At 47.1% G+C, this 91,437-nt stretch carries 90 protein-coding genes and 5 pseudogenes; 21 read left to right on the top strand and 74 right to left on the bottom strand.

Annotation, left to right across the window (positions count from 1 at the left end):
* Positions 1-10: 10 nt before the first annotated feature.
* Both DSM465_RS0104655 and DSM465_RS0104660 read right to left on the bottom strand, forming a co-directional pair.
* A complete protein-coding gene (locus DSM465_RS0104655; RefSeq protein ID WP_155121000.1) occupies positions 11-469 on the bottom strand; it encodes a hypothetical protein in 459 nt (152 codons plus the stop codon).
* A 265-nt stretch (positions 470-734) separates the two neighbouring features.
* A complete protein-coding gene (locus tag DSM465_RS0104660) occupies positions 735-1,190 on the bottom strand; it encodes a GNAT family N-acetyltransferase (RefSeq protein ID WP_029760745.1) in 456 nt (151 codons plus the stop codon).
* Positions 1,191-1,516: 326 nt separating this feature from the next.
* On the opposite strand from DSM465_RS0104660, the gene DSM465_RS0104665 reads away from it, so the two are divergent.
* Positions 1,517-1,978, top strand: a complete 462-nt coding sequence (locus DSM465_RS0104665; protein ID WP_029760746.1) for a hypothetical protein — start codon at positions 1,517-1,519, stop codon at positions 1,976-1,978.
* A gap of 305 nt (positions 1,979-2,283) precedes the next feature.
* Here the strand turns inward: DSM465_RS0104665 and DSM465_RS0104670 are convergent, their stop codons facing one another.
* The 3 genes from DSM465_RS0104670 to DSM465_RS0104680 all read right to left on the bottom strand — a co-directional run bounded on the left by DSM465_RS0104670 (position 2,284) and on the right by DSM465_RS0104680 (position 3,789).
* Entirely contained in the window at positions 2,284-2,565 is a 282-nt protein-coding gene (locus DSM465_RS0104670) for a hypothetical protein (RefSeq protein ID WP_008879114.1), read from the bottom strand.
* A gap of 367 nt (positions 2,566-2,932) precedes the next feature.
* Positions 2,933-3,163, bottom strand: coding sequence for a hypothetical protein (locus tag DSM465_RS19785; protein ID WP_051358513.1), 231 nt, complete (start codon positions 3,161-3,163; stop codon positions 2,933-2,935).
* Between the two features lie 113 nt (positions 3,164-3,276).
* Complete coding sequence (locus DSM465_RS0104680) at positions 3,277-3,789, bottom strand: GNAT family N-acetyltransferase (RefSeq protein ID WP_029760749.1); 513 nt, start codon at positions 3,787-3,789, stop codon at positions 3,277-3,279.
* Between the two features lie 144 nt (positions 3,790-3,933).
* Here DSM465_RS0104680 and DSM465_RS19790 point away from each other — a divergent pair, with 144 nt between their 5' ends.
* Together DSM465_RS19790 and DSM465_RS19795 are read left to right on the top strand one after the other, a co-directional pair.
* The gene (locus DSM465_RS19790) at positions 3,934-4,095 is read left to right on the top strand and encodes a helix-turn-helix domain-containing protein (protein ID WP_161627862.1); all 162 of its coding nucleotides are present in this window, start codon (positions 3,934-3,936) and stop codon (positions 4,093-4,095) included.
* Between the two features lie 63 nt (positions 4,096-4,158).
* Complete coding sequence (locus DSM465_RS19795) at positions 4,159-4,311, top strand: winged helix-turn-helix domain-containing protein (RefSeq protein ID WP_157806979.1); 153 nt, start codon at positions 4,159-4,161, stop codon at positions 4,309-4,311.
* 32 nt (positions 4,312-4,343) lie between these two features.
* Here DSM465_RS19795 and DSM465_RS0104685 read toward each other — a convergent pair whose 3' ends face one another.
* The 6 genes and pseudogenes from DSM465_RS0104685 to DSM465_RS0104705 all read right to left on the bottom strand — a co-directional run bounded on the left by DSM465_RS0104685 (position 4,344) and on the right by DSM465_RS0104705 (position 8,293).
* On the bottom strand, positions 4,344-4,931 hold the full coding sequence (locus DSM465_RS0104685) for an adenylyl-sulfate kinase (protein WP_029760750.1): 588 nt from the start codon (positions 4,929-4,931) through the stop codon (positions 4,344-4,346).
* A gap of 302 nt (positions 4,932-5,233) precedes the next feature.
* The gene (locus tag DSM465_RS0104690; protein ID WP_029760751.1) at positions 5,234-5,725 is read right to left on the bottom strand and encodes a GNAT family N-acetyltransferase; all 492 of its coding nucleotides are present in this window, start codon (positions 5,723-5,725) and stop codon (positions 5,234-5,236) included.
* A 278-nt stretch (positions 5,726-6,003) separates the two neighbouring features.
* Positions 6,004-6,137, bottom strand: a pseudogene (locus tag DSM465_RS19800) (arsenate reductase); the annotation flags it as partial.
* A 37-nt stretch (positions 6,138-6,174) separates the two neighbouring features.
* Positions 6,175-6,344: pseudogene (locus DSM465_RS19805) on the bottom strand (arsenical-resistance protein); the annotation flags it as partial.
* Positions 6,345-7,253: 909 nt separating this feature from the next.
* Positions 7,254-7,517 carry an anti sigma factor C-terminal domain-containing protein gene (locus DSM465_RS0104700; RefSeq protein ID WP_029760753.1) on the bottom strand — a complete coding sequence of 88 codons (264 nt, stop codon included), beginning with the start codon at positions 7,515-7,517 and terminating at the stop codon, positions 7,254-7,256.
* 143 nt (positions 7,518-7,660) lie between these two features.
* A complete protein-coding gene (locus tag DSM465_RS0104705) occupies positions 7,661-8,293 on the bottom strand; it encodes a YdeI/OmpD-associated family protein (protein ID WP_029760754.1) in 633 nt (210 codons plus the stop codon).
* Between the two features lie 451 nt (positions 8,294-8,744).
* On the opposite strand from DSM465_RS0104705, the gene DSM465_RS0104710 reads away from it, so the two are divergent.
* A complete protein-coding gene (locus tag DSM465_RS0104710) occupies positions 8,745-10,784 on the top strand; it encodes a molybdopterin-containing oxidoreductase family protein (protein WP_029760756.1) in 2,040 nt (679 codons plus the stop codon).
* 84 nt (positions 10,785-10,868) lie between these two features.
* On the opposite strand, the pseudogene DSM465_RS19810 reads toward DSM465_RS0104710, so the two are convergent.
* From DSM465_RS19810 to DSM465_RS0104725, 3 genes and pseudogenes are all read right to left on the bottom strand, one after another.
* A pseudogene (locus DSM465_RS19810) lies at positions 10,869-11,007 on the bottom strand (arsenate reductase); the annotation flags it as partial.
* A gap of 720 nt (positions 11,008-11,727) precedes the next feature.
* Positions 11,728-12,261 carry a GNAT family N-acetyltransferase gene (locus DSM465_RS0104720; protein ID WP_029760757.1) on the bottom strand — a complete coding sequence of 178 codons (534 nt, stop codon included), beginning with the start codon at positions 12,259-12,261 and terminating at the stop codon, positions 11,728-11,730.
* 233 nt (positions 12,262-12,494) lie between these two features.
* On the bottom strand, positions 12,495-12,941 hold the full coding sequence (locus DSM465_RS0104725; RefSeq protein ID WP_008879126.1) for a GNAT family N-acetyltransferase: 447 nt from the start codon (positions 12,939-12,941) through the stop codon (positions 12,495-12,497).
* Between the two features lie 703 nt (positions 12,942-13,644).
* Between DSM465_RS0104725 and DSM465_RS0104730 the strand changes: the two genes are divergently transcribed.
* Together DSM465_RS0104730 and DSM465_RS0104735 are read left to right on the top strand one after the other, a co-directional pair.
* Positions 13,645-13,839 (top strand): helix-turn-helix transcriptional regulator, encoded by a 195-nt coding sequence (locus DSM465_RS0104730; RefSeq protein ID WP_029760759.1) that lies wholly within the window; start codon positions 13,645-13,647, stop codon positions 13,837-13,839.
* An 11-nt stretch (positions 13,840-13,850) separates the two neighbouring features.
* Positions 13,851-14,276 (top strand): hypothetical protein, encoded by a 426-nt coding sequence (locus DSM465_RS0104735; RefSeq protein WP_029760760.1) that lies wholly within the window; start codon positions 13,851-13,853, stop codon positions 14,274-14,276.
* A 218-nt stretch (positions 14,277-14,494) separates the two neighbouring features.
* Here the strand turns inward: DSM465_RS0104735 and DSM465_RS0104740 are convergent, their stop codons facing one another.
* The 7 genes from DSM465_RS0104740 to DSM465_RS0104775 form a co-directional block, all read right to left on the bottom strand.
* A complete protein-coding gene (locus DSM465_RS0104740) occupies positions 14,495-15,370 on the bottom strand; it encodes a putative RNA methyltransferase (RefSeq protein WP_029760761.1) in 876 nt (291 codons plus the stop codon).
* A 109-nt stretch (positions 15,371-15,479) separates the two neighbouring features.
* Complete coding sequence (locus DSM465_RS0104745; RefSeq protein WP_029760762.1) at positions 15,480-16,370, bottom strand: carbon-nitrogen hydrolase family protein; 891 nt, start codon at positions 16,368-16,370, stop codon at positions 15,480-15,482.
* 272 nt (positions 16,371-16,642) lie between these two features.
* Positions 16,643-18,103: a multicopper oxidase family protein gene (locus DSM465_RS0104750; RefSeq protein ID WP_230459226.1), complete on the bottom strand. Its 1,461-nt coding sequence runs from the start codon at positions 18,101-18,103 to the stop codon at positions 16,643-16,645.
* 31 nt (positions 18,104-18,134) lie between these two features.
* Positions 18,135-18,524: a hypothetical protein gene (locus tag DSM465_RS0104755; RefSeq protein ID WP_011887391.1), complete on the bottom strand. Its 390-nt coding sequence runs from the start codon at positions 18,522-18,524 to the stop codon at positions 18,135-18,137.
* 410 nt (positions 18,525-18,934) lie between these two features.
* Positions 18,935-19,999 (bottom strand): alpha/beta fold hydrolase, encoded by a 1,065-nt coding sequence (locus DSM465_RS0104765; protein ID WP_029760764.1) that lies wholly within the window; start codon positions 19,997-19,999, stop codon positions 18,935-18,937.
* Between the two features lie 618 nt (positions 20,000-20,617).
* Positions 20,618-21,211, bottom strand: coding sequence for a class I SAM-dependent methyltransferase (locus DSM465_RS0104770; protein WP_236620387.1), 594 nt, complete (start codon positions 21,209-21,211; stop codon positions 20,618-20,620).
* Positions 21,212-21,481: 270 nt separating this feature from the next.
* Positions 21,482-23,056, bottom strand: coding sequence for a Vga family ABC-F type ribosomal protection protein (locus DSM465_RS0104775; RefSeq protein WP_029760766.1), 1,575 nt, complete (start codon positions 23,054-23,056; stop codon positions 21,482-21,484).
* A gap of 1,053 nt (positions 23,057-24,109) precedes the next feature.
* On the opposite strand from DSM465_RS0104775, the gene DSM465_RS0104780 reads away from it, so the two are divergent.
* Together DSM465_RS0104780 and DSM465_RS0104785 are read left to right on the top strand one after the other, a co-directional pair.
* Complete coding sequence (locus DSM465_RS0104780; RefSeq protein ID WP_014195805.1) at positions 24,110-24,559, top strand: MarR family winged helix-turn-helix transcriptional regulator; 450 nt, start codon at positions 24,110-24,112, stop codon at positions 24,557-24,559.
* A gap of 86 nt (positions 24,560-24,645) precedes the next feature.
* A complete protein-coding gene (locus tag DSM465_RS0104785; RefSeq protein WP_029760767.1) occupies positions 24,646-25,743 on the top strand; it encodes a hypothetical protein in 1,098 nt (365 codons plus the stop codon).
* A gap of 203 nt (positions 25,744-25,946) precedes the next feature.
* Here DSM465_RS0104785 and DSM465_RS0104790 read toward each other — a convergent pair whose 3' ends face one another.
* The 8 genes from DSM465_RS0104790 to uvsE all read right to left on the bottom strand — a co-directional run bounded on the left by DSM465_RS0104790 (position 25,947) and on the right by uvsE (position 37,441).
* On the bottom strand, positions 25,947-26,150 hold the full coding sequence (locus DSM465_RS0104790; RefSeq protein ID WP_230459227.1) for a hypothetical protein: 204 nt from the start codon (positions 26,148-26,150) through the stop codon (positions 25,947-25,949).
* Between the two features lie 28 nt (positions 26,151-26,178).
* Positions 26,179-26,604 carry an NUDIX hydrolase gene (locus DSM465_RS0104795; RefSeq protein WP_008879139.1) on the bottom strand — a complete coding sequence of 142 codons (426 nt, stop codon included), beginning with the start codon at positions 26,602-26,604 and terminating at the stop codon, positions 26,179-26,181.
* Between the two features lie 396 nt (positions 26,605-27,000).
* Entirely contained in the window at positions 27,001-29,208 is a 2,208-nt protein-coding gene (gene katG, locus DSM465_RS0104800) for a catalase/peroxidase HPI (RefSeq protein WP_008879140.1), read from the bottom strand.
* Positions 29,209-30,430: 1,222 nt separating this feature from the next.
* A complete protein-coding gene (locus DSM465_RS0104810) occupies positions 30,431-31,726 on the bottom strand; it encodes a diguanylate cyclase domain-containing protein (RefSeq protein ID WP_232724440.1) in 1,296 nt (431 codons plus the stop codon).
* An 82-nt stretch (positions 31,727-31,808) separates the two neighbouring features.
* A complete protein-coding gene (locus tag DSM465_RS0104815) occupies positions 31,809-32,546 on the bottom strand; it encodes a LytR/AlgR family response regulator transcription factor (protein ID WP_029760771.1) in 738 nt (245 codons plus the stop codon).
* A gap of 85 nt (positions 32,547-32,631) precedes the next feature.
* A complete protein-coding gene (locus tag DSM465_RS18155; protein WP_230459229.1) occupies positions 32,632-34,392 on the bottom strand; it encodes a DUF342 domain-containing protein in 1,761 nt (586 codons plus the stop codon).
* 142 nt (positions 34,393-34,534) lie between these two features.
* Positions 34,535-35,251: an EAL domain-containing protein gene (locus DSM465_RS0104825; RefSeq protein WP_029760774.1), complete on the bottom strand. Its 717-nt coding sequence runs from the start codon at positions 35,249-35,251 to the stop codon at positions 34,535-34,537.
* 1,224 nt (positions 35,252-36,475) lie between these two features.
* Positions 36,476-37,441, bottom strand: a complete 966-nt coding sequence (gene uvsE / locus DSM465_RS0104835) for a UV DNA damage repair endonuclease UvsE (protein WP_029760776.1) — start codon at positions 37,439-37,441, stop codon at positions 36,476-36,478.
* A gap of 344 nt (positions 37,442-37,785) precedes the next feature.
* Between uvsE and DSM465_RS0104840 the strand changes: the two genes are divergently transcribed.
* Entirely contained in the window at positions 37,786-38,271 is a 486-nt protein-coding gene (locus DSM465_RS0104840) for a hypothetical protein (RefSeq protein WP_029760777.1), read from the top strand.
* Positions 38,272-38,393: 122 nt separating this feature from the next.
* On the opposite strand, the gene DSM465_RS0104845 is transcribed toward DSM465_RS0104840, so the two are convergent.
* Both DSM465_RS0104845 and DSM465_RS0104850 read right to left on the bottom strand, forming a co-directional pair.
* Entirely contained in the window at positions 38,394-38,972 is a 579-nt protein-coding gene (locus DSM465_RS0104845; RefSeq protein ID WP_008879151.1) for a hypothetical protein, read from the bottom strand.
* Positions 38,973-39,076: 104 nt separating this feature from the next.
* On the bottom strand, positions 39,077-39,712 hold the full coding sequence (locus DSM465_RS0104850; protein ID WP_008879152.1) for a BMQ_0737 family morphogenetic spore coat protein: 636 nt from the start codon (positions 39,710-39,712) through the stop codon (positions 39,077-39,079).
* A 198-nt stretch (positions 39,713-39,910) separates the two neighbouring features.
* Here DSM465_RS0104850 and DSM465_RS0104855 point away from each other — a divergent pair, with 198 nt between their 5' ends.
* Positions 39,911-41,761 carry a coiled-coil domain-containing protein gene (locus DSM465_RS0104855; protein WP_029760778.1) on the top strand — a complete coding sequence of 617 codons (1,851 nt, stop codon included), beginning with the start codon at positions 39,911-39,913 and terminating at the stop codon, positions 41,759-41,761.
* Between the two features lie 335 nt (positions 41,762-42,096).
* On the opposite strand, the gene DSM465_RS0104865 is transcribed toward DSM465_RS0104855, so the two are convergent.
* On the bottom strand, positions 42,097-42,597 hold the full coding sequence (locus tag DSM465_RS0104865; protein ID WP_029760779.1) for a hypothetical protein: 501 nt from the start codon (positions 42,595-42,597) through the stop codon (positions 42,097-42,099).
* A gap of 464 nt (positions 42,598-43,061) precedes the next feature.
* Here DSM465_RS0104865 and DSM465_RS20220 point away from each other — a divergent pair, with 464 nt between their 5' ends.
* Both DSM465_RS20220 and DSM465_RS0104870 read left to right on the top strand, forming a co-directional pair.
* Entirely contained in the window at positions 43,062-43,202 is a 141-nt protein-coding gene (locus DSM465_RS20220) for a hypothetical protein (protein ID WP_394359145.1), read from the top strand.
* A gap of 303 nt (positions 43,203-43,505) precedes the next feature.
* Positions 43,506-44,864 carry an arsenic transporter gene (locus tag DSM465_RS0104870; protein ID WP_029760780.1) on the top strand — a complete coding sequence of 453 codons (1,359 nt, stop codon included), beginning with the start codon at positions 43,506-43,508 and terminating at the stop codon, positions 44,862-44,864.
* 107 nt (positions 44,865-44,971) lie between these two features.
* Here the strand turns inward: DSM465_RS0104870 and DSM465_RS0104875 are convergent, their stop codons facing one another.
* The 7 genes from DSM465_RS0104875 to DSM465_RS0104905 all read right to left on the bottom strand — a co-directional run bounded on the left by DSM465_RS0104875 (position 44,972) and on the right by DSM465_RS0104905 (position 51,415).
* Entirely contained in the window at positions 44,972-45,640 is a 669-nt protein-coding gene (locus DSM465_RS0104875; RefSeq protein ID WP_008879157.1) for a hypothetical protein, read from the bottom strand.
* A gap of 121 nt (positions 45,641-45,761) precedes the next feature.
* The gene (locus tag DSM465_RS0104880; RefSeq protein ID WP_230459230.1) at positions 45,762-46,997 is read right to left on the bottom strand and encodes a spore coat protein CotH; all 1,236 of its coding nucleotides are present in this window, start codon (positions 46,995-46,997) and stop codon (positions 45,762-45,764) included.
* A 334-nt stretch (positions 46,998-47,331) separates the two neighbouring features.
* Positions 47,332-47,520, bottom strand: a complete 189-nt coding sequence (locus DSM465_RS0104885) for a hypothetical protein (RefSeq protein WP_008879159.1) — start codon at positions 47,518-47,520, stop codon at positions 47,332-47,334.
* The gene (locus DSM465_RS0104890) at positions 47,517-48,746 is read right to left on the bottom strand and encodes a DNA polymerase IV (RefSeq protein WP_008879160.1); all 1,230 of its coding nucleotides are present in this window, start codon (positions 48,744-48,746) and stop codon (positions 47,517-47,519) included. The genes DSM465_RS0104885 and DSM465_RS0104890 overlap by 4 nt, the downstream gene beginning before the upstream one ends.
* A 128-nt stretch (positions 48,747-48,874) precedes the next feature.
* The gene (locus DSM465_RS0104895) at positions 48,875-49,501 is read right to left on the bottom strand and encodes a LysE/ArgO family amino acid transporter (protein ID WP_029760782.1); all 627 of its coding nucleotides are present in this window, start codon (positions 49,499-49,501) and stop codon (positions 48,875-48,877) included.
* Entirely contained in the window at positions 49,498-50,943 is a 1,446-nt protein-coding gene (locus tag DSM465_RS0104900) for a PH domain-containing protein (RefSeq protein WP_029760783.1), read from the bottom strand. The genes DSM465_RS0104895 and DSM465_RS0104900 overlap by 4 nt, the downstream gene beginning before the upstream one ends.
* Positions 50,933-51,415 (bottom strand): PH domain-containing protein, encoded by a 483-nt coding sequence (locus DSM465_RS0104905; RefSeq protein WP_008879163.1) that lies wholly within the window; start codon positions 51,413-51,415, stop codon positions 50,933-50,935. The genes DSM465_RS0104900 and DSM465_RS0104905 overlap by 11 nt, the downstream gene beginning before the upstream one ends.
* Positions 51,416-51,620: 205 nt before the next feature.
* Between DSM465_RS0104905 and DSM465_RS0104910 the strand changes: the two genes are divergently transcribed.
* Positions 51,621-52,994, top strand: a complete 1,374-nt coding sequence (locus DSM465_RS0104910; RefSeq protein WP_029760784.1) for an amino acid permease — start codon at positions 51,621-51,623, stop codon at positions 52,992-52,994.
* A gap of 33 nt (positions 52,995-53,027) precedes the next feature.
* Here DSM465_RS0104910 and DSM465_RS0104915 read toward each other — a convergent pair whose 3' ends face one another.
* The 5 genes and pseudogenes from DSM465_RS0104915 to DSM465_RS0104935 all read right to left on the bottom strand — a co-directional run bounded on the left by DSM465_RS0104915 (position 53,028) and on the right by DSM465_RS0104935 (position 57,074).
* The gene (locus DSM465_RS0104915) at positions 53,028-53,237 is read right to left on the bottom strand and encodes a hypothetical protein (RefSeq protein ID WP_008879165.1); all 210 of its coding nucleotides are present in this window, start codon (positions 53,235-53,237) and stop codon (positions 53,028-53,030) included.
* A 296-nt stretch (positions 53,238-53,533) separates the two neighbouring features.
* Positions 53,534-54,066: pseudogene (locus DSM465_RS18165) on the bottom strand (YdhK family protein).
* A 60-nt stretch (positions 54,067-54,126) separates the two neighbouring features.
* Complete coding sequence (gene copZ / locus DSM465_RS0104925; RefSeq protein WP_008879168.1) at positions 54,127-54,330, bottom strand: copper chaperone CopZ; 204 nt, start codon at positions 54,328-54,330, stop codon at positions 54,127-54,129.
* Between the two features lie 15 nt (positions 54,331-54,345).
* Entirely contained in the window at positions 54,346-56,742 is a 2,397-nt protein-coding gene (locus tag DSM465_RS0104930; RefSeq protein ID WP_029760786.1) for a heavy metal translocating P-type ATPase, read from the bottom strand.
* A 14-nt stretch (positions 56,743-56,756) separates the two neighbouring features.
* Positions 56,757-57,074 carry a metal-sensing transcriptional repressor gene (locus DSM465_RS0104935; protein ID WP_008879170.1) on the bottom strand — a complete coding sequence of 106 codons (318 nt, stop codon included), beginning with the start codon at positions 57,072-57,074 and terminating at the stop codon, positions 56,757-56,759.
* A gap of 495 nt (positions 57,075-57,569) precedes the next feature.
* Here DSM465_RS0104935 and DSM465_RS0104945 point away from each other — a divergent pair, with 495 nt between their 5' ends.
* From DSM465_RS0104945 to DSM465_RS0104960, 4 genes are all read left to right on the top strand, one after another.
* Positions 57,570-57,791 (top strand): hypothetical protein, encoded by a 222-nt coding sequence (locus DSM465_RS0104945; RefSeq protein WP_230459231.1) that lies wholly within the window; start codon positions 57,570-57,572, stop codon positions 57,789-57,791.
* A 306-nt stretch (positions 57,792-58,097) separates the two neighbouring features.
* Positions 58,098-60,188, top strand: a complete 2,091-nt coding sequence (locus tag DSM465_RS0104950) for a DNA topoisomerase III (protein WP_008879173.1) — start codon at positions 58,098-58,100, stop codon at positions 60,186-60,188.
* Between the two features lie 117 nt (positions 60,189-60,305).
* Positions 60,306-60,497 (top strand): hypothetical protein, encoded by a 192-nt coding sequence (locus DSM465_RS19815; protein ID WP_029760787.1) that lies wholly within the window; start codon positions 60,306-60,308, stop codon positions 60,495-60,497.
* The gene (locus DSM465_RS0104960) at positions 60,497-61,324 is read left to right on the top strand and encodes a serine/threonine protein kinase (protein ID WP_029760789.1); all 828 of its coding nucleotides are present in this window, start codon (positions 60,497-60,499) and stop codon (positions 61,322-61,324) included. Before DSM465_RS19815 ends, DSM465_RS0104960 begins: the two co-directional genes overlap by 1 nt.
* 139 nt (positions 61,325-61,463) lie before the next feature.
* On the opposite strand, the gene DSM465_RS0104965 is transcribed toward DSM465_RS0104960, so the two are convergent.
* From DSM465_RS0104965 to DSM465_RS0104980, 4 genes are all read right to left on the bottom strand, one after another.
* Entirely contained in the window at positions 61,464-62,243 is a 780-nt protein-coding gene (locus DSM465_RS0104965) for an enoyl-CoA hydratase/isomerase family protein (RefSeq protein WP_029760790.1), read from the bottom strand.
* Positions 62,244-62,286: 43 nt separating this feature from the next.
* Positions 62,287-63,057 carry an SDR family NAD(P)-dependent oxidoreductase gene (locus DSM465_RS0104970; protein ID WP_029760791.1) on the bottom strand — a complete coding sequence of 257 codons (771 nt, stop codon included), beginning with the start codon at positions 63,055-63,057 and terminating at the stop codon, positions 62,287-62,289.
* An 87-nt stretch (positions 63,058-63,144) separates the two neighbouring features.
* On the bottom strand, positions 63,145-63,897 hold the full coding sequence (locus tag DSM465_RS0104975; RefSeq protein ID WP_029760792.1) for an SDR family NAD(P)-dependent oxidoreductase: 753 nt from the start codon (positions 63,895-63,897) through the stop codon (positions 63,145-63,147).
* Positions 63,898-64,165: 268 nt separating this feature from the next.
* Positions 64,166-64,474, bottom strand: a complete 309-nt coding sequence (locus tag DSM465_RS0104980) for a hypothetical protein (RefSeq protein ID WP_029760793.1) — start codon at positions 64,472-64,474, stop codon at positions 64,166-64,168.
* A gap of 460 nt (positions 64,475-64,934) precedes the next feature.
* On the opposite strand from DSM465_RS0104980, the gene DSM465_RS0104985 reads away from it, so the two are divergent.
* Positions 64,935-65,147: a hypothetical protein gene (locus DSM465_RS0104985; protein ID WP_008879180.1), complete on the top strand. Its 213-nt coding sequence runs from the start codon at positions 64,935-64,937 to the stop codon at positions 65,145-65,147.
* Between the two features lie 235 nt (positions 65,148-65,382).
* On the opposite strand, the gene DSM465_RS0104990 is transcribed toward DSM465_RS0104985, so the two are convergent.
* The 8 genes from DSM465_RS0104990 to DSM465_RS0105030 form a co-directional block, all read right to left on the bottom strand.
* The gene (locus DSM465_RS0104990; RefSeq protein WP_029760794.1) at positions 65,383-66,165 is read right to left on the bottom strand and encodes an ABC transporter ATP-binding protein; all 783 of its coding nucleotides are present in this window, start codon (positions 66,163-66,165) and stop codon (positions 65,383-65,385) included.
* Between the two features lie 294 nt (positions 66,166-66,459).
* On the bottom strand, positions 66,460-66,714 hold the full coding sequence (locus tag DSM465_RS0104995) for a hypothetical protein (RefSeq protein WP_008879182.1): 255 nt from the start codon (positions 66,712-66,714) through the stop codon (positions 66,460-66,462).
* A 409-nt stretch (positions 66,715-67,123) separates the two neighbouring features.
* Positions 67,124-69,247 carry a YhgE/Pip domain-containing protein gene (locus tag DSM465_RS0105000; protein ID WP_008879183.1) on the bottom strand — a complete coding sequence of 708 codons (2,124 nt, stop codon included), beginning with the start codon at positions 69,245-69,247 and terminating at the stop codon, positions 67,124-67,126.
* Between the two features lie 90 nt (positions 69,248-69,337).
* Positions 69,338-69,772 (bottom strand): DMT family transporter, encoded by a 435-nt coding sequence (locus tag DSM465_RS0105005; RefSeq protein WP_008879184.1) that lies wholly within the window; start codon positions 69,770-69,772, stop codon positions 69,338-69,340.
* A gap of 320 nt (positions 69,773-70,092) precedes the next feature.
* Positions 70,093-70,671, bottom strand: a complete 579-nt coding sequence (locus DSM465_RS0105015) for a hypothetical protein (RefSeq protein ID WP_008879185.1) — start codon at positions 70,669-70,671, stop codon at positions 70,093-70,095.
* On the bottom strand, positions 70,668-71,303 hold the full coding sequence (locus DSM465_RS0105020) for an SCO family protein (RefSeq protein ID WP_008879186.1): 636 nt from the start codon (positions 71,301-71,303) through the stop codon (positions 70,668-70,670). The genes DSM465_RS0105015 and DSM465_RS0105020 overlap by 4 nt, the downstream gene beginning before the upstream one ends.
* Entirely contained in the window at positions 71,296-72,744 is a 1,449-nt protein-coding gene (locus DSM465_RS0105025; protein ID WP_029760795.1) for a cbb3-type cytochrome c oxidase subunit I, read from the bottom strand. Before DSM465_RS0105025 ends, DSM465_RS0105020 begins: the two co-directional genes overlap by 8 nt.
* A complete protein-coding gene (locus tag DSM465_RS0105030; protein ID WP_029760796.1) occupies positions 72,744-73,283 on the bottom strand; it encodes a cupredoxin domain-containing protein in 540 nt (179 codons plus the stop codon). Before DSM465_RS0105030 ends, DSM465_RS0105025 begins: the two co-directional genes overlap by 1 nt.
* 196 nt (positions 73,284-73,479) lie before the next feature.
* Between DSM465_RS0105030 and DSM465_RS0105035 the strand changes: the two genes are divergently transcribed.
* Positions 73,480-74,409 carry a COX15/CtaA family protein gene (locus DSM465_RS0105035; protein WP_051358514.1) on the top strand — a complete coding sequence of 310 codons (930 nt, stop codon included), beginning with the start codon at positions 73,480-73,482 and terminating at the stop codon, positions 74,407-74,409.
* Between the two features lie 3 nt (positions 74,410-74,412).
* Here DSM465_RS0105035 and DSM465_RS19400 read toward each other — a convergent pair whose 3' ends face one another.
* The gene (locus DSM465_RS19400) at positions 74,413-74,562 is read right to left on the bottom strand and encodes a hypothetical protein (RefSeq protein WP_155121001.1); all 150 of its coding nucleotides are present in this window, start codon (positions 74,560-74,562) and stop codon (positions 74,413-74,415) included.
* Positions 74,563-74,682: 120 nt separating this feature from the next.
* On the opposite strand from DSM465_RS19400, the gene DSM465_RS0105040 reads away from it, so the two are divergent.
* A complete protein-coding gene (locus tag DSM465_RS0105040; RefSeq protein ID WP_008879190.1) occupies positions 74,683-75,186 on the top strand; it encodes a QueT transporter family protein in 504 nt (167 codons plus the stop codon).
* Positions 75,187-75,301: 115 nt separating this feature from the next.
* On the opposite strand, the gene DSM465_RS0105045 is transcribed toward DSM465_RS0105040, so the two are convergent.
* The 14 genes and pseudogenes from DSM465_RS0105045 to DSM465_RS0105120 all read right to left on the bottom strand — a co-directional run bounded on the left by DSM465_RS0105045 (position 75,302) and on the right by DSM465_RS0105120 (position 87,322).
* Positions 75,302-75,559, bottom strand: coding sequence for a hypothetical protein (locus DSM465_RS0105045; RefSeq protein ID WP_029760798.1), 258 nt, complete (start codon positions 75,557-75,559; stop codon positions 75,302-75,304).
* Between the two features lie 522 nt (positions 75,560-76,081).
* The gene (locus DSM465_RS0105055) at positions 76,082-77,281 is read right to left on the bottom strand and encodes an ABC transporter substrate-binding protein (RefSeq protein ID WP_029760799.1); all 1,200 of its coding nucleotides are present in this window, start codon (positions 77,279-77,281) and stop codon (positions 76,082-76,084) included.
* A 156-nt stretch (positions 77,282-77,437) separates the two neighbouring features.
* Entirely contained in the window at positions 77,438-78,145 is a 708-nt protein-coding gene (locus DSM465_RS0105060) for an ABC transporter ATP-binding protein (RefSeq protein ID WP_008879194.1), read from the bottom strand.
* Positions 78,138-78,902 carry an ABC transporter ATP-binding protein gene (locus DSM465_RS0105065; protein ID WP_008879195.1) on the bottom strand — a complete coding sequence of 255 codons (765 nt, stop codon included), beginning with the start codon at positions 78,900-78,902 and terminating at the stop codon, positions 78,138-78,140. Before DSM465_RS0105065 ends, DSM465_RS0105060 begins: the two co-directional genes overlap by 8 nt.
* Before the next feature lie 2 nt (positions 78,903-78,904).
* Complete coding sequence (locus DSM465_RS0105070; protein WP_008879196.1) at positions 78,905-79,942, bottom strand: branched-chain amino acid ABC transporter permease; 1,038 nt, start codon at positions 79,940-79,942, stop codon at positions 78,905-78,907.
* Positions 79,942-80,806 (bottom strand): annotated as a pseudogene (locus tag DSM465_RS18170) (branched-chain amino acid ABC transporter permease). Before DSM465_RS18170 ends, DSM465_RS0105070 begins: the two are co-directional and overlap by 1 nt.
* Before the next feature lie 62 nt (positions 80,807-80,868).
* A complete protein-coding gene (locus tag DSM465_RS0105080) occupies positions 80,869-81,450 on the bottom strand; it encodes a TetR/AcrR family transcriptional regulator (protein WP_011887364.1) in 582 nt (193 codons plus the stop codon).
* A 19-nt stretch (positions 81,451-81,469) separates the two neighbouring features.
* Positions 81,470-82,639 carry a thiolase family protein gene (locus DSM465_RS0105085; RefSeq protein ID WP_008879200.1) on the bottom strand — a complete coding sequence of 390 codons (1,170 nt, stop codon included), beginning with the start codon at positions 82,637-82,639 and terminating at the stop codon, positions 81,470-81,472.
* A 114-nt stretch (positions 82,640-82,753) separates the two neighbouring features.
* On the bottom strand, positions 82,754-83,158 hold the full coding sequence (locus DSM465_RS0105090; RefSeq protein ID WP_008879201.1) for a MaoC family dehydratase: 405 nt from the start codon (positions 83,156-83,158) through the stop codon (positions 82,754-82,756).
* Positions 83,155-83,604: a MaoC family dehydratase N-terminal domain-containing protein gene (locus tag DSM465_RS0105095; RefSeq protein ID WP_029760800.1), complete on the bottom strand. Its 450-nt coding sequence runs from the start codon at positions 83,602-83,604 to the stop codon at positions 83,155-83,157. Before DSM465_RS0105095 ends, DSM465_RS0105090 begins: the two co-directional genes overlap by 4 nt.
* Positions 83,605-83,623: 19 nt before the next feature.
* Positions 83,624-84,388, bottom strand: a complete 765-nt coding sequence (gene fabG / locus DSM465_RS0105100) for a 3-oxoacyl-ACP reductase FabG (protein WP_008879203.1) — start codon at positions 84,386-84,388, stop codon at positions 83,624-83,626.
* A gap of 37 nt (positions 84,389-84,425) precedes the next feature.
* On the bottom strand, positions 84,426-85,604 hold the full coding sequence (locus DSM465_RS0105105; protein WP_008879204.1) for an acyl-CoA dehydrogenase family protein: 1,179 nt from the start codon (positions 85,602-85,604) through the stop codon (positions 84,426-84,428).
* A 393-nt stretch (positions 85,605-85,997) separates the two neighbouring features.
* The gene (locus DSM465_RS0105115; protein ID WP_029760802.1) at positions 85,998-86,741 is read right to left on the bottom strand and encodes an NAD-dependent protein deacylase; all 744 of its coding nucleotides are present in this window, start codon (positions 86,739-86,741) and stop codon (positions 85,998-86,000) included.
* A gap of 20 nt (positions 86,742-86,761) precedes the next feature.
* Entirely contained in the window at positions 86,762-87,322 is a 561-nt protein-coding gene (locus DSM465_RS0105120) for a hypothetical protein (protein WP_008879206.1), read from the bottom strand.
* 84 nt (positions 87,323-87,406) lie between these two features.
* Between DSM465_RS0105120 and DSM465_RS0105125 the strand changes: the two genes are divergently transcribed.
* Entirely contained in the window at positions 87,407-87,997 is a 591-nt protein-coding gene (locus tag DSM465_RS0105125; protein WP_011887360.1) for a TetR/AcrR family transcriptional regulator, read from the top strand.
* A gap of 166 nt (positions 87,998-88,163) precedes the next feature.
* Here the strand turns inward: DSM465_RS0105125 and DSM465_RS0105130 are convergent, their stop codons facing one another.
* The 3 genes from DSM465_RS0105130 to DSM465_RS0105140 all read right to left on the bottom strand — a co-directional run bounded on the left by DSM465_RS0105130 (position 88,164) and on the right by DSM465_RS0105140 (position 91,194).
* Positions 88,164-89,378: an MFS transporter gene (locus tag DSM465_RS0105130; protein ID WP_011887359.1), complete on the bottom strand. Its 1,215-nt coding sequence runs from the start codon at positions 89,376-89,378 to the stop codon at positions 88,164-88,166.
* A 35-nt stretch (positions 89,379-89,413) separates the two neighbouring features.
* On the bottom strand, positions 89,414-90,163 hold the full coding sequence (gene nfsA, locus DSM465_RS0105135) for an oxygen-insensitive NADPH nitroreductase (protein ID WP_008879209.1): 750 nt from the start codon (positions 90,161-90,163) through the stop codon (positions 89,414-89,416).
* A 200-nt stretch (positions 90,164-90,363) separates the two neighbouring features.
* Entirely contained in the window at positions 90,364-91,194 is an 831-nt protein-coding gene (locus DSM465_RS0105140; RefSeq protein WP_011887358.1) for a pirin family protein, read from the bottom strand.
* Positions 91,195-91,437 lie beyond the last annotated feature (243 nt).

Raw genomic sequence — 91,437 nt, forward strand, 5'->3', positions numbered from 1 at the left:
TTGTTTGATTTTATCTAGCACCACGGGTATATTTATATTCTTTGCTACTGTCAATCGGATTCAGATCGACGAAGGACAACTGATTGACCGTAAACGGTTCTCCGTCTTCGACATATTGCCCCGTTTCCGGATCTTTGACATACCGTTGAACCTCATATTCCATGCGTCCATCATGTAATACATGGTCGGCCACGAAGACCTGTCTCTCCCCTTCTGTTAGTGCAGAAAGGGTGACTTTCGTTGCTTGGTCAAAGAGATACGTCATGGTTACGCGTGAAATCACTTCGTAACGATACTCTTTGTTCGCCGCAATCGTATCGACAAAGATAGTGCCGTTGATGGTTCGGACTGCACTGTCTTGGACAAATGGTCCTTGCTCATCTTTGACATATCGAACCACCCGATAGTAGGCAGCGGCTTGTTCTCCAAGCAGATTCTCATTGAAGGGTGACTTTCGTTCCTTGTACAATCGCATGAATGTTTGGCACACACGTTACGGCCGGTGAAGTCTTGCTTCCTCCCCCCGCCGGTAGAGGTGTTGTTGACCGTTCCATCCCCTTCCACGGCTTTGTCCATGTCATACACATAGACTACTCGCGGGGGAATCACGAATTTGTACTCTCCATTTGGAACGTGGGACGATTGTTTCACTTACGCCCTTGGTGACTCCATCCTGCACATATTGGTCCGTATGTTTTACTAGTACACCTTATGCTCTTTAAAATTTGATTTCGTTATTTACAAGGTTTCTCTAATTCCCAATATAGCATTCCATCTTTAGCAGAAGTTCTTTTCATTCCTACCTTTTCAAGAACCCTGATCGATGCAACGTTGTCTTCTAAACATTCGGCAATCACTTTCTCTACTTGTCCAGAAGAAAATGCCCAATCAATTAGTGCTTGAACTGCTTCTGTTGCAAAACCTTTATTTTGTGCAGCTGGAATGATACCATACCCTATCTCCACTGTCTTTCGGTCATTAGGCTTTCCTTTGAATCCAATATCGCCAATAACTTGATTATTCTCCCTACGTATGACAAACCAAACACCCCAACCTTTAACGGAAGAATCCCTCTTTAACTGCTCCAAATACATTTCAATATGAGGTCCCATATCATATTGATGGGAAAATTGATAGTAATTCTCTAAAGTACATGGAACAATGAATAAACGTTCAGTATTGACTTCCAAAACTCTCTCCCTCTCAAAAAGGTTTCTTATTTGATTTTATCACATCCATTTACTCAAACATTCTTCAGCATTGAATTTGTTTAGAAAAGTTGCATAAAAGCAACGAACGATGATATCGAAAAGGCGTGCCGGCTGGCCGGACATAGCCATATTGTCACCACACCGTGGTACTTAAAGAACAGCTACAATGGATCTGATAGTTTCATGGTAATAGTACCTATGAATTAAAATAAATGGTTTGTAAACCATTTATTGACTTGCAGGCGATTTTAAATAAAATAAATGTTGTGGCAATAAACTTTATAGATTAAGAGGAGGAGATTTCTTTGTTTAAGCGATTGAAACAGGGGATCGTTGCTGCGATTGCAGCAGGATCATTAGTGTTAGGATTGGGAACTCCAAATGCGTATGCTGCTTCCTATACTGACTTTGGACCAGCTTCGTTTGCGACTGAAGATGGGAAATACGAATTGACGATTCGAACCACTTCGGTTGAAAAGAATGTCACTGTCTCTGTCCATTATGATCTGTATTCCGTAAATCGTAACTCAGGTGCGGTTAAACACATGTATGGGGATACTAGTGCTTTATCTGTTCGACTTTGCAATGCTTCTACCGGAAACTGTACAGCCTTTAAACCATTTTCACAAGTGAACGGCAGTGCCATCTTTACGAATATGAAAGCTGGAACATTTTACGTGGATATACGTGATAGCTGGGCAAGTTACTATTTTAAAGGTACGGTCTCTGCAAAAACATATAGTTGGGATCCGTATGAATGGGAATGAATAGGGATGAATAAGAATGACCGGAGCAATCCGGTCTTTTTATTTTTCTTATTCCCTTCTTTTCCTGGTTTCTAGTTGAAGATTCATTGAGCATTGCTTATTCATTTCTGATATTTAGATTTACATATTCGCAAGCGATAAATTCCATCTTCAGCAAACGAGAGCTTTATTAATTCAACAAGGAATCAAGCAAAGGACTAATTTGTTTAATAGAGCTAATGAAATAAAAAAGCCGATTTCCCAATCGAGGAATCGACTTTGAAGACGGTCATTTAAACTATCCCCTAATTGATGAAGAATATTTTTTATGGTTCACTAATTCCCATTGCCAATAGCAAAAGAAAAGCAACGACCAAAACCGCTCCATTTCCTATCAAGCTGATAATGAGCAGAAAGAAGCGTTTAGTCATTAAACATGAGAACACTGCGAATAAAATACCAATCATGGATAAGATCAAATAAATTGTGACCACGAAATAAATATTAGCATTTGGACCTCTTTCAATATAGAAAATAATGATACTTATGATTATAGGCAACAAAGACGCGACACCCAATATATTTCCTGCTTTTTTCTTATTTAACACGATAATCCCCCTTTGTTGATCATAACTTTTTAATAATAGCTATCCGTTCATTCAACCAAAAATCACCTCCGTTTTCCAACATTATACATCATGTAAGGACCGAAACCATCCACTTTTTTATTTTTTTGTCTCTCCCTCTTCCTTCTTTTCCTAGTTATCGCTTGATTTTTTTTCATAAAAGGATCGATACTTCACCAACTGCGAATGCATCGATCATAGACTCACTTCACACCGTTGATGGTTATGCATATGGTGCTACTTTGTTAGTAGAAGCGGCATTTTGTTTTGCTTGCTCAAATTGAGTTTTGAGAACAAGCCATGTGTTGATCAATATCAGCACATCGTTTGTTCTTTTTTTGAGCAGAACTTACTGGTTTATCTTTTTTTCTTTGAGGAAATGATTTATTTTTGAAATAATCCCTATAATCATCAACCCGATAAATGCCGCTGCATATCCTGCACCTTCGCTGGTGCCGCCTTGACTGTGATTATACTTTACCAATGTTGTACCTATGATCAATGCAAGGACGGGTCCAAAAATGCAGATAATCAAACCGGATAACCATAAAGGCATTTTGTTATTCAGCAAGATAGCCATACTGTTCCAAAATAAAAGGATGCCCCCAAGACGAAGTAAACGAGAGCATCACTGTCCATATAAACCTCCTAATCATTATGAAATTAATATATAAATAATAGTGGAGCCTCAGTTCAATCCTCCTTCTCTTTAACCCCTGAATATATATAATGGTTCTTATCGAAAATAAATACTTCTTTTTCCTTAGTGAAACCTATCTTCTCCGCCACACGAATGGATGGAACATTTCCTGGATCAATAATACTGATCAGCTTACTTAAACCCAATTTGTAAAACGCATATTCCTTGCACGCTTTGGCCGCTTCTGTTGCGAATCCCTTTGACCAATACGTTTTATTGATGTGATACCCAATCTCCACTTCAATACTGTCATTTATTTTTTGTTTCACAAGACCACAATCACCGATCAATTCATTCGTTTCCTTCAAACAAACCGCCCATAATCCATAGCCATCATTCCGATATCGATCTTGATTTCGTTTAATCCAGTCTTGAGTTTGCTCAATACTAAAAGGAGCTGGATAAAACCTCATGGTCTCTGGGTCAGAAAAAATATGATGTAGAGGAGTAATATCTTCATCCTCATACTGCCTTAATATCAACCTTTGTGTTTCAAGCACAATCATTTCCCCATCCCCTTTTGTTTAACCGTTTTAGCTAAAAATGAATTACTTGCTCCTTCAACCTTTCTGCTCGTTTATCCACCCATGTCGCATTTCAAGTCATCACAGATTGAGGCAAACATTCTGTTCTTCTACCGTCAACGAGTGATGGTCGTTCGCCTGGTCATGGAAGGTGATTTAGGAAAAGAGGCGGCCTCCATGGTCAACGTGTGTCGACAAACTGTTTCCCATTCTGTCTCGTTGTTCAACGAAGGTGGGCTGGACCTCTCATCGGGATTTCGTCCCCGGACGCGAGCTGTTTCTCACTAAAGAACAGCCGGAGAGAGCCAGCGGCTCGTGCCCACCACAACTCCCGCCGAACGGGAGTGGGGTGTGGCTTCGGCGTGGAACACCAAACTCCTGCAGTCCTATGGCGAAAAGCACTTCGGCGTTTCCATTTCCCTTGAAGCGCTGCGAAAACTCCGGCACCGTCGAGGTCTGTCATGGACTCGCCCGACGTACACGCTGGGGACATTTTCGAATTAAATAGCATATTTATTCTTCAAAATAAGTGCGAACTACCGTATGTGTTTCATAAGAATAATGGATCTATCAATTAATTTTTTAAAGCGGCCTCTTTTGTCATTTAGTAGAGTTAGACCGCTTTTTTCAGCTATTTCCTCCACTATGTTATCAACAGTTTTGTAGTCAGTTATTATTTTTTCCTCGGTAATCTCGTGATTAAATGCATAAATGCATCGATCAATTTGTGATTTTGCCCATGAATTGCCCCATTCCAATCGTTTGTTAAGGCGTTTTTCTATAGTTTCCTTCTCCGCATAAAGAATGTAATGTTTTATCCCAATACCATCTTCGAGAAGTCGTCCAATGATTTCATCATAATATTGACGATTAATTAATGTCATGGGTGATATAATAATACCATCATATGTATCAGATAGATATTTTAACATTTGATAATTGAATAACCTCCACTGTTCATGATTTTGAAAATCTGACTCATGCAGTTCTTTCGGTATATTTTTTCTTATAAAATAACCAATATTTTCTGGGTCGTACACAAAAGATTTGGGCAACCTTTTATTTAATTCATAAGCACATGTTGTCTTTCCCGAACCAAAAGCCCCATTTATCCAAATAATCATTTATTACACCTCTTTTTTCCAAATCAAAGAATATCTCCAGAACAAATGTCTTCGGATAATGGCATTTGGCAAAATAGAATTCACTATTTTGCGAATATCTTTTAAAGGCATATAAACGTCGTGTTTTATATGATCTTTCATTGCTCGATTTTCCTTTTGTCTCAGAGCTTTGTTTTTAATAAAATTCATAATTCGCTTTTTCTACGCGATCACGACATGTAGAGAATACATAATTAACTAACGTCTATTATCATCTAACACCATGAGCCCGTATAATTTAATTGAATATTTAAAAGTCATTATTAATCTATACCCACAATTTGACTACGACGTTCAAGCATAACAACATCACGCCATACTCCATGTAACTTTCCTATACGTTGTCTTATACCAACTACACGAAATCCAACACTTTGATGTAAACGTAAACTCGGTATGTTTTCAGGGAAGATCCCTGCTGTTAATGTCCAAAATCCTTTTTCCTCTGATTCTTTGATTATGACTTCTAGAAGTTGTCTTCCCACTCCTTTTCCCCGACTCCCCTCTCGAACATACACACTCACCTCTCCTACACCTTGATACACGCAGCGATCCGATACTTTACTGATCTTACACCATCCTTGAATGCCTTCTTCGTCTTCAGCGACGAAACATAAATTTGCCGCAATGGTCGATACCCATTTTTCGAACGATGGTGCTGCCGTCTCAAATGTTGCTTGTCCTGTCGCAATTCCTTGCTCGTAAATTTCCTTTACTTGCAGCCAATCTTCTTCGCGAAAGCGGCGAATGTTCATATGGACCCTCCTTTATTTTCATAATAGAAGACGCTAGGAATCGCCCTAATGCCCTTTACATTAGCAACCCTACTTACGTTGAAATGTAGATGGGCGGCATTCACATTCTATCGTGGCTTTGTCTGCAACATCTTCGCTTTCATTTGAATATCACAACAACCTTGCTTTCTTTAGGAATGGGCCAATATCATTTTCAAGATGTTTATTTGAAGTTCCTTCTTAAAATGATTTAGAATAAAAGTTTGGTAACGGACAAACACAAAGGATGTAATTTTTGCCGCGTTTGGATTTAGCTTGTGGCACTGTACCACTTTCAAATCATCACCAAGATATTTTTTGCCCCTCCTTCTGCCATTTGGCTGCGGCAAGAGTTGTCTGTGCATAAGAAGTAACTGATCTTTTTGGCTTTCATATTTCATTCCATCTCCGTCGGTAGTATGATACTGGCTTTTTCGTTGAAACCATAGTACCACGTTGACCAATGAAATCATGACAGGCACTTTCATCAGCGGTCCAATGACAGCGGCAAACGCTGTACTAGAGAATGGGTCTCAAAACCATCAATAGCTACGACAAACGCTAATTCAAAATTATTACTGTCAGTTATGTAAAGACAAGTGTCATGGTTGCAGGGGCGTTTGTCCCAAATTGGGCATCTGGTTCTGTATGAGCGATAACACTAATCCTTTTAGTTGTTTAGAGTTCTTTCGTTTAATTTTGTTGATTATTTAGCACATAGTTCTATTATTCCATAATTTTGACTTTTCGCCAAAATCAGCTTGTCTGTTTCCTTCATCTCTCCCTCGATTTAAAATTCAACATTTGGATATGTTTAAATTTGTACTATTGACGTTTTCTATCACGTTTTCACCACTGGAATATTCACTGTCAATCCTGTTTTCATATATTGTTGACAAAAGCCATTACGGGACGAGAGTAGACGAAAATGCTGACAAAAAAAGAAGGAGCTTTTTAATCAGCTCCTCTAGACCCACGTTCCCCTCTATATCTATCTGCTTTGTACCTCCTCCAAAATACCATCCATTTACTTTAATCAACTTATCTCAAAATTCATCGTGTTCCACTTCTTATTATCATTGGAAATATATACAGTCCTCTATATACTTCTTGCTGTTTTTTCTGCTTCATACTATTTCCTTCTCCTGCGTTTGTTCAATATAATGGATGGCAACTTCGACATCCGCTGTAATACTAATTTCCATGAGTTTTCTTATGGCTGATAGTTAATTCCTAAGCCAAACCAAATCATTCCCATACAAGAAACGATTAGAATGAAGTGAAGAATGCCGCCTAAATAGGAGTAGAATCGATTTTCTTTTAGGAGACCAAGCAAGCATATAAGCAATCTGAACAATGAAATCCAAATATAACGGATATCAAAAACAGGAATCTCCGCTATAATTTGTACATTTAACAAAATAAGCAAAAAATATAGCCACCAGCGTATTCAGTATATTGATTCTTGCTATTTTCATTTTCGACAATCCTCCTTTTGTGCTATGGCAAATTAATTAATCTGACCTAATCGAATCACATTCACTTCCTTCATCTTTTCTAGAGCCAAAACATCTTTGGCAGTTCCCGTTATAGCGATTCCATAAATCTTCAATTCTTTATGCTCTTTCACCCATTTTAGCCGCTCAGCCATCTTTAAGTCTTTGTATTCCGTTAGTTGTATTGCCCATTTTTCATTTTTGCTCAATAGCTCAAGTCCTTTGACTACTTCTTTGTAATCAGTAAACGAGCGATGGAATACAGAATCTGCATGCACTTTTTTGTATGTTAACTTATCAAAACAAAATGCCTCTCGCTCCTTGATACAAAAGGGAACGGAGGCATTTGGGCATACTTCAGGCGTGTATCTAGGCGTGAAGATGAATGCCTAGAATGTAAGGAGATGTATCCGCTTTGGTGCTAATCATGCAATCCTTTGCCATCAAGAATGCGCTGGATATACTTTTCAATTCTTGCTTCTCGCGTTTTCGATTGTTTCGCTCCAGAAAAATAAAGGATATACGCTCTTTGCCGTCCAGGTGTCAATGATTCAAACGCTGTTTTTAAGTCCGGCATTTCGTCAAATTTTTTTTGAAGCTCCTCAGGAATTGGCTCTGGACTCTTTTTGAACTCCACTTTTAAGCCCGCTTTTTCAATTTCCATGGCTTCGTTAATATATGCTTTCAACACAGGTTCAAGCTCGATGATTTGTTGAACATTTGTAAACCGAATCCGTCGCGCAGCCTGCGTATTCTCCCCGGGCTTTTCTAGAATGTGATGGTCATCTTTTAACAAGGCGCCTTTGAAAAAACCAAGTGCACAGTATTCATTCAAAGCACTGATTGTTACGACATTGCTCTTTTGGAATGTATAACATGGAATTCCCCATTTCACTTCTTCTGTCAATCCACATTCAAGAACAATTGTTCGCAATGCTCTTAATTCTGTCGGCCATTTGTTTACTTTACAATCGGGAGTACCCACTAGCGGACAGCGTCCACAGCCCTCAGTTAAATATTGATCAACTTTAGGATTCATTCGACTGTTTTTCATCAGCATTCTCCTCATAAAATATTAAGTCAAAATAGAATACACCATCGGTCCCGGCTCCGCAGTATAGCCGTTTTCATTGTTCCTGCTTATTCTGTTTTTGCGTGTGTTCGGGTGGGATACAATCGAAAGCAATAGAGGTTGTGCATGACCTTCCTCTCTCTGCACAGAACATTTGTTCCTTTTTCCATTTTACACCTTCTGGTCGTTGAAGGCAAGGGAGAGATTGAGCGCGAATAGCGATTCATCCGCACTTCTACATGTGAGCGTAAGTGGGTGATAATCAAACGGAACTCGAGTTGATGCAGCGGCAAAAGCCATCCTTCTCTCGTTTTAGATGTCATAGAATCCAAAAGTTTTATATATCATTGTTGCCATACTCTTCAAATTATTTTATCATATTAACCATCTAACTCAGTCGCCATCATTGATTTGATCAAGAAAGGAGAAAACGATGGGTTCATTTGTACAACAGCCAACCGGCGTCTTTCCGTCTGTCTGTTCTCTCGATTGTCCTGATCAATGCGGGTTGCTCGTGCATAAGAAGGATGGGAAAATCGTAAAAATCCAAGGCGACCCGTCTCATCCTGTGACAAAAGGCCATATATGTAATAAAGTGCGGAATATGATGGAACGAATTTATGATCCGAAACGTTTGAAATACCCGCTGAAACGTATAGGTGCCAAAGGGGAAGGGAAATTTGCGCGAATCAGCTGGGACGAAGCGCTCGAGACCATTGCGGCCAAATGGAAAGAATTGATTGAAACATACGGACCTGAAAGCATCCTCCCTTATAGCTTTTATGGCAACATGGGAAGACTCAGCGCCGAAGGCATGGACCGGCGGTTTTTCCATCGGCTAGGCGCATCCTTGCTTGATCGGACCATTTGTTCATCCGCTGGATCTCAAGGGCTTCAATATACGATGGGAGGCGGCTTTGGAATCGATCCGGAAGAAACCATTCATGCCAAACTCATCATCTTCTGGGGAATTAATGCGGTCAGCACCAACATGCATCAAGTCATCTTAGCCCAAAAAGCCCGAAAAAACGGGGCGAAGATTGTTGTAATTGATGTTCATAAAAACCAAACCGGACAGCTCGCTGACTGGTTCATTCCGATTCTGCCAGGCACTGATGCCGCTCTCGCTTTAGGCATGATGCATATTTTGTTTGCGGAAAATCTCATAGATGATGAGTTTTTGAGAAAGTATACGGTCGGCTATGAGGAACTGCGCGAGCACGTTGTCCAATATGATCCCGTCACTGTTTCCAACATAACAGGCGTTCCTGTTGAAGATCTTTATACGCTCGCCAGATGGTATGGGCAAACAACTCCTTCCTTCATTCGAATCGGCAACGGTTTGCAGCATCACGATAACGGAGGAATGTGCATCCGAACGATCGCTTGTCTCCCGGCCCTGACCGGACAATGGCTGGTCAAAGGTGGCGGCGCCATCAAATCCAACAGCGGCTACCTAGCTCTTAATCAAATAAGCTTGCAGCGCCCGGATCTATTGAAAAACAAACATACACGAATCATCAACATGAATCGGCTCGGTGAGGCATTGTTGGAATTGGATCCGCCGATTCGTTCGTTATTCGTGTACGGCACAAACCCGGCAGTCGTTGCCCCAAACAGCAACAAAGTACGACAAGGATTGGCGAGAGAGGATCTCTTTGTCATCGTGCATGATTTGTTTGTCACAGAAACCGCCAAATACGCCGATATTGTGCTTCCAGCCACTTCTTCGTTTGAAAATACAGATTTGTATACATCCTATTGGCATCACTATGTTCAAATTCAACAACCAGTGATTGAACGATACGGAGAGTCTAAATCGAATGTCGAAGTGTTCCAATTGCTGGCGAAACGAATGGGGTTTGAGGATCCGTGTTTATACGAGACAGAAGAAGAAATGATTTCGCAAGCCTTGGATAACCCAACCAACCCTTTCTTGGAAGGAATCCGTTATGAAACATTGGTAGAAAAACAGTATATCAAAGCAAAGGTCAAACGGTTGCTGCCGGGAACATTACCAACGCCGAGCGGAAAAATTGAGCTGTATTCGAAGAAAATGGAACAAGATGGCTATCCTCCGCTGCCAACGTATACGCCGATTGTTGACGATGGAGATTTTCCGTTTTTCTTTGTGCCCGGTCCTAACCACAACTTTTTAAACACCACGTTCTCCAATAATGAAAAGCACATTTCGTTGGAAAAAGAACCGCGTTTGTATATGAATGTGAAAGATGCCCTAGCGAAAGGAATTCAAGATGGGGATCGAGTCCGGGTATGGAACGATCGCGGAGAATGCGTGTTGAAAGCATCGGTTGGAGAACATGTTCTCCCCGGTGTCGTCGTCACGCAAGGGTTATGGGCTGATTCTCCGGACACGAAACATTTGGTCAACTCCCTTACTCCCGATCGGATCGCCGACATGGGCGGCGGCGCGACCTTTTTCTCTGGCCGCGTCGATGTGGAAAAATGCTAGGATGAATGGCTCGAGGGGCTGGCTAGAAATCAATATGTAGGCCAGGCGCCCCTCCTTTTTTACCATTTGTAACTAACGCCATCTTTATTCTCCCGTCTCCGCAAACTGGCTTTATCCTCTCTCCAAGCTCATCGCGAACATGCTGAAACATAGTCCTTTCTTCTGCCTTCTCAGGATTGCCAAATCCACAGTACACTCGTTTTACATGCGGCGGGGTGATCGGCCATAATCAACTGCATGGCGCGTAATGTGACGACTCAATCATCATCAGCTGTGGATTCATTGTGTGTGATTCTTTCATTAATCTCTCTAACAGCTCGGTGATTTTGTTTTTTCTCCAATCTGTTCCATGCTTTTATGCAAATCGCCTTTGGTTGCTAAAGATTTCACGAAAAAACAGCCAAAATTCGTTTTTCTTCCTTTTTCGTTGTTGAGGTATTTTGATTGATTATTTAGCACATAGTTTTATTTATTTATAATTTTGACTTTTCACCAAAACTAGCTTGGCCTCCCCTGATTTGACATCAACCTCTTGCATATTCGTTTCCTATCCTTTTTCGATGGTGTTGGTGATTTTCGTGTATGGTGACAGGAGTTTTTACGGGACGAGAATGGCCAGGGAATACTAACAAAAAAGAAGGAGCTTTTTCCTTCGCTCCTCTATACATTACTGTTTTGCTTTGTTCCTCCTCCGAAATACCATCCATTCGCCTCATGAATAGGATGGAATTGAAGAAAAATTAGACAAAACTTTAGAACAAACTTCTCAAAAGTTATGAGCTAGCTGGAGATACGCCTCGGTCGTTCTATCTTTGGGTTTGTGTGTCACTCATCGTATGTACCATGCCTATATTACAACCGTTATTTAGTTACTTCATCTGACATATTTTCACCTAGATGCTTCAAAGCAGAAGACATAAGCAAAGGTGACGAAACCCTTTCGTCACCGCGGATGGCCTTGTTTACCTATCACATCTGTTGAAAATGAATTCGAAGAAATGTTATATACCATTGTCCAAGACGCTCCTGATGAACCGCATCGTTTAAATCCAAGCTTTTTATAAAGTTGTACAGCCATAATGTTGTTTGGATCAACACTCAAAGATATAGAGGTATAGCCGTCTTTCAAAGCTTGTTCAAATAACTTTTTCATAAGTAGCGTACCTATCCCTTTACCTCGTTCAATATCAATAACAGCTATTCCTAGTTCTGGAGTATGGTCATCAACATATCCATATCCTTTTTGGTTTCCTTTGAATAAGCGATACCAAGCGGCACCAACAGGTTGATTGTCCTTGTTCAAAGCGATGAAAGCTCTATCCCCTTTTCTTCCCCAGCCTTCATGATATTTTTTAATATGCGGTGAATTGAGCAATTCTTCTTTCGGTGGCTTATTATGCGGAATATAAATGGATTCATACATCATATCTAATAAGAATTCAAAATCATTTTCTTCTAAACTTCTTATATGGAACAAAATTACTCACCTCCCTATTTTACGGCAGCCGCTGCAGAACATCTCTGCCTCTGGGGCATAATCCCCACCAGCTAACCAGTTCGTCCCCCTACTTGTCGAAATGAACCCGTATAATCTACAAACATAACTTAAAATGAAACTTGCTCCCCCGTATGATTCATCGATGAGTGCCTGCCTTGCTCATAGCGGTGTTCCTTCACATTTAACGGTTGGCAACAACCAACTATGCTGATTTAAGAACGGGGGATGTTCATACTCATTGTAATCGTTCGATGTTTGAATCCTAATTTTTCGTATAGTTTCATCGCTTGATTTCCTGCATATACACTTAAGCGAACCTCTGAATACCCCTCTCGTTTAAGATGTTCGATACCAGCCTCTAACAACCGTTTGGAAATGCCATTCCCCCTGAATTCCTCTAACACAAACAATTCATAAATAAACCCATATATCGTTTCCGTCAGTTGGTCTTTCTTTGTTCCGATCAGAATCCAACCCATGAGATGATCGCCTTCCGTTGCGATTAAATAATCACTCCCTTTCTGCAATAATGCTTCAATCAGTTGTTTGGCTTTTTCATCCGACAGTTTTACTTCGCCTAATGTACCTTCAAATAATGCTTGCGGTGAAAGTGATAAAATCTTTTTATATTCCGCATCGTTCGGCTTTCTAATTTCCATACATTGAGCCCTCCTCGAAAGCAACACCTAAAACCATAGGTATCCCCTTTCAAGTCACATCATCAATTTTATTTGCTAGTAGATGAATGGTTTTCATGAAAAGAGAATGTCCTCCCCAACCTTCTCTTATTCTCCCATAACCCAAATGAAATAATAATAAAAACTCCAAAGACCTAACAAACTCAGGCTGCTTAACAAGACAGCAAGCGATAAAAATAGATGAGTATTCGAGCCCCTTCGATAACGAAACAGAACGGACAGGACGATACCAGCAACAAACAAAAGAACCAAAGGGAAATCCAGTATCTACAAGATCTACAAGATAACCTATGATAAAGAAAAAATGATTTTCTTCATCTCTTGATAATTTTAACAAAAGAGAAAAATTTTTAAAGTGTTTTTTTGAGCATAAAGATATGATGAAAAAGAATGTTACAACTCGTTTTGTAGACGGGGAATTCCCATCATCATAACCATTAAAAAAGAAACAAACTGGCTACTCCACTTGAAGAAGCAATCGCCCCCATCATATGGCGGCCTCTTTCCCTTGCTTTGTCCTACCTACCATTTCCTTTTTGGCAAATCAAACATATAGACAATGTAAAATTTTTGATCCTTAATGTAATATATATATTGAATTATGTAATATATATTGTTTAAAATGTAATATATAAATTACATTCAGGGAGGGATCGTTGGAATTGTGAGAAACAATCTTAAAGTTGCCCGTATCCAAGCAAACCTGACCCAACAACAACTGGCAGAAAAAGTCGGGGTAACTCGACAAACGATCAGTTTAATCGAAAAAGGAAAATACAATCCTACTTTAAAATTGTGCCTCGAAATTTGTTATGCGCTTAATAAAACGTTAGATGAAATTTTTTGGGTAGAAAAGTGAGAGTGGTGAAATTGCAAAAAATAAAAGACGAACGATTACTATTAAAAAATCTGCAAAATTTACGAATCGCCTACATGTTACAGACGATTGGCATCATCGGAATCTTGGGCTATGTCTTCATCACAAAAGGACTAGATGGAATGAGGAAAAATCCGTTATGGTTTGTGTTTATCCTGACAACCGTTGTATCGGCTTTTTTATCAATGAACATTAGTGTAGAATATGAAAGTCGGAAAAGGTCATCTAAACAAAGCTTCCTAATATCACTTGTTGTATTAACATTGATTTCAACTATAATAGGAATCCTTACATCATTCACTGAAGGATTTACTGCAATGAATGGTGTTTTCATTGCCGGAATCGTTTTTCTATGCGGAGTCGTTCCGATTTCTTATGTATATTATTTGAGAAAGAAAATAGATAATCAGGCAGACTGACGGAGCAACCAATTAGGAAAGCTTTTAAAAAACTTCAGTGACATATAGAGGATTCGTTATTTTCGGGAATACAGTGATGAACTGGATTATTGGGAGCGCAAACCGTTTTCTCAACCCAAAAATAGTAACCAGTAAGTTCTGTCGAAAAAAGAACAAGCAATGTGCTGATATTGATCAACACATTGCTTGTTCGCGCACCCCATCTTAGACATGCTGCTTCATCCCCTGTTCACTCCAACTAAAATATCCAAATCCACGGTGATCTTCGTAAAATCCCGATGAAGAAACGCATCAATGTGTGCTTGATCCGCAGACCAAGCAAGCGGCGTCATTTGGACTAAATGTTCAAGTTCGGCATTATTAAGTTCTTTTGTATAACATAAATGGAATACATCCAGTAAATGGAGCTGTTTTTGAAAAAGCGACACGATTTCATCATTCTTATAGACCTTTTTCTCCTTGTCCTCAAAGAGTGCTTCTCGTAGCTCTCTTAGATAATTCGGACGGGGAACCACTTTAATCACGAGTCCATCTTTAACTAAAATCCTCTTGAATTCCTTATAATTGGAAGGAGATAAAATATTAAGAATCACATGAAACGATTGATCCGCCAGCGGCGATTTTGCCAAGTCACCGACTAGCCAAATTTGGTCTTCGTATCTTTTAGCAGCCATAGCGATGCCTTCTTTTGAAATATCAAGGCCAACGCCAGTCATTGACGGAATCATACATTCGTCCAAAATCCTTTGTAAGTGAGAACCTTCTCCACATCCTAAATCTATAACCATAAAAGGGTTAAGCGAAACATCCATATACTCCTTTATCACTTTCGCAATCGTTTCATGCATGGAAGTGTATACGTTGCTTTCCATAATGATTTTGTGTCTTGCTTCAAACAATTCCTTCTTGTAATGGCTATGAGCGGGACGAGTCATCAAGTTGACATATCCTTGTTTTGAGAAATCAAACGTATGGTTTTTAGCGCATACGAGGCTTTTCAGCTCCTCAACCCTCATCGCGCTTTTACAGAGTGGACATTGAAATGCCGCTACAAATTGACTAACCCGTTCTGCACTTTTGGTTTTTTTGGTCATGTGCTTTCTTCCTTTCGATAAAAAAATCACAGCGGAGGAGGAAACGTTCGTGACAGTCTTTTGGCTGAACCGGTTGCGCCATTTGCTGTTATGATTTCTGAAAAACATATCAACCCCTTTCTCCATAACGAGAATTCTCTCTGATAAAAGGCTCCTCGACATGTTCAGAAATTAGGAGCTTGTATTTCTGCGGACGACGGTATGCGTTGCCATGTATTTCCCGACTTCGATATTCTCTCATTTCTTGAATCGGAAAATCAGCTATATAAATTCCTTCTCGCTCTCCCGCTTCAATAATCAGTGTATCTCTTGAACCTTTTTCTGAAGGTCTGTATGCCATCCCATCAAATGCAGTAGAATGTCCATTGCAGTTGGGATGACCAATCGGATAATTGACCGTGGCAATACCGACCATATTTTCATAAGCCCGCGCTCGCAGCTGTGAAATTCGGTTGATCTCCATCGGGCATGCGTTTGGCACCAAAATAATCTCAGCGCCTTTCAACATCAAAATCCTGGCACTTTCCGGAAACTCTCTATCATAACAGATCATCGCCCCGACTTTTACATTGCCTTGCAAGGTGTTTAAATCTGCCACGAAAAAGTCATCCCCAGGCGTCAAATTACATTCAACATCAAAATCACAAGTATGTACTTTTGCGTATGTAAGGATCTTGTTGCCAAAGCGGTCAAAGAGGCAGAGCGTGTTCCTTGGCAATGGATCGTATTTTTCAAGAAAAGTGATTCCGATAGCCATATTCAGCTCCTTAGCCAACTTCCCAAATGAACTGACGAATTCGCTATCTGCAGATAGAGCACGGGCCTTTAATTCATCGACATTCTCGGGAATGTCATAGCCAATGCTCCACATTTCAGGAAATAATGCAATATCAGCCCCCATATCCTTTGCTTTTCTACAATATTCCAATCCTTTATTCAGGTTGTCACATAAGTTAGTTTCAGGCAAAAGCTGCAATAAAGCTACTTTCAGATTATTCATGACCAATCCCCCCTTTATATCGATGTCACAACGCCGTACCTACAAACGAGTTAATTACTGATTTCTTATTCTTCATCCAACGTTAATACAAATCCTCCCCTTGCCATAACAAAGGCACATCTATCCTTCCATGCACGTTCGTATATTCTTTTAGACTTTCCCCCCCTTAGCAACAAATGCGGAAGGGGGCAAACCGTTCAGGTTCGCCCCGAGAAAGAAGCTGACCTAGATCGAAAGATGACGCTACGATACTCACGATCCCATGAGATCCCCTAATGATGATGAGGGCGTTGATGAAGTTGTTGTGACACTTGGGATTCTGTTCCTGGCTCGACGATCACGAATTGCCCCATCATCCCGCTGTCTTCATGATATAACAGATGGCAATGATACATGTAAGGCGTTGTCGGGTCTGGATAGCTTCCAAAATCAACAGCCAATCTGACTTTCGTCCCGCTCGGTATGAAAACGGTATCCTTCCTTCCCCGTTCGTATTTCGGCGGCAATTCACCATTCTTATCAAGGATAGTGAATGTCGCATCGTGAATATGAAAGTTATGATCCCAGCCTTTATTTGTTATTTCCCAAATTTCGCGCGATCTGGCAGGAACAACCTCATCAATCCGGTTCATATCCATTTTCTTTCCGTTGATCGCCGATTCGGTAGTCAGTACAAACGTTCGGACCTTCGCATCCGCTGGAACTTCGATCGGCGGTTCGCTGGTGAGTGTTTGAGGCAATGGTGTTGCTGCGGTCAGACGCTGATCGGCGATCAATTTGACGAGATCAAACTCTCCATTTTCAATCCCGTCTTTGCCGGCAAAACTGTGCAAGATCGTTTCTTCTCCTTCCTTAAATTCGATCACAATCTCTGCACGTTCACCCGGACTTAACAAAATGCGCTTCATCTTGATCGGTTCCGGCAGCAATCCCGCATCATTTCCGACTAGATAAAATGAACGGTTATCGGAAAAACCGATATGATAAGCTCTCGCATTCGAGCCGTTGAGCAACCGGAATCGGACTTGGCTTGAAGTGATGCGTAAATACGGATCATAAGTTCCATTGACCAAAATCTGATTCCCTAACATTCCAAACGGGGTAAGATCCATGCTTTCATTGAAGGAACCGTCCCCGTTGAACATTTTATCCTGAATAATGATCGGAATGTCGTCAACGCCATAATTTGAAGGTAATTTTTTTGAATCTTGATCCTCGATTAAAAACAAGCCTGCAAGTCCTCGATACACATGAAGTGCCGTTTTGCCGTGCAAATGCGGATGATACCACGTAGTTGCTGCGGGTTGCTCAATCGTCCAGCTAGGATTCCAAGTCGATCCGGCTTCAATCATTTGGTGCGGTCCACCATCCATCGCAGCCGGCAAACGCATCCCGTGCCAATGCAAGGTTGAAGTTTCTGGAAGGTGATTGACAACATCAAACGCCACTTTGTCACCGCGTGACACACGTATCGTCGGCCCTAAGTAAGAGCCGTTGATCCCCCAAGTCGGTGTTTTCTTACCTTCAAAAAATTCGGTGGTTCCAGTTTGCATCGTTAACGTGAAGTGTTTCGTGCCATCAGGACCCACTGTCGGTTCAAGAAGTGGCGGGATGTTCAATTCATTCTGAAACGTCAGCTTCCCGACATTCGTCGTTGTATCCCCATCACATCCTGCCAAACATAAAGCGATCAATCCAAATAAAAGAGTAGCAAATATGCGTCTTCGTTTCATCATTCAGCTCCCTCTTTTTCTCGAAAAATAGCTAGTTCCTTCTCATTGTTCGTTGAACGGCAGCAGCAATCCATCCAGTTATGACTCCCCAAACAGCATTGGTCACGATGACACTGACGATGGCAAAAGGATTGGTAATCGGACCTTGCAGCTCGCCTTCCAGAATCGGGGATGCGATCGCACTGATTATGATCGCCAATCCCCCATAGACGATTCCTGCATACAGAAGTGTTTTCAACGGATTTTCAACGCGAAACAGAACAGCAGCACCAATCCAGATGACAGAGATGAGTATGGTGACTGAAATACTCGCCATCGGTTGGCCGATTCTCTCAAGCAATCCCAACATATTCATCAGCGGTCGGATCAACGCTAATGCACCAAGACCAATTGCTAGCGACAAATGGCCGTTACCTTTCATCTCTTCCCAACTCCTTGTTCATTTTTTATCGGTCTCATTGTAACAATGGAATGTTGTGAACTTATGACGATGCTGTACGGGTTGTATGAAAGTTTCCCCATGCCTTGAACGGAGTGGGACGGTGTAATCACGGTAAAAGAAAAGAAGAGCGTGAAACGTTGGGGGACATGGTCTCTTGGATTCATCGGCAAAACCCGGAGCTCGAAAAGAAGAACCAAGAGCATCGCAACAACTTCGAAGATGGGGCTGAAATCAAGTCGGGTGGATAGCAGCCTACTGGCGTTTCATGATCAAACGTATTGCTCAGAAGAACCATACAACGTCAGATGTTGCCCATGCCAGATATATTTCTAAATGAAAAAAAGGGCTCTTTTACAGGCCCTTTTTCACCAAAACTCTGCACAGTGACATCACAAAACTTCATCCAAAAAATCGATCATGATATTCGTAAATTCAACCGGCTTGTCATAATGAATATCATGTCCAGGGGTATCCACTTTTACCAACTTTCCATTCTGCAGCAACTCGACGACACGTTGGGCGTCCTCATCTGTAAGAGCCGCAAGCAACAGGTCGCCGTCATAATTGGTCTGTGCCTTCACAAATACAGTGGGACATTCAATCTTCGCAAGCACTTCGGCTTGATCATAATCCTCAAACCAGCTGTTATCATAGAAGGTCTCTCCAAACCTTCTGTCGTATGGATAGGTTGCGGACTCGAAGATTCGATTGATGTTGGGCGGCAGATAAAACAAGTGTACAGGTTCATTCGGATGCTTCTTATGGTAAGCGACCGCATCCTTCGCAAACCGATTCCATAAAAAGTCTCCGAATACCTTCTTCCAGTAGCTGTGTTTCAAGGAATACTCAAAATAGTCGCCTATTTCATCCTGTTTTTTGAAATCTTCGTACTGCTGAAAGCCGTACACCCAGGCGAACGTTTTCTCTCTTCTGCCCGGCTCCGTTGCGAAAAACGGTGAGTCTTCGATAACGAGTCCGAGCACAAGTTCAGGGTAATGCGCAGCGATCCAGGCCGCTACCATGCCGCCCGACGAATGGCCGGAAAGGATCACCTTGTCACCGATCACCGTCTTGATAAATTCGGCAAAATCAGCCGCCATGGCCTTAGCCGAATACTTTTCAGGATTCCAGTCGGACTCCCCATGTCCATGGCAATCGACAGCGAACACATGATACCGCTCAGACAACGCCGGCAGTGATTTTGCGTAATCCTCCCATGTCATGCCTTGTCCGTGGATCAGCAGCAGCGGCGGATTGCCGTTGTCCGGACCTTCCCCATAATTAAGCACTGTACCGTCGTTCAGCGTCACTTGTTTTTCCGTAAAGCCCGCTTTACGCATCGCCTTCAGCGGCTTGTCCATATACGTCACATTCGTGTAAAAATATGAACCGATCACGAACAGCAAAATAGCGAATACCGCACCGATGAAAAAACGCCTCTTCTTCTTTTTCATCAACCTTCTCCTTTCATTGGGCTGCCGGCATGATCACTCGTGGCCACGCGCGCTCTTTCACAATACGACCGATCAGACCTTTGGTCTAGTAGTGTTCCCGGTTCGAACGATATGCGACAATCGCACGTAGAGCTTTATTCACGACCAATCAACAAAGGCTCAACCGACAATGAATAAGTGAATCGTGTAAACTTGAGTTTCATGCACGAGTACTAACGACGCCTACTTATAATAAATGCGTTGATGGACTGTCGTCAACTACACCGCAATCAGGCCAGCGCGTGATTTAGTTGACGAAACGGCAGGCTTCATTTTAACATCGTTTCAAAAGAAGTCTCCCACTTCGAAACAAAGTGAAAGTGGGAGATGAATATCGGTTAGCACCAGCCAAAACATATAAGCAAATAAACAACAATCACGTTCCTTGTAAACGGGATAGATGGGGTTACATGGAAAACAGCGAATGCAAAAACTAAGCAAACCCTTCCATGCATACATCAAGGTGCGAAAGAACTCTTCGAGTTAGGGCGACTCGAAGTGACGCCTAAGGAGACGACAGGTCGCTTTCGCCGTGGAACTGAGAAATTTCCGCTTCAAGCACAACGAAGTGGGAGTCGTTCAGCTCGATGGGTTAGCACCGATAGCACATACAGCTGAAACCGGCTTCGTTTGTTTCTCTTCAAGTCGAATGGATGAGAACCCTGCCTCTTTAAGATACTGAACTAACTTTTCCCCTTCCTGGCGTGCTGTTTCGTTCGTTGCCCCCTTGGAACGAGGCTGGAGTGTAATGGCAATCAGCCCGTTTGGCTTCAGCAAATGCCGCAATTCTTTTAATCGTTCAATCGGTTGTTCCCAAAATAGAATCGAATTGATCGAAAAGATTTTATCAAACGCTTCGTTAAACACGGGAAGATGCTCAATAGTCGCAAGTTGTAGCTTGACTTTTCCTTCCCGTATAGCGGCTTCATTCCTTTTTTGCGCCTGTGAAAACATGACTTCGGACGGATCAATTCCTACGAATATCCCTTCCTTAATAATGTTGCTTATCTTCTCAGCGGCAATTCCGGGACCAAATCCGATCTCTAGTACCTTATCATTACTTCGTATATCCAATAATGCCACCGTCCATTCGTTGATTTCTTTATTAGCAGCTGCCATAATCCTTCCACCGATGTTTCCCAAAAAACCATATGGGCGACCAAATAAATTCATCAACAATCGACTCATGAAAAACCTCCTTGAAAATGGATTTCAAATTGTTTTTGATAAAAAGTAGGCATAAGTTGACGAGCATCATTTCCTCACCGTTTGAGTATTCCTTTCCTCAAGCCCTCATAAAACCATCCAAGGATCCCGGGAATGATTGGTTTTGAATTTGTCAATATGATATACGGTTTTTCCGATGTTATCGGTTTCGAATGTGAATGAAATGTAAACAGGCATTAGGAATCGTCCTAATGCCTGTGGTTGCCCATATGTGCTTCATGACATGCCCAGTTTTCGTTTTTCCGCCAAAAGCCGCTGAAATTCCTGTTCAAGCTCTTCGTTTGGCTCAATGCTCAAGCGGCTCAGCACCTCCGCTATTTTCGTCTCGAGTAAAAGCCGCTCGTCTTCTGTCGTATTGCGCGTATCGCGATGTTTTTGCTGCTCATATTGTTTATATGTTCCGTCAAACAGTTGAATTTCTTTATGGCGAATCACCAATATACGTGTAGCGACATTCTCAATGAACCGACGGTCGTGGGATACGAAAATGACGGTTCCTTCGTATTCTTGCAATAGCGATTCCAATGCGCTCATCGCTTCAATATCGAGGAAGTTTGTCGGTTCATCTAAAATGAGCGTATTGATATCACTGACGAATAATTTAGCAAGCGCGACTTTTACCCGCTCACCGCCGCTTAAAACTCCTACGGGTTTATAAACATCATCTCGGAAGAAATGCAGCCTCGCCAAGACAGTGCGAATAAGCGTTTCATCTTGTTTCGATGTGGAGCGTACATTCTCCAAAATCGACTGATGAACATCTAAAATATTTAAGTTTTGGCTAAAATACCCCATTTTCACCGCTGGGGAAACTATAATTCCTTCTTCTTGGTCAACGATCTTTTTCACTAAAGTAGTTTTGCCGCTCCCATTCGGGCCGATAATCGCGAGCTTCTCGCCCCCACGTACATGAAAGCTCGCTTTATTCCATAGAACACGTTGGCCGATCACGCCTGCGACCTCTTGCGCTCGAATAATGATTCGATCTTTAAACGTATCCTCGTTAGGCAAGTTCATTTTGATGGGAGCCAGTTCCTTTATTTTTTCCACTTTTTCTAGCTTCTCTAATCTTGTTTCGATGGCTTTGGCTGCTTTTTGCAACTTTTTTTGCTTTTTCGCAAAATACGGCTTCGCCCCGGTGATTTTCGCTTCCGATGGGCTCACCTTCTTTCTGGAAACTTTTGTGGCTCTTTCCGCTTTTCGCTTTTTTAGTTCCAATGCTCTCTCTAGCGCTTGTTTCTTTTTTTCATAATTTTCATAAGCTAACTGTTGCTGTCGGCGTTCCTGTTCTTTTTGTTCCACATAGTCGCTGTAACGCCCTTTATACTCTTTGACCTTCCCTTCATGAACTTCCCAGATGGTGGTGCAAAGCGCATCGAGAAACGCCCGGTCGTGGGATACGAGGATAAACGCTCCCTTCCATTGCTGTAACTGCTTTTCTAGCCATTCGATATGCTCTTGATCTAAATGGGTCGTTGGTTCGTCCGCCAACAAAAGCTCCGGGTCTTTAGTCATCAAATCGCGAATATAGGCTTGTGTCACTTCTCCGCCGCTTTTCGCAGTGTCCATCTGCTTTAACTGTGGCAACAATTCGCATCGAGCATGGCGAACCACGCTTCCCTTTTCTGGGGCAATCATTCCGGCCAATATGTTTAACAATGTCGTCTTGCCGCTGCCATTACGCCCCACTAAGCCGATGCGGTCATTTTTATAAATGGTCAATCGATCGACATCAAGTAATAACCGGTCTTTCACATAATGTTTGATATTGAACGCTTCTAGAAGAATCATATGATCATCCCCATTTTTGATTTTACGGGGACAAAAAAGCCCCCTATCCATTTTCAGAATAGGAGGCACAACTATAGCAGGACGCCAAAAAAAGAGACTAACTCCATTTGGGTATACCTCACTATAAACGTGCAATCCTATTCTGAAAACGTTAATTGAAGGCAGCACAAAGAAAGCAGCACATTCATCTGTCTGCAAAAAAACCACCTTCAATTAATGTCTTTTCAAAATAGGATTAGCACTTCATGTTCGAGGATTCACCCTTCCGTTCGCATTATTTAAATTTATTCTATATAATATATCAAAAATTGTCAATTCATAAATAAAAAGGGCCCAACGGTTCTTCCTTACGAACAGCTGCCATCTCCTCCGCCAAACCCGTCGGAATGACTTCCCGAATCGAATGATCCGCACTTAGAGGAGGGAGAATTTGAATGGGTCCAAGAAGAGTCACAATAATACGTGTGGTGATTCTTCTGACTGTTGTGTAAATCATTTACGTTAGGTGGACATCGACTTGCATTGATCGTAAAGAAAGGGAAAAACAACACAAAACCAATTAATTGCTAAACATCCGATCAAGCCTCTATGAGCCCTCTTTTCCATCCTATTCTCATCCGTTCGCTAAGTTGCATTCCATTCGCGGAAAAAGGAAATGAAAGCAGCACATAACATTGTGCAACGTATGTCACACAAAGAGTTTGCTTCGCCGACTCAAGAAAGCGGTGAATTTGCGGCATGTTGCCACCTTATTTTCATTTTTATGACGTTCTTTGGATGTTTTCACTCCGTTCATTCAAGCTTACAAAATTCGGATCGTTAGCGCAAAGCATTGCTTAGTTGGACATTGTTTTGATCCTCTTTTGTTTGCTTGTAGAGTAAATGGGCATAATTGCTTAACCAACCGGTGATGATTTGTCGTTCGCAACCGATTGACTGAGAAGCGGGCCGTCGCTTCTTTTCTCATACAATCTAAACATTTAACTTCACTTAAATATTTAGATTGTTTTATAATATAAATACAAAACCTTACCATAACGAAGGTGATGTCAGATGGACGATATCAAGGCTTTGTATTTGGCCATTAAAGAAAAAAACGATGCAGTGACCGCGTTTTTGCTGCAAGAGATTCGTGCGATGCTCGGCGCTGAGTATCAAGACTTAACCCAAAAGCAAGTGATGTTGCTGGAGTTATTGAGGCATCAAACCATGACGATCAATGAAATCGCTGAGTCCTTTTCGATGACTCCGAGCGCCGCCAGCCAGCTCGTCCGAAAGATGGAGGAAAAAGCCTATGTTCGCCGGGACATCAATCCTGCTGACCGTCGTGAAATTATCGTGCGCCTAGGCCAAGCCGGTCAAGCGTATCATAAGAAAATGGATGAAGTGGAATTGCATTTAATGGAGAAATATTACGGGAAACTTCGCCGAGAGGACTTAGAGAAGTTGAAGGAAATCAATGATAAACTGTATGATCTCATCATGAAAGAACATCGGTCGTAATCCCTTCTTCTTTCAGGAAGGGATCTGCAAAATATTTAAGTAAATTTAATAATTAAGATTGGTTAATTATTAAGGAGGAACACCTTATGAACAAAACTCAGAACGTCCATTATATGCGATTTATCACTGCTTCTGTATTGGCTGTGGTCATTCTTTATGTAACGGTACGAAAACATGTTCATGTTTTCGAAAATTCGTCTGTGCTATTGTTGCTTGTCACCGTTTTTCCACTCTATTTAGCCGTTGTTTACCGAATGACCATTGGGCGGGTGAAGTATTCATGGAAAGTGTGCGTGAGCGTGGTTGCATCTGGGCTCGGTATCTCGTATTGGATCATTCCCGCTCCGCTTCGTGAGCAATACAAGGTGATCAAATATGTTTTTTTCGTAATGGAAGGCGGGATCATTCTAATCGAATTATGGATCGCTTGGTATATCGTTCGAAACCTCGGGGCACTCATTCGCACCTTTCGCGCTGAAAAAACGAACCATTTTTATTTTTTAAGCACCTATGTGCATACCATTGAAGCCGTGTTCAAGCGTCCGGTCTTTTTGCTGCGCCTCCTCACAACAGAGGCCGCTGCTTTGTATTACTTAACATATCGCAAAAAAACACGCCAATTGTCATTGCCATATCCCACCTATTCCTATCATGAGAAAACGGAATATTTTGGTTTCTTTTTAATGCTCGTGCATGCGATGCTGATTGAAATTATTGCTGTTCATATTTTAGTGATGAGATGGAGTGAAATCGCTGCTTGGGTGGTCACGTTTTTTGATGTGTACTTCCTGCTCCTTCTTATTGCCGATTATCGAGCGATTACCCTATCCCCGGTCGTGTTGGCGCCTGATAAACTCCATATCCAATTGGGCATCCGCAGTTTTGTCGAAGTGGAATACACCAACATTGAACAGATCACAAGGGAAGTGACCGCGAAACAAAAACGAAAAAAAGAAACTGATGCTTATTCAGTGACGTTGCCTAGTTTTTTTGAAGAAGAACCAAAACTAGAAATCCGCTTGAAGCAGCCGGTGGAAGTGACAGAACTGTTCGGCCGAAAAAAAACGGTGCGAAAGCTATATGTTACGGTCGATGACATCCATGGCTTTTATGACAACTTGTTGGAAAACACCAAGCGGTGGCTTCACATGAATAAAGAAATCGGCTCCGCGAATCCGCGATGAGCCGATTTTTTTGATTCGACTAACCTTTTTTCATCATATAGTGCTCCATGGCCTGCTACAGCCATTGTCCCTCTTTCTTTGTGAAAGGAGACGGCATCCAGTTGAGTGTTGCGGCATCTCGCCCCATCTCCTCCACACGTTCAAGTTGTCCAAGCGTTTGCGTCATATCGGAACCAACAAACGTCAATCATATACTGTTCGATTCATGTTTTCACCTCTGGATGACCCACAGGAGTGCCTGGCGACTGCTTTGTTTTTTGGATCAGGTGAACCCATTCTTGATCTATAGCCATCATCTCTGCCTCGGACTGATGACATAACGACTGGATCAGTTCTTTCGGCACATATTGTTCGAGCCACTGCCGCTGTTCTTTCTCCGTTTGCAAGTTATGGATGAGGTCCATCATCATCCCAACGAGAAGGACCCCATCGTTTTTATATGTAGTTCAATAGTTCACGCGGCGCAAAATCATTGATGTTCTGCAATTCTTCCTTACTCCACCATTTTACCTGTTGCCATGCCTCCTTTTCCTCTTTCGTCATATTTTCGAACGATAATCTAGTGTCCGATGGAATCACAATTTTGTAATAAATCTCACGACTAATAAAAGGACCTTGTTTCCCTTCGATCCATACATCCAGTTGGAATAGGGGCTCGCCGAGAAGGTCGACAACAATGCCTAGTTCTTCGTATAACTCCCTTTTTAACGCTTCCGCCGGCGTCTCGTTTTCTTCAATCCCTCCCCCTGGAGTCACCCATAACACTTTGTTTCCTACCACATCCCGAAATTCAAATCTCTGAAGAAGAATTTCATTCCGTTCATTGATGATTACGGCTCTAGAACATTTGCGTATGTTCATGAAACGCTGCCCCCTATATCAATGATCATTTTCAGCTAGACAAAGTCATCAGTCTCATGGTGAGAGAATCGTAGCATGGCACTCGCGATGCATAGGATCCCATCGTATTCTCCATTGTCTTTCATTATTGTTCTCGCAACAAGACACGAATGGCCCAAACCGCGACATCCTGATTCACTCGTGAGTGTTGATTCCGTTTTGATTTCCTCATCCCCCAGCTTTATGTTATCTCCTTTTGATCTAGTACTATTTTATCCTATTTAGTAATATTTCCCCTAGATCTTCGCAAAATCGGTTTTTACGGTGAAGATTTTCTTTGCCTATGCAGCCGTTTGGTATTCTACAAAAACGAGGCAGAGGGAATTTTCTCCCTCTGCCTTGTTTTTCTTCCCTTTATTAAGCGGTGACCGATTCCCTTGCTTTTTTCACCAGATCAAAGCGGTCGGCGTTCATGACTTTCACCCAAGCGTTGATGAAATCACGGACAAATTTTTCTTGGTTGTCGTCTTGGGCGTAAAATTCCGCGTAGGAACGAAGAATGGAGTTGGATCCGAAAATGAGATCTACCCGGGTCGCCGTCCACCGCACTTCGCCGGTTTTCCGGTTGCGGATTTCATAAATGCCGCTGTCTGTCGGCACCCATTCATAGTCCATATCCAACAAGTTGACAAAGAAGTCGTTGGTCAGCACCCCGATGCGGTCAGTGAAGACGCCATGAGGCAGATCGCGATAGTTCGCGCCTAACACGCGCAAACCGCCAACTAAGACCGTCATTTCTGGGGCGGTCAGCCCAAGGAGCTGCGCTTTGTCAACGAGCAGTTCTTCCGGCGGAACGCTGTACTCTTGCTTTTGATAGTTGCGGAAGCCGTCCGCAAACGGTTCTAATACCGCAAAGCTCTCGACATCGGTTTGTTCTTGTGTCGCATCGCCGCGGCCGGGGGAAAATGGCACTTTGACATCAAAGCCAGCGTCGCGGGCTGCCTTTTCCACCGCAGCGCTGCCGCCAAGGACAATCAAATCGGCGATGCTTACTTTTTTCGGCAGTTCGCGTTGAATGTCCTCATAGATGGACAGCACTTTCGCGAGCCGCTCCGGTTCGTTCACTTCCCACTCGTTTTGCGGCGCGAGACGGATGCGGGCACCGTTGGCTCCGCCGCGCTTATCGGAGTGGCGGAACGTGCTGGCCGAGGCCCAAGCTGTTTTCACAAGTTCACTGACCGTCAGCCCGGAGTTCAAAATTTTGGCTTTGATTTCTTCAATTTCCGCTTCTGTCAATTCGTAATTGACTTCTGGAATCGGATCTTGCCAGATGAAATCTTCTTTCGGAACTTCCGGACCGAGATATCTCGTTTTCGGTCCCATATCTCTATGGGTAAGCTTGAACCATGCCCGGGCAAACGCCTCCGCAAATTCTTCTGGATTTTGATGGAAACGGCGGGCGATTTTTTCGTATTCTGGGTCAAACCGCAGCGCCAAGTCGGTCGTCATCATCATCGTCGGCACTTTCTTCGACGGATCCTCGGCATCAGGCGCCAAATCCTTTTCATTCGGATCGACCGCCATCCATTGCCATGCCCCAGCTGGGCTCTTCGTCAGCCACCAGTCATAGCCAAACAGCATGTCGAAATACGACATATCCCATTGAGTTGGCGTCGGCGTCCAGGCACCTTCAATGCCGCTTGTGATCGTGTCGCTTCCTTTCCCTTTTCCGTAAGAACTCATCCACCCTAACCCTTGGGCTTCAATCGGTGCGGCTTCCGGCTCAGGACCGACGTGTGTGGCAGGACCGGCGCCATGCGCCTTGCCGAATGTATGACCGCCGGCGATCAAGGCGACCGTTTCTTCATCGTTCATCCCCATGCGACGGAACGTCTCGCGAATATCACGCGCCGCTGCTTTCGGATCCGGCTTTCCGTCCGGTCCTTCTGGATTGACATAGATTAACCCCATGACTGACGCGGCGAGCGGATGTTCAAGCTCACCATCGTCGGAATGGCGTTCAGAGGCGAGCCACTCTTTTTCCGCTCCCCAGTAAATATCTTCTTCCGGATGCCAGACATCGACACGACCGCCGCCAAACCCGATCGTTTTTCCGCCCATCGATTCAATGGCGACATTGCCCGCCAAGATGAACAAGTCCGCCCAGGAAATCTTGTTGCCATATTTCTTTTTGATCGGCCATAACAACCGTCGCGCTTTATCTAAGTTGGCGTTGTCCGGCCAACTGTTTAACGGGGCAAAGCGCTGCGTACCTGTTGATGCGCCGCCACGGCCGTCGCCGATGCGATACGTTCCCGCCGAATGCCAAGCCATACGGATGAACAGCGGCCCGTAATGACCATAATCGGCTGGCCACCAGTCTTGGCTTTCGGTCATCAATTTGCGTAAATCTTCTTTCAGTGCCCAGTAATCTAGTTTTTGAAATTCTGCAGCGTAGTCAAACTCTTCATCATGAGGATTCGTTTTCCGGTCATGTTGATGGAGAATGCTTAAGTTCAGCTGATTCGGCCACCAGTCTTTGTTCGTCGTCCGATTCGAAGATTGATTCGTGATGCTTCCGTGAAACGGACATTGAGATGCGTTCTGGCGATTTTGATTTTCCATTCCCTTTTTCTCCTTTCCCTTGCTTAAATGAAATTGGAATGCCATCATTACCATTTCTGACTGTTTTTCGTCAGTCGCAAATGATAATGATTTGTACATTAGAATTATACTAAATTTAAATTTAATAGTAAATGAAAAAGATTATCTTTTGTTATATATTTTCTTTTTGATTTATGAGTGCTGCGATAACAGCCCAAGACATGCCATTATTAATTTATGTCAAAAACGAATTATAATTCAGTTATTTTTGACAATATAAAAATGATTACCTCATTTATAAAAAACGTCGTGATCTAGAATGCGGCATTCCTTTTGATGAAATATGCACGACGGCAATCCGTAAAAAAATGGAATGCCGGAGTGCTGTTCAATGTTCATGAGCAGCTGAAGCAAGTAAAGATCGGAATCGAATGGACATGTACGTGACCGACTCTGCCACGCTGACGAAAGACACGAGGAACGGAAGAAAGCAAAAGTGGCACTAAGATCACCGTTTACGATCCCATTGATGTTTCACGGAAAGATCCATAGTTTTATGGTTTCCCCTCCACCTCGGCATGAAAATTGGCGATCCAAGGAACACACATGTTCACGGAAATCCCATTGCTTTGAGGAAGGGGCATTTCTTCTGGCTTTTGCGACATAGAGAAGCTAGGGACTTGTTGCTTGAGAACGATGAACACTTTTCGCCCCATCCGCGCGGAGATGGGAGCGGGAAACATCAAGCAGCCGCCAGAGCTGTAGCGGTCACTTTTCACCAGGAAATCGATGTTACTTGTTAGAGACTTAGAGGGTAAGGGGGGATTGGGGGAGCCAATTCAAGAGAGGCTGCCAGCAGGTTATCATGTGCTGTGTTGACTGAGGCGTCTCCCAATCCTTGTGATGTGGAATCAGTGAAAGGGTTGCTAGACGTACGCCAGAAGAACAATAAACAAGCGACCGAGATTAAGGAAATCACGGGTATTTAAAGAGGAGCAAACCGGAAGCTGTCTCAGACAGCGTACCTCGAGCAGCCGGCCTCCCCCTCTCTTTTGTATAAACAACATCATATGCCCTCTCCGTTACTTCACTGAAGGGAGGGAGTTTCTTGGGTCATCACGTCTCATGGCAAACAGTGAGCTGAGCGACCCGGTTACCATTTTTATGTTCTGCTTTCACTTCGTTTAGAAAATAGGGGAACTTCTTTCAAAATAAAGGGGCATGTTTTTCACATCTTCCAAATTTATTTGGCCGCCTGTTTGGCCTCTTGGCTGTAGAATTGGTAGTGATTGCGTTTGGCTTTTGCCCGATAGAGGGCTTGGTCAGCATGGAGGATTAGTTCTTTTGCTGTGCTTCCATGCCACGGATAAATAGCAATTCCGATGCTGGTGGTGACAACTATTTTATGACCGTTAATGAAAAACGGCTTTTGCATGCTTTGGTGCAGTTTGTACACTTTTTTCTCGATATCCCAATCATTCATTACGCCCCTTAGCAAAAGTAAAAATTCATCTCCTCCCATTCTACACGGGATGGCATTCGGTTCAATATTCTCCTTTACCCTTTGGGCAAATCGCTTTAAAAGCTGATCTCCCATATCATGGCCGAACGTATCGTTCACTTCCTTAAAATGATCCATGTCGATATACACAATGGCTAACTGGTCATTGGTTTGTTTGGCTTCCTCAATCGATTCACGGACCACATCAAGAAACAATCTCCGGTTTGGAAAACCGGTTAATGCGTCATGGAACGCTAAATATTTTAGTTGTTCTTCATAATGGACTCGTTCGGTTACGTCAAGCATGACGACTTGGACAGCCGTCTTGTCACCATATTCGATGGGGGAGAACGCCATCCTTGCATAAATCGTTCTGTCATCCAACGTATGGACTTTTTCGATAAAAGAAAGTTCATCCTTCCAGCAGGTTTCCCATACGGTGTCATCCACCCCACAGCAAATGTTCCGTATAGGGACACCTACGATTTCGCTTTTTTGTTTCGCTCCGAACAGCTGTACAGCTCCCGTGTTCGCATAAATAATGATTCCATCTTGGTCAAAAACAAGCACCGCCCCGGGCAAATGCTCCAGAAACGTTCTGTACCGTTCTTCGCTCGCTTCCAGTCGCTCTTTGAGCTTTTGCAGCTCCCATTCCCGAACCTTTCGTTCCGTTATGTCGCGGACAACGGCAACGAACCAGAGATGTGCGTCGTTTGGCAAAACAAACGGGGTAAGGACGGTTTCGTAACTTTTTCGTCCGAAAGGAGTGTCGATCTCATCCTCATAAACGAACGTTGTCTTCATTTGTGCAGCCTGTTTATAGTGCGCTTCGAGTTTTACCGCCTGCGTTGGAGGCAAAACGTCTTCGAACCGCTTACCAGCGAGATGATTCGTTCCAACGGTACGACACGCTTTTTGATTCGCCCATACATAATGAAATCCTCGTTCATCAGCCCGCACAATAAAGACCATGTCGTCGATCATATCAAAAATGCTCCATAACAGCCCATAGTGCTGCTCGATCAATGTTGTCTCCACTTGTTCCAAATCCTCCATAAAGAAAGGTTTCAAAAGGATGCGAATACCGTTCAATGCTTCCCCCATCACTTGAAACGCTTAACTAAAGATGAATCGTCACCATTCTCCGTTGTACCTCGTGAAATTTCAATTTCGAAATATAGGCTACTTTTTCACAACTGAAAAAGTGAACCTTGTACGTTTCACCAACGTGTGTAATTTTCACTACCTTTTTTAAATTGATGATATAAGAACGATGGGTTTTAAAAAAACAATGAGTGAGCCTCTTTTCCACCTCGTTTAGAGGGAGGGTTGTCTCATATTGCTCATCAGCCGTATGAATGATTGTTTTTCTATTTTCTTTCTCCACGAACAAAATATCTTCCATTGGCAACCAAACAATGGAATGTTTCATGCGGATCTCCAGTCTTTTATTGAGCGGCTTCATTGATGCAACCGGTTGGTTGACGATTTCAATGAATGTACGCGCTTTTTCCAGTGCTTGAAAGAGGCGTATGCGCTCGACTGGTTTCACGATATAATCGGTCGCGGATATTTCAAACGCTTTGACAGCAAATTGGTCATCCCCAGTAGTAAAAATCACTTGAACAGACGGCAAAAACTGTCTGCATAGTTTAACCGCCTCCATCCCATCGAGTTCAGGCATGTAGATATCAACGAGGACAATATGTGGCCGCAGTTCGAATGTAAGCTGCAACAGCTCCTTTCCGGTAGCCGCTTCCGCTACAACATCGTAGTTCGGAAACAAACGAACAAAATTCCGCAAAATCGCTCTTGAAACTGCATCGTCATCAGCGATCACGACTTTTAAATCATTCAACGAATCCTCTCTCCTTCCCTCTTCTTCCCTCACCTTCCCTTATTCTGGACAATCTGGATCAAATATATTTGTACAAACAAGAAACTTACAAGAGAGGGTTGAACATGATTTGTTCGTTTTCCCCCAAGGCCACTTCGATTTGATGTTGCTCTGTTTGAAAAGTATAGACGGTTTGACCGATTTGAACGATGGTGCCCTCTTTCGCGATGCCAAGCTTCACTGTTTGTCCGCGCGGCACTGTAATATAGGTGGCGGTCCCTAAATTGGATCCTGCCTCTTGAATGAACGCGCCTTTTTTCGCGTAAGCGCGGCCGCCGCGCATCACCCCTTTAATGTCAAGAAACCCATCGGAGTGGATCGTACAGTTTTGGCATCCTCGGCCAAAAATAACGATATCACCGCGACAATAAATGGTGCTGTTTAACGCATAGGCCATCTCGACATAGTTATCCACATTCTGTTTCGATGTATAGGACCCGGTTATCCCTTTTATATCATCAAGCAGCTTGACAAGTTGCGGGAAGGAATGAGATTCATTCGGAACACTTGAGAAAAACCATCGTTGCAGCCGTTCTGTCAAGTCGCGCCAAACGGATGAAATTTGTTGGCCATCCTCTTTTTTTACGGCCTCTATATATTTCTTTCCTTTCTTTTCTAAATCAGAAAACTTATCGTTCATTAAAAGTTTGATTAGTTTAAAGAAAAGAAGTTGTTCACTTTTCGCCCAAGCAAACGTTTTCCACGACGGCGAACGAAGCAACTGTTTGATCAAAATCACCATGTTTTCGATATCTTCTTCCATTTCGCCTAACAAGCGGATAAGCTCAGAAGGCATTGCCCGATCTGTTCCTGCTGAAATGGTGCTTCCAATCACATTCTTTCGAATGATCACCGCCTGTTTTGAGGTGACCATCGCCCGATGGACATTTTGATAGATGATAACGCGTCCGTCTGCTTCCACTTCCATGCCGTCTCCTACACTTCCGGTAATATCCACATCACCGTGAAAGCGAATAGAACCCGAGCTCATGTTGACATCGCCGTCATGGACGAACGTGTCAACGACAGAAATATGCACATCCAGTCCTTCTTGTCGAAATACTAACCTTCCGTTATCTACTGCAATGATTTTTTTCCCGTTTTCAGCCATCTTTACCCCTTTTCCTATATGAACAGTAACTGGCCGAACCGGTTTAGGCGGAATCAGCTCGTTCGTCACAGTGATCCCTGGGGCACCAGGAAGAGGGGGATGGATAACTGCTATGGTTTGCCCCGCTCGAACGGAAGGAATACGGTCTCCTTTTAAGGAATGAACATCCTCACCTTCACCCGACAACTGTTTCTGTTTGTGATCTGTATCGACCATCAACTCCACCCAACCGTTTGTTCCTTCCCGCGGCTTCACTCCTCTAGCAACGATAAAATCACTCGGTTGTGTCGCCTGTGTAGCTTCAATGATCGCGGCAAAATCGATCCCTTGAACGATATGCAAGGCTCGGAGTTTTTGTAAAATAGACTCGCAGTCTAAAGCGTTCTGCACCTCAAGCAGCGGCTCGGTTTGCGACTCCATTTGGCCGCCAAGGTCGTCCTCGTTCAATTCCTTCCGCTTTTTGGCCCCGGGTTCAATGCGCAAAATCGCATGCAGTTTATCATCATCAACAACGATCTCCCATTTCGTCTCGGTCGTCCCCTCCATAGTTTGTCCGCTAAACCGTTCTCCTTCCGCTGCAGTTGTAGTTTCCGTCATCTGCTCACCGGCTTGATGAGTGCTCTCTCCCCTGCGGTAATGAGCAAAGACCATAGCATTCACCTCTTCCACCCAGGCTTTTTCCTCGCCGTCTTCCATGCATTCAGATCCCCTCACTCGTGATTGGCTAAGCCGCTTTTTCCCCCTCGAGAACATGCGCTCACTTCTATCTCCCTATTTTTGTCAATCGAATAAAAGAGGAGGAGGAAAAAGCTATGTCGGTGCATCCATACGCAGTAGTTTAGGCCAACCGTTCCGGCCTGCCTAAAAGATATCCTTGCGCGGCTGGTACTCTTAATAGCTTGGCCTGAGCAAGATCCACTTCCTTTTCAATGCCCTCTAACACGAGCACTATTTTAGGACTGCAATAGTTTACTAGCAAGCTGAGCATTCTTTGCTTTTCCACGTTGACTGCTAGCCCTTGAGCGAAATACCGGTCTAATTTGATATAATCTGGCTGTAGTTCAATAATCTTTTGTAAAGTGGAGGCCCCTTTACCAACGTCATCAACTGCAATGTAAAATCCGTGCTCTCTGATCCACTGTACAGCCGCCTTCAGTTCGCCGTCTTTCCATCTGTCGTCGTCTTCTGTTGTTTCGTTGAGCTCAAACACAATTCGGTTTTTAATATATGGAAAACGTTCAACCATTTTTTTTAACAACTGTGCAAACTCTCGCCGCGAGATCGTGGATGGGTACACATTTACAAACAGTAGTCCTCTTTTCTGTTCCAAGAAAGGAAATTGCGAAATGGAGCTTTCTAATGATATAAGGTCAAGCTCGTACAAACAGCCTTCCTCCCGGGCTTTTTGAAAAAACTGTTCGATATTTTTGACCCCATTCACCCGCAGCAACGATTCATACCCGAAAATGCTCCAGTTCATTAAATTCCATAGTGGCTGATAAACATGTTCAAACAGTTGTTTGTCGATTACACTCCGAACAGGAATGAAAGTCACCGTTTTGCTACTCCTTTTATAATTCTTTTTTCCTATTAAAAGAAGTTACTAAGCACAAAAGTCATTGTGAAAAAATGAGTTATTTGTGCAATTTTTACTATAATATTTTTCCATATATTTGTCTAACTTTACACACACGTCAAAAGCATGCATATACCCCTTATCTACATCTAAAAGGACATATTACATCCTTTTTTCGACATTTTAAGACATATTTCTTCCTTGTTGTGTTTGTTTTATGTCGAAAAATCCTCCTCTTTGTGAGGAGAATTTTACCAATTCTTCAACAAATGAGTTTGCGTTAAGCGAGTTCGTTATATAGTCTATAAATCCTACTTTTCATCGTAGCGTTAGCACTGAGTACCATCATCGGGATACGGCTCGTTCATGATGTTGCAACATGTTCAATATAGTATATCCGAAGGATGATGTCGATCAGAATGAGATTCAATAGGATGATGTCGATCAGAATGAGATTCAATTGGCCATCAATCGCCTTTAGCAAGCCTTCACTGCGGATGTTGGCAAATGTTAACGAGAAATTCGAAAACGATTTCAGTGTATATTGTAAGTTAGATAGATGATCTTCAATACATCTCATTTTTTATCAAAATTAAGCGAGAACACTCCCACTTCAACGTAGCGAAGCGAAGGAAGTGGGGGATGAATCGCTGCTAATCCATTTTACTGAATATACAATATTTTAGAAAAAAACACAGCATAATGTGAAGAGATGAAAAAATGTATTTCTGCATTAAATAGCAACTCAAAGGCTTAACGAAAAAAGAATACTTAGAGAACTATGTCATATTGCTAAGAATCTGTATAACGTAGGTTTATACACAGATGTGTTTGTTACTGACGTCCGTTTACTATGATGTGAGTTATTCCTTTCGCGCTCAGTGTCTTATTTCTTCTACCGCCGGCTTATTATTTCATCCGGACAGAGAATACGTTTCGGTCCATCACATTTTCGTCCCTCTGTTGCTTGTCATCATGTTTTGGACAAAAAAGATGAACTTCTTCTGCCTATGCGTCATGCCTAGAAATAGGAGATTTCTCAATGAAACCATCCCGGTTTGTCAGACTGTGCTCCACCGGAGGGCGAGGCCATTCGGGTTGTCTTTTACGCTTTAGAAGCTTTTAGCTGCTCATTCCATTGAAGCATTTAGCCATACGAGAGCAGTGTGCTTGGGACGAAAATAAACACTGGTAAAAGAAAGATCATTTAATGAAAAAACTCGCCCCGTGGATCCATTCAAGATCGTTATAGTGCTTGAGGTCACGCACAAGCTGAAACAGCGCCTCATCTTTTTGTTTCGCTTCAATCATGCAGTCAAGCTGCTTAACGGTGCCTTTCACTTCCCGCAAAAAGCGGATGAACATCTCGGCATCGACGAAATCATGATGAGCGCGAAACTGTCTATCGCTTTTTGGACTTGAGATATGCATTTTCATGGGTAGTGGTGAGTGGTGCCATGTCGCCACGATCCGTTCCCAGTCCGGCCGCCAGTCTTCTTCGTCGTGATTGGCGAGATGGTGGTGCAAATCAAAGACGAGCGGCACGCCGAGCTTTTCGCATGCATACAGTGCATCACGCAACGTAAACACCGTATCATCATTTTCAAACATGATCATCCGCTGCCCCCAAACAGGCACGTACGCCCAATTGTGAATCAGCTGCTCCAACGCTTTCTCTTTGTCACCGTACCCGCCGCCGATATGGAGCACGCAACGGTGTTCGAGATCAATCCCCATCCCGCTCAATAGCTCCGCGTGCAGCTTTAACGTGTTCAATGAGGCGCGGAACACGTCAGGATCGGGAGAATTGAGCACAACAAAATGCTCAGGGTGAAAATCAAGACGCATCGGATACTCCTGCAAAAACAGAGCGATCGTTTGCAACGCCTCGCGAATCGGGGCGAGATAATCCCAGTTCTCTAATTCCGGATGATTGGCGAGCGGAATGAGCCGTGAGCTGAGACGAAAAAACCGGATCTCATGTGCCTTGTTATGCTTGAGCAAGCGAAGGCAATTGTTGATATTCGAACGAGCAATCCGTTCAAGCTTGCGAATTGCCGCCTCGCGGTCGCGAAGCACGCGAAATTGCGCTACGGTCATCGTCTGTGAGGGAGAGCAATGGGGAACATGCACGCTCATGGCGACATAGCCAAGCCGGACAACCGTCATCATCATTCTCCTCCGTTCTGTTCATCGATTGCGGCTGTTAGTATGCCCAGCCTGAATAATGCCTATGAACGAACATGGTTTTGTAACAGCCAGCACAATGGCACATAGATCAGCGTAATCATCCACATTCGACAATATGATTCAACAAGCTAGGCCATTTTCAAACACTATCCTCTTTTCTCCACTACCCATTGTTGTCACCCCAGTTATCTTGTCTAATTAGTCATCTTCCCATTTACAAGAAATAGGTCGAAAAATAGTTATTCACCCGAATCATTTTTTGAAAAATTATCATTTAATACAGTAGTACCAAATCTAAACCATTGGGAAAGGATGAGAAATGGATGGTTTGTGTGTGCAATGGAGGATTGTTCCCGCAGCTGTTTTTTACACAGTCTTCAACCGAGCTACCCATTACAATCCCTGTAGCAGGAACAGCCGTTACAGAAGTGCTTCGTTTGGAGCCGATTACAACCCTCAGCAACGATCTCGTCAAACTTGATTCGATGGTTGAACTGGAATTGTCCGTATTGGCGCTCCTATCTGGTGTAGCCTTGACAGGTATCACGTATCGCTTAGAACGTTCAACGAACGGAGGAGCGTTTACGCCCATTGCGGAGCTGGACGTCGAATCTCTGCTTCCTGTATTAGCACTTGCTGCCAACACGACACTGTTCCCGAACTTGACGTGGGTCGATAACCCAGGCGTGGGCACACATGTATATCGCATCGTGATTGAAACAGACGGTTCAATTCTAGGCAGCTTGTTAAGCGACATCACAGCTGAAACTCGTGCCTTGAATGCTCTTGTCGTCAGAAACAACGCATAACGAAAAAAGCTGACTCAATGAAAGAGACATACAATCATTGAGTCAGCTTTTTTGTTTCTAACGATTTGTGGAACATGGAAGCTCGATTGTAAAATGTGCTCTGTCATGTAAGAAGGATTACGTCAACTATGAATGATAATATGATTTAATGCTCGAACCCCTTCTTGAAACTGGCGACAGAAAAAAAATCCTTCCATTTTGTAAGTCATTCGTTCTTCTCCCATCTCGAGGTAGAACTGGAAATTGGAAAACGAGAGAGTTTGCCCTGGTTCAATTCGTGATACTCGAACCGGCTTTAACCAAAACTCCCCTTTCTCTTCGACCATTTGCTCCGCTTGTTCGCTCATATAGTTCCACGGCTCCATCACTAGTGGATTAATCCGTTGATCATACTGAATCTCATCCCCTAATTTTGCCGATAACGCGATGCGTTCTTTCGGAGTAACCCGTAAACAGATGAAAGGATTGTCCAACGGAATAGAACCCATATTACGAATGACGAAGTTCGCAGCGACCGTCGCTTTATTCCCCTTTGTATTCGGAAGCAATAATGAATAAGTGAAATAACAAATGGCTTGAATCCCATCAAGCTTGTTCTGTTGGCGCAAATTTTTTATCTCTTTTAATGCTTGTTTGACAATGTAAAGCTCCTTCTCGATGGCGTGGATTTTATTTTCTATTTCTGGAAGACGACTGACCATCGTTTTCCTCCTTCCTGGCAGGATGATTTACTACTCATGTTATATGTATGAAAAAAAGAGGAGTAATCTCCTCTTTTTTTTACGAGACAAACAAAACGGTGTGATTACATCATCGTTGGAAAAACAGCAGGACATTGCGGCGGGAAGACATCCACAGGGCATTCTTCCTCGCAGATGATTTCCGGGCGAGGCTGGCAGAATCTTGCGGCCACTTCCAAAATGACTTCATATGTCACGACAATGCTTTGGCAAATTCTTACCGAAACATTCGCAGTAATGCTGTCTCCGTTTTGCGTAAACGATCCCACGCGGCAATTATTGAAGGCGTTTTGTGTAGCATTGCAACATACCGTTGTGCCTTCTGGAGCACAAAGGATCACTTCCTCGGTGGTCGTGATCAATGCCGGGTTGCTAAGTACGGTAACTTGAGCGCCATCTGTATTTGTTCCAGTCACCTCTAACACGATTTGAATCGTTTTGCTTAAAGTGACGGCTTGCAAGGTAACAAGTTGATTTCCTACGGTACATTCGATATCGCGGCGAACGTCTTCGGCACACTCTAACATGGTGACAGCACAATTGACCTGCGAGATCGTAATGTCGGCTAAAGCCCCTTCTGGAAACGTAAAGGTGATATCTTGGGCAAGCTGTACAACGTGTGTTGTCCAGTCGTATACTTTGCAGACTTGGATGCATTCAGGGTCAAATTGTTGAGCAAATTGCTCTAAATTAATGGGCATAATACAATAACCTTCCTTTCATTCAATTTTTCAGGCTACTGTATAGTATGTTATAGGATAATGGGAGTGATAGTTATAACGCCCATTTTCTCCGTTATATGTAATGATTTATAGTGTAAATATCCATCCCGTTTTTGCATATAATTTCTAAAGAATGGTCAATTTCCTCACGACAAATGCTGAAAAGGTGGTGAAGCCGTGAGCGGAGAGCATAAAAGCATCCAATTACAGCAGAAAATCATCCACCTGAAGTCCGAAGTGGACAAATATAAAACGTTGGTTGCTTCGTTGGCATCTAGCGAAGAATGGCTCCATCTTCACGAGCAAATAGACCAACTCAAGGCCGAAAACGATGAACTCACCACGAAATGCCAACATTATGAAGACGCGTTGTCTAGACAAACCGACGAGATCAAGCACTTGTCCGAAACATTAGAAAGGACGAGTCAAGAAAATGAATCGTTGCGTGAGGAGATTGAGCAATTCAAAACAGAATACGCTTACTGGAAAGAACAAGCCGAATTAAGAGATGAACATATTCAATCTTTAAGAAAAGAAGTCGATATGTTTAAACAAAAGCAAGCGGAATGGGACAAGGAAAGGAGGAGACTGGAAGAGGAGAAACAATTACTAGAGAATGAACTTTCGGTTCACCGTTCTTTAAGGAATGAATATGTTTCATTTCAATCCACACTCGACTCATTGACATCATCATGGAAAGAAAGGATTGGAACAATGGAAAAAGATTACAGTTTTTTAAAAAATCATACGGATAGGATATTGAGGGATGTTGAAGAACTGAAAAAAACATTGGCCACCCATCAACCTGAAACGGACGAACTAAAAGAGGAAGTTCACATCCTAGCCGCCAAACTTCATGCGATGGAAGAAAAGTTGGCACAAATAGATCAAGAAAGACAAAAGGATTTATTGGTACTGCAAAAACATATTTTGAACCAACAAGTAGAGTTAGAATCGATGATCGAAAAGACATCGCACTTTTCAACAGAAATTAAACGCCTCTCCAACCAAATTGCTGATTTGACAAAAGCATGGAGCGAACAAACCCAAGAATACCCGCACAACGATATGGACGAGTTGAAGAATATGTTGTCTCAAATCATACAATTGTTGACGGCAAATCATGATACCCCCTCTGAAGCACATCAAGCATCATCAAGCGCTCCAGTAAATCCATCGCCTACGAAAAAACAAACAGAAAAGAGGTTCTCATCCTCTAATACCTTTTTAAAATTACAAGAGTTTATCGATGAAACAAAACAATCCATCGTGGTCTCGCCTGTAAAAACAAAGGAATCACATACCTTCAACTCTTCAACAGTCCATCTATCCCCCCAAAAACCCAACTTAGTGAAACGCGTCCGAATTGAACATCCGTCTTATCACCATCGGCACCCATCCCAACACAAATCATCTTTAGAAGAGGATGAGGACAGGGCGCTAAGCAGCGCCGTTCCTTGTACTTTCTTGGAGAGAGACATTCGAAACGACTACGACAGTGATTCTATTGTTGAACATGTTGAGGATGTATCGCCACCCGAAGCAGAGGCAAGAGACGAATCGACGAATGAAAGCGAAACACTTCCTTCTTACTCTGTTGAAATTGAGCCACCATTGGACGAGGCAAACCTTTCGGAACACCGAAATAGCACGACTGAAACAACTCCACACGAAGAATCGGCTGAAGCAATACATCAAACCAACGACAGCGAGAACGAAAACCATCAGAATAGTGAAGAACCCCCAGTGTTGACAAATGATCAAGAAACACCTATAAAAATGGAAGATGATGTATCAACACAAGATATTTCTGCTAATGAACAAAGACCGCATGCTGAAGCCCATCATGCCATTTCACTCGTCTTTCCCGCTGCTTTCGTCCATCCACCTTCTGCATCGATGGAAAGCGAGGATAAAGATGAAGATGATACCATGGTTCAGAGCGAAGAATCGTTCGTTACAGAAGAAGGGAATAATCAAAAATGGCGGCTGTTCTCTCTGCTGAAAAAGGTGAAAATCTTACAATAGCTAAGAGGCGGGAATATTCCCTGCCTCTTCCACTTTTATCCTCAGAACATCGCCAAACGGGATCATGAATGGATGCCATGCAGCAACTCAACGCTGGTTTGCAGGGTACAAGCACTGATCATGGCTTGGAAAATCATGTACGATCTCACAGTCTGGAGGTCATCAACTGAATAGACAAACGAGCGCCCCCATCCTCATCGCTCAACACATCAAACAAACCGTCGCGCATCACTAGCTCAGTCTTCTTCATAGACGTTGCCGACCACTTGACATGGCGGTATTCCGTCAACAAAGAAAGCAAATCCCTCACGTTTCCTCTCCCCACTTATACGTAATTAGATGGGCCAAAACAAATGAAGGAGAAAGAAACAGGCAAACAGCATGGCGGAGGTGAGATGAAACCTTCTTCTCCAACCGGACGCTTTTTGCCGCCGAAGGACGCCTGCAAACAAGGTGATGGCCAACATCGCGATGCTTACATAACCGGTCACCAGTTTCCCATGGCCCAAACCGATCACGGTGCCGAGTTTCCATGCCATCACCACTCCGTGAAAGACAATCAAGCCCGTTCCGGCAACCGCGAGCGGGATATGGGCTTTCATCATACTTCTTGATATCCGCGCTAAGGTAACTTTGACCTTCCGAACTCTCGTTTTACGGATAACAAGAAAAATAAAATACATATTGACATTGATCAAAAACAGCAGTACCGCCACTTGTGCCAGCCATTTTCCTGCCAGCACCGCAGCTGAGTCATTCGGGCGAAACAGCCATATATAGAGCGTAGTGCCGATCACCAACAACGCATTGATGATGATCCAAATATAATGTGCCATACATCCTCCATAATCGTTCTGTTTTTCCATCTATTTTAACATTTTAACCTAAAAAGGATCACCTCAGAGTGAGGATCATCACACCGCGAATATGGCAATCGGCAGATCCGGTTTCTTACGCTTAAGTGCTCCCCATCTGCCGCCCGTTCATAACGTTTTAGACCATCGGACATGCATTCTGCCCCCCATAGAAATAAACGAAGAACCAATGTAGAAAGGCGATGATCATCCGTTGAAGGTGGAGAGGAAACATCCGATTCTCGATAACTTTAAGTGCAACCTGTCCACCTTGGAACAATCACGTATATTTGGCACAGCTGCTGAGAGCTGCCGCTCAAAACTGGCATGAACATGCTCTATTCGTATTTTCACCCGTTTCATCCGCAAGGTGTGACGGACATGATCGTTTTAGCCACGTCTCGCATCTGTCGATTCATACATGGCCGGAGGAGAACGATGCTTCGTTGGACTTTTATACATGCGGGGAACATGACCCGCTTAGTCAGGCGGATTTTTCGTTAAAAGGCTTTCAGGCAAAACGGGTAGTCATTTATTCAGTTCCGGGTACAGCAACGGTCTCCAGCTCGTTATCGGCCAGGAAGTGATGCCGTTTGAGCTTTCGAAACCGAGCGAACGACTTGACAGATAAACTGTCTTCCATCAAAAAAAGTTGGCCGTCCTTTTGTTCGGCCAACGTTTTTTGATTTGGAGTGAAAAACAGACAGCAGTCTTGAGCTGTCTTTCAAAGTATGGATGGGCCCTCTCATAACGAACAAATGTGGATTTTGTCGAATTTGAGCGAATCGCGTAGTACAAGTCTTCTCTCAGACACATATATATGCAGTACAAATGAGCACTATAGACAGTTTACACATATGGCCTCAATGAAAAAAATATAAGAAAGGAGGCTGGCCATCATCGAACTCCTCATCGTGTTTACATTTTTCTTTACGATGATGCTCATTTATTGGCACCCGAAAGGAATGCATGAAGCCATTCCGGCCGCGATCGGTGCAGCGATCATCCTTGTCAGCGGAGCGGTCAGTTTTTCCAATCTCATCGACATTAGCGCCAAAGTGAGCGGCGCAGCGGTCACCATCATCTCCACTTTTATCATGGCGCTTGTTCTCGAGAGCATCGGCTTTTTTCATTGGATCGCCGCTATATTGGCCGAGCGAGCTAACGGTTCGGGTATTCGGCTGTTTTGGTATACGAATGCTCTTTGCTTTCTTATGACACTGTTTTTCAATAACGACGGCAGCATCATTATCACAACCCCGATTTTGCTGTTGCTCTTAAAAAGCTTTCAACTCAAAAAGCATCAGCAGCTTCCGTACCTGATAAGCGGTGCGCTCGTCGCTACCGCCTCAAGCGCACCGATCGGTGTGAGCAACATGGTGAACTTAATTTCGCTAAAGATTATTGATATGAGCCTGTACTTGCAAACGACGATGATGTTTGTTCCTTCCATGCTTGGATTGCTCTTTTTGGTCGGAATGCTGTTTGCTGTTTTTTACAAAGATCTTCCTAGAACACTTCCTCCGCTGTCCGTCCCAATCACTCCTCTCTCGTTTTATCAGCACCCCCTCCGCCATTCCGAGGGCTATGATTATTTAAAAATATCGGAACAAAAGATGAAGGGGATTCTTCTCTTTGTGTTGGTCATGCGGGTTAGTTTATTTGTCGCTTCCTACTGGCATATCCCGGTGGAATGGGTAGCTGTTACGGGATCCGTTTTGCTGCTCGGATGGCGGTGGTACGCGTTACAGATGAAACCTTTTGATGTGTTGCGGAAAGCGCCTTGGCATATTCTCATCTTTGCTTTTGGGATGTATATTATTGTGTACGGGTTAAACGGTGCCGGCCTCGGACATTATTTGGTGCAACAATTGCAGCCTTATGTGTCTAATTTATTTCACGCCATTTTCACCATGGGAAGCATGATGTCCATTTTGTCAAATGTGTTTAACAACCACCCTGCGCTCATGATCGGAACGTTGACATTGACCGAAATGCGTATCGACCCACTCATTTTAAAAGCAGCATATTTGGCAATGATCATTGGGAGCGATATCGGCTCACTGCTTTTGCCAACAGGGACGCTCGCAACGTTGCTTTGGCTCCATATCTTACAAAAATACCGTTATCCGCTTCCTTGGTCCACGTATACAAAAATCTCGCTTTTGGTCATTCCACCGACGGTGTTGTTTACCCTTGCCATGCTGTATAGTTGGATTTTCTTTTTGTCTTTGGTCCACCTTCTATAAAAAAAGCCCTCCTCACGCGGTGAACGAAGGAGGGCTTTTTTATAAAATTTCCTTTGTTGCATCTAGCGCCGCCATTTATCCAGCGTACATCAAGCGAGTTCTTCATCTTATGATGGAAAGTGCACCGTTTTTAAGTGAATCACTTTCCAATAAACAGATTCCCCGCTCGCGGTCACTAGATGGATGATATTGTTTTTCACTTCCTTTAATAAACCAATTTTCATCGGGTGATCGCCTAAGTCAAAAATGACTAAGTGGCCTTCCATTTTTTTGAGCTGCTCCTCAAGCGATCGCTGCAAAGGAAGAGGGGTTGGCTGCACCGGCAGCGCATCGTTCCCTAATGTATACGGTGTGATGTTTTTCTGGTAAGGGGTCAGCCATTTTAAATGATTCATCGAAATGAGCATCGTTTTGTAAACCGGAGAATAAAAGGTGAAGTAATCGTTCAGCACATTGGTGATGTAACCGTGAATCGATTTGTTTCCGATTACGTAAACTTCCACAAACCTTCCTTTGGCGTTCAATAACGTTTTTCGATAGGAAATTCCAGCATCCTCTTGCAAAGGAACGTCGGGAAAAGGGGGGGTAATCAAGAATTCAGGATCCGTGTAAAGCTGAATGTGGTGAATATGCAGGTGAGGAATGTACAAATACTCTTTTCCGGTATAGATGACAAGAATATCGAGCCCAAGATCAATTAAAACCCCCCGAACTGTAGTTCCTCCGGAAATCTCCACTTTGACTTGCTTCCCGAGTAATGTTTTCAATAGGTCCATGTTCTTTCACCCTCTGATTTTAAGGGACGAACGAGCCGATCATGCTAGGTTTACCTACACCGATGCCCATTGTCCCCCTTTTTCGGCCTGTCACCTTTCTCTTTTTCGTTTGCCTCCCTCATCATCCTTTTTTCTTTTTCTCTTTCTTCTTCTCTTTTTCTTTTTTCTTCTCCTTTTCCTTCTCTTTTTCTTTCTCTTTCTCTTCTTTTTCCTTGTCGCCTTGCTCTTTTTTCTTCGCTTTTGCTTCTTCTTTTTTCTTATCGCCTTGCTCTTTCTCCTTCTCTTTGTCCTTCTCTTTCTCCTTCTCTTTGTCCTTCTCTTTGCCCTTCTCTTTTTCTTCTTTTTTCTTGTCACCTTGCTCTTTTTGCTTTGCTTTTACCCCCTCTTCTTCTTTTTTCTGTGCCTTTTTCGCCTCGCGCTCGGCTTGATTAGGCTCTTGTTTTGCTTCAGCTTGACCTGTTTCCTTTCCGTCTCCGGCATTCATGGTATTTGCTTGGAACGCTCCTTTAGGCCCACAGCTGATACTTTTGATGTGTTCATAATTCACCCGGATAATTTCATCGTGATTGACAATCGTACAGTAACCGCTTCCTCCCGGAACAAGGATTCCTTCTACTGCTTCCGGCCCCCCGCGGTTGATCGCTATCCATGTATTGATGAGTCTCTCAAATAGATCCGTTACGTTTGCGGCCTTTACATAAACGGGCGGGGGTAGCGGGTCATGTTCTTGGTCTTCGTGTGTCTCTTCCCCTCCTGGTATATGCGGCGCTTCGCTTGCTGCTTCCATATCGTTATGCCCCGTGACTTCTGTTGTGGCGTCTTCCATTGCGTTTGCTTCAAGTTCCGCGGCTGGGGTCTTGGCATCTACCGCCTTGTTCTCTTCGGTTTTCATTTGTACACGGACGCTTTTCAGATGGCGGAGAAGGTAAAACACAATCCCATCATCTTTTGTGAAGAGAATAATATGATCGTCGTTGACACCTAGTAAGGTTCCTCGTTTTGACTCTGGTCCCCCTTGGTTAATTTGAATGTGCTCATTGACCAAACTGTTTAACAGCTCATAAAAACTCGTCGCCCTTACCGGCATAACAGTTTCGTCGCTATATGAAGAAAGCGACGAAACGGAATTGGCTTTCACATTTTCACTAATGCTTTGAACATGGTGCAACGCATAATAAATCATCGCTGCTTCGCTTTCAACAAAAAGGACAAGATAGTCTGATTGAACATCGAGAAGTTTCCCTGTTTTTGATTCGGGACCACCGCGGTAGACAGTAACGGTTTTCCCAATTAATGATTGCAATTCGCGATTTGCCTCAAGCGGCATGGACGCGCCATGCATGTCATACGCCACCATTTCCATACTCCTTTCCTATACTGTTGTCCATAAGGGATATTCATACTGTATATATACGTATCCAGCGAAAATCGGCATCCGTCAACAACCTACAAAAAAAAAATAGGCCAGCCCGTTGAGGATCGCCCTGGGGCTAGCCATCCGTGCCAACCTTTTAACTGCGCCAAAAAAATCGGTTCATTCCGTGATGAAAACAGGCAACACCTTGCACGAAATGAACCGATTGCGACTTTGTTATTATAGGAGCGATTGTCCATACCCCCCTCTCTAACCAGTAACGCTGCATCCAAATAGGCAAATCGTCGGCAATTATAGTCGTATAGTCCTTCACGTGTTACAACGCTACGTATATCCCAATTCCTGCCGCTAGGACAATGGCTAATCCGGCATAAATCAACACTAAGCGGGTGAGATTGCCTTTTGTTGCTGATGTGTACTGCTCGTCTCCCCGTCCAGACAGCGCGAGCGTACCGACTAGGCCTGCAAGCATCACGACAGACGCAGCAACTATGAATATCGTCAACGTTCTTCCTCCTCCCTCTTTTTCCTGTCAGTCGAAAGCAGTTCGGCGCCCGTTTGCAGGGCGCGAACACCGAATTTCGCCCGCAGCTGTTCAACCGTTTTCCAAAGAGTTTCTGTTTTCGCATCCTCTTCATAGTGAAACAAATCAAGCTGCTTCACCGCCCCGGTCCGGTCAAACACATGGAGCGCAGCAACGCCAAGAAGCCGCACTGGACGACCGTCCCAATGCTTTTGGAACAACCGTGCAGCATAGGAAAAGATGTCTTCCGCATCCCATAACGGATCCATTCCGGTTTGGCTGCGAGTGATGGTTTGAAAATCGTAGTAGCGAATGGTCAGTTGAACGGTCCGCGAGACAACCCGCTTTTCGTTCATCCTCGCACTGACAGACTCAGCCAACTGGCGCAAGACAACGAGCAAGTTCTGTTCCTCATCCATATCGTACGGCAACGTTGTTGAGTGTCCGATCGATTTTCTCTTTTCCGCCGCCACTGGATCAACCGGACGCGGATCGATGCCGTTCGCTTTCTCTTGAAGGCGCAAACCATAGATGCCAAACGTCTGACGAAGACGCTCCCGATCGGCCTTTGCAATATCACCGATCGTATGGAGGTCAAGCGCATGCAGCTTTTTCGCCATTTTGTCACCAACGCCATGCATGTGTTCGACCGGAAGCGGCCATAACACGCGCGGGACATCGCGTTTGCGCAGCACGGTGATGCCAAGCGGCTTTTTCATGTCGCTTGCCATTTTCGCCAAAAACTTATTCGGGGCGATACCAATACTCACCGGAATCGACAACCGCTCAAGCAGTTCTTGTTGGATATGGTGCGCCAAAGCGAGCGGGTGAACCGTTGACGTCCGCCCGGTCATGTCCAAATAGCCTTCATCAATGGAGGCGCGCTCCAATACGGGCGAGAAACGCTGTAAGCATTGAAACAAGCGACGGCTTACTTCGCGGTATAACGCGAAATCCGGCGGCCGCACGACGAGCGATGGACAGCGTTTTTTCGCTTCCCAAAGCGGCATCGTCGTATAGATGCCAAACTGTTGTTTCGCTACATAGCTGGCCGCCAGCACAATTCCTTTCCGCTCTTTCGGGTCTCCTGCCACAACGACCGGTTTTTTCTGAAGCGATGGATCACGGGCGATCTCACAGCTAGCGAAAAACGAATTGGCGTCTACATGAAAAATGATCCGCCCATGCGATTCGCGCTCCGTTTGCATCTTTCTTCCCTTCTTTTCTTTCGTTGTTTCCTATTTTAGCAGATCATCCGTTCGTTGGAAACCGCTCGGCTTGCTTCAGGATACGGGTTCGTTACATTCATGCTAAGCGCGCCATCCCTTCGGCCGTCTTAGGGCAGCCGATCGTGAAACAGGTCCATGAGCATATATCCAGCCACTCCCCAAATGATGAGCGCGGAAACCCGGTTCATGGTTCGCAATCCCCTCCCGCTGCCATCGAAGCGACCAAGCATCTTTCCAGCGAGGGAAAGCCCAACAAACCAAGCCCACGAGACAAGAATGCACGCCGCAGCAAACAACGCTTTCTCCAATCCCGTATAGCGGAGCGAGTTCGTGCCGATGACACCGATCGTATCCAAAATGGCATGAGGGTTCAGCAGCGATACTGAGGCGGCGAAAGCGATTTGTTTGCGAGGCGGAAACATTTCCGCTGCTTCGCTTTCGCCTGTTGCAGGCTCGCTCTTCCATGTGCTCCAGCCCATATACAGCAAAAAAAGGACGCCCACCCCCATCACAACCATTTTCGTCCAGGAGGAACCAAGCCAAACGAGGGAGACACCCAAAACGGCAAGCAAAATGAGCAGCGTATCACACAACGACGCCGTCAGCACCGCGGGCAAGGCGTGCACCCAACGCCGCTGAACCGCTCCTTGAGTCAAAATGAACACATTTTGCACACCAAGCGGCAAAATCAGTCCCAACGCCAAGATGAATCCATGAACAAACGCACTCATCATGTTTCATCCTTTCTTTCCGCTTGCAGCCAGCGATACACCGCTGCTGCGTCTTGCCCGTCCACATCGACGACGCGAGCGGAAGTACCAAGTGGCATAACGGCGGCGGAAATGGTTGCTAATCGTTTTCGCTTTTGCCACCATGTCGCCGACACCTCAATCGATTGCAGGCGGCGTTTCAACATGTATGTTGTCGTTTGGCGGAACCAGCCGCTCCGGAGTGTTAGCTGCCTTGAAGAAAGCGCCCAACCGGCTGCCCGATAGCGACGCACCCCAATCCACACGGCGAGCGGCAACACAAGCAAAAGTCCTGCTCCCCACGGGCGCTCGATGTAGGCGGCCAATAGCACCGGGACCATCAACCAATAGAGCGGCCGAAGCATATAACGGATTTTGGCGCGCTCCGGCAATGGGTGGAACGTGACATCGAGATCATACTCCGGCAGGCACGCGTGAACAATCGAGGAGACGCGCTCTTTTTTTACAAGTGGGCAAAGAACCACATCACCCGGTGGGCCGCCGTCAAGCGCTCCACCAGCATGAATGAGCGACACGGTCGCGTACCCGAACAAACGCCGCAGCCAGCTCTCATGGATCATCACCCCTTGGACGCGGCCAATGGGGACGGATACCGTTTTGCGTTCAAGCCAACCGCGGGTGATGACAATCGTATCTTCTTGCTTGCGCACGGCAAACGAAGCGAAGCGGATCATATTTTGTACGATCGCCACTCCATACGCGGCCAACAGTACAACCAAACCGATGATTCCGATGTACCACCGCCCATGTCCATTCCATGTCGCCTGCACATTGCGAAAGAGCGCTTCATACGGGATAAGATCTCCGAGCTGAGACAGAAAGGCCCAAACGGCCGCCACTACGCCAAACGCTCCCCCGCTTGTCACAGCGGCAAGCCACACTTCCTTTACGGAAAGCGTAAATAAGGGAGGAGACAGTAGTCGCTTCTCCTGGTCGTTCCATGGATTAGACTCCTCTGCCTGCTCTTTTGCTTGCTCGATATCGCGCTGCAAGCGGCGAACCTCTTCCCTCGACACGGCCGCGAGCGTCACTTCTGCTTCTCCGGGCACGTTTCCAGCCGTTTCAATATGGACTTTCACGACCCCCGCCAGCCGTTGCCATATTCCTTCCGTTATGGAAATGCCTTGAATGCGCTCGAACGGGATTGTCCGTTTTTTGCGGACGAATACTCCTTCTTCCACTTGCAATGTTTGATCATCCCAGCCGTAAGTGAAGCGAACCCAGGAAAGAATGCCGGCAACGATCGTGTAGGCGAGCACAAGAAGCGGCACGACGAGATCCCGCCAAGAAAAATCGCCGCCGCTGCCAGCTACGACAACTACCAAAAGCGGGAGCAGCACGTTTTTCAGCTCTCTCCCTACTCCGGTTACCATCGCAACGGGATGAAGACGGCGCTTAGTCATCATTCCGATCCGCCACCTTCGCCCACTCAGCGATCAACCGGCAGAGCTTTTCCGCCTCCGGTTCAGATAGCGCAGGGATTTCATGGACAGTGGCGGCCGTGAAAATCACAACCGAAGCCAACCCGTACCGTTTAAGAAAAGGGCCTTGCCGCACATCGACATGTTGAACGCGATTCATCGGAACTAGCGTCCATGTCGTTGACCAAACACCGTGCTGAATTTCTATTTCTTCCTCGCGAATATCATAACGCCATCGTTTCTGGCGCAAGGGAGGCAACCATCCGACCCATAAGATCGCTTCCACTACCCAGATGCCAACTAACACCACTAACCACCACTTAGGAACATGAAAGCGCGACAGAAACCATGCGATTCCGCCGACGACTCCCCCGGACGCCAACGTTACTAACACCCCGGTCAAGCGCCACACGGTGATGGCTTTTTCTGAAATCGGTTTGCCGCTGTTGCGAAGCATTCTATCAATCTCCTTTTGGCAAGTTCAAAACCTGTTTCCAGTATAACAAAACGTTTCCATACTGACGATGTGTTTTTCATGAATCATTGACAGAAAAACATAACTATTATATTCTAAAACTATCTTTTTCGCTTAACTGCATAAAAGCATAAAAGCAAAAAAGTGCATCATGGAAGGAACTTCGTACGAGAAAGGTTGTTGCTGTATGGAACATTCGCGCCCATCGTTGCAAAAAGGGCTGTTGCCTCGCCATGTACAGTTGATGGCGCTAGGCGGCATGATCGGCACCGGTATTTTCAAAGGAAGCGCCGATACGATTCACATCGCCGGACCAAGTGTCGTTCTCACATATCTCCTCGGCGGGGCGCTGCTGTTTCTTATTATGGCCGCATTAGCCGAGATGGCCCTCGCCTATCCGGGCGAAAACGTTCAACATTTGATCCGCCGGGCGTTTGGCTTTCGTTGGTCGTTTCTCGTCGGGTGGCTGTATTGGGCGAACTGGACGTTGGTCACAGTCGTCGAGCTGCTTGCGGCAGGAAGTTTTTTACGCTATTGGATGCCATCTGTGCCGCTTTGGCTGCTCGCCCTTGGCTGCGCGTTATTGATTATCGTGCTGAACTTGTTTCCGGTTCGATACTATGGAGAAACGGAATTTTGGCTCGCTGGATTGAAAGTGGCGGCGCTAGTTGTATTCATCTTGCTTGGGGCCGGCATGTGGTTTGGTGTGATCGAAGGGGCGAACGGAGACCCATGGGCCCGTTATGCGACCTACGATACTTGGTTTCCGCATGGGGTTGGGGGCATGATCAGCGCCTTGCTTGTGATTGTGTTTTCATACGGTGGAGCCGAGCTGATCGGTGTGGCGGTGACAGAGATGAAAGACGCCGACCGGGTGCTGCCGCGGGTCATCAAAACCACGATATGGCGGGTCATCGGCTTTTACGTACTGCCGATCGCCATCATTTGCGGCATCATGCCGTGGAACGCCGTATCGGCGGAAAACAGCCCGTTCGTCCAAGTGCTCGAGGCAACGGGCATTCCGGGCGCCGCCCATGTGATGAACGCGATCCTGCTTATTGCCGTCTTATCAGCAGCCAACACCGGGGTGTACGCCACTTCTCGCTTGCTCTTTTCAATGGCCGAACAAGGAGAAGCAAGCCGCCGCTTGTTACGGACGACACGACACGGGGTGCCGCTTTACGGCATGGGAATGGTCGCTCTCTGCATTGCCGCAGGAGTCGTCGGTGCGTACTTGGCGCCAGGGCGGATCATCGGCGAGTTGATGACGATCCCTGGGTTTACGGTGCTGATCGTCTGGATGATGATCGGAGCGGCCCAACTCAAACTGCGGCCGAATTACGACACGAATCCGTTCTTTCGCGTCAAAGGATTTCCGTACACGACGAGCATCGCCGTCGTGTCGCTCGCTGCGATTTGGGTGAGTTTTTTATTCCAGCGCGAGCATCGAATCGGCTCCGTTCTTTGCCTGATGATTTTGGCGATTCTCGCAATGTATGGATCCATCAAAGAAAAACAGCGCCGGCTGCCGGAACAGAACATTGACGAACAATCCGCATGAACAAGAATGCACAAAGAAAAGGTGCCGTTGTCGTTATGGACGGCGCCTATTTTCTTGTTGCCCCCAACTGTTTCCGCGCCATTCATCCCACGCCCGCCAGCTCATGACCGCCATGCCGAGCGCCAAAATCAGTGCTTGCCCGTCCACTCGTTGCTCGACCCATAAACGATACAAACTGACTCCGACTCCATATACGAACCAGCATAAGCAAAACAGCAGAACCCCCAGCCAAAACCATTTCATTGTTTTCTCTCCCCTCAATCATTCCATATAGGAAAATGCTTGCTTTCATCTTCATAAAAGGGATAGGTTTTCTCGCCCACACCTTTTGTAATCTATCATACTCTTCATTCCATATCGGTTTCATTATACCTTTATTTCCATAAAAGAGAAACACGAGGAGCTCTAAAGATCATCCCCGTACTGAATCACGAAATGTACCATGGTGACGTTGTTCAGTATGGGATCTATAGAAGAAGGGGTTCTCACCGCTTTGGAGACACTCTTGCTGTGCATGTGACGCAAACGTCGCTTATTCACTATTTCACGGGCGACCGTTCATCTTCCGTCACCCATTTGTGGTTTGGTACTTGTTCGCCAGTTTCTGTATGGATGTAATCAACCATATACACTGTCGTTTGTTGGACTGAATCGATGATGGCTTTCGCGCTTTTCATCCCTTCCATATGGTCAGCGTTCAAGACGACTTTCATCCCCTGGCTGAAACGACTCTTCCCCGGCGCTTTCGATTTCCTCATGAATGACCCATCTATGGTTTTTCACCGAGTTTCCGCCGGTCGTCGGGGTGTGTCACTGTATAGACAGTCGTGTCAAACGCGTCAGAAACAGTCGCTTCCGCCCCGCTCATCTCCGGCATATGGTCAGCGTGAATGATGACTTTGCTTCCGACCAGGTAGGTGGGTTGTTGGGCTTCTTCCAATCCGGCCGGGACATCGCCTAAACCGGAGTGGTTCATTTCCCCGTGATCGGCATCATGGGGGTTTTCTTCTTGGCTGGCGTTTTCTTTTGGCGCCGCTTCATCATTTCCAGTACCGGTGCAAGCCGTGATCAGCCTCTATGCCGCGGCGAAATAAAAAAAGCATTCCCTCAAAGGAGAGGGAATGCCCAATCGTTAGACGACATCATATCCTTGATCTTCAATCGCGGCTTTCAACTGATCCACGGTCACTTTCGCCTCATCGTACTCGACGTCGACCGTCCCTTGTTCCAAATGGACGTCGACCCGGCGGACGCCATCGAGCTGTTGTAAGGTGTTCGTGACGGCGGCTTTGCAATGGCCGCATGTCATTCCTTGCACGTGTAAAGTGATCGTCATCGTTTTTTCCTCCCGTTATTGTGATAGTTTCACCCGTTTCAGACGAAGCGCATTCGCAACGACCGATACGGAGCTAAACGCCATCGCCGCACCGGCGATCCATGGTTCTAATAAGCCGGCGGCAGCGACCGGGATGCCGATCGTGTTGTAAACCAACGCCCAAAACAAGTTTTGGCGGATGTTTCTCATCGTTTTCCGGCTCAACTCGATCGCCTGCGGAATATGAGCCAAATCACCGCCGACAAGCGTCACGTCGGCCGTTTCAATGGCCACATCGGTGCCGGTGCCGATCGCCATGCCGATATCGGCTTTCGCCAAGGCCGGAGCGTCATTAATGCCGTCGCCGACCATCGCCACCCGCTTTCCTTGTTGCTGCAGCTTGGCGACGATGTTCGCTTTTTCTTCCGGCAGCACTTCCGCATACACATGACGAATGCCAACTTGGCTGGCGATCGCTGCCGCGGTGCGGCGGTTGTCGCCGGTCACCATGTACACATCAATCCCCATTTGCGTTAACGTCTGAATGGCTCGTTTCGAGCTCTCTTTCACCGTATCGGCGACGGCGATTAAACCGGCCAGCTCTCCGTTAATGGCGACAAGCATCGCCGTTTTTCCTTGTGCTTCCAACGCCGCCATTCGTTCCTCTGCGCTCGCTACATCAATCGAACGGTCGGTCATGAGCTTGCGCGTGCCGACCAACACGGATTGGTCATCCACCACCGCTTCAATGCCATGCCCGGCCATGGCCGAGAAACGGCGGAGCGGCTTTGGCGCAATTCCTTTTTCTTTTCCATACGCAACGATCGCTTGCGCCAACGGATGTTCCGAAGCGCTCTCGGCCGAAACGGCGTAGGCAAGCATGTCTTCCCGGAGCGTGATCACATCGGTCACTTCCGGTTTGCCTTTTGTCACCGTTCCTGTCTTATCAAGCAACACCGCTTCGATTTGCTGCGTTCTCTCTAAGTACTCACCTCCTTTAAAGAGAATGCCGTACTCCGCCCCTTTGCCGGTTCCAACCATAATCGATGTCGGTGTCGCCAAGCCGAGCGCGCACGGGCAGGCGATAACCAACACGGCGATGGCCGCTTCAAGGGCGGCGGTGACATCGCCTGGCACCACGATCAAGTACCAAACAAGAAACGAAACGGTCGCGATGGCGACAACAATCGGGACAAAAATGCCGGAGATGACATCAGCCATCCGCTGAATCGGCGCTTTTGACCCTTGCGCTTCCTCGACGATGCGGACGATGTGGGCGAGCGCTGTATCTTTCCCGACTTTTTCGGCTCGGATGGTCAAAACGCCGTTTTGGTTGATCGTCGCACCAATGACGGAATCGCCTTCTTTTTTATCGACCGGAATCGATTCACCCGTAATCATCGACTCGTCGACCGACGAGGCTCCAGCAATGACCGTTCCGTCCACCGGAATTTTTTCCCCCGGCCGAACGATGATCGTATCGCCAACAACAACTTGTTCGAGCGGCACCTTTTGTTCGCTTCCGTTGCGGATGACCGTCGCCTCTTTCGCCTGCAGGCTCAACAGTTTCGAAATCGCTTCCGTCGTCCGCCCTTTGGCGAGCGCCTCAACATATTTGCCAACCAAAACAAGCGTAATCAACACTGCGCTTGTTTCAAAATACAATCTTGGCGCATAGCCTGGGACAGCCAACGTTTTGAGCGCCTCATACAAGCTGTAAACATAGGCCGCTGACGTGCCGAGAGCGACAAGAACGTCCATGTTCGCGCTCTTGTTGCGCAACGCCCGGTACGCACCGAGATAAAACGGGCCGCCGATGTAAAACTGCACCGGAGTGGCCAGCAGAAGCTGCACCCACGGATTCATCAGCCCATGCGGCATCGGCAGACCGAGATCGAATGGCAAATGGGCGATCATCGTATACAACAGCGGCAGTGAGAACACCGTTGACAAAACGAGTCGGCGCCGCTTTTGTTTCCATTCGTCTTCATTGCGAACGCCCGACCGCTCCTCACGGAGGCGTCCTTTGTAGCCAAGCCGCTCGATTTTCTTTAGGATATCCTCGATGGACAACACACCTTCTTCGTATTCAACGACAGCGCTGTTCGTCGCTAAGTTGACCGTCGCCGCGGTAATGCCGTCCATTCGTTTTAACCCTTTTTCAATCCGCGTCGCGCACGCCGCACACGTCATGCCGGCAATATCGAGCGTCACTTTTTCCTTCGCCACGCCATAACCTAATTGCTCAATTTTCGTTTCAATATCCTTAAGGCGCTGTTTTTCAGGATCATATTGAATCGTCGCCCTTTCCATCGCCAAGTTGACGTTCGCCTTGACCCCGTCTAGTTTGTTCAACACTTTTTCGATCCGGTTCGAGCAGGCGGCGCACGTCATGCCGGTGATGCGGAGCGTCACCGTTTTTGGCTCTCCCATCGGTCAACCCTCCCTTATTTTGCAAACTGTTTGATCACATCCATCAACTCGCGGAGCGATTGTTCGCCGCTTCCTTCACGGATCGCTTTTGCTACGCAATGATTCGCATGGCGTTCAAGCAGTTGCATCCCCACTTGGCGCAGCGCCGCTTGGATGGCGGAAATTTGGACTAAAATATCAATACAATAGCGATTGTCTTCCACCATTTTCTGCACCCCGCGCACTTGTCCTTCGATGCGTTTTAGCCGTTTCATAATGTTTTCGATTTCCTCTTTCGTACGCGGGATCATCGTTCCATGAAGCACATGTTCTTCTTGTGACGGGTGAGTCATCTTATTCACCTCTTCTTTTTAGTCTATATACATTATACCCGAAGGGGGTATATAGTTACAACACGTTATCTTCTTTTCGTAACAAAAAAACACTTCGATAAGCGTCGGATGATGGAGACGGCGTTTCCTCTATCCTTTCTTTCATGGATCCGCTACCTTGCGATGCAAGTCGCTTCTTTTGTGGTAGACGTTATACATATCTAGCAACTGTCGCTCCGACAAGTTCGGATGCATGCTTTTCATATGAGGGGCATTTAGTCAAACATGAGCAGACCGTTTGTGTTGGCCAAGACAATCCGTTCCTGTCCTTAGCGCCAACACGATAGCCAACAAGCCTCCCGCCACTTTTTTCATAGGTATGCCCCTCTTCCTCATCATAAACGAAAATGATGGAGAGTGTATCCAAAAGGAGTGACAACTTTTTATCTTCTTCCTTCTGACTAAGATGCGTCCATGATGATCAAAATGGAGCGTGAAAGGAAGGGAAGATCACCGATGAAACTGCGCATCATGACATGTAACATTCGCCACGGAAAAGGCACAGACGGGATTTTTGAACGTGTTTCTCTCCTTATCGATCAAATCCGTATGATTGTTCCAATTTTGCTATTTTATCTTGAAAATGTGCAGAAAGTATGGATATGGTCGAAAAGAATGGGAAAAAACCGTGATATCCGTCCGGTCCCCGTCTTTGAATATGAGGAAAGGCTGGTTTGACGACGTTTTTTCATTCAACATGCTTCTCTTTATTCTATCACCGTTCTTCTAGAAGTCTGGTGAGCATACGATGGAGCCGGTTGTGAGTGGTCAAGCGAAGAGGAAAACCGCATTCATTCGGATTCTCCACGCAATGCACTCAATGAACGATGCTGTGCATCATCGCTCTTCCTAAGTAGATCTTCATGCCGCCACCGTTGTTCCTTTTCGCTCAGGGTCAAGCCTAGCGGGTGCGTCTTTTTCTTTCTTCCATTATACTAATAAACAGACCGCACCTAGTGGGAGACGACAGAAAGGAGTTTTTTTATGAAATCGCTCGTTTTAGCGGAAAAGCCGAGCGTCGCCCGTGACATCGCCCGCGTGCTCGGCTGCAAAAAAACACATAAATCATACTTGGAAGGGCCGCGCTACATCGTCACATGGGCGCTTGGGCATTTGGTTGAACTCAAAATGCCCGAAGACTATGACCGGAAATATGAAACGTGGCGGCTCGAGGACTTGCCGATCATTCCGAAAAAAATGGGCTTGAAAGTGATCCGGCAAACGAGCCACCAGTTTCGCGCCATTGAACGTTTAGCCAAACGCCGCGATGTGAAAGATTGCATTATTGCGACCGACGCCGGCCGCGAAGGGGAGCTGGTCGCGCGTTGGATTTTGCAAAAAATCGACTGGAAGAAGCCGATTTGGCGTTTATGGATTTCATCGCAAACCGATCAAGCCATTCGCGACGGTTTTCGCCAGTTAAAACCCGGGACGCAGTTTGACCGGCTGTATGAATCAGCCATCTGCCGCGCCGAAGCGGACTGGCTGATCGGGTTGAACGTGACCCGCGCCTTGACGACGAAATACAACGATCCGCTCTCAGCCGGGCGTGTGCAAACGCCGACGCTCGCGATGATCATCGAACGCGAACGGGAGATTCAATCGTTCGTTCCCGTTCCGTATTGGACGATTCACGCCCGCATCGGTTCTGTCACTGCGGTATGGGAACGGCACGGTGGGAAACGGCTGTTTGACAAAGACGAAGCCAATGAGCTGATGACTCGCCTCAAAGGCCAGCCGGCGCGTGTTACATCGGTCAAGCGGAAGCGGAAAAGTGAACCGGTCCCGTTGCCGTATGATTTAACCGAGTTGCAGCGGGAGGCGAACAAGCGGTTTGGCTTTTCGGCGAAAAAAACGCTCTCGGTATTGCAGCGGCTATATGAACAGCACAAGCTCGTTACGTACCCGCGCACGGATTCACGCTATTTGCCAAGCGATATGAAAGCGACGATGACCGATCGGCTTTTGGCGATGAAGCCAGGCTATGAAGACGTGATCTCCTCCCTGCTCACCAAAAAGAACGTCAAGGCAGCCAACCGGGTGTTCCAAGATGACAAAGTGACCGATCACCACGCCATCATTCCGACCGATGAACGATTGGACCTCGCGAAGCTGTCGGTGGATGAACGCAAGCTGTATGACATGATTGCCCGCCGCTTTTTGGCACTGTTTTACCCACCGTATGAATACGAAACGGCAACCGTCGTCTTCGAGATCGGCGACGAAACGTTTGTCGCCCGGGAGACGGCGGTCGTGAACGCAGGGTTTAAAGCCGTTCTTGGCAAAGAAGAAACAGAAGCGAAACCAACGTTGTTACATCTATCGGAAGGCCAGACGCTCGCATCGGTACAACTGGAGATGGAACAATCGTTCACCGAACCGCCGTCCCGTTACTCAGAAGCCGATTTGCTTGCACAAATGGAGAGATATGGACTCGGCACACCGGCAACAAGAGCGGACATCATCGAGCGGCTCGTCGAAACGGAAGTGGTCGAGCGGAAAGACGGACGCTTTTATCCGACGAAAAAGGGAAAACAGTTGATCGAACTGGTCAACGAGGAACTGAAATCGCCGGAGTTGACCGCCCGCTGGGAGCGTGAGCTCGAGGCGATCGCTCGTGGAAAAGGAAATCCAAAACAATTTTTGGCTAACATCCGCCGACAAACGGAGCAGCTCGTCACTGAAATCAAGCAGAGTGAACAGACGTACAAAGCGCCAAACCTCACGAATCTCACCTGTCCGGAATGCGGTTCACTCTTAAAAGAGCGGAAAACGAAAGACGGACGGATGCTCGTCTGTTCCAACTTGGAATGCCGCTACCGCCGGAGACGTGATCCGAAGTTGTCGAATCGCCGTTGCCCGCAATGCCACCGACGCATGGAAATGCATGAAGGAAAGGCCGGGCTCTATTTCCAGTGCCGCCCATGCAACATTGTAGAAAAAGCGGAAGAAACGAAACGCACATCCGCGAAAGGAACGGAGCGGGCGTTGCTCAAAAAATACAGCCCGTCCAATGAATCGTTTGGCACAAGCTTAGGAGAGCTGCTCAAACAGGCACTTGAAAAAAAGGAATAATCACTGTCAACCGCCAGAAGCTATGACTCTGGCGGTTTCTTTGTATCGCTGAATCTGAAACCTTCTTTCTCTTCACTCCGTATATATAAGTAAATCTACCGCAAAGGAGCGATCATGATGTTCAAGAAGTTGTTAAAGGGGCTTTTGGGGCAGAACCATCACTCCTGGTACTATAAGAAACATTACAGCAGCAGCGATTACCATATGCCGAAATCTTATTCTTATAAGCACCCGTCCCAGTACGGCCATTACCATTACAAAAAGAAACATCATAGCGGCAGCTTTTTCTCGAGCTTTTTTGGCAGCTGATGAAGCGATTCATTGACCGCCATCCGTTCATCGCCCGCTGGATTGACCGCCCGCACCGGAGCGGGAAGGTGCTTTTTGGCCGCTATGAAATCATCGAAGAACTCGGAATGGGGAGCTACGGCATCGCCTACAAAGGACGTGATCGCGACACCGGACGTCTTGTCGTCATTAAACAGGCGCGGCGGACAAAAGGGGAAGACGGCCGCCGTCTGCTTCAACGTGAAGCGGACGTGCTATCGCGTTTACGTCATCCACAAATTCCGGCACGATACGATACGTTTATCGAAGGCGGACAGCCGCATCTTGTCATGGACTATATCGACGGGCAGACGGTAGAAGATCAAATTTTCGGGCTCGGGATCACGTACACGGAACAAGCGGCGTTTCGATTGTTGCTCGATGTGCTTGACGTCGTGCGGTATATTCACGCTTCGGACATCGTCCACCGCGATTTACGCATCCCCAACATCATTTGGCGCCATGGGACGGTAGCCATTATCGACTTCGGGTTGGCGTGCCGCATGGGTGAACGAGTAGATTTGCGCGATGACGATCCGCTTGAAAAGCGGCTGCGGCGCGAACCACACCCGCGAAGCGACTTTTATGCGCTCGGTCATTTCACGTTATTCCTCTTATATTCCGCTTACGAACCGACAAGTGAGGACGAAAAAAGCTGGGAAGAAGAGCTCGACTTATCCCCGAAAGCCCGAGCGATGTTGCGGAAAATGCTGCAGCTAGACGCGCCGTATGACCACGTTGACGAATTGATCGCCGATGTCAAACAGTTATTGGCCGAAAACGACCTAGCACAAACTAGGGTGCTCTAAAATCAACGGAACAAAAGCCCCTCTCGCCCATTGCGTCACGACGGAGGGGCTGATGTCATTTCAAGAAGCTTCACACTTAGGCATCAAGATGTCGAGATCCCATATGAATAAGACCGGTTACCATGTTTCTCACTGCTGATTATTTTCCCTGAAACACCGGCTTTCGCTTCTCTTTAAACGCCGCCACCCCTTCGCGATGGTCGTCCGTTTCGACCATCAATCCTTGGATGAGCCGCTCTTCTTCGAGAATTTCTTCGAGCGTCGCCGTCAAAGCGTGCTCGATCAGCCGTTTTTGTTTGCCGATCGCTTTTGTCGGTCTAGCGGCCAGTTTGGCAGCGAGCGCTTCCACCGCCTCGCGCAACTCTTCGGCCGGAACGATCTTGCTTAACACACCGATTTCATACAGACGGTGGGCCGAAATCGGCTCGGCGGTGAAGAAAAATTGCTTGGCCAAATGAGGGCCGACAAGCCGCGGCAACCAATACGAACCACCGCCGTCGGAGACAAGGCCGACATTCGCAAAGCTCAAAATGAATTGACTATCTTCGGCGGCCAAAATGAGATCGCAAGCCAGTGCCAAATTGAACCCTGCCCCAGCCGCCACGCCATGCACAGCAGCAATGATTGGTTTTTCACATGATTTCATCGTCATAATGAGCCGATTAAGGCGGCCGATATGCTCATACGCCTGCGAGGCGCTCGACTGCCCCATTGCTTTGACGTCACCGCCGGCGCTGAATGCCCGGCCGGCACCGGATAGAACGATCGCTCGAACAGCGTCGTCCATCGCAGCGCGTTCGATTGCACGAGTCAGTCCAGCGATCATCTCCGGACTGAAGGCATTGAGCCGCTCCGGACGGTTCAATGTCAGCCATAAGACCGAGCCGGACTGTTCCACAAGCAAATGCATGGTTTCCATGTCCCTCTTCCTTTCCTTCTTTCATTTCCAATGAACATGATTGCTATTTAATGAGCCAACCGCCATCGACCAACACATCGGAGCCGGTCATGTACGATGCTTCCGAAGAGGCAAGAAACGCAATAACGCTTGCAATCTCTTCCGGCGTCCCCACCCGGCCTAAGGCGGTGTTGCGCTCAATGGCTTTAACAAACCGCTCGTTTTGCAGGCCCTGCTCCGTGAGCGGCGTCTCGACAAAGCCGGGTGAAACGGAATTGACGCGAATGCCGTATGGAGCCAGCTCCAAGGCGAGCGATTTCGTCAAGTTGATCACACCGGCTTTGGCGGCACTGTAGTGCGGAATGTGCGCTCCTGCCTGATGTCCGGACAGCGATGCGACATTGACAATCGCCCGGTTGACGCGCTCCCTCTTCGCCCCTTCGATCATCAGCGGCGCGAGCGTTTGTGATACGAGAAAGACGCTTTTGATATTGACGCGTTGCACATCATCCCACTCTTGTTCCGTGAGCTCGAGCCATTTCGTATGGGTCGAAATGCCAGCATTATTGATAAGCACATGCAAGTCGCCGTATCGGCTTTCCACATACTCGGCTAACGCTTTCACTTGTTCGCGATCAGTGACATCGGCCGCAAACCAGTCTGCAGCCGCCGGCGCCCCGAGACGCGCGATTTCTTGTACCGTTTCTTCCAGTTTGGCGGCGGTGCGGCCAACAAGCACGACGTGCGCTCCTTCTTGAGCCAAGCGGATAGCCGTCGCCCGGCCAATGCCGCTTCCCCCTCCCGTGACCACTGCTACTGTATTCGAAAAACGCACCGTTTTCCTCTCCCTTTCTCTTTTGTTCCCTCGATCACACAGGACCTATTTCAAATACAGTCGTTGCTCTCATAAGCCTTCCCACTTCTAAAACGTCAGTCCACCGCCGTCGACCGACAACGTCGCTCCGGTGATAAAGGACGCCTCATCGGATGCCAAAAACAACACAGCGTTCGCCACTTCTTCCGGTGTTCCGATGCGGCCGAGGGCGTTCGCTTTCGAGATGATCGGCCATTTGCGCGCATCTTGTTTCCAAGGCGTGATAATATTTGTGTCAATGACGCCTGGGGCGACGGCGTTGACGCGAATATTGAACTTGCCGTATTCGAGCGCTGCATTTTTCGTTAACAAAATGACACCGGCCTTGGAAGCGTTATAAGCCGATTCATATTTTTTTCCTTTCATTCCAAGCAAGCTCGATGTATTGACAATCGCCCCACCACCTGATGTTTTCATGGCTGGCACTGCGTATTTGATGCCAAGGAACACCCCTTTCAAGTTGACGTCGATGACCCGATCCCACTCTTCTTCGGACAAATCGGTGCTCCGCACTTCCGAATGGCCGATGCCCGCGTTGTTAAAAAGAATATGTAGGCCCCCAAACGCATTGACTGTTGTTTGAACAAGATCGTTCACCCCCTTGGAATCGGACACATCCGTCTTGACAAAAATGGCTTCGCCTCCGCGTTCCCGAATGAGACGAACCGTCTCCTCTCCACCTGCCTCATCAATATCGCTCACAGCGACTTTCGCCCCCTCAGCCGCAAACCGTACCGCCGTCGCCCGGCCGATGCCGCTGGCGCCGCCGGTGACAATGGCGGCTTTTCCGTTCAACCTCACGTTTCTCCCTCCTTTCCACTCTTTTTACACCCGCTTTCAAAACAATGTATACTAACTGGTCAGTATGTTGTTTCTTTTATTATACAATATATTTAGAATATTTTAAATCCTTTTGTCCTCCTCATTGAGAAGCCTCCGCTTCCGAGCACAGTAAAAGGAGAAACGGAGGCGATGATCACCCGCTCGCTTCGCGGAAAGGACGCTTGAATCGCAAGCAAGAAAGCGAGAACCATCAAAAAGAGGGGAAGCCGCGATATGGGCTTTCCGTTCATCGATCGATGAGATCATCCGCACCGTCATCGGTGCGTCCTTTGTCCTCTCCCCAGTTGTCTTGAGACTCGAAAAATGATTGGCAGAGCGCATCAAGCGATTGCAGTTGTTCAATCAACCCTTGCAAATCGCACGTGCGGAACGTATCGCTCCATTCACGTCCTTCCTCGGTAACCGAGTACAAATGAATTTCCATGCATCCGTCCCAACGGACGTTGGCGTCAAGCCAACCATCCTCGCTTTCCAGTTCGAGTGCAGTGGTCTTCCCATCTTCACTCTCATGCTTCGCTTTGATGACCCATACCATCCCTACACCGCCTTTCTTCCCCTTGCTTTGATGATCATTGACGTTTATGTCCGCTCATGTTCCACCCCAATCCATGAAATCGAGGGAGTCGGTCGACGGATGTTCGTTCGCCTAGTGTAGCACCGCATCCACTACAGCTGCGGCGCTGCCAGATTCAGCGAAGTGCGCAATGTGATCCAATTGGGGCTACCTTGTGGAGCCAAGCTCTACACATTCCGCCAAAAACGCTGGAACACAAGCGACATTGCTACGCCCTTGCATTCTGCATTGACGTCGCCAAATCCGCCATCATTTATAACGCGTGTCTTCCGAGTCGACCATTACGTTGCCCATAAGCCTTGTCGTTTATAGTATGCCTCAGACGACGGTTGCCGCTCCGAAAAGAGCTGGGCGGAGAGGAGGACATTGCCATTCGTATCCTGTCGGGAAACAGCGATACTAAAAATGGAGGTGCATTGGCATGATGGATCGCTGGGATGAATCAGGCGCTACGTTTGGCTGTCCGCGCTACACTCCAGGAACAGGCGTTCCTGATGAAATGAGTCCGATTCGCGATATCGCCCGCGGCTTTGAAAACGGGCGGCCGCCGGTCATTGAAATCACGCCAGCTGACGGTCGCCAAGAGGCAGATGCGGACGATATCGATTTTCCACCTGCTGACCGGGCGTTTTGAAGCGTTAGGACATAGCGCCTTCTGTCACAGTCACAAAGAGGATGTCGCGCTGTCTTTCGGACATCCTCTTTGTGTTGAAGGGGCTATGCTGATTGACATGACAGTACTATGAGCAACCGCACGGTCGGCCGCTACCTTGGCCAAGAGGGATTGGCGGTTTGCACAAACATAGCGGCCGATCTCCTCGGAGGCACGGTCTGTTTACACTGAACCCACCATGATGGAATCGGCCGGTTTAGCGGCGCACGGACACCCAAGGCCGCCCGTTTTCCCAATGAACGCGGATATGGAGGCGAAACGCCTCTGAGAGCCGCTCATCGGTCAACACATCCTCTTTTCGGCCGGCGGCAGCGATGCGGCCGTCTTGCAAGAGCAACACATGGGTGATCGATTCCACAATCTCTTCAATATAATGGGTGACGTATAACACATGGCACGGCCGAGCGATGATTTGTTCGATCAAAGAAAGCATCTCTTCGCGCGCCAATAAATCTAGGCCGACGGTCGGCTCGTCCAAGATCAACAGCTTTGGATTCGCCATCAGCGCCCGGGCGATCAATGTTTTTCGCTTTTCCCCTTGCGACAGCGTCGCATACCGTTTCCCTTTGAGGGCTTCAAGGCGGAACGATTCGATGAACGATTCCGCCATGCTCCGATCATCATCAGTGACGGCATCATACAAGCCGATCGTGGCAAACTTGCCGCTCACAATGATATCTTCGACCGTCTCGGCTTGCAAAGTTTCATGAAACTGATCCAGTGAACTGCTCACAAACCCGATCTGCCGGCGCAACTCCGGCAGGCTCACCTGCCCAAATCGATAGCCTAAAACTTCCACCTCACCGCGCGTCGGGTATTGATAACCAGTGACGATATTGAGAAGCGACGTTTTCCCCGAGCCGTTTAAACCAAGAATGGCCCATTGTTCTCCCTCTTTCACTTCCCAGTTAACCCCGTGTAAAATCGTGCGCCCTCCCCGCACCCACGAGACATCGTTCATACGAATAATGGACGTCATCGTTCCCCTCTCCTTTATCGAGTCTGAACCTCCCAATGGATAAAGCCACGGGATTTTTGTGTGAAATCAAGTGTTTCCAATTGCCTTTACATGGGCGCTGTCTCAAATTTCACAACACGTTCGAGGGGGCCCCCTACTTGGTGCTAGTCGTGCTGTGCGCCCGGTCTAAGGCGCTTTTTTCTGTTTAAATCCCTCATTCTCATTTGTTTAACCGTTCCATCTCTTGATTGTGCATTGGCTTCAATCTTTCATCCCAATGCTAAATTCGTAACATTTGCTAGTGTCATTCAGGCTTCAGCGCACGGGGCGACTTCCCTTTTTGCCGCTTGGACGAAGTGGAATCGATTCTTCCCTACGTTCTTTGCTGCGAACATCAAGCATCTTTTCAGCTTCTGTTGTTTCCGCCATACGGTTTCGCCGCGGCCGGTGCATCAAGATCATGGCCCCGCCAATCAATAGGCAAACCGCGCCGGCCCACCAAACGCGCTCAACAAACAAGGAAATGCCAAAGAAAATGAGAGCAAGGCCAAGCAGTCGATAAACTGACACGATTCTCTCCCCTTTTAGCCGCCCGCCACGTTTGGATTCCAACAAGCGGCGAAATCAAATGCATCAGGCCATTAGGCAGCCGTCAAGAAGTGAAAAGTGATGCTCCCGCCCGCGGGCTGCCCGGTTGGCGATAAAGACGTTCATTCCCATTTGTATTGTAGCAAACATTTCCAAAGGAAAATAGGGGTTTTTCTCATCAGGCTAGTGAAAAACGATCATTCCCTGCCGTACAGCGGTTTTCAAAGGAAGCGAAGGTGAACCTTTCCATTGCAGAAGCTGTCTTTTTGATCCGTATTCCTCATCCAATCACCAGCCTTTACAGTGCGGCAGCAGGAACCCGCTGTTTGGCAAACCGATATAAGACGCCTGTATGTTCCGGTTCGACCGCATGGACGCGGGCAGCAGGCACTCAATGAAACAACTTACTCTCAGCGACTTTTTCTTTGAACACCCGCATCCATCGGCTAAGCGGAGCTTGGAACGACAGGCCGGCTAAAAGCGCTGCGACCGCGAACAAACAGAGTCGCACCACATCGCGCCTCACGTTTTCCCATACGATGCCACCAACCGCCTCGCGCATCAAATCAATTGCGTACGTAAACGGCAACCAAGGATTCAACAGGCGAAAAAATGGGGGAATCAGCTCAACAGGGTACGTTCCCCCTGCTCCAGCGATTTGCAAGACAAGCAGGATAATCGCCATCGCTTTTCCCACATTGCCAAACAAAGACACCAAAGTAAAAATAATGACCGTAAATACCATGCCGGCCAGCAGGCCGAACATCACAAACCAGTGCGGATCACGAATGAAAATGTGAGGCAAAAACATGGCTGCACCAACCGTAACGACAAACGCCTGCAATAGATTGAGCGTCCAAAATGTGAGCAGTCGGCCGATATACATCGCTCGTGCCGTATTGCCGTTTTCTCTAAATGGGTCAATCACTAGCACTGAAACAAGCAACAACCCTCCAACCCAAATCGCTAGCACCGTATAAAACGGATTCATGCCCGATCCATAGTTCGGCAGCGGAAAGAGACGATAAGTTTTGACATCGACCGGATGGGCTAAAAAGGCACCTTTCGCCTGCGGATCTTGTTTCAATAAGTGGATGAGTTCATTGATGTCCGTTTCTGATTTCATTTTGGCGACTAACGCCGTCAATTCGCTAACATGGCGGGCAAGAAACGGATACTCCGTTTTTGCCGCCGTCAACCACTGTTCGGTTGCCTTAAGGTCACGGTCGGCGTTCGTAAATAGACGTTCAAGTCGAGAAATGACTCCAGCCATGTTTTCAAGTCTTTGCTTCGTCTGCTGAAAGAGCGGCGCCATTTCCGCCCATTTCGTTTGGATGAGCGGCAACGCCTGTTGTTCGTATGCTTGCCGAACGCCTTTCACAGCAGCGTCCACAGCCGCAGCTTGCGTTTGAACATGTTCAACTATCGTTTCAAATGATTGCCCAGCCGGTCTCATTGCCATGTCTTGCATGTCCGCAAACGTCTGACGCAAACGAATCAGCGCATTCCTTAGATGAGCAGGGCGATCGATATCCGCAGCTCCTTCTAGCCGATGCAGTGCATCGTCCAACTGGGACAAAAGCTGTTCGCCATCTGTTGCTATTGCCTTGCCGGTTGCTGCCCACCGTTCGAAATCATCATCAGAACGAGGCGGGGCAGCTGCCCACTGTTCCAACGAAACAGTGAGCTCTTCAAGAGTGCGCAGCCACGCTTCAGTCGGTGCCATAAACAGCCGGGGAGTTTCCTTTGTTTGAGCAAAAAAACGTCCCGCCCCATCCAGCCACTCTCTCCCTTGATTGACTACCTGTTCCGCTTTCGGCAACAGCTGTTCTGCTCGTTGGATGAACTGCCTTGCCTGTGCAGCGTCACGACTGGCTTTATCGAGCTGCCTCTCAATTGTCGGCAAATCGTTTTGCAGTCGAAACAATAGCGTTTCAAAATGACGAATATCCGGGAGCTGTTGCTCAAGCGTCACTCCTGCTTCATGGAATAAGGAAAACAGCACTGTGTTGACAATCGCTGTAAACTCATCCCCGACTTGCGCCGACAGCGTGCTGACCCCGCGTTCAGTAATTTTCGGTACGATGGCGTTTCGTTTGTCGTTTTCATAGTAATGAATCACAGCTCGCTTTGGCCGGTCGCGGACAATGGTCGCCAAGTTGGCGGAAAAATCCTCGGGGATGACGATCGTCGCAAAATAGTCCCCTTTTCGTACGCCCTCCATTCCTTTGGCCTTTGTGACAAACTGCCAACCGAGGCGATGGTTGTTTCGAAGTGCGTTGATGATTTCTTTACCGGCATGGAATCGATGGCCGGCTAATTCCGCTCCACGGTCTTCATTGACGACACCAACGCGCAAGTTCACCGTATTATCATAAGGATCCAATGAGGCCTCCACATTGATCCATGCATAAAGCGATGGGAGAACGATCAGTCCGGCAGCCAATACAGCCGCGGCCCAATTGGTCGTCAGCTGCTTCAAATCGCTCATGTATATGGACAGAGCTTTTCTCATAACGGATCCGCTTTCCTTTCTTCGATGATAGATGACCTTTGTTAGTATGAGCGAATCCATGAAAACTAAACGAAACTGGGCCACTTATGTTCATTTACGGAAAAAAAGCCAAAGCGCCAAAAATAGAAAGCCTAGGGCGGCTAGGCGCGTCAGATCAAACGGAATGCGCTGTCCGCCGAACAAACCAAAATGGTCAATCATCGAACTCATCACAAGCTGTCCGGCGATCACGGCAATCAACGAATTGGCCACGCCAACTTTCGGAACGATCAGCACGATGACAAATACGTAAAAGGCGCCGAGAATGCCGCCCAGCAGCTGCCATTTCGGCACAGAAAACATGGCCAGCAACTCGCCTTTTCCGAAAAACAATTGCACTAAAAATAAAACGATCGTTCCGATGAAAAATGAAACGAACGACCCTTCCAACACCCCGACCCGCCTGCCAAGGCCGCCGTTCACCCCTGCCTGTATGGAGACGGCCATCCCGGCCGCTAGAGCCATCAGCATCCATAGCCACTTCATCTGTCTTTTATCCTCCCCTTTTCGCTATCCTTCTTCGACAAACGTCCACCTCGGCTTAAAGAAGCACGGACTGTCGCTTCTTTTACCCGCATCATCTAACTTGAATGCCCCTTCTTGCCAACCAAATCTAGCGTTCATGCAGCGGAAGCAAGCGCATTTCCCCAATATCGGTAAAAGTATTTGACATGGCGATGAAAAATCCTTCTTTTCGCCCAAACGAAAAGGAGAGGATACAAAAAACAGACGAATCTTCATGACAAAGATCCGTCTGCATGTCTGTCAATCTGAGTTCACCAACAAAAGGGAATGATTCATTTATCTTAGCGAGTCGTTGGTTCATTTGGCGTTGTAGCAACGAACAGGCGCAGCGACCAAAAAGCAGCGAGCACGATGGCTAACGCGATCATCATGCGGCCGAGTGCATTTTGTTGGCTGAGCAAGTAGCTGTTGCACACACGTACTGGCACAGATAAATACAACCAGCCCATGACAACGAGCATCGAAATCGCGTTCGTATGAACGATGCCGCGGGCGATCGGGTGAAGCCGTTTCCAGCTTAACGATAGCGGCATCCCTACAAGTAGCGGCAACATCATCCATTTGGCAAGCCGTAGCAACGGTTCGTTCAACGAAGCATCTACCGAACGCGGCAATAGCCAAAAAGTGAGGACGCTGATGGCCAACAGTAATCCAGGCAAGCCGTTTTCGTTCCAACAGTTGAGCCATTCGATGAAACGGCGGGGCAACGCGAAACCAAACAGCCAGCCGGCTACCACCAGCACGGGAATTTGCCCGAGCATGACGCCAATCATTGATGATTCCATCCAACGCAACACCGGCGGCAGCACGAGTATCGCCATGAAGAAAGCCCCGCCAACTGCATATCGTTTTCCACTCACTTTTTCACCACCTTAGAGGACGCCTCTTTGGCCAGCAGGTGATTCAGTTCAGCGATGACCGCTTGCGGATTGTTGTAATCAAAAATGCGGACGAGCCGCCTTTTTTTGTCGAGCAAATAAAACGCCGCGTTATGTTCATACCCGCCTTTTCCATCGGGGATCACAATGACTCCCATCATGTTTAATAGCCGTTGAAGTTCCCGCTCGTTTGGTACACGAGCCATACGCCAAGTGACGCCATCTGCCCCATAATGATGGGCGTGATGCATCAACATCTCCGGGGTATCGTTTTGGCTGTCGAAACTAATACTTAAAAACGAAAGACGATGACTATGCGGAGACTGGCGAATGGCATCATAAATGCGGCGCAAGTTCATCTCAACAACCGGGCACACATCGCTGCACCTTGTATATATAAAAGTGGCTAAAACCCATTGGCCGCGCTGATCTTGCCAAGAAAACGTATGACCGTTTTGATCCTCCAACTGAACGGCCGGAAGCAGTTTTGGCTCTTGCAAGATAGCAAGACGACGGGCGGTTTCGCTCGTAAACGCGCGAAACCCGTCCGTCCCGTGCCATAGAAGTCCAAACCCAAAAACAAGGGTGAGGACAATTGCTATGGTGTTACGCACGCGGCCCCACCTCAATATTTTGCTTTGCCTGAACGATGATCACGGAAACGAAAAAGCGGTAAAGGAACACCGTGACCGCGGCGATAATGACAACGGCAAACACTGCTCCCATGCGGTCATACGGGACCCATTCCGGAAAATGCACAGCCCACCGCCGCGGTGCACTCACTTTACCGGAAAGCAAGAACGTGCCGCATAAACTGAGGAAGAAAACCGTATACACCCAGAAGCTGACCATATCCGCATAGCCGATTTTTCGCTCATTTCCGCGAATGAAATAATACATAAAACCGAATAACATAGAAACCGCGCCGACTCCCATATACATATGGAAATGTCCTGGCACCCATTTCGTGTTGTGCATCACATGGTTGATGACGATGGTCGCATCCGCAATCGCCGGTATAACGCCCGCAACCCAGCCGAACATTGAAAGGAAGATGAAGCTTGACGCCATATCCCATTCAATGCCGGAACGATAGACGATCATTAACGCGCCAAAGGCGGTCACGACCAAAACTGGCAAGCCATTCAAATAGGAAAATACTTGTCCGATAATCAACATCCATTTCGGCATGACAAAGTCCATCAATAAATGGTGCGGATAAACGATAATCGTAAACAACGTCGACATGTTCCACGCAATAAGGAAAATTTTGTATGATTTCCATGGACGATTTGTATATTTTGGCAAAATTTCATATACAACGATTACTCCCATGTAAATGACCGAGTTGGCGAAAATATGTCCGAAGGCGTAAATCAAGTTTTTCGCCAGCAACGGATCCATTTCAATCGATGGTTGAAACAAATTGATTAAGCTCATGACTAGGACGCTCGCCCCGACCGTTAAAGAAACGAGATTGACAATCGAAACCATCGTGCTCGCCACTACCGTAGGCGGCGGACCGTAACCTTTCACTTTTCCGAGAATTTGCGGCCATCCAAGGCCGTGACCAAGGCTTCCGTATTCGCGAATAATGGCTCGCGACGTATCAAGATAAAGAAGCAAAAAGCTGACACCAATCAGCAACATGCCAATCAAGTACAGGCTCGCTCCTGTTTTCCCCCACATGCCGGCTGACATCGCCGGCAACGGGTACAAAAACGTCCATGCTCCAGCGAAACGGAAGACAAAAATACTGATGGCTGTCATCACCGCCCCCGTTAAAAACAACACGAAATGGGTCACAAAAATCGGAAACGATAAACGGACGTACTGGCGCAAAAAGTACCACATAACCGCCGACGCAGCAAACGCAGCCGCTCCAACCATAAACGTGCCATGCGCGGTCATCATTTCATAAAATGTATCTTGTCCAAGCGGAATCATCTTTCCTTGTGCCAACAACATCAACAGCCCAAGCACCATCATAAGCAAAATCGCAATACCGCTGACGAACATGTACAAGGCGGTCATCTTCCGAACGTTCGCTTCCATTATTTCCCCTCCCCTTCTTGGGACGGCACGACGGTAATGGTCGCCGTCATCACATGGTGGCCGATGCCACAATATTCTAAACAAAGTACTTGATACGTCCCCGGCTTCTCAAACGTGTAATACATCGTATTGGTATACTTCGGCATGGCTTGCGTCTGGGCCAACAGTTCCATGTTTTCATCATAAATGCCGACTCCGTGATTGACATCTACGCTCGTCACTTGAAAGGCGATCGGCTCACCGACACGAAATTCATTTCGGCTTAATACAAAACCAAATTGCCGCGCTTCCACTTGAACAACGGTCGGATCGGCAGCATGCGCTGGCCTTTCAAACGGCAAATCGCGCAGCGTATAAAACGTCGCTAGACCCATGGCCGCAATGACGACCAAAAACCATACATTCCGGATCCGATAGCCTTTTTTCTGAATTGGCTCATATTCGGCGCGCTGGCCGGAATGAGCGACGACGTATAAAAAAACGAAAATGACAAACAAGATGAAAACAACGGAGATGACCCACGCTGCTTGTTGGTACATGGCTATCCATTCCCCCTTTTCCCTCGTCAAGATAGTTTCACTATAGGGCATGGTAGCGTTTTCTCACAGTTAACTTCATCACAAAACAGACAATTTTTCTCACAATTTGGATTTTTTTGTCTGATGTGATAGAGTACACAGTTATGTGACAGCGGACTTGCTATAATGGGAGAAATGGTGTTAGGGGGGAATGGAGATGAAATCGTTGGCTTTTTGGACCCTATGTACGACGTACTTTCTCATTGTATTTGGCGGGTATGTAGCGTCCTCGAATTCAGGAATGGGGTGTGGCCCCGACTGGCCGCTTTGCAACGGGGTGCTCATCCCGGTGTTAAAAGGAGCGACGCTGATCGAGTACGCCCATCGATTGATCGGCGCTTTGCTCGCGCTGTTGACGGTGATGCTTTGCCTTCGCTTATGGCGCTCTTCCCGAAGTGGAACGGATCGTTTTGTTTCAGCGGCCGCTGCGGTTTTGCTTGCCATCCAAATTATACTAGGGGCTTTCGTCGTTTGGTTTGACCTCCCGCCTATCGTCGTCACGACTCATTTCTTCATCGCGTTTCTCTTTTTAGGCTGTCTCCTTTGGATTTGGCGGCGCGCTCATCATTCTCCACACCTGCACCAACCAGTCAAGCGGACATCTATTGGAATAGAGGCGAAACGGCATATCCATCTTCTTTTCGTTTTGTTGGCAGCTACGTTGCTGCTTGGCGCCTATGTGAAACATCAACATTACGGTCTGTCATGCGGATGGCTGACATGCGGAAAACAACTATGGCCGTCCAATGAAGCCCAAATGTGGCAAACCGCCCATCGAACCGCCGCTGCTGCGACGGTGTTGTATACCATTTGGACGGCTTTTGTTGCGCACAAGCGCCGCTGGGGGCGCCCGCTAGAGCGACGACTCCTTTTGGCTGCAGCAGTCGGACTGCTGCAAGTAGTGATCGGAGTGATCACCGTTGCGACAGAAATTCGTCTTTCCTGGGCGATCATCCATTTGGCCGTCGGCACATGGCTCGCCTTGCTGTTGATCGACCTTAACATCTACTTACATATGTCTGTGTTAACAAGAAGATCGTCTGTCCCTAGACGGATGGGGGAACACCCCCGAACGCCCGCCCGTTAGACATCAAATATCAACCGAACAAAAGGCGAAGTCAACGCCAACGAGGGAAACGAGAACAACTGCCCACACCGGCCATTCCGAAAAATAGCCAAGGTGAGCCATCAGTCCGCCAAACGACGTCAAACCGAGGCAGCGGCGTGATTCCGACCTCACAGACGGAGCCGAGCTTGCCTGTTTGCTGGTTGACCTCAATAGCCATCTATCTCGGCCCTTCCGTTTGTGAGATGGTCATGCTACAATCATATCATCATTGACAAGAGGAGAGAGAACATCATGAACGTTCGAATGCTGGCAACAAACGGGTTAATCGCCGCTGTGTATATAGCGGTGACGATGCTCATCCAGCCGTTTGGCTTTACGAACATTCAGTTTCGCGCATCAGAACTATTAAACCACTTAGTCGTATTTCGCAAAACATACGCCATCGGCATCGTGCTTGGCGTCTTTTTCGCCAATTTATTTTTCTCACCGATCGTTGCGTATGATCTTGTATTTGGCGTCGGCCAATCGGTGTTGGCGCTTCTCATCACAATTGTTTCTATGCGCTATATTGAGAACGTTTGGGCTCGTATGGCGATCAATACGTTGTCGTTTACTGTCACCATGGGCATCATCGCCCTCGAACTGAAACTGGCGCTCGGCTTCCCATTTTGGCTCACATGGCTGACGACAGCCATCGGCGAGTTTGTCGTCATGGCAATCGGCGCGCCGATCATGTATGCTGTTGGCCGCCGTTTGGCACCGGGGATGTTCGATTCTGTCCATCAAAGCCGTTAGCAGCTCGTCTCGTTTGGCACAGCATATAGAGTGCCCGCCCTGTTAAATGGTGCATTCTTCATAGGCCCGCAAAGAAGGTGTTTACCAACTTTGCGGGCCTCAACATCTATTTTGACTATGGCATCGAACGAGTGGCCCATTCAATGAGCAGGGAAACAACGGCAAGCAAGCTGACTCCTGCTGTCATCATTTTCAGCATGCCTCGCCATCTTGGCGATATGGATCTCCCCATACGAAGAACGGCAAGGCTGACAGCGATTGCGCCACCCCATATGAAGAGGCCAACTGGGGTAACAAGCTGGCGCCAATCGCTGATCCAATAGTAGATGACGGCCGCCTGACAGGCGAGCAGTACATACACGATGATTCTCATGGCTCTCCCCCTATCTAACCGAAGTGCTGAACGGTTGGAATGAGCGGCGCCGGTTGTTCCACTCTTCTTACTCACTCAAAGCTATGCCGACAAATTCCGGTGACAATGATAGCAAAGCCGAGCAACGCTCACCGGTTCGGAAACGGAGCTGACAAGAACAGCACCTCGACCTCGCCAATGATGTCAAAAAAGAATGGAACAACAAGGCCGATGGCTGTTTCTTGCATCGATTCCACCTCTTCTCTATATTATAATTTTGGATTTTGTTGTTTTCATATTGATTATTTAGAACATAGTTTTACTTAATACTGGAATGATTATTTTGCCACTTTTGCGGCAACAAACCGTAAAAAAAGCGTCCACGCAAGAAGGTGGACGCGTTTGGATGATCGTTTGCCGGCTATCATGAATGGAATCACGTTATGTTTGCTCCAAATCGATTGGAAAAGATGGGGCGATCAGGTCATCGCTCGCCTCGCAACACAGGAAAAATCATCCCGTTTTCCGCGTGTGTTGGTTTGCTTATTTCTTCAGTTCAATCGGCACCACTTTGCCTTTTTCCACCGCTCCAACGGTAATTTTCGATTCAAATCCGCCGTCCTCACCAACACTCGGGACGATATACACTTGCTTGTCTTCCGGGATGTTTTTCAACCCTTCGTTCATATGTTCGCGGATAGCAACCGGATCATCAACCGTGCCAGCTGCTTTCATCGCTTCGACAAAGGCGTAAAGAGCCAAGTAGTTATAGGCAGATTCCGAACTCGGTTCGGCATTGTATTTCGCTCGATAGTTTTCCGCAAATTGCGGGGCTCCCGCCTCTTTCGACTCAACAAGCGGCATGACGCCGATCGCTCCCTCAAGCATCTCGTAAGATCCGATGGTCCGCTTCATTTCATCTAACTTCGCTTGGTCCATGACAATAAAACCGCCTTTAAAACCGAGCTCACGCGCCTGTTTCACCACTTTCGCCGTCGGTTCCGACGGTCCACCGATAAATAAGACGTCCGGCTTTTCTTTCAATGCGTTCGTGATGATCGTGAAGAAATCGGTGTCTTTGGTGAAGTCAATGGATGTGTTGTAAACAACTTCTCCGCCTTGTTTTTCCCAATATGGTAACAGTTGTTCCGTCCAGTCTTTCCCATATTGCGTCGCCGTCGGCAAAGCAGCCAGCTTTTTGCCAAATCGCTTCATCACATAGTCGGTAAATGTTGGAATGTACCCATCATACCGCGGCGGAATACGTATCGTCATCTTGTTCCCTGTTTCTGTAATTTTCGGCTCGCTTGTATAGGCCGCGATAATGAAATTGTCCGTTTGGTTGAACACTTGCATCGCCATGACGCCGCCGCTGTGCGGAGTGAAGATGATTGGCGTATGATGTTCTTGGACAAGCCGTTTTGCATTTGCCGCTGTTTCGTTCGGCAAATATTTGTCATCTAATGACACAACATTAATTTGATAAGTTTTTCCATTCACTTCAAACCCGCCGTTCTTATTGATTTCTTCCGCTGCCATTTTCACGCCGTTTAATGTCCGCTCCCCGTAGTAGGCAGCTGGTCCGCTTAACGGGCCGCTGTAACCAATATTGACGACGTTCTTCCCGTCGTCATTGTTGCCGCTGTCGGCATGATTGTTCGTCGTCGAGCTGTTGCACCCCGCAAGCATCAACGCCATGACCGCTGTCATCATAGCGGCGATCGGCCATTTTCTTTTTTTCATTCTGCTCCCCCCATTTTTATACCGAATATTCAGATGAATGAAGGTAGTACTCGTTGCTCACCTCCTTTCATCGTTGATGGATTAGCATCTTTTGGCGTTCATGACGGACTGAAACTCGTCCATAAACGTCTGTAGAAATGTCCTAGCAGTGACATGTCATGTTCCGATGTACGCTTTGCGGACATCGTCATTGGCGAGTAGTTCCTCTGCTGTTCCTGATGCGACGATCGTTCCGTTTTCAAATACATAGCCTTGATGAGCAATGGATAGTGCCGCATGAGCATTTTGTTCAGCGAGCAAAATCGTCGTCCCTTCTTCGTTAATTTGTTTAATCGTTGCAAACATTTGTTCAACGATGAGGGGGGCAAGCCCGATCGACGGCTCGTCAAGCAAGAGCACCGCAGGACGCGACATTAAGGCGCGGCCGATAGCGAGCATTTGCTGCTGGCCGCCGCTAAGCGATCCAGCCGTCTCATTTCGCTTTTCATGCAAAATCGGAAACAGCTCATATACATGTTCGATTGAACGGCGGATGCCTTCTTTATCTTTTCGATGAACGTACGCACCCATCAGCAAATTTTCGTATACACTCATGCGGGCAAACAGTTTGCGCCCCTCGGCGCATTGCACGACACCGCGCTGAACGATCCGATCAGGCGGCAGTGAGTCGATGCGCTCTCCGTCAAGGCGAATTTCGCCTTGCGCTGGTTTATGCAATCCGCTAATTGTGCGAAACAGCGTGCTTTTCCCAGCTCCGTTGGCGCCAAGCAACACCGCGATTTCCCCCGACCTAACGGAAAACGTCACATCGCGAATCGCCGTGAAGCTGCCGTAGCGGACAGACACGTTTGTCACTTCAAGCAACGGTGCTCCCCCCTAAATACGCTTGAATGACCGCCTCGTTATTTTGCACTTCTTCCGGCGTCCCTTCGGCAATTTTTTCGCCGTAATTCAGCACCATAATGCGGTCAGCGATTTTCATAATCATCGACATTTTATGTTCAATAAGACAAACCGTCAGGCCGCCCTCGACCATTTTGACGATCAGCTCTTCCAATCCTTCTGTTTCGTCTGGGTTGACGCCGGCAGCCGGTTCGTCAAGCAAGACAAGCTCTGGGTCGGTCGCCAAGGCGAGCGCAAACGCCACTCGCTTCTTCTGTTCTTGCGACAAATTCGCAACGAGCCGATCCGCCACACCGGTGAGCCCAACGAAATCGAGCACTTCCATCGCTTTTTCTTTACACGCCTGCTCCTCGCGGCGATGTCGTTTTGTACGCAAAATGGCGTCAAACAAATTCGATTCGGTGCGAAGCCGATGGCCGATGATGACGTTGTCCATCACCGTCGACTGTTCAAACAAATGGGTCGTTTGAAACGTGCGGGCGATGCCGAGTTTCGCCCGCTCATTCGCCGGCAGGCGGGTAATGTCGCGTCCTTTAAACGTAATCGTCCCGGATGTCGGCCGGTGCAAGCCGCTAATCAAATTGAAGAACGTCGATTTACCGGCACCGTTCGGGCCGATGATGGCGTTGATTTTCCCTTGTTCGACGGAAAATGTGACGTCATTGACCGCCAACAACCCACCGAATCGTTTCGTCAACCGTTCGACGTGCAAAAACATGTTTATCCCTCCTTGACGTACCGACCGTCTCGTCCTTGGCGCGAGGCAGCTAGTTCAGCAGCGGTCTGGTTGGCCTCCCGTTCAAGGCGCCGCGCCTCTGCACGCTTCGCTTGATAACGGATGAAGCCGCCAGCAATGCCGTGCGGATAAAAGATGATTAAAAGTGTCAACACCGGGCCAAAAATGAGCATTCGATAGTCTTGCAAAAATTGCAACTGCTGCGATAAAAACGTGATCAACAGCGTGCCGACAACCGGTCCGGCCAGCGTACCGATACCGCCGACAAGCAAGTACGTTAAAAAGTCAAACATGACAGTGACATACGCGATATCCGGTCCAAGAAAACGGATGAATGATGCATACAGCGCCCCAGCAAGCGAAGTGAAAAAGACCGACAAAACGAATGAGGCGAGCTTGTTTTTCATCGTTGAGATGCCAAGCGTCAATGCGAGCTCCTCGCTGTTGCGAATCGCGATATACGTCCTTCCAGTCAGCGAATAGACGAGCCGGTACATCACAAATATGACGGCGAACAAGAAAAACAAAACTAAATAATATTGGGCAACCGGTGTCTGAAACGACAGCGGTCCGATGTCGCTTGGCGCCGGAATGCCGATGAATCCACGCACTCCGCCGGTTAGGCTGTCCCATTTATCAATCACTAAATAAATGATATATCCGACACATAGTGTATAAATGGCGAAAAAGTGCTCTTTCGTCCGCAAGGCGACCAGTCCGATGGCAAGGCCAAGCAGCGATGTGAATGCACATGAGAGCGCGAACGCCCCCCAAAACGGCAGTCCGACCTTCACGGTCAAAATGCCAAGCGTATAGGCGCCAACGGCAAAAAATCCAGCGTGGGCAAGCGACAAATACCCGGTGTAGCCAGCAAATAAGTTCAACCCGTAAACGGCGATCATCCAAATAAAGGACATCGTCATCATGTGCAAGTAATAGCCGTTGGCCACAAGCAACGGGAGGGCAAGTGCCAACACCGCAAGAACAGCGAGCCATAGGTGTCGTTTTTCAAAAACGGCCATCAATGTCCCTCCTTGGCAAATAGTCCGTTCGGTTTGACCGTTAAAATGATGACAAGAATGGCGAAAGCAATAATGTCTTTATAGTCGTTCGACACGTATGTTGCCCCTAAGCTTTCACTAAACCCTAAAATATAGCCGCCGACAATCGCGCCGGGGATGCTTCCCATGCCGCCGAGAATGATGATGACAAACGCTTTCAAGATGACGAGATGACCCATACCGGGAAACACAAGGTTGATCGGCGAAGCGAGCGAAGCGGCGAGTGCTGCCAAACCGCCGGAAAGAAGGAACGTCATCATGGCGACTTTGTTTGTGTTAATGCCGACTAAGTTCGCTCCTTCGCGGTTTTGCGCCATCGCAATGATCGAAGCACCGATGAATGTCTTTTTCAGGAAGAGGTAGAGCAGCATCATGATGACAACAGTGGATGCGATGATGAGGATGCGTTGAACAGTGAGTGTCAAGCCGAAAACAGTGACAACATTCCCATATGGCGTCGGCATCGTTTGATAGTCCGCCCCCCCAGACGAATTGGGCAAATGCTTCCAAAAACAACAAAATACCGATCGCCGCAATCTTATCGTGAAGCGGCGGCGCATCACGGAGTGGATAAAACACCAATCGTTCCATCAAGACACCGAGCAGCCCGACTACGACCATCGACACAACAATGGCAAGCCCATACGGCAGCCCGGCTTGGCTCATCGCGGTGAGCGTAACATACCCTCCCATCATATAAAGCGCGCCGTGGGCAAAGTTTGGAATATGCAAAATGCCGTAGACGAGCGTTAAGCCTAAGGCGACAAGACTGTAAACGCTTCCAACAGTCAGCCCGTTTATGAGCTGCTGGATAAACAATTCCACCCCGATCCCCCCTTATCTCTTGCACCGAAAACAGGTGAACAACTTGAACAGTTCGATAGAACCTATCGTTTTGGCCGTTCCTGCCCTCGAATGCCGTTTAAAATTAAGTCGACATAAATGTCGGTTAACTCCTCTTCGGAAACGCTCCCGTCCGGTTGAAACCAGTAGTAGCTCCAATTCGTGATGCCAAGCAGGCCGAACGTGATCATTTCTGCATGAAGCGACGGCTTAAATTCGCCGCGGGCGACCCCTTCCTGGATGAGCTGTTCATACTGCTTGCGGAACGCCCGCCGCTTCTCGCGGATTTCCTTCAAATGTTCATCAGCCAAATGCCGCATCTCGCGAAAGAAAATGCGGGCGCTTTTCTTCCGTGTGCGAATGTTGCGAATCACCATATAGACGATCGCATGCAGTTTTTCTGTACAGCTCTTCTCGGGTTCCTGCAGCAGGCGACTCTGCTGGTCAAGCAAATCTTCGATATAGGAGATGCATATATCGCGCAACAGTTCTTCTTTGCTTCTGTAATAGTAATAGAACGCCCCTTTTGTTGCCCCGACCGCTTCGACGATTTCCTGTACAGACGTTTCTTTGAACCCTTTGCGGTCAAATAGCTCTATGCTGGCTTCCATCAGTTTTTCTTTCATATCCATTGTCTCCATGTGTTCAGGCTCGTTCAATGATCGTCGCGATCCCTTGGCCGCCGCCGATGCACGCCGTAATGAGGGCGTATGTCCCACCGCGACGCTTTAGTTCATACACGGCTTTCGTAATCAAAATTGCACCCGTCGCACCAAGCGGATGGCCGTGGGCGATGGCGCCGCCGTTGACATTTACTTTTTCCGGATTCATCTCAAGCTCGCGGTCACAGGCGATCACCTGAGCGGCAAACGCTTCATTAATTTCGATGATATCCATCTCATCAAGCGTCAGTCCAACCTTTTCAAGCACCTTTCTTGTCGCTGGTACCGGACCGATGCCCATAATGTTCGGGTCGACTCCGGCGACCGCATAGGCGCGGACGACGGCAAGCGGTGTTAAGCCGAGCTGTTCCGCTTTTTCCCGCGACATGACGACGAGTGCAGCAGCGGCGTCATTGAGTCCCGAACTATTCCCTGCCGTCACTGTTCCGCCTTCCAAAAACGCCGGCGGCAGTTTCGCGAGTGCTTCCATCGTCGTGTTCGGACGCGGGTGTTCATCCGTATCGAAGACAAACGGCTCCCCTTTTTTCACCGGAACGGTAATCGGCACAATTTGTTCGTCAAACCGCCCTTCTTGCATAGCACGCGCCATGCGCTGCTGGCTGCGCAGGGCAAAGGCATCTTGTTCTTCACGACTGATGCCGTATTTTTTCACTAAATTTTCTGCCGTGATGCCCATCGGCGGGTCGCCAATCTCTTTCGGCGACAACTGCGATTTACGGAAGCTTGGCGGCGTCGAACTGTACGGCTTTTCCGGGCGGTCCATCAAATACGGCGCGCGGCTCATGCTTTCCACCCCTCCAGCGATATAGACGTCCCCGTCGCCTGCCCAAATGGCTTGCGCCGCTAAATTGACGGCATTAATGCCTGAACCGCATTGGCGGTCGACGGTCAGCCCGGTCAGCTCAAGCGACAGCCCCGTCTGCAACGCCGTCAGCCGGGCAATGTTGCCACCGCCGCTTAAGACATTGCCCATGATGACATCAGCGACAAGTTCCGGGCCGATGTTCGCCCGCCGCATCGCTTCTTTGATGACTTCCGCACCGTAAACGTGCGCTGGCAGCGTCGCCAAGGCGCCCCCTTGGCGGGCGATGGCCGTTCTTACAGCCGACACAATGACGGCATCTCGTTTCATCGCGATTCCCCCCTCACTTTTTTAGACGGCTCCGAATCGACTCGGCGTTTAAACAGAGAGAGACGAGCCCCCGTTTGTGCTGTATGCGGAAAGGGAGCGGTGCCCGGCGCCCCCTCACTCATACAGCGAAAAAACGGCTTCGCCTTTGACGACTTCCTTCCCGTGCTGATTGACAGCGGCAACGGCAAACCGAATCGTCTTGTCATCCTTTTCTTTGACCGTTGCTTTTAACGTAATGATATCGTTTAAAAACACCATTGATTGAAAGCGAACGAAATAATCTTGAACAAACCCTTCCTCGTAATACGGCGTAAACAGTTTCGCCAAGTTGCCCATCGTCCACATGCCGTGGGCGATAATCCCCGGCAAGCCGGCCTTTTTTGCCTCTTCATCGATCGTATGAATCGGATTGTAGTCACCCGATGCTCCGGCATATTTGATTAAGTCAAGCCGGGATACGGGTGAAAGCGTCACCTCGGGAAGCGACTGTCCCACTTGCCATTCGCGAATCGTTGTCATACGCTCATCGCCTTTCTAACCGCCTCGTTGATAATAATCGTCGAGGTGGAAGTGAATAGAAGATTCCCGTTCGTGTCTTCGCCGTTGTTGGCGATGATTAAAAAGCCGAGCTGACCCATGCTGCTTTGTTTTTCATAATAGTCTTTTACCTCTGCATAGCAGTACAGCTCTTCACCGACAAACAGCGGGCGCTCATAACGGAAACGCTGCTCGCCGTGGATCAGTCCTTTGGGCGGTAATTTCAGCCCTTCAATCACACCGTAGTCAAACACGCGCGGAAACGTCGGCGGTGCGATGTTGCGCCCATAGCGCGACCGTTTTCCCGTCTCTTCATCCCAATAAATCGGATTCAAGTCGCCGATCGCTTCAGCGAATTTTTTCACCGCTCCGCGCTCAACGACATTTTTTACTTTCTCTGACCGTTTGCCAATATCGTCTTGGTACATCACTCGCCCTCCTCATTTTTCAGCATTTCGGACCGCCGGCAACGTACAGCACTTGACCGTTGACAAACGATGATTTTTCATCAGCGAAAAATGCGACCGCATTGGCGATATCTTCCGGGCGGCCGCTGCGTCCGACCGGGATGTTGGCGACGCTGGCCTGAATGAGTTGCTCAAACGAGATGCCGAGCCGTTCGGCAGTCGCTTTCGTCATATCCGTCTCAATAAATCCCGGCGCGACAGCGTTTGTCGTAATGCCGAACTTGCCAAGCTCAATCGCCAATGTTTTCGTAAACCCTTGAATGCCGGCTTTCGCTGCCGAATAGTTCGCTTGGCCGCGGTTGCCGAGCGCTGATGTCGACGAAACGTTGATGATGCGGCCATATCCTTTTTCGACCATATATTTTTGCGCGGCGCGGGCACAGTAAAATGCCCCTTTCAAATGGACGTCCATGACCGTTTGCCAATCGTCGTCCGTCATTTTAAACAGCAAGTTGTCACGAATGACGCCGGCATTGTTAACCAAAATATCAAGCGATCCGAATCGTTCAACCACTTCTTGAATCGTCGTTTCCACTTGTTCGCGGTCAGTGACGCTCGCCACTTTGGCGTAAACATCGTATCCTTTTTCCCGCAACTCAGCTGCCGTTGCTTCAAGCGCCTCCGCGTTTAGGTCGATGAACGCCACCTTAGCTCCTTCTTCGGCAAAGCGGGTAACAACGGCCTTTCCGATGCCGCGGCTTCCTCCTGTCACAAACGCCACTCTTCCTGCAAACCGTTGACTCATGTTTTTCTCCTCCCCTTTTAGTAACGCTTTCATTTTGTTAGAGAAACTGCCCAAGCTTGACGTGTCCTTTAATTAAGTTGCGGGCAATAATAAGACGTTGAATTTCATCGGTGCCATCGTAAATGCGCCACAATCTCGCCTCGCGGTACCAACGCTCAATCGGCATCTCTTTCGTATAGCCCATGCCCCCGTGAATTTGCATCACCCGGTCAACCACACGGTTGCCCATGTTCGCACCAAACAGTTTCGCCATCGAAGCCAAATGACGGTTGTCCTCCCCTTCATCAAGCGTAAACGCTGCGTTTAAGACGAGCCATTTCGCTGCTTCAATTTCCACTGCTGAATCGGCGATCATCCATTGGATCGCTTGCCGTTCGGCGATCGGCTTGCCGAATGTGACACGCTCTTTCGCATAATCGATCGCCATTTGCAACAGCCGCTCGGCCGTTCCGACCGCGCGTGCGCCGACGACCCATCGCGCATAGCCGATCCACTCAAGACCGAGCTTGTAGCCGTAGTGCAGCTCACCTAAAATGTTTTCTTCCGGCACGCGCACGTTTTCAAAAATTAAGCTAGCCGGTGTTGACGGCCCCATTGTATGTATCGGCTCGGAGCGCCAGCCCATGTCGCGGTCGACGATAAAGCACGTCACCCCTTCACGGCCGTTTGTCGCTTGATGCCGCTCTTTGTCGGTAATGGCAATGACCATAACGAAATCGGCGTCATTGCCCCCAGTGATGAACGTTTTTTCCCCGTTGAGCACCCATTCGTCCCCGTCTTTGACCGCTGTCATTTTAATGTTGCGCGTATCAGACCCTGCCCCCGGCTCGGTCATGGCAAAGCACGATTTTTTCTCACCGTTGATCGTTGGGATTAAATATTTTTTCTTTTGTTCTTCGTTGGCGTAATACAAAATGTTATCCGCCGACCCGCCAAACTGGAAGGGAACGAGCGTTTTTGCCACTTCCATGAGCACAATCGCCTGCATGACATGGCCAAGATTCGCGCCACCGTACTCCTCTGGCGTATTAATCCCCCAAAAACCCGCCTCTTTCGCCTTTAATTGCAGCTCTTTTAATTTCTCCGGCGTAAGCCCGGGCTTCCCTTCCCGCTCGTTGCGCAATACTTCATTTTCTAGCGGCATCAACTCTTTTTCAACAAACTTGCGAATGGCCTTTTGGACCATGCGTTGCTCATCCGTTAAGCGCAAGTACATAATGGTTCCCCCCGTTTTCATTACACTTTGAAGCGACTTCCCACTCCCATAAATACCAACCGGTTGGTATGTTACCTTCATTATATTCGAATGTTCTGAAAAGTACAATACTTTTTTATGCTTTTGTCCAACAGGAAAACGTTGAGTACGTTCTCCTGTTGGTGCCAGTGCTGCGAATCAAGGATGTTCAGCCGTTTGAACGATATGGCCCAACACCGCGTTCCATACTGATTTACTGGCAAGGTAACCGACCGCCTTTTCCATATCAGCGACGATACAAGCGTCTTTGGGGACGTTGGCTGGCAGTATTCCATCGCCCCAAGACCGATTGTAGCTTCTCCATGATCGTCCTTTCCTTTTCCAATCATTTCTGTTTTCAGCTCTACTCCTTATTTATTTTTGCTCGAGTCGCTCTCGTACAGCGGCAACCGTTTCACCGATTCCACCATAAATGATAAGATCAAACATTCCGTCCATCCTTGTCGCCGTTTTGTTAATTAACACTTTCCGTGTTGCCGGAGATTCAGCAGCAACGTAAAACGGAATTTGATTCACAGGCGCCACCTCTAAACTCGTCCCCATAGCCAACAACAAGTCGCTCTCCGCCGCCCTAGCAAACGCTTCTTCGATATGGGGAACGAGTCCGCCAAACAAAACAACATCCGGTTTCAAAATCGTCCCACACTCACCGCAGCACGGCACATCGGTGCGGTTGACAAACGCCAAGTCATACGTTTTGCCGCACGATGGGCACGTCGCTGTCTGCAACGTACCGTGCAGCTCAATGACGTTCGTGTTTCCTGCTTTTGTGTGCAGCCCATCGATATTTTGCGTCAAAATCACCACTGTTTTCCCAATATCCTCCAGCCAACGAAGAAACCGATGCCCGGCGTTCGGTGCAAAGTCTCCCATCAGTTTCAATGAAAACATCCGCTTGAACCGCCGCCAAAAATCAACCGGATTTTTTTGATAATAATGCTCAGACAAATAATATTCCACACGTTCCTCTTGAGCGTAAATGCCGTTTTCGCTACGGAAATCAGGGATGCCGGACTCCGTGCTCATCCCCGCTCCAGTCAAGACGGCGATCGTGTTAGCCTCTCGAATCCACTGTCCAAACTGTTCGATGGGATTCATGTTGTTTCTCTCCCTTCCTATCAATCGCTTGGTTTTTCTAATGTCGCCTTTGGTTCTTTTCGAGGCCATAATGTATAGCTGAAACTCCATACAAAATCAATCACCAACACCAACGTCCAACGGCCCGCCATCACGAGCAGCTGTTGTGCTTTTGACACATCATCAGCAAACCAAACCATCCCCCACAAAATCGCTTGACCGATCGCCCAAGCCCCTAAATGGCGATACCATCCTTCTCGTTCTTGCTTTGCATGCTCCTTTCCAAAGAGCGGGGCTTTTTTCGGCTTAGGCATTTTCAAAAAAAGGTGAGCAAACTGATTGTCCGCCCATTGAATCATACGACGTCCATACACAACGGACACACTGATATAAACAGCTGCCAACGCATGGGATAACTTCGCTGTCTGGCCGTGTGCTAAGTCTACGACCGACACTACGAGTAAAATAAGATCTGCCAAAATGGTGCATGAAAAAAGACATACACTGATCATTTTCCATTTTAACACATAACGCGTAAACAATCCGGATACGACGAATACCCAAAACAGCACTTCACACGCGACAATCAACCACCCAATCATATCAGCCGCCCCTTTTTAATACAATTGTATCAAAAAAATAGTAACACAATTGTATCAAAAAAACAACTGTGTTACACTAGATACATGCCTAAAATCGTGGATCATGAAAAGCAGAGGGAACGAATCGCAGAAGCGACATGGGCCGTGATCATGCGGGACGGTATCGAAAAAGCAACCGTACGAAATATCGCTAAAGAGGCAGGGATGTCTGCAGGGGCGCTACGCTATTACTTTTCTTCCCAATCGGAGTTGTTAGCCTTTTCGATGAAGCTTGTCTCCGAACGGGTGCGGAAACGGATTGAAGCCATCCCTCGCTCCACTCCGCCTCTTGAAGGAATCAAACGTTGTCTCCTTGAAATTTTGCCGTTAACCGATGAAACGAAAAAAGAAATGGAGGTGTGGCTTGTTTTTACACAAAGGGCGCTTTGGGATTCCGAACTTCAACCGCTGAGCGAGCAAATCTATAACGAGTTGCAAACGGCAATAAAGAGGTTGCTTGAACTGTTACGTAATCTCGGGTTGTTAAGACCCGACGTGTCGATTGAGTTGGAAACAGAGCGCCTATACGCTTTGGTTGACGGTTTGGCCATGCACGGCATCATGCAACCTGACAAGCTATCTCCTTCACAAATGGAAGAAATCATCGAGTATCACTTACGCTCCATCTGCCGCTAAGGCAAATGGAGCGTCCCTACCTTTACTACCTAAAAAACCACCAACAATCAACGGCGACAGGCAAAAGACAGATGATTTTGCCACTTCCTCGTTGATGGAGCACCAAATATTTTGGCCTGCCAACTTTCCACACGATCATCCTTCCTTGTTTTATTGGCGTCTCTCTTCATTTTCTCGTCATGCGCAACGCATCGCTGCTGGCCTTGTGGAGCACCGCTTTTTCCTGCCGTAATGAGAGCACAAAGCATAGAAAAAGCACAACGCTTGCGAGAATATAAGGAAAACGAATATCTACATCAAACAAAACGCCCGCAACAGCTGGACCAATAATATTTCCAAGGCTTGTAAACGCGGAGTTCAAGCCGGCGATATAGCCTTGTTGGGTCTCATCGATTTTAGACATCTGCGTGCTGACCGCCGGACGCAAAATATCAATTGCCAAAAATACTAACACCGTTGCCACTAAAAGCATCGTCCATGTCGAAGCCAACAACGTCAACACGATGAATAAGGCGGATAGTAACAAACAAGCTGAAACGACGCGCTGTTCACCAAAGTGGCCTAACAACCAGCCGAATGTCGTCAACTGAACGAGCGGGCCGCCAATCGAGCCAATTGTAATGATCAAAGCGATTTCTTTCGGTGAGAAGCCAAATCGATGATCGACAAACAAGCTGAAAATCGTTTCAAAATTGGCAAGACCAAACGACAGCGCAAAAATGATCAACAAACTGAAAAAATACGGTTGCCGATGAACTTGGGCAAGCTGCACAAAAAACGGCACGTGATCCTTTTGAACCGTGCCCGTGGAAGCAGATGAATGCGATTCCGGGAGAAACAGCGCCGTAATGACAGCGGCCATCACTCCAACGGCCGCCGCACAATTGAACGGAACGCGGATGCCCCATTCTGCCATGTATCCGCCAATACCTGGGCCAATCATAAATCCCATCGTAATCGCTGCGTTAATATACCCAATGCCTGCCGCCCGTTCTTCATTCGTCGTTATGTCCGCAGCATAAGCCATCACTGCTGGCATGGTGAGGGCGGCGCTTATCCCGCCGATGACCCGCGAAAAAAACATCTCGAAAACATGATCGGCATAGCCAAACTGCCACTCAGAAAAGGCAAACAGCAGCATTCCTGAGACGATCAATTTTTTTCGGCCGACCGCATCTGCCATTCTGCCGGCTACCGGTGAAAAAAGAAATTGTGTTAAAGAGAAAACGGCCACAAGCAGTCCAACCGTTCCTCCTGAGATGCCCAATTGCTCGATAAACGTCGGCATGATCGGGATAATCAAACCGATGCCAATGAAAATCAGCAATAAATTGAACATCAAAATCAGCATGGCTCCGCGCTTCTTAAACAACAGCTGCATGTTTCCCCTCCTTTTTGCTTCCGCCTGAAGAAAGACTACCGCAAATGAAACCCTTTCCCTTCCACAAATTCTTTCATGTACATCCGAACTTGGCGGCTTAGCATGTCAGCCATTTGCCCCGTCCATGTATCAGAGCGGCGGCCATTTGTCCGCTGTTCATAGTAAGCTGACACCGTTTCATTATATCGCTGCAACTGCTCGATGAACCGGCCGCGGTCTTGATCGTATTCATCCTCATGATACACGTGGTCTAACGGCAACCGCGGTTTTTTTCCCGGCTGTTCAGCTGGATAACCGACGGCAAGCCCGAACAGCGGAATGACCCGTTTCGGTATGTTAAGCAGTTCGCATACTTCCGGCAGGTTGTTGCGAAGCCCCCCGATATAGCAAATGCCAAGCCCCATCGACTCAGCAGCAATCGCCGCATTTTGCGCCGCAAGCGCCGTATCGATGAGCGCCACCATAAATTTTTCCGTGCTTTCTAGCGATGGGAGTACGTCTTTTTCTTCCATTTCACCGATCTGTTCGTGGCGGTGAAAATCAGCGCAAAAGACAAAGAAATGGCCGTTATGCTCGACATAGGATTGATTCCCTGCCAGTTCGGCGAGCTTTCGTTTTTTCTCCGGGTCTTTCACCCCAATGATCGAATATGCTTGGATATAACTTGAAGTCGACGCCGATTGAGCGCATTCAACGATCATACGAATTTGTTCATCAGTCAGCGGCCGGTCTTCAAAACGGCGGATCGAACGGTGCTGTAAAATGGTTTCGATGACTTTATTCATGTCCTTGTCCTCCTCATCCAAAAATTCGGTTCATTCTTAAGAGTAGTGATGTCAATCAAATAGGCAATGCAACAAGGTATTTCTCTAATAGATAAACCTTAATGTTTAGAGTTTTCCAAAATCATTGCGGCTAAATCCTTTACTTACAGGGTCACAAAAGAGAAAGAGCCGAAAAGCAACCGGCTCTGTTCTCATATTCACTATTCAAACCGCCCTTCTTGGTAATCACGAATCGCTTCGCGAATTTGCTCGGGCGTATTCATGACAAACGGACCGTAAGCAACGACCGGTTCGTTTACCGGCTCGCCAGCGTAAAGAAGGAGCCGCAGTTTTTCGCGAGCGGTCACTTTTAACTCCGTTTCCTCGCCGCGGCTGTGGCGGCTTAGCAACAACACTTGCCCGGCCTTTCCTTCCGTGTTGCCGGCGCCAAACGTGCCGCTCCCTTCCAAAATATACAAAAAGCCGTTGTAATGGCCCGGCAAATCTTGCACAACCGTTATTCCTGGCTCAACAGTCATTTCGACCATCGTCACTGGAACGATGTTTTTCGTCGGCGCTTGCACCCCTTTTGATGAGCCGGAAAAGACGCGGATCACCGCCCCTTCTTCTTTCCGTATAGGCATATCCTCGGCGCGCAAGTTTTGATAGCGTGGCTCAGTCAGTTTATGCGTGCTCGGTAAGTTGATCCACAGCTGAAGACTATGGACGGTCGAACCGGGTGCAGGATCTTCTTTATGGACGACGCCGCGGCCAGCAGTCATCCATTGTACATCCCCAGGTCCAAGCATGTCGTGACCGGCTTTGTTGTCGAAATGTTCGAGTTCGCCACGAATCACATACGTGACCGTCTCGATGCCACGGTGCGGATGAACATCAAACGCGCCCCGCTGAAAAATGTCCTCCATCAACAACAAAAACGGATCATACTCTTGCCAATTCCCGGGCTCGAGCACTGGGCCGCTCTGGTGAATCGGGCTGTTGACAGTCATTTGCACCGTTTTGATACGGCGAATGTGGCGTTGAACGGCCATATCATCTTCCTCCTCTTTTCCACTCTGGACACAGCCGTGAGAGGAGACAGCCGATCTCCGGCCAACCGCCTCTCTTCCCCTTCATCGTACTCGATCTAGTTAAAACTAGGCAAATTATCTGCTTCCATTTTTGTGGTCATAGAGACTAACAAAAACAAAAAACCCGCCGATAATCGGCAGGTTAGTATTTCTATGTAATATGGCGGAGGAAGAGGGATTCGAACCCCCGCGGGCTGTGACACC

Origin of the sequence: Geobacillus thermodenitrificans subsp. thermodenitrificans DSM 465 (assembly GCF_000496575.1) — a bacterium.
GTDB lineage: Bacteria > Bacillota > Bacilli > Bacillales > Anoxybacillaceae > Geobacillus > Geobacillus thermodenitrificans.

Coding starts and splice junctions, on each gene's coding strand:
- DSM465_RS0105095 (WP_029760800.1), bottom strand. CDS start 83,604: ATGTACCAAGACGATATTGGCAAACGGTCAGAGAAAGTAAAAAATGTC.
- copZ (WP_008879168.1), bottom strand. CDS start 54,330: ATGACGATCACTTTACACGTGCAAGGAATGACATGCGGCCATTGCAAA.
- DSM465_RS0105055 (WP_029760799.1), bottom strand. CDS start 77,281: ATGAAAAAAAGAAAATGGCCGATCGCCGCTATGATGACAGCGGTCATG.
- DSM465_RS0104680 (WP_029760749.1), bottom strand. CDS start 3,789: ATGATTGTGCTTGAAACACAAAGGTTGATATTAAGGCAGTATGAGGAT.
- DSM465_RS0104685 (WP_029760750.1), bottom strand. CDS start 4,931: ATGATTATTTGGATAAATGGGGCTTTTGGTTCGGGAAAGACAACATGT.
- DSM465_RS0104965 (WP_029760790.1), bottom strand. CDS start 62,243: ATGGAAACCATGCATTTGCTTGTGGAACAGTCCGGCTCGGTCTTATGG.
- DSM465_RS0104840 (WP_029760777.1), top strand. CDS start 37,786: ATGGTTTGTGTGTGCAATGGAGGATTGTTCCCGCAGCTGTTTTTTACA.
- DSM465_RS0105025 (WP_029760795.1), bottom strand. CDS start 72,744: ATGGAAGCGAACGTTCGGAAGATGACCGCCTTGTACATGTTCGTCAGC.
- DSM465_RS0104900 (WP_029760783.1), bottom strand. CDS start 50,943: ATGATGACTAAGCGCCGTCTTCATCCCGTTGCGATGGTAACCGGAGTA.
- DSM465_RS0105125 (WP_011887360.1), top strand. CDS start 87,407: ATGCCTAAAATCGTGGATCATGAAAAGCAGAGGGAACGAATCGCAGAA.
- DSM465_RS0105140 (WP_011887358.1), bottom strand. CDS start 91,194: ATGGCCGTTCAACGCCACATTCGCCGTATCAAAACGGTGCAAATGACT.
- fabG (WP_008879203.1), bottom strand. CDS start 84,388: ATGAGTCAACGGTTTGCAGGAAGAGTGGCGTTTGTGACAGGAGGAAGC.
- DSM465_RS0105080 (WP_011887364.1), bottom strand. CDS start 81,450: ATGAAAGAAAAACTGATGGAAGCCAGCATAGAGCTATTTGACCGCAAA.
- DSM465_RS0104890 (WP_008879160.1), bottom strand. CDS start 48,746: ATGCAAACGGAGCGCGAATCGCATGGGCGGATCATTTTTCATGTAGAC.
- DSM465_RS0105090 (WP_008879201.1), bottom strand. CDS start 83,158: ATGACAACGATTCGCGAATGGCAAGTGGGACAGTCGCTTCCCGAGGTG.
- DSM465_RS0104930 (WP_029760786.1), bottom strand. CDS start 56,742: ATGGGAGAGCCAAAAACGGTGACGCTCCGCATCACCGGCATGACGTGC.
- DSM465_RS0104850 (WP_008879152.1), bottom strand. CDS start 39,712: ATGCCCATTAATTTAGAGCAATTTGCTCAACAATTTGACCCTGAATGC.
- DSM465_RS0105070 (WP_008879196.1), bottom strand. CDS start 79,942: ATGGCCGTTTTTGAAAAACGACACCTATGGCTCGCTGTTCTTGCGGTG.
- DSM465_RS0104935 (WP_008879170.1), bottom strand. CDS start 57,074: ATGACTCACCCGTCACAAGAAGAACATGTGCTTCATGGAACGATGATC.
- DSM465_RS0104960 (WP_029760789.1), top strand. CDS start 60,497: ATGAAGCGATTCATTGACCGCCATCCGTTCATCGCCCGCTGGATTGAC.
- uvsE (WP_029760776.1), bottom strand. CDS start 37,441: ATGACGGTTGTCCGGCTTGGCTATGTCGCCATGAGCGTGCATGTTCCC.
- DSM465_RS0104795 (WP_008879139.1), bottom strand. CDS start 26,604: ATGAACATACGCAAATGTTCTAGAGCCGTAATCATCAATGAACGGAAT.
- DSM465_RS19785 (WP_051358513.1), bottom strand. CDS start 3,163: ATGGCTATCTTGCTGAATAACAAAATGCCTTTATGGTTATCCGGTTTG.
- DSM465_RS0105035 (WP_051358514.1), top strand. CDS start 73,480: ATGAAATCGTTGGCTTTTTGGACCCTATGTACGACGTACTTTCTCATT.
- DSM465_RS0104705 (WP_029760754.1), bottom strand. CDS start 8,293: ATGAAAAACAGTCGAATGAATCCTAAAGTTGATCAATATTTAACTGAG.
- DSM465_RS0105065 (WP_008879195.1), bottom strand. CDS start 78,902: ATGTTTTTGCACGTCGAACGGTTGACGAAACGATTCGGTGGGTTGTTG.
- nfsA (WP_008879209.1), bottom strand. CDS start 90,163: ATGAATAAAGTCATCGAAACCATTTTACAGCACCGTTCGATCCGCCGT.
- DSM465_RS0104905 (WP_008879163.1), bottom strand. CDS start 51,415: ATGCTTCGCAACAGCGGCAAACCGATTTCAGAAAAAGCCATCACCGTG.
- DSM465_RS0104950 (WP_008879173.1), top strand. CDS start 58,098: ATGAAATCGCTCGTTTTAGCGGAAAAGCCGAGCGTCGCCCGTGACATC.
- DSM465_RS0104990 (WP_029760794.1), bottom strand. CDS start 66,165: ATGACGTCCATTATTCGTATGAACGATGTCTCGTGGGTGCGGGGAGGG.
- DSM465_RS0104690 (WP_029760751.1), bottom strand. CDS start 5,725: ATGAACATTCGCCGCTTTCGCGAAGAAGATTGGCTGCAAGTAAAGGAA.
- DSM465_RS0104910 (WP_029760784.1), top strand. CDS start 51,621: ATGGAACATTCGCGCCCATCGTTGCAAAAAGGGCTGTTGCCTCGCCAT.
- DSM465_RS0104785 (WP_029760767.1), top strand. CDS start 24,646: ATGAACAAAACTCAGAACGTCCATTATATGCGATTTATCACTGCTTCT.
- DSM465_RS0104725 (WP_008879126.1), bottom strand. CDS start 12,941: ATGGAAATTAGAAAGCCGAACGATGCGGAATATAAAAAGATTTTATCA.
- DSM465_RS0105130 (WP_011887359.1), bottom strand. CDS start 89,378: ATGCAGCTGTTGTTTAAGAAGCGCGGAGCCATGCTGATTTTGATGTTC.
- DSM465_RS0104945 (WP_230459231.1), top strand. CDS start 57,570: ATGAAACTGCGCATCATGACATGTAACATTCGCCACGGAAAAGGCACA.
- DSM465_RS0104865 (WP_029760779.1), bottom strand. CDS start 42,597: ATGGCACATTATATTTGGATCATCATCAATGCGTTGTTGGTGATCGGC.
- DSM465_RS0104755 (WP_011887391.1), bottom strand. CDS start 18,524: ATGAAAGGTAACGGCCATTTGTCGCTAGCAATTGGTCTTGGTGCATTA.
- katG (WP_008879140.1), bottom strand. CDS start 29,208: ATGGAAAATCAAAATCGCCAGAACGCATCTCAATGTCCGTTTCACGGA.
- DSM465_RS0105085 (WP_008879200.1), bottom strand. CDS start 82,639: ATGAAACGAGATGCCGTCATTGTGTCGGCTGTAAGAACGGCCATCGCC.
- DSM465_RS0104775 (WP_029760766.1), bottom strand. CDS start 23,056: ATGATTCTTCTAGAAGCGTTCAATATCAAACATTATGTGAAAGACCGG.
- DSM465_RS18155 (WP_230459229.1), bottom strand. CDS start 34,392: ATGGAAGACGGCGAGGAAAAAGCCTGGGTGGAAGAGGTGAATGCTATG.
- DSM465_RS0104765 (WP_029760764.1), bottom strand. CDS start 19,999: ATGAAAAAGAAGAAGAGGCGTTTTTTCATCGGTGCGGTATTCGCTATT.
- DSM465_RS0104745 (WP_029760762.1), bottom strand. CDS start 16,370: ATGAATAATCTGAAAGTAGCTTTATTGCAGCTTTTGCCTGAAACTAAC.
- DSM465_RS0104980 (WP_029760793.1), bottom strand. CDS start 64,474: ATGGTATGGGTCATCAAAGCGAAGCATGAGAGTGAAGATGGGAAGACC.
- DSM465_RS0104790 (WP_230459227.1), bottom strand. CDS start 26,150: ATGATGGACCTCATCCATAACTTGCAAACGGAGAAAGAACAGCGGCAG.
- DSM465_RS0104985 (WP_008879180.1), top strand. CDS start 64,935: ATGATGGATCGCTGGGATGAATCAGGCGCTACGTTTGGCTGTCCGCGC.
- DSM465_RS0104880 (WP_230459230.1), bottom strand. CDS start 46,997: ATGGTGGCGTATGACATGCATGGCGCGTCCATGCCGCTTGAGGCAAAT.
- DSM465_RS0105120 (WP_008879206.1), bottom strand. CDS start 87,322: ATGATTGGGTGGTTGATTGTCGCGTGTGAAGTGCTGTTTTGGGTATTC.
- DSM465_RS0104740 (WP_029760761.1), bottom strand. CDS start 15,370: ATGACCAAAAAAACCAAAAGTGCAGAACGGGTTAGTCAATTTGTAGCG.
- DSM465_RS0105105 (WP_008879204.1), bottom strand. CDS start 85,604: ATGTACTTGCGCTTAACGGATGAGCAACGCATGGTCCAAAAGGCCATT.
- DSM465_RS0104895 (WP_029760782.1), bottom strand. CDS start 49,501: ATGATGAGTGCGTTTGTTCATGGATTCATCTTGGCGTTGGGACTGATT.
- DSM465_RS0104915 (WP_008879165.1), bottom strand. CDS start 53,237: ATGAAATGGTTTTGGCTGGGGGTTCTGCTGTTTTGCTTATGCTGGTTC.
- DSM465_RS0105000 (WP_008879183.1), bottom strand. CDS start 69,247: ATGAGAAAAGCTCTGTCCATATACATGAGCGATTTGAAGCAGCTGACG.
- DSM465_RS0104875 (WP_008879157.1), bottom strand. CDS start 45,640: ATGGACCTATTGAAAACATTACTCGGGAAGCAAGTCAAAGTGGAGATT.
- DSM465_RS19815 (WP_029760787.1), top strand. CDS start 60,306: ATGTTCAAGAAGTTGTTAAAGGGGCTTTTGGGGCAGAACCATCACTCC.
- DSM465_RS0104780 (WP_014195805.1), top strand. CDS start 24,110: ATGGACGATATCAAGGCTTTGTATTTGGCCATTAAAGAAAAAAACGAT.
- DSM465_RS0105030 (WP_029760796.1), bottom strand. CDS start 73,283: ATGTACCAACAAGCAGCGTGGGTCATCTCCGTTGTTTTCATCTTGTTT.
- DSM465_RS0104845 (WP_008879151.1), bottom strand. CDS start 38,972: ATGGTCAGTCGTCTTCCAGAAATAGAAAATAAAATCCACGCCATCGAG.
- DSM465_RS0105040 (WP_008879190.1), top strand. CDS start 74,683: ATGAACGTTCGAATGCTGGCAACAAACGGGTTAATCGCCGCTGTGTAT.
- DSM465_RS0104770 (WP_236620387.1), bottom strand. CDS start 21,211: ATGAATTTATTTGGTCGCCCATATGGTTTTTTGGGAAACATCGGTGGA.
- DSM465_RS0104750 (WP_230459226.1), bottom strand. CDS start 18,103: ATGAAACGAAGACGCATATTTGCTACTCTTTTATTTGGATTGATCGCT.
- DSM465_RS0105045 (WP_029760798.1), bottom strand. CDS start 75,559: ATGAGAATCATCGTGTATGTACTGCTCGCCTGTCAGGCGGCCGTCATC.
- DSM465_RS0105005 (WP_008879184.1), bottom strand. CDS start 69,772: ATGAAGTGGCTATGGATGCTGATGGCTCTAGCGGCCGGGATGGCCGTC.
- DSM465_RS0105115 (WP_029760802.1), bottom strand. CDS start 86,741: ATGAATCCCATCGAACAGTTTGGACAGTGGATTCGAGAGGCTAACACG.
- DSM465_RS19790 (WP_161627862.1), top strand. CDS start 3,934: ATGGTCGTTCGCCTGGTCATGGAAGGTGATTTAGGAAAAGAGGCGGCC.
- DSM465_RS0104710 (WP_029760756.1), top strand. CDS start 8,745: ATGGGTTCATTTGTACAACAGCCAACCGGCGTCTTTCCGTCTGTCTGT.